Raw genomic sequence first — 115,343 nt, forward strand, 5'->3', positions numbered from 1 at the left:
ATGCCGGCGCCCGGTTGCACCAGGTTGACGATCACCAGACCGATACTCGGCGCGATGGTGCTGACGATTTCAAAATACAGCATTCAGGCGTTCGACACCGTGTATTCCGACGCCAACAACGAGGCCGGCTTCCTGCAGGAAGCGGCGCTGATCAAACAGCTCGGCTTCGACGGTAAATCGCTGATTAACCCGCGCCAGATTGAGCTGCTGCACAACCTGTACGCGCCGACCGCCAAAGAGGTGGCGCACGCGCAGCGGGTGGTGGACGCCGCCGAAGCGGCGGAGCGGGAAGGGCGCGGCGTGGTGTCGCTCAACGGAAAAATGGTCGACAGCCCGGTGATTGAACGCGCCCGGCTGGTGCTGGAGCGCGCCGCGCTGTCCGGCTTGCGGGAAGAACCGGCGCAGCACGGGGAGGAAGCATGATGAACCGCCAACAACGATTGATGACCTTCGCCAACCCGGCGGATCTGCCGGGCTATCAGGACGTGTCCAAAGCCAACCTGCAGGCGCGCAAACCGCGCGATCTCAAGCTGTGCGACTCCTTGCAGGAAGCGGTGCGCCGCAGCGGGCTGCAGGACGGCATGACCATCTCCTTCCACCATGCGTTTCGCGGTGGCGATTTGACCCTCAATCAGGTGATGGAGACGCTGGCGGCGATGGGGTTCCGCAACCTGACGCTGGCCTCCAGCTCGCTGACCGACTGCCATGCGCCGCTGGTTGAGCATATCCGCCACGGCGTGGTGAGCCGCATTTACACCTCCGGGCTGCGCGGCCCGCTGGCGGACGCGGTTTCGCGCGGGCTGCTGGCGGAGCCGGTGCAAATTCACTCGCACGGCGGCCGGGTCAACCTGATCGAATCCGGCGAGCTGAAGATAGACGTGGCCTTCCTCGGCGTGCCGGCCTGCGATGAGTTCGGCAACGCCAACGGCTACAGCGGTGAAGCCTGCTGCGGCTCGCTCGGCTATGCGCGGGTGGACGCCGAGGCGGCGGGCACCGTGGTGCTGCTGACTGAGCAGCTGGTGCCGTATCCGCATCATCCCGCCAGCCTGGCGCAGGATCGGGTGGATCTGATCGTGCAGCTGGAGCGGGTGGGCGATGCCGACAAGATCGGTGCCGACGCCACGCGCATGACCTCGAACCCGCGCGAGCTGCTGATCGCCCGCCGCGCCGCCGAGGTGATCGCCGGTTCCGGCTACTTCAGCGAAGGGTTCTCGCTGCAAACCGGCACCGGCGGCGCCTCGTTGGCGGTGACCCGGTTCCTGGAGGACAAGATGCGCGCCCGCGGCATTCGCGCCGCGTTCGCCCTCGGCGGCATCACTTCGACCATGGTGGATCTGCACGAGAAAGGGCTGATCGGCAAGCTGCTGGACGTGCAGAGCTTCGATCGGGCGGCGGCGACCTCGCTGGCGCGCAACCCGCGCCATATCGAAATCAGCGCCAACCAGTACGCCAACTTCAGCTCCAAGGGCGCCTCTGTCGATCGGCTCGACGTGGTGGTGCTCAGCGCGCTGGAAATCGACACCGGCTTTAACGTTAACGTGCTGACCGGCTCCGACGGCGTGCTGCGCGGCGCGTCCGGCGGCCACTGCGACACCGCCGCCGCCGCGCGGCTGGCGATCATCGTCGCGCCGCTGGTGCGCGGGCGCATCCCGACGCTGGTGGAGCAGGTGACTACCTGCGTCACGCCGGGCTCCAGCATCGACATTCTGGTGACCGACCACGGCATCGCCGTCAACCCGGCGCGGCCGGAGCTGGCGCAGCGCCTGCGGGAGGCCGGCCTCGAGGTGGTGAGCATCGACTGGCTGCGCGCCCGTGCGCTGCAGCTGACCGGCGAACCGCAGCCGATCGCCTTTACCGACAAGGTGGTGGCGGTGGTGCGCTACCGCGACGGCTCGGTGATCGACGTGGTGCATCAGGTGGCGGAATAAACGATGGCCGCCGTCGATCCCCAGCTGGCCGCCGAACGTGCGGTCAGCCTGCCGGCGCTGCTCACCAGCCGCGAATGCCGCCAGGCGCGCCAGCAGGCGTGGCTGGCGCAGCACGAGTGCACGCTGCTGGTGCTGACGCTGGTGGTGCCCGGTCCGGTGAAGGACAGCGCGTTGACGCGCGGCATCTTCAATCTGGGGTGGGCGGCGCTGCTGCGGCTGTGCGCCGAACAGGGTTGGCCCAGCCCGCAGGCCGAGGCGCTGGCGCTCGCCACCGGCTGCGAAGGGTTTGTGGCGCTGCGCGCCGATGCCCAGCGGGTGAAAGACTGCGCCATGCAGCTGGAGGTGAGCCGCCCGATCGGCCGGCTGTGGGATATCGACGTGCTGGATACGCGGGGGCGCATTTTGTCGCGCCGCGACATCGGCCTGCCGGAACGGCGCTGCCTGCTGTGCGGCCAACCGGCCAAGATCTGCGCCCGCCAACGGCGGCACAGCAGCGAGCAGCTGCTGCATGAAATGGAAAGGATGTTCAACGATGCGATCTCTGCCGATTAATCTGCCTGCCCGCCGCACCGAGCCGGCCTGCGGCTTCGCCCGCGCCGCTTTCCGCGCGCTGCTGGTGGAGGTCAACCTCACGCCCAAACCGGGGCTGGTGGATCGCCATAATACCGGCGCCCACCGCGACATGGATCTCGGGCACTTCTACCGCAGCGCCCGCGCCATCGGCGTGTGGCTGCCGCGCTTTATCCAACGCGGACGGGAAGACGCGGCTTTGCCGGCAGAGCAGCAGCTGGCGCGGCTGCGGCCGCTTGGCCTGGCCTGCGAAAACCAGATGTTTCGCGCCACCGGCGGCATTAACACCCACAAGGGCAGCGTGTTCTCACTCGGGTTGCTGTGCACCGCCTTCGGCCGCCTGCAGCAGCAGGGCCGCGCCATCGGCGCAGAAGCGCTGTGCGCCGAGGTGGCGGCGATGTGTCGGGGGCTGGTGGAGCGTGAGCTGCGGCGCAACAACGCCGGGCAGACCGCCGGCCAGCGGCTGTTCGCCGCGCACGGGCTGAGCGGCGCACGCGGCGAGGCGGAGGCGGGTTTCCGGCTGGTCATTGACGGCGCGCTGCCGCTGTATCGGCAACGGCTGGCCGCCGATGGCGACGAACAGCGGGCGCTGCTGGACAGCCTGCTGTGGCTGATGGCCCACAACGACGACACCAACGTCGCCTCGCGCGGCGGCCTGCACGGGCTGCGCTGGCTGCGGCGCCGGGCGGCCTGGCTGCTGGCGCAGGGCGGCTCGGCCGGGGAGGCGGGCCTGGCGCGCCTGCAACGCTTCGATGCCGACTGCATCGCCCGTAACCTCAGCCCCGGCGGCAGCGCCGACCTGTTGATAGTGACCTGGCTGCTGGCGCAGCTGGGTGCCCAAGAATAATAACCAAGCCTTCAGGAGAGTCCCAATGTCCCAAACCCAGGAAAAGATCTGGAAAGCGATAGCGCCACTGGCGGTGCTCGCGATCCTGTTATTGATACCGGTGCCCGACGGCATGCCGCCGCAGGCCTGGCACTACTTCGCCATCTTTGTGGCGATGATCGTCGGCATGATTCTGGAGCCGATCCCGGCCACCGCCATCAGCTTTATCGCGGTGACCGTCAGCGTGCTCAGCGCCAACTGGGTGCTGTTCGGCGCGCAGGAGCTGGCGGAACCGGGCTTCAAGGCCGGTAAAGAGGCGCTGAAATGGGGTCTGGCGGGCTTCTCCAGCACCACCGTCTGGCTGGTGTTCGGCGCCTTTATCTTCGCGCTGGGCTACGAGGCCACCGGGCTGGGGCGGCGCATCGCGCTGTTCCTGGTGAAGTTCATGGGCAAGCGCACGCTGACGCTGGGCTATGCGGTGGTGATCATCGATATCCTGCTGGCGCCGTTCACGCCGTCCAACACCGCGCGCACCGGCGGCACGGTGTTCCCGGTGGTGAAAAACCTGCCGCCGCTGTTCGATTCCTTCCCCAACGATCCCTCCTCGCGCCGCATCGGCGGTTACCTGATGTGGATGATGGTGGTCGGCACCAGCATCAGCTCCTCGATGTTCGTCACCGGCGCCGCGCCGAACGTGCTGGGCATCGAGTTCGTCGGCAAGATCGCCGGGGTGCACATCAGCTGGATGCAGTGGTTCCTGGCGTTCCTGCCGGTCGGCCTGCTGCTGCTGATCATCGCGCCGCTGATCTCCTACTACCTGTACAAACCGGGCGTGACCCACAGCAGCGAAGTGGCCGCCTGGGCGGATACCGCGCTGGGGGAAATGGGCAAGCTGACGCGCAAGGAGTACACTCTGATCGGCCTGGTGCTGCTCAGCCTGTGTCTGTGGGTGTTCGGCGGCAAAATGCTGGACGCCACCGCGGTATGCCTGCTGGCGGTGTCGCTGATGCTGGCGCTGCACGTGGTGTCGTGGAAAGAGATCACCAAATACTCCAGCGCCTGGAACACGCTGGTTAACCTGGCGACGCTGGTGGTGATGGCCAACGGCCTAACGCGCTCCGGCTTTATCGACTGGTTCGCCCAGACCATGAGCACCCACCTGGACGGCTTCTCGCCGAACATGACGGTGGTGGCGCTGGTGCTGGTGTTCTACTTCGCCCACTACCTGTTCGCCAGCCTGTCGGCGCACACCGCCACCATGCTGCCGGTGATCCTGGCGGTCGGCAAAGGGCTGCCGGGCGTGCCGATGGAACAGCTGTCGATGCTGCTGGTGCTGTCGATCGGTATCATGGGCGTGCTGACGCCGTACGCCACCGGGCCGGGGGTGATCATCTACGGCTGTGGCTACGTGAAATCGAAAGACTACTGGCGCCTGGGCGGCATTCTCGGCGTGGTGTACATCGCCGCGCTGCTGCTGATCGGCTGGCCGATCATGAGCCTGTGGTACTGAGTTGAAGCCACGCGGCCACCGCCCGGTGGCCGCGGTTACGATCCTTTCCCGTGAACCCTGTCACACACTTGTCACACTAACCCCGCCATCATACGCAGGCAAACGCTAACACCTTAAAAATAATCATTTTCCGGGAGCCTCTGCGGATGAGAAAAAAAACGTTATTGCTGTGCCTGCCTTTGTTATTCACCGGGAACGCGCTGGCGGACGCCGGCGGTTATCAACTGGAGCAGGTGCTGGTGATGAGCCGCCATAACCTGCGCGCGCCGCTGGCCAACAACGGCAGCGTGTTGGCGCAGTCCACGCCGAAGGCTTGGCCGGCCTGGGAAACGCCGGGCGGCCAACTGACCACCAAGGGCGGGGTGCTGGAAGTGTATATGGGGCACTACTTCAACGCCTGGCTGAAGCAGACCGGCCTGTTGCCGCAAGAGGGCTGCCCGACCGCCGGCAGCGTGTACGTCTACGCCAACAGCCTGCAGCGCACGGTGGCCACCGCGCAGTTCTTCAGCAACGGTGCGTTCCCTGGCTGCGACGTCAGCGTGCATCATCAGGACAAGATGGGCGAGATGGATCCGACCTTCAACCCGATCATCACTGACACCAGCGAAGCCTTCAACCAGCAGGCGCTGGCGGCGATGAACGCCGCGCTGGGATCGCTGAAGCTGGACGCCTCTTACCAACAGCTGGCGAAGATCATCGACTACAAGGATTCCGCCGCCTGCAAGACCGACAAACACTGTGACCTGACCAAAGAAGCCAGCGTGATGAGCGCGGTGCCGGGCAAAGAGCCGGGCGTCTCCGGCCCGCTGCGGGTGGGCAACTCGCTGGTGGACGCCTTTATGCTGCAGTATTACGAAGGTTTCCCGATGAAAGAGGTGGCCTGGGGCAAAATCGCCACCCCGCATCAGTGGAAGCAGCTGGCGCAGTTGAAAGACGGCTATCAGGATTCGCTGTTCACCTCGCCGGTGGTGGCGCAAAACGTCGCCAAACCGCTGCTGACCTACATCAACAACGCGCTGCTGGGCGAGCGCAAACCGGACGCGCCGAAGTTGACGGTGCTGGTCGGCCACGACTCCAATATCGCCTCGCTGCTGTCGGCCATGCAGTTCCAGCCGTATCAGCTGCCGCAGCAGTACGAGAAAACGCCGATCGGCGGCAAACTGGTGTTCCAGCGCTGGCGCGACGCGCAGAACGACCGTGAATTGCTGAAGATTGAGTACGTCTATCAGTCCACCGAACAGCTGCGCAAGGCGACGCCGCTGACGCTGCAAACCCCGCCGCAGCGCGTGACGCTGGCGCTGAAAGGCTGCCCGATCGACAAAGACGGCTTCTGTGCCTGGAGCGATTTCGAAAAGACCATGAAAGGCATCTTGTAATGCCCGGCCTCTCTTCCGATCGCGGGGGAGAGGCATAGGCGCGGCTGCCGGGGGATTGTGCTTGAATCCCCTCAACCGATCACCTAGCATTTCGTTAGGTGTAACGGGGAGAGAAAACCATGCGACCATCCATTGTTCTTGCAGAACATCGCCAGGCGATCCGAAAAACGGTTGGGCTGTTCCCTGCGACCAATCCGCGGATTTTCGGCTCGGTGCTGCATGGCACCGATCGGGAGGGCAGTGATTTGGATCTGTTGGTCGATGCGTTGCCGGGTGCCACGTTGTTTGATCTGGGAGGGCTGCAGTCGGAACTGGAAGCGCTGCTGGGCATTCAGGTGGATCTGCTGACGCCGCTCGATTTGCCGCCGACCTTTCGTCAGCAGGTTTTGGCGGAGGCCCAACCGGTATGAAAGATGCGCGGTTGGTCGATTATCTGAGCCACATGCAACAGGCGGCGCAGGATGCCTGTGATTTCGTTGATGGCTTGGCGGCGGCAGATTTTATCGAAGATAAACGCACTCAGCAGGCGGTCATTATGAGCCTGATTATTATCGGTGAAGCCGTGACGAAAATCATGGATGGCAGCCCCGCGTTTACGCAACGCCATCCTGAAATCCCCTGGCGAAACATGCGCGGCATGCGTAATCGCATTGCGCACGGTTATTTTGATATCAACCTTGAAGTGGTCTGGGCGACGGTGCAAACGGCGTTGCCGGAACTGCTTACACAGCTGTTGGCGGTACGCCAGGATGCTGAGAAGTTAAACGACGGTGATTAAGCTTTCTTTGGACAGTGACTCTGGTTCCTGCCGGAGCCCCACTTTTATCCGCAATATCGAATTTTTCACGCCGGACGGCTATCCGGGCCAGGTGGCGCGCTGCCATTTTGCGCTGGCGGAGTATCGCGACGAGAGTTTTTCCGAGGCAGGCTTTGCGCTGCCGGATCATCTGGCGCGTGCGGTGCCGAAGCGCCGTGCGGAGTATCTGGCCGGGCGTGTTCTGGCGCGGCAACTGTTGGCGCCGCTCGGTTTTGCCGATTTCACCCTGGCGCGCGGCGAAGATCGCGCGCCGCAGTGGCCGCCGGGTATCGCCGGGGCGCTGAGCCATAATTCGGCTACCGCGTTGTGCGCCGTACACCGCGAGAGCGGGCTGGGTGGCGTTGGGTTGGATGTGGAGACGCTGCTCTCCGACGTGCGGGCGGAGGAGCTGTGGGGGGCGATCGTTTCGGCGGGGGAGCGCGAGGCGTTACTGCGCGAGGCGCTGCCGTTCAACGAACTGCTGACGCTGACGTTTTCCGCCAAAGAGAGCCTGTTCAAGGCGCTTTATCCGCAGGTGCGCTGTTACTTCGATTTTCTCGATGCGCGCATGGTCGCCGTGGATACGCAGCGGCAGACGTTTGTATTAGCGTTGCTTAAGACCTTGACGCCAAATTGCCCCGCCGGCCGCCGGTTTAACGGGCGTTTTTGGCGTGAAGGTGACGATGTCACGACTTTTATTTTTTGCTAAAACATAATAATAACAGTGTGTTATTTCTTGCGGCACCGTAACGCGGATGTGCCGCGGCGGGCGGAAAGATTCATTCATCGGAGATTGACCCACGGTGGGGTTCCGGTGTAGTTTATTCTCCTTTTTATAGCTAATGATAATTATTCGCATAAACATTATCATTGGTAAGGCGCAACAAAGGAGTGGTCTTGTGGCGACACTGACGACAGAAAACCAAACCTTCCCCGGGTTTGTGTACGCCGAACAATCGACCTTTTTGTACCGGTCCGAATTCCGGTCCCTCTCCGCCGACGGTGTGTTTGAGCGTATCGAAACGCCGGCGTTCGGCGGCGAGCAGGAAGGCAGCGCGCTGACGCAGCATATTCGCCAGGCGCTGGCGCGCGCCAAAGCCGCCGGCCAAGAGACGCCGGTGGTGGTGGGCGCCATTCCGTTCGATACGCGCCGGCCTTCCTGCCTGTACGTGCCTGAAAACTGCCAGTTTGTCGCCAACGACAGCTTTACCCGCGCCGCGCGCCCGATGCTGCAACAGCCGCATCGCCTGGCCGCCTGCACCAGCATTCCGGACGAGCCGCGCTTCAAGCATGCGGTGGCGGAAGCGGTCAGCCGCTTTAAACAGGGCAAGCTGGACAAGGCGGTGCTGTCGCGCATCCTCGACATCGAGCTGGAGCAGCCGGTGGCGGGCCACCAGATCCTCAATAACCTGATGGTGCAGAACCCGACCGGTTATCACTTTTCCCTGCCGTTGGCCGATGGCGGCGTGCTGATCGGCGCCAGCCCGGAGCTGCTGATCCGCAAGCAGGGCGGCGAGATCCACACCAACCCGCTGGCGGGCTCGGCGCGCCGTCAGGACGATCCGCAACAGGATCGCCTCGGCAGCGAGCGCCTGATGCGCTCGACCAAAGACAAATACGAACACAAGCTGGTGATCGACGACATCCGTCGGCACCTGGCACCGCTGTGCGCCAGCCTGAGCGTGCCCAGCGGCCCGTCGCTGCTCAGTACCGGCACCATGTGGCATTTGTCCACCCGCATTCGCGGCGAGCTGCTGAACCCGAATCTCAACGTGATGCAGCTGGCCTGTCTGCTGCATCCGACGCCGGCGCTGTGCGGCTTCCCGACCGAGAGCGCCCGCCAACTGATCGCCGATCTGGAACCGCACGATCGCGGCCTGTTCAGCGGCATCGTCGGCTGGTGCGACGCCAACGGCGACGGCGAGTGGGCGATCGTCATCCGCAGCGGCCTGCTGCGCGGCAACCGGGTGCGGCTGTTCGCCGGCGCGGGTATCGTCGCCGCCTCGACGCCGCAGTCCGAGTGGCTGGAAACCGCCGCCAAACTGGGCACCATGCTCAACGCTTTCGGCCTGAACAGCGGCGCGCTGTAGGGCCACTTTGCGGCGCAGCGCGCGCCGCATCCTATCCTTTTCGCAGGAGACAACGATGAACAACAATATGACCCGGCTGTGCGCCCGGATGGCGGTGCGCGCATGAGCATTCAGATGGATTTCACCGGCAAACGCGTGTGGGTGACCGGCGCGGCGCGCGGCATCGGCGAGCAGATCGCCCGGCATTTTTTGACGCAGGGCGCCGAGGTGGTGGGGTTTGATCGCGAGTTCGCCAATCCGGATCTGCCTTACCCTTGCGTGACGCTGGACATCAGCCGGCCGGAGCAGGTGGAGGCGGTGTGCCGCCAACAGCTGACGGAGAACCCGCGACTGGACGTGTTGGTCAACGCCGCCGGCATTCTGCGCATGGGCAATACCGAAGATCTGAGCGTGGATGACTGGCATCAGTGCATCAACGTCAATGCCTCGGGGGCGTTTTACCTGTTCCGTGCCGTGCTGCCGCACTTCAAGGCGCAGCGCAGCGGGGCGATCGTCAGCATCGGCTCCAACGCCGCGCACGTACCGCGCGCGCAGATGGCGGCCTACTGCGCTTCCAAGGCGGCGCTGACCAGCCTGAACCACTGCGTGGGGCTGGAAATGGCGCCGTTCGGCGTGCGGTGCAATCTGGTGTCGCCGGGCTCGACCGACACGCCGATGCAGCGGGGCATGTGGCAAACCGACGATGCGCAGCAACGCACCATCGCCGGCTTCCCCGAGATGTTCAAGCTGGGGATCCCGCTGGGTAAAATCGCTCGCCCGGACGAGATCGCCAACGCGGTGTTGTTCCTGGCCTCCGACCTGGCCAGCCACATCACCATGCAGGACATCGTGATCGACGGCGGCGCCACGCTGGCCGCCTGAGTCAGACCCGCTGGCGGCGCAGCAGGTGCTGCGCGCCTTCCGCCGCCAGCAGCAGCACCGCCAGCCAGATCGCCAGATAGGTTGGCCATTCGCTTTGGCTGATGCTCTCGCCGAGCAGCAGCGCGACGATCACCAGCAGCACCGGTTCCACATAGCTCAGCAGGCCGAACAGGCTGAACGGCAGCAGGCGGCTGGCGAGGATATAACACACCAATGCCACGGCGCTGATGACGCCGAGTAGCGGAATGCGCCAATACAGCTCGGCATTGATCGGCAACGCCGCCGCGCCGCCGTCGCCGAAGGCGAACCAGGCCGCCGCCGGCAGCATCAGCGCCAGCTCGCACCACAGCCCGCCGAGATTATCGGTGCCGAAACGCCGCCGCAAAATAAAGTAGAGCGGATAGCCCAGCGCCACCACCAGCGTCGGCCATGATACGCCGCCCGCCTGATACAGCTCATTGCCCACCCCCACCATGGCGCACGCCACCGCCAGCTTTTGCAGCAGCGACAGCCGATCGCGGTAGATCAAACGGCCCGCCAGCACCATGGTCAGCGGCAGCAGAAAATAGCCGAGCGATACGTCGAGCGCCTTGCCGTGCAGCGGCGCCCACAGGAACAGCCACAGCTGCACCCCCAGCAGCGCCGAGGTGAGCAGCAGCCCCAGCAGGCGTTGCGGCCGTTGGCCGATCCCGACCAGCGTGTCGCTCACCCTGCGCCAATCGCCGGACAGCGCCATGAACAGCGTCAGGAACGGCAGCGTCAGCAGCGTGCGCCAGCCGTAGACCTGTTCGCCGTTCAGCGGGGTGAGGGTAGAGGTGAAGTAATACATCGCGCCGAACAAGATGGAGGCGACGACCGAAAGAGTGATGCCCTTAATCACACGCATTCCTGGTGAGTGATTGATTTTATGGCGGCTACTGTAGAGAAATTTGCCGCCAACGACAATGGCGTTGCCGGGCGCTGGACAATCGGCGGCGGCGGGTTACAATGACTACTGTGTATTTATACAGGATATGGCGATGACAATCGATCTTTTTGAAGACGCGCTGCCGCCGCCGTGGCGCGAAGAGATCGCCCCCGGCGCGGTGGTGATGCACGGTTTTGTGCGCGATCACGGGCCGGAGCTGCTGGCGGCGGTGCAGGGCGTGGTGGCCCAGGTGCCGTGGCAGCACTTGACCACGCCCGGCGGGCACGTGATGTCGGTGGCGATGAGCTGGTGCGGCAACGGCTGGACCAGCGACAGCCGCGGCTACCGCTATTCGGAACGCGATGCACGCAGCGGCAAACGCTGGCCGGCCATTCCGCCGATCCTGATGGCGCTGGCGGACGAAGCCGCGCAGCAGGCGGGCTTTGGCCCCTTCGTGCCGGATTCCTGTTTGATGAACCGTTACGATCCGGGCAGCAAGCTGTCGCTGCATCAGGATAAAGACGAACACGACTTCGGCGCGCCGATCGTCTCGGTGTCGCTCGGGCTGCCGGCGGTATTTCAGTTTGGCGGGCTGCAACGCAGCGACCGGGCGCGGCGCATTCCGCTGGCGCACGGCGATGTGGTGGTGTGGGGCGGCCCATCGAGGCTCTGTTTTCACGGCATCCTGCCGGTCAAGGAAGGCTACCACTCGCTGGTGGGGCTGCACCGCATCAACATCACGCTACGCAAGGCGCTTTAACTGCGGCTCCTGCGCCAGGCAGGCGACGAGATAGTCGATAAACACCCGCAGTTTGGGCGGCAGATACTGGTTGGGCGCGTAAAGCAACCACAGGCCGCCGTGATAGCTGCTGAGGAAATCCCATTCCGGCAACACCTGCACGATCTCGCCGTCGTCGAGCGCCTGGCGAGCGGTAAAATACGGCAGGCTGCCGATGCCGATATGCCGTTTCACCGCATCCAGCCGCACGCCGGTGTGGTTGGCGGCGTAGCGGCCGTGCACGTTGACCGTCACCGTTTTGCCGCTGCGGCGGAACTTCCATTGCGCGTCGCTCGGCGTTTCTCCCAGATAGATGCAGCTGTGCGCCGCTAGATCGTGCGGGTGCTGCGGTGTGCCGTGCTGCGCCAGGTAGTGCGGCGTGGCGCACAGCAGATGGTCTATTCTCATCAACTGGCGGCCGATCAACCCGGGCGACGGGCGATCGGTAATGCGCAGCGCCAGATCGACCCGATCGTCGATCAAATCCATGTAGCGATCTTCCAGCCGCAGCCTCACGTCCACCTTTGGGTAGCGGCGCAGGAACTCCGGCATGTGCGGATGCAGCACAAAGCGGCCCACCGCTTTGGGTACGCTGACGCTGACCAGCCCTTCGGGCTCCACGGCGCCGCGCCCGCCGATCGCCATGACCGCATCGGCCGCCGCCAGCAGGGTGCGGCAGTGCGCAAACGCCTCTTCGCCGCTTTCGCTCAGCCGCAGTTTGCGGGTGGTGCGGTGCAGCAGCTGCACCGCCAGCGCCTGCTCGAGCTTCGCCACGCTGCGGCTAACGGCGGAAGGCGAAGTGCCCAGCTTGCGGGCGGCGGCGGAAAAACTGCCGCTCTCTACCACCTGAACGAAAATGGCCATTTCGGGCAACAGCGCGTAAGAAAGATTTGTGCTCATGACGCAAAGGTCCATTGTGATGGCGGCGGATTATGCTCCGATTATGACATGAATATAATGGCTCTTCGAACCGAGGAGAAAAATGATGACCGAACGACGTTATTACTACAGCGACGATTTACAGGGCCAGGCACAGGTGTTGAGCTGCGCGCCGGCCGAGGCGGGCGCTTACGCCGTGGAGCTGGACGCCACGCTGTTCCACCCGCAGGGCGGCGGCCAGCCGTCCGATGTGGGAGCGTTAGACGGCGTCGCCGTGCTACGGGTGCAGCAGCAGGGGGATTCCGTGGTGCACTTTACCGCCGCGCCGCTGCCGATCGGGCCGGTCACGATGCAAATCGATGAAGCGCAGCGTCGGCTGCACGCCCGTTGGCACTCCGGCGGGCATCTGATCGGCTGGCTGGGCGAAACCCGGGGGTGGCGGCCGGTCAAGGCGCATCATTGGCCGGGGGAAGGGCGTATCACTTTCGCGCCGGGACCGGATGCACAGACGATAGAAGCGGACTTTTTGCAGGCGGAGCTGGCGCGCTTGATAGCCGCCGATTTACCGCGCCGCCAGCAGGCGGTGGACGGTTTGCGCCAGATCGGTTTCGGCGAGCTGCCCGCCTACGGCTGTGGCGGCACCCATGTCGCCACGCTGGGCGAGGTGGGCGCGATCGTTATCACCGGCCTAAAAATGAAGAAAGGGCAGCTGAGCGTGCAGTATGAGCTGGGTTGAACACTCTTGATCGTCGTACCTTGTACGAGTATCCTGAAAAGAAAGATCGCAGGAGGCGACGGTAATGGACTATCTGGAGTTTATCGAAACGACCGTTTTCAGCAGAAAGCGAGCCGAATTGATGAAGGATGATGACTTTCAGGCTTTCCAAAGCTATTTGCTGTTGAATCACCATGACGGGGATACGATCAGCCACACGGGCGGATGCAGAAAGATACGCTGGGGGCTGGACGGAAAGGGAAAACGCGGGGGCGTTAGAGTGATTTATTATCTGACGGCGGCCAGCGGCCGAGTGTACTTATTGTTGATATACCGTAAAAGTGAAAAGGATGATTTATCCGAACAGGAAAAGGCGATATTGAGATCCATCGTTCAACAACTTGATTAACGATGGCGAAATTGTGTGACGAAGGAATCAGGGCATTATGAAAAAAGAACTTTTCGACGATTTGGTCAGCAGCATGAACGAAATGGTGGCGATCGAAAAGGGTAAGATGACGCCAAAGTCCGAGCATGTTCACCGTCATGCTATTCCTGACGTCAAGCTGCTGCGCAAATCCCGTGGGATGAAGCAGGCGGAGTTTGCCAAGGCTGTGGGGGCCAGTGTGGGATTGGTGCAAAGCTGGGAGCAAGAACGCCGCATTCCCTCGGGATCGGCACTGAAACTTCTGCTGCTGATTGAGCGTAACCCGGCCTTGCTCGATGAGTTGCTGGTGATTTAAATCCTACTCAACGCCCGGCCTGCCGCAGCTGGGTGCAGAACGCGCATTGGCATCCCGCTACCGGCACTGCCGCGCAGCTGCCGATGTTCACCGGCTGGGCGTCCATGGCGTGAAAGCCGTAAAACAGATTTTCGATGTTTTGTTCCGCCGCGCGCGCCTGTTCCGGGCGCGGTTCGGGCACTTTCGACTGAAACGCCGCGGCCTTGCCGGCCAGCAGGCTGAGAAACAGCAGCGACAGCTGGATTTTCATCGTCGTCTTCCCCTTATTTATTTTTGATACGTTATAACAAAATATCCTTTCTGCCAAGCGGCATCGCCTTGTGCGATTTGTGCCATTGGTTAGCGATATTAGTTCGTTCAATTCCCCGCCGATTTGGTTTGTTATCTAACCCATAACTTTCAGAAATAATATGGGTGCGGCGCGAATGTTTAAGTTTTCTTTCAAGGTATTAACCGGTGGAATAGCGGTGGCGTTAGGAGGGGCGGCGGCGATGAGCCCGGCGTTGGCGGCGGTGCAGGGCGGCACGCTGATCTACCTCGAACAGCAGGCGCACACCAATCTTTATCCGCCTTCCGGTGGGTTTTACCCCAACGGCGGTATTCTCAATCAGATCACCGATAAGCTGACTTACCAGAACCCCAAGACGCTGGAAATTGAACCCTGGATCGCCGAGTCCTGGAGCAGCAACGCCGACAAAACCGAATATACCTTCAAGCTGCGCCCCGGCGTGACTTTCTCCGACGGCACGCCACTGGACGCCAACGCGGTGGCGAAGAACTTCGACACTTACGGGCTGGGCAACAAGGAGAAACGCCTGCCGGTTTCCGAGGTAATCAATAACTACCAGCGCAGCGAAGTGGTGGATCCGCTGACGGTTAAATTCTACTTCACGCGGTCGTCGCCGGGTTTCCTGCAGGGCACCGCCACTATTGGCTCCGGGCTGGTATCGCTCGGCACGTTGAACCGCAGCTACGACGAACTGGGCGATGCGCGCCATATCATCGGTTCCGGTCCGTTTGTGGTCAGCGGCGAAACGCTGGGGCGTGAGGTCGAGCTCAGCGCCCGCAAGGATTATGACTGGGGGCCGGCCAAATCGCCCCAACAAGGGCGAGCTAATCTGGACGGCATCAAGGTGATCGTCACCGGTGAGGACAGCGTGCGCATCGGTGCGCTGCAGGCCGGGCAGGCAGATTTTATCCGCCAGATCCAGGCCTATGACGAGAAGCAAACGCAGGATCAGGGCTTTATCATTTATGCCGCACCGACGCGCGGCGTCAACGACAGCATCGCTTTCCGGCCGGATAACCCGCTGGTGGCCGATCTGCGCGTGCGTCAGGCGCTGCTGCATGCCACCGACAGCAAACAGATCGTCGATACGCTGTTTTCCGTCAACTACCCGCAGGCCAAATCGGTGATCGCCTCCTCGGCCGCCGGCTTTGTCGATCTGTCCGACAAGCTGAAATTTGACCCGCAGCAGGCTAACCGGCTGTTGGATGAAGCGGGTTGGAAAAAGGGCGGCGACGGGCTGCGGGAAAAGGACGGCAAGAAGCTGGTGCTGACGGTGTATGAATCGTTGCCGCAGCCGCAGAACAAGGCGGTGTTGCAGCTGGTTTCTCAGCAGTGGGGGAAGGTCGGCGCGCGGCTGAACATTCTGGCGGGCGACGCCGGCAGCCGGGTGGCGGATAATCTCGACCCACAGAAAACCCCGGCGACGGTGGTGGAGGTGGGGCGCGCCGATCCGGACGTGATCAAAAGTCAGTTTTATCCAACCAATCGCGATGGGCTGCTGCAGAAGGGCGGTACCAGCAGCAACAGCAATTTTAGCGATGACAAGCTGAACGCCCTGCTGCTCGGCATTGCCTCCGAGGTTGACGTGCAAAAGCGCCTGCAGACAGCCGGCGAGGCGCAAAACTACCTGATTGACCAGGCCTACGTGATCCCGTTTTTTGAGGAGCCGCAGGTGTTCGCCGGCGCGCCTTATTTGAAGGGGGTGAGCTTCGAAGCGGTCGGCCGCCCGAGCTTCTACGGCGCCTGGTTAGAGAAACATTAAGGGGGCGCAATGAAGCGATATCTGGCGGGGCGCATCGGGCAGGCGGCATTGGTGCTGTGGGCGGCCTTTACCCTGTCGTTCCTCCTGCTGCAGGTGCTGCCGGGCGATGCGATCCTGATCAAATTCCAGAACCCGGACATGGGGCTGAGCCCGGCGCAGATCGCCGACATGCGCGCGGCCTATGGCGCGGATGTCCCCTTGTGGCGGCAGTATCTGCATTCCCTGGGCAGCGTGCTGCATGGCGATTTGGGCTTCTCAATGCAGGCCGGGGTGCCGGTTACCGCGCTGCTGGCGGCTAATCTGCCCGCCACGCTGCAGTTGGCGGTACTGGGCTTTGCGGTGGCGTTGCTGCTGGCGCTGATTATCGCTTTTGCTTCCAACCTGACCGGCTTCGGCTGGCTGCGTTCGGCGCTGCAGATGCTGCCGTCGCTGTTCGTTTCAGTGCCCACCTTCTGGCTGGGCATTGTGCTGATTCAGCTCTTTTCGTTCCGCCTGAAGCTGATCCCGATCATTAACCCCGGCGAGTGGCAGGGGTTGATTTTGCCGATCGCGACGCTGGCGCTGCCGATCTCTGCGCCGTTGGCGCAAATTCTGATCCGCAGCATCGATGCGGTGCAAACCCAGCCGTTCGTCGTGGTAGCGCGGGCCAAGGGCGCCAGCCGCAGCGGGGTGCTATGGCGGCATGTGGCGCGCAACGCCATGCTGCCGGCGCTGACCATCGCCGGCATGCTGTTCGGCGAACTGATCGCCGGGGCGCTGATCACCGAAACCGTGTTTGGCCGCAGCGGCCTGGGGCAATTGACCCAGCAAGCGGTGGTCAACCAGGACGTGGCGGTGCTGCAGGCGATAGTGCTGATCTCGGCCACCGCTTTCGTCATCATCAATTTGCTGGTGGATCTGCTGTTCCCACTGCTGGATCCGCGGCTGAAAACCCAGGCAGGAGCATCCCTATGAGCAGTATCTCCTTTGAAAAAGCCACGGTTCCTGAGCGCGATCTGTCCGGCGCTGAAAGTGAAGGCGCGCTGCCCGCCAGTCGTCCGAGCCGCCGCCGTGTCCCCCTGACGCTTTTGCTGGCCTGGGCGGTCATTGCGCTGGTGGTGCTGTGGGCGTTGGCGCCGCAGCTGTTTACCGCCTACAGCGGCACCGAAGGCATTGCCGGCGCGCAGCGGCTGGCGCCCGGCGGTGACCATTGGCTTGGCACCGATCAGCTGGGACGCGACCTGTATGCGCGCATGGTGTACGGCGCGTCGCAAACCCTGGCCGGCGCGGTAGTGGCGGTGGCGCTGGGGTTGGTGTTCGGCACCGCGCTCGGCCTGATCGCCGGTGCGTTGGGCGGCGTGGCGGACGACGCGGTGATGCGCGTCGTCGATGTGCTGTTGTCGATCCCCGGCCTGCTGCTGTCGCTGAGCATTATCATCCTGCTTGGTTTCGGTACGGTCAACGCCGCCATCGCGGTGGGTGTCACTTCAGTTGCCAACTTTGCCCGTCTGGCACGGGCGGAAGTGGTGCGAGTGCGGCACAGCGATTACGTTGAAGCGGCCTACGGCAGCGGCGGTAGCTTTTGGGCGGTGCTGTGGCGGCATATCCTGCCGAACTCGCTGACTTCGGTGATCGCCTTCTCGGCGCTGCAGTTCGGCAGCGCGATCCTGGCGATCGCCACCCTGAGTTTCCTCGGTTACGGCACTCCGCCGCCAACCCCGGAATGGGGGCTGCTGATCGCCGAAGGGCGCAACTACATTTCCACCGCCTGGTGGCTGACCACCTTCCCGGGCATTGTGGTAGTGGCGGTAGTGTTGGCGGCTAACCACATCAGCCGTTCGCTGGGAGGAAAAGTGCGATGAGCATGCAAGCGGCATGGCAACGGGCGGCGCGGCCGCCGGTACTGGCGCTGGACAAGGTTTCCATCGCCTATGAGGGCAACGAAGGCAGGCGAAGGGTGGTGCATGAGGTGTCGTTCACGATTGAGCCGGGCGAGGTGGTGGCGCTGGTTGGCGAATCCGGTTCCGGCAAAACCACCACGGCGCAGGCGATCATCGGCTTGCTGGCCGACAACGGCCACCTTGAACAGGGCACCATCCGGCTGCACGGTACCGATATCGCCGGCTGGTCATCGCGGCGGCTGGATGCGGTGAGAGGGGCGCAAATCAGCCTGATCCCGCAAGATCCCGCCAGCTCGCTCAACCCGGTAAAAACCATCGGCGAGCAGGTGGCGGAGATCGTCAATATTCACCGCCGGTTGCCGCGCGCGCAGGTACAACAGCGGGTGACGGAACTGTTGACTCGCGTCGGGCTGACGCACCCGGAACTGCGGGCGCGCCAGTTTCCGCATCAACTTTCCGGCGGCATGAAGCAGCGGGTATTGATCGCCATCGCTATTGCGCTGCAGCCGGCGTTGATCATTGCCGACGAACCGAGCAGCGCGCTGGACGTGACGGTGCAAAAACGCATTCTCGATCTGATCGACGAGCTGCGGCGCGAATCTGGCACTGCAGTGTTGCTGGTGACGCACGATTTGGGCGTGGCGGCGGAACGCGCCGATCGACTGCTGGTGTTCCGCCACGGCCGGGTGCAGGAACAGGGGGCTACCGCCGAGGTGCTGCGCGCGCCTGCCAGCGCATACACCCGCAAACTGTTTGCCGATGTGCCTTCATTGAGCGGCGCCGTTGCGCCGCCGCCGAAACGCAGCGGGCAGCCGCCGGCGATCGTGGTTCAGGCGCTGGTGAAGGATTTTCGGCTGTCCGGCGGCCAGGGGTTCCGCGCGCTGGATAGTGTGTCGTTTAGCGTGCCGCGCGGCACCACCCATGCGTTGGTAGGAGAGTCCGGGTCGGGCAAAAGCACGCTGGCGCGTTGCCTGCTGGGCTTCGAGCGGCCGGATGCCGGGCAGATCCTGATCGACGGCGTCAACGTTATCGGTCTCAGGGGCGAAGCGCTGCGTCAGTTTCGGCAGCGCATTCAGCTGGTTTATCAGAATCCGTTCAGCTCGCTCGATCCCAAACAGACTCTCTATCGGGTGATTGAAGAACCGCTGCTGAATTTCGCGCCGATCGGCAAACCGGAGCGCGATCGGCGGGTGCGTGAGCTGTTCGAACGGGTTGCGCTGCCGCCCGATTTGCTGAACCGCAGGCCGCACGAGTTGTCCGGCGGCCAGCGTCAGCGGGTGGCGATTGCCCGCGCGCTGGTGCTGCAACCGCGAATATTGGTATTGGATGAGGCCACGTCGGCGCTCGACGTCACGGTGCAGGCGCAGATCTTGCATTTGTTGCAAGAGTTGCAGCAGGAGCGGGACCTGACCTACCTGTTTATTTCTCACGATCTGGCGACGGTGCGGCGGATTTCGCACAGCGTTTCGGTATTGCACCGCGGTGAACGGGTGGACGGCGGCGCCACCGCCGAGCTGTTCGCCATGCCGGGGAGCGATTACACCCGTCAATTGATCGCCGCCATTCCCGGCCGCGCATCGCATGCCGGACAGCCAAAATTCGAGGAGGCGATATGAGCGGAAAAAGACTCGGTTTCTTCACCCGATTGCTGGATCAGGGCAGCGCGCAGGAGCGCTACCGGCTGGCGATCGAACAGATCGTGCACGCCGAACGAGCCGGGTTCGACACCGCTTGGGTGGCGCAGCACCACTTTCATGCTGATGAGGGTGGTCTGCCATCACCGCTGGTGTTTTTGGCGCAGGCGGCGGCACGCACCCGCCGTATCCGGCTGGGCACCGGGGTGATCACGTTGCCGATGGAGTCGGCGCTGCGGGTGGCGGAAGACACTGCGGTGCTGGATCTGTTGTCCGACGGCAGACTGGAGGTGGGCGTGGCCGGCGGCGGCACGCCGTCTTCTTTCGCCGCTTTCGGTCTCGACGCCGGTCAGCGCAACACGGCATTCGCCGAGAATTTGCGCACGTTGCTGAGTGCCTGGCGCGCAGAGGCGTTGGGCGGCGAAGACAACCGGCTGTACCCGGCGGCGCCGCAGCTGGCGCAACGTGTCTGGCAGGCCACGTTCTCGGTGGAGGGGGGGGAACGGGCCGGCCGCGCCGGTGACGGCCTGATGCTGTCGCGCACGCAGCCGCGCCCCGCGGACGCGCCTGACCTGCCGCTGGACGAACTGCAGAATCCGATCATTGACGCTTATCTGGCGGCGCTGCCGCCAGGGGTGGCACCGCGCATCATGGGGTCGCGCACCGCGTTTGTCAGCGAGAACGGCCAGCAGGCGCGCGACTTCGCCACGGCCGGGTTGAGCCGTGGGCTGGAGCGTATGCGCGCCAGCGGCCACCGGTTGGCCGATACGTCGCTCGACGGCCTGATCCGCGCTTTCGACGTGCACTTGGGCACGCCAGATCAGGTGATAGCCTCGCTGCAACGGGACAGCGCGCTGGCGCGCGTCACCGATCTGGCGTTTCAGGTGCACTCTATCGATCCACCGCACGCCCATATTCTGCGTTCTATCGATCTTATCGCCCGCCACGTGGCCCCTGAACTGGGCTGGCGGCGCGGCACGCCTGCCGCTGCTTATGAATATCACGTTGAGGAAAAGCTATGACGACATTATCGCACCAGGTCGATCTGCTGGCCGAACTGGCCGAGATTGCGCCGGATTCCACGCTGGCGCAGGCCAGAGCCACCCGTCAGGCGGCGACCGATGCCGTTCAGTCCAGCTATCTGGCACTGTTTGCGCCTGCGGACGCCGGCGATTTTCCGCTGGCGCAGCGGCTGCGCTTGGCTCAGCGCACCAGTGAATGGCACGGCGAGCCGCGCTTGGCCGCGCACTACGCTGCTCTGGTGGAACGTCAGGGCGACGCGCCGGAAGACGAGCGGCTGCCGCTGGCGTTGGCGCATGCAGAACGGTTGGCGTTTCAACCGGCCAACGCCAACGCCCAGCACTTGCAGGCGCTGCGGCAGGCCGGCTGGTCGCTGGACGCCATCGTCACATTGTCGCAGTTAATCGCCTTTGTCAGTTTCCAAAGCCGCTTGCTGCGGGGCTACCGGCTGTTGGGCGGCAAGACGGACGACGCTGCGGCGCATCAGCCGGTAACGGCCGGCCGCTGGCGTACGGAGCGCACGACGCGAGGCGGCCGTCACGCGCCGCCGGCGTTTACCCGGCAAGAACTGGGGTGGGAGCCGTGGATCGCCGCCAAACCGTTGGCGGAATTCGATGACGCCGGCCGGGCGTTGCTAGAGCGGTTTGGCCACGCCGATTCCGATTACTTCCGCCTGTTGGCGCGCAACCATCCGGTGCTGGAACAACGCACGCTGGCGGACCGGGCGATTTTTTATACCTCCGGCGGGTTGGCGCGGCAGGATCGCGAGCTGGCGGCAACGGTCGCCAGCAAGGTGAACGGCTGCATCTACTGTGCCTCGGTGCATGCGCGCAAGGCGGCGCAGCTGTCGAAGCGCGAAGCCGAGATAGATCGGTTGCTGGCGGTGGCGCCGGGCGGCGCGTTGAGCCAGGGGCAGGATGACGCCTGGCAAGCGCAGATAACCTTTGCCGCCGCACTATCCGCAACGCCGCCGCAGGCCGACGCCGGGCAGCTGGCGGCGTTGCGCGCTCAGGGCCTGGATGAGCTGGCGCTGTTGGATTTGGTGCAGGCGACGGCGTTTTTTGCCTGGGCCAACCGGTTGATGTTGACGCTGGGCGAACCTTATCTCTGATCCCTGCCATCTTTCAGGTGGCGGCATTGTCGGCTGCAACCTGGAATCCACCGGACATCTGGCGTTGGCGCTTTCGGCAGGGGATCACATCGGCCAAACCGCCTCGCGCACGGCGATCGCTCTGGGCAGCAGCCCGAGGGCGTAGAAGCGGTCGGCGATGCTTTGCTGCTGGCGGATCACCTGTAAATCCATGGCGCGAACCTCGTGGCTGCGGCGCGACAGCGCGAGTTCCAGTGAGGCGCTCGCCAGCCCCAGTTCGTTGGAAAGGTGACGAGCGGCTTCTCTCGGCTGCGCGGCGATGTAGCGGCCGGTGTGCTGCAGCGCCTGCATCAGCGGCCGCAACAGATCGTCCGAACGCTCGGCGAAGCCGCGGCGCGCCAGGTAGAATTGCTGATTGAGCACCCGCTGGGTGCCGTCGGCGAGCACGCGCAGTTCCCCGTTGCGCTGCGCGTCGCTGAGCAGCGGATCCCACATCATCCAGGCGTCCACCGCCTGCAGGTCGGTCGCCGACAGCGGATACTTCGGCGGCGCGTAGACGATACGCACGTCGTTCAACGTCAATCCCTGTTCGTCCAGCATCTGCAGCAATAAATAGTGCACGTTGGAGCCTTTGTTGAGCGCGATGCGTTTGCCGCGCAGATCGGCGGCGCTGCGTATTGGGCTGTCTTGCGGCACCACCATCGCCACGCTCTGCGGCGCAGGCGGCTCAAAACCGACGTACACCAGCGCATTGCCCTGTGCCTGGGCGAAGATCGGCGGCACTTCGCCGGTGGTGCCGAAGTCTATCTCATCGCCGTCGAGCGCGTGCAGCAGCTGCGGCCCGGCGGGAAACTCGCTCCACAACACGCTGATGCGCTGTGTGGCGAAGAGCTGTTCCAGGCTTTGCCGCGCCTTGAGCACCCCGAGGTTGCCGAACTTTTGATAGCCGATGCGCAGTTCGCGTTCGGGCAGAGACGCTGCGGCGATGGCCGGTGAATGTGCGGGTGCGCCGGCGCTGCGACGGCGCGGTTTGATCAGACCAAGATGTGCCAAATGGGTGCGCAGGGTATTGCGGCTGACGCCAAGCAACGACGCCGCTTGCAGCTGGTTGCCGCCGCTGCTTTCGAAGGCGTTGCGCACCAGCGCATCCAGCACCCGTTGGTAAAGCTGTGCGCTGTCGCCTTGCAACTGCCGCTGCACAAAGCGGTCGATGGCGTCGTCGCTGCCGCCGTCGTTATCCGTCAGGCGATGGGTGAGCTGCAGTTGCTGCGGTGCGATCGCCCCCTCCTGGCTCAGCAAGACCGCATTATGCAGCGTGTTCTCCAGCTCGCGCACGTTGCCAGGCCAAGGGTAGTCCAGCAGCGCCTGCTGCGCTTCCGCCGTCAACCGCGGCAGTGGCCGTTCCAGACGGCGGGCGTACAGCGCAAGAAAATGTCTGGCCAGCACCGGAATATCCTCCGGCCGCTGGCGCAAGGGCGGTAAAGTCACCGCCGCCACGTTCAGGCGGTAATAGAGATCTTCACGGAACCGCCGTTGGCGAATCGCGCCGGCCAGATCGACGTGGGTGGCGGCGATGACCCGCACATCGATCTTCAGCGGTTTGCGCGAACCGACGCGGGTGATCTCCCGTTCCTGCAGCACGCGCAGCAGCTTGACCTGCAGCGACAGGTTCAACTCGCCGATCTCGTCCAGCAGCAGGGTGCCGCCTTGCGCCGCTTCGAACCAGCCCTGATGAGTGCCGACGGCGCCGGTGAAGGCGCCTTTCTCATGGCCGAACAGTTCGGCTTCCGCCAGGCTTTCCGTCAGCGCGCCGCAGTTGACCGCCAGGAAAGGTTGATGGCGGCGCGCGCTGTGGTGGTGCAGATAGCGCGCCACCACTTCTTTGCCGGTGCCGGTTTCACCGACGATCAGCACGGTGGCGTCGGTGGGAGCCAGCCGATCGAGCACGCTTTGCAGAGCGAGCGACGCCGGATCGATCAGCACCGGCTTGTCGGCGGCGAACGGTTGGGGATCGTACATGGGCGTCTCCTGTCTACGACGATGGGAAAAAAATCTTATCCCAGCCAATGGGCAGCCGCGAGAGGATAAAAGGCGCACGGTGCTGCATTGGCAACAGCTTTCCGCCGCTGCCTGCTGCCAATGCAGCAGTGTTTTGACGTCGATATTTCATCAATATATTGATATTTATTGGTTTTTTAAAATCTGCAATGTGGCATGCATCCTGCTTTTCTTTTTATAACCAAGCAAAGTTTTTCTATCGATAAATACTGAAAATAGTTATATAGGAAAGGCATAAATGACTGAGTCAGTGAAAGAGCGCATCAACGTTTTCTGGTTTCTGCCGACCCACGGCGACGGCCGCTATCTGGGCACGGCGCAGGGCGGGCGCCCGGTGGACCTGCCTTATTTGCAGCAGGTGGCGCTGGCTGCCGACAACCTCGGCTATTACGGCGTGCTGATCCCAACCGGTAAAAGCTGCGAGGATTCCTGGCTGGTGGCGGCGGCGCTGGCGCCGATCACCCGCCGGTTGCGCTACCTGGTGGCGGTGCGCCCCGGGCTGCAGCCGCCGAGCCTGGCGGCACGCATGGCGGCGACGCTGGATCGGCTGTCGGACGGACGCCTGCTGATCAACGTGGTGACCGGCGGCGATCCGGTGGAAAACAAAGGGGATGGCATCTTCCTCAGCCATGCCGAACGTTACGAAGTGACACAGGAATTTCTCACGGTGTATCAACGGCTGCTGCAAGGGGAGAAGGTGGATTTCAGCGGTAAGCATATTCGCGTCGAAGGCGCCGAATTGCTGTTCCCGCCGGTGCAGGAAAACGGCCCGCCGCTCTATTTCGGCGGCTCATCACCGGAAGCGATCGACATCGCCGCTGGGCAGATCGACACCTACCTGACCTGGGGCGAGCCGCTGGCTCAGGTGGCAGAAAAGCTGGCGGTGGTGCGCCAGCGCGCCGAGCGGCAGGGGCGTAAACTCAGCTATGGCATTCGCCTACACGTTATCGTGCGCGAAACTGAAGACGAAGCCTGGGCGGCGGCCGAGCGACTGATCGCGCATCTGGATGACGACACCATCGCGGCGGCGCAGCAGATTTTTGCGCGCATGGACTCCACCGGCCAGCGCCGCATGAGCGAGCTGCACGGCGGCTCGCGCGAGAGTCTGCGCATCGGCCCCAACCTGTGGGCCGGCGTCGGCCTGGTGCGCGGTGGCGCCGGCACCGCATTGGTGGGCAATCCGCAGCAGGTGGCGGCGCGCATACGCGAGTATCAGGCGCTGGGCATCGACAATTTCATCCTTTCCGGCTATCCGCATCTGGAAGAGGCTCACCGCTTCGCCGAGCTGGTGATGCCGCTGCTGCCGCTGGCGCAGTCGGCTCATCAGACGGCTCGCACGATCAATACCGGCCCGTTTGGCGAAACCATCGGCGGCGATCGTCGTCCCGGCCCGGCGCAGCGGGAGGGCTGATGGCGAAGCGTGCCCATATTATCGTTATCGGCGGCGGTTTCACCGGCGCGGCGCTGGCGATCCAGCTGGCGCGCGGAGCGGTGGATGTCACGGTGATCGAACCGCGCGCCGCGCCGGGCTATGGCGTGGCGTATTCGACCACCGAGCCGACCCACCGCATCAACGTCCCGGCCGATAGGATGCAGCTGGCGGATGAGCCCGCGGGGGATTTTGACCGCTGGTTCCGTCAGGGCGGCGGGCTGACGGCCGATCCGCAGGCGTTATGGCGCGACGGTAAGGCCTATCCGCAGCGCGGCGCCTTCGGCCGCTATGTCGAGGAACGTTTTCATCAGGCGGCGCAGTCGGGCCAGGCCCGCTTGCGGCACCTGCGCGATCGGGCGCAGTACCTGCAGCCGCAGGCGCAGGGCGCGTCTGTCATCACCGCCGGCGGCGAACGGCTGTGGGGCGATTATGTGGTGTTGGCGACCAGCCATCCGCCGCCCGCGCTGCCGCGGCAGATCGCCCCGGAACTGGCGCGCGACGCGCGGTTAATCGCCAATCCCTGGGCGGAGGGGGCGCTGGATGAGATTGAACCCGATGAATCGTTGGCGATCGTCGGCAGCGGGCTGACGATGGCCGATGCGGTGGCGGCGTTGCACCGCCGCGGGCATCGTGGGCCGATTACCGCGTTCTCTCGTCATGGCTTGTTGCCGCGTGCCAATGCCGAAGGGGAGTACCCGACGTGGTCGTTTACCCCGCCATCCGGACTGCGTGACGGGGTGCGGCAGGTGCGCCTTGAGGTGGCGCGCGCCGCTGGGCAACGGGTGCCGTGGCAGGCGGTGTTGGACGAGGTGCGCGCCCAGGGCCAGCGTCTGTGGCAAGCATTGACGCCGACCGAACAGCAGCGCTTTCTGCGGCATCTGCGCGCCTATTGGGACGTGCACCGCTATCGCATTGCACCGCAGGTGAGCACGTTGCTGGCGGAGCAACAGGCGGCGGGCACGCTGCAGGTATTGGCCGCTCGTTTGCGGCGGGCAGAACCCACGCCGCAGGGCGTGCGTTTGACGATTCTGCCGCGCCAGGGCGCAGAGCGGGCGCTGCAGGCGCAGCGGCTGCTGATCGCTACGGGTCCGGCCCATGCTGGCCTGATCGCCGCCAGCCCGTTGCTCAGCTCGCTGGCGGAGCAGGGGGCGCTGCGCGCCGATCCGCTGGGATTGGGGCTGTGGGTCAATGCCGACAGCCAGGCGATCGGCGGCGACGGCCTTGCCAACCCGCGCCTGCTGGTGGCCGGCCCGGCGGCGCGTGGCCGCTTCGGCGAACTGATGGGGCTGCCGCAGGTGGCGGAACACGCCCAAAGCGTCGCGCAATATCTGCTGGCGCGATGTCCGGCTGCAAACTGATCGTCCATTCCCGTTTTTAACACCCTAAGACCCCCCATCCGGCCCGGCTCCGCCCGTGGCCGGCAGATAATTGTGGAGCTCGCTATGTCATCGCAACGTGAAATTCGTCTTAACGCTTTTGATATGAACTGCGTCGGCCATCAGTCGCCGGGGCTGTGGGCGCACCCGCGCGACCGTTCCTGGCAGTATAAGGATCTCGAATATTGGACCGATCTGGCGCGCCTGCTGGAACGCGGCAAGTTCGATGGATTGTTTATCGCCGACGTGCTGGGGATTTACGACGTGCTTAACGGCAGCGGCGACGCGGCGATCCGCCAGGCGACGCAGGTGCCGGTTAACGATCCGCTGGCGCTGGTGACGCCGATGGCGCTGGTTACCGAACATCTCGGCTTCGGGTTGACCGCCTCGCTGTCATTTGAGCACCCTTATCCTTTCGCCCGCAGATTGTCGACGCTTGATCACCTGACTAAGGGGCGTATCGGTTGGAATATCGTCACTTCTTACCTGGAGAGCGGCGCGCGCAATATTGGCCACCGGGCGCAGACCGATCACGATGCGCGCTACGACTACGCCGATGAATACCTACAGGTGGTTTACAAGCTGCTGGAGGGCAGTTGGGAAGACGGCGCGATTTTGCGCGATCGTCAGCGGCGCATCTTCAGCGATCCGGCGAAAATTCATCCGATCAACCACAAAGGCGAGTTCTTCCAGGTGCCGGGCATTCACCTGAGCGAGCCTTCGCCGCAGCGCACGCCAGTGTTGTATCAGGCCGGCGCTTCCAGCCGTGGCAAGCAATTTGCCGCGGAGCACGCCGAATGCGTGTTTGTCGCCTCTCCTTCGAAAATCTTGCTGAAAAAAACCGTGGCCGATATCCGCCGCCGCGCCGCCGAGGCCGGGCGCGACCCGCGCAGCATCCTGATCTTCAACCTGCAGACGGTGATCGTCGGTGAAACTGACCGGCAGGCGCAGGAAAAATGGCGGGAATACAAATCCTATACCAGCTACGAAGGCGCGCTGGCGCTGGTGTCCGGCTGGACCGGCATCGATTTCGGTCAGTATCAGCCGGATCAGGTGCTGAAGCATCTGCACACCAATGCCATTCAGTCGGCGGTGGAAACTTTCTCCAGCGCCGATCCCAGCCGTGAATGGACCGTACAGGGCATCGCCGAATGGGTCGGCATCGGCGGTTTCGGCCCGCTGTTGGTGGGCGGCCCGCAAACCGTGGCCGACGAACTGCAGGCGTGGGTGGAGGAAACGGATGTTGACGGTTTCAATTTGGCCTACGCCGTTACCCATGAAACCTTCACCGACGTGGTGGAACTGCTTATCCCCGAGCTGCAAAAACGCGGAGTGTACAAGCGCGACTACACAGCGGGCACTCTGCGAGAAAAATTGTTCAATCAGGGGCCGCGCCTGGCAGAGCCGCACCCGGCGGTGGGCTACCGCTGGCCGGCCGGCGCGCTCTTGGCCGATGCACTGAGCGTCAAGTGAGGATGCGATGATAGAGATTGAAGGATTGCACAAGGCTTACCGTGCGCCGGACGGGCGACGGATTGAGGTGCTGAAGGGCGTTTCGCTGCAGGTGCCGGCCGGATCGATTACCGCCGTGGTCGGCCCCAGCGGGGCGGGCAAATCGACGCTGGCGAAATGCATCAGCCTGCTGGAGCGGCCGAGCAGCGGCAGTATCCGGGTGAACGGCCAGGACTTGTCGCGGCTTGCGGGCGAGGCGCTGCGCAGGGAGCGGCGGGCGATAGGCACGGTGTTCCAGTCTTCCGCGCTGCTGCAGCGTAAAACCGCCTGGCAGAATGTGGCGCTGCCGTTGACCTATCTGGGCGTGGTGCCGCGCGATATCGACAAGCGGGTAAAGAGCCTGCTGGCAGCGGTGGGGTTGGCGGACAAGGCGGCGTTTTACCCGGCTCAGCTGTCCGGCGGCCAGCGCCAAAGGGTCGGCATCGCCCGCGCGCTGGCGCTGAATCCGTCGGTGCTGCTGGCGGATGAGGCCACCTCCGGGCTGGATCCGGACGCCACCGGGGCCATTCTCAGCCTGCTTAAACAGCTGCGCGATCGGTATGGCCTGTCGATCATCCTGATCACCCACGAGATGGATGCGGTGCGCGACGCCGCCGACGCGGTGGCCGAGATCCGCGACGGCGTGATTGTGCAGCAAGGGCCGGTGCGCGAGCTGTTGGCGGCGCCCGATTCCTCGCTGGGCCGCCAGCTGTTCCCGCTGAAGACGCTGGCGTCCGACGCCGCGTTGCGGTTGCAGGTGACCTATTCCGCCCGTCAGCCGGCGGCCACCGACTGGATCAGCCGCATCAGCCGCCAACTCGACCTGCAGATCGATCTGCTGGGTGGCCACGTTGAAGTGGTGGGCGGCAGCCTGGCCGGGCGGTTAGAGATTGCGGTGCGTTTTGGCGGCGGTTCGCGTTCGGTCGCTGAACTGCAGGGCGAGCTGCGGCGGTTGGGCATTCTCGCCGAGGTGCTGGAACAGCCGGCGGCCTTGCAGGAGGCGGTATGAAAAATCTGTCTGACAGCGTGATGAGCCAGGACACACCCTGGCGCGAGATCCATCGGTTGATGCTGCCGGCTTACGGCGAAACCTGGCTGATGGTTGGCATCGTGATGCTGTTTGTGGTGGCGATCGGCGGCGCCGTCGGCGTGGTGTTGTTCAACACCTCATCGCGCGGCTTGTTTCCGCGTCCGGCGCTGAATCGCGCGCTGAGCTGGTTAGTGAACATGGGCCGTTCGCTGCCGTTTCTGGTGCTGATGGCGGCGATTATTCCGTTCACCTTCTGGTTGACCGGCACCACCATCGGCATTCCGGCGGCGGTGATCCCGATGATCGTCGCCGGCATTCCGTTCTTTGGCCGGCTGGTGGAGAACGCGCTGCGCGAACTGCCGCCGGAGGTGACGGCGGTGGGGCTGGTGTCCGGCGGTTCGATCTGGCAGATAGTCACCCGCGCGCAGCTCAGCGAGGCGCTGCCGGCGATCGTCGCCGCCATCACGCTGAACGTCATCTCGATGATCGAGTATTCGGCCATCGCCGGCACCATTGGCGCGGGCGGCATCGGCTATCTGGCGGTGGTGTACGGCTACCAGCGTTTCGACAATCACATCATGATCGCCACCATTGTGGTGCTGATCGCCACGATTCAACTGATTCAGTTTATTGGTGACCGCCTGGTCGCCGCGTTGCGTCATCATCAGGAAACCTTTTAATCATGCCTAATCACGATTTTGAGATAGTGAAGAAGAAACGCTGGCCGTGGCCGGTGGGTATCGCGGCGGTGGCAATTATCGCCGCCGCGGTTTGGCACTTCAGCGCCGGCCAGCAGCAGACGGTGCAGTTCGGCAGCACGTTGAAAGTGCACTTTGAGCCGGCGATGGCCGGAGAGCAGCGGGTGATCGAGTACGTCGGCGACCATATCGCGCCGGATTACGGCCTTAGGCTGGAGGCGGTTGGCCTGCAGGATCCGGTGCAGGCCGATCGTGCGGTGGCGCAGGGGCAGTACGCCGCCACGATCTACCAGCACCAATGGTGGCTAAAACAGGTGGTAGATGCCAATGGTTTTAAGCTGACCCCGACGCTGCCGGTGTTTCAGTGGGCGTTTGGCATTTATTCCGACCGCTATAGGTCGATCGCGGAGTTGCCGGACGGCGCGGAGATCGTGGTGCCCAACGACGGCGCCAATCAGGGGCAGGCGTTGTGGCTGCTGCAGCGCATTGGACTGATCGGGCTGGATCCGGCGATCGAGGCGCGCACCGCCAGGCTGAAAGACATTCGCGAGAACAAACGCCATTTTAACTTCAAGGAGCTGGATTTGCTGACCATGCCGCGCGCGCTGAATTCGGTCGATGCGGCCATTGGCTATGTGTCGCAGTTCGACGCCGGCAAGGTGCCGCGTGAGAAGGGCATCTTGTTCCCACCGGCGCCGAAAACCTTCGCCTCGCAGCTGGTGATTGGCACGCCCTATCTGCAGGACGAAAATATTCGCAAGCTGCAGCGGGCGTTTGCCGATCCCAGGTTGCAGGCGTGGCTGAAAAGCACCGACGACCCGCTGGTGAAAGGCGTGCTGGTGCCGGTCTCGGCAGAATAATCCCCGCCCGAAATGACCGTGATAAAGACCGGATTAACGCGCGTTAATCCGGCGTTTTTGTTACGCTGTAACCGTGTTTAATTTATTGATATTAATGATATTTATAGAAGAAATTGTTGTTTGTCGGCGTAATTTTTTCACCCTATAAACGAGGTGTCACCTGCCAATTACAACGAGGAAGCTATGAGTACCTTAAATATCGATACCGCGCCGCCGTTATCTGCGCCCATCGGCTCGGCCAGCGATGTGGCGCGTTTGATTAACCAGCGCAGCGAGAAAAATACCCATGCGCGCATGATCGTGCTGTTGGCGCTGGGCGGTGTTTTTCTCGATGCCTATGACCTGACCACGCTGTCTTACGGCATCGATGACGTGGTGCGTGAATTCAGCCTCAGCCCGCTGCTGACCGGGGTGGTAACTTCTTCGATCATGGTCGGGACCATTCTCGGCAACCTGGTCGGCGGCTGGTTGACCGACAAGTACGGCCGCTATCAGGTGTTTATGGCCGATATGCTGTTTTTTGTGGTTTCCGCCATCGCCGCCGGGCTGGCGCCCAACGTCTGGGTGCTGATCGGCGCGCGCTTTTTGATGGGTATCGGCGTCGGCATCGATTTGCCGGTGGCGATGGCCTATCTGGCCGAATTCTCCAAATTCACCGGCAAGGCCAACAAGGCGTCGCGCCTGGCGGCCTGGTGCCCGATGTGGTACGCCGCTTCGTCGGTGTGTTTTCTGATCATCTTTGCGCTCTATTTTCTGTTGCCGGCCGAATATGCGAACTGGCTGTGGCGCGCCTCGTTGATTTTCGGCGCCGTGCCGGCGCTGCTGATCATCATGGTGCGCAGCAAGTTTATGAACGAGTCGCCGCTGTGGGCCGCTAACCAGGGCGATCTGAAAGAGGCGGCGCGCATCCTGCGCGAGTCATACGGTATCGCCGCCCATGAGGCGGAACCTGACGCCGCCCAGCCGGCGGTGGCGCCGAAGGCCAGCTTCCGCGTGCTGTTCCGCAAGCCGTACCGCGAGCGCACGCTGGTCGCCAGCGTGATGAACGTTTGCATTTCCTTTGAATACACCGCCATCGCCTTCTTTCTGCCGTCGATTCTGGCGCAGTTTCTCGGCGCCGGGGTGTTTGAAACTATCTCCGCTTCGCTCGGGCTGAACGTGCTGTTCGCCTTTACCGGTGGCCTGCTCGGCATGCGTCTGGCATGGAAGTATCCGTCGCGCCAGGTGGCGATCGCCGGATTTGCGCTGCAGTTTATCGCGCTGATTGCCCTGGCGTTGATCGGACATCCGCAGGCGGCGTTCGGCGTTGGGCTGGCGATCCTGATGTTGGGCCTATGGCTGTTCGCCGAAGGATTCGGCCCCGGCGCGCAGATGATGATTTATCCGGCGCTCTCTTACCCGACGGCGATCCGCGCCACCGGCGTCGGTTTCGGCCGTTCGCTGTCCGGTATCGGCAGCGCGCTGGCGCTGTTTATTCTGCCGATTTTGCAGGCGCGCTTCGGCACCGACATGTTTTGGATTGTTTCACTGGCGGCAGCGATCCCCATCGTCTTCCTGCTGATCATTCGCTTTGAACCGACGGCGCACGATATCGACGATCTGGCCGATCGCGCTTAACCACAGAGGACACTGACATGACGCAACACCTGTTATCCACCGGAGCAGACTACGCACAGCTGGCCGCGCGTTTTCGGCCGATCTTCGCCGAAATCGCCGCCGGGGCGGTGGAGCGAGAGCTGTCGCGCACGCTGCCGCATGAACCGATCCGTTGGCTGAAAGAGGCGGGGTTCGGCAGGGTGCGCCTCCCGCGTGAAAAGGGCGGCGACGGCGCTTCGTTGCCGCAGCTGTTCGAACTGCTGGCCGAACTGGCGGAGGCGGACTCTAACCTGCCGCAGGCGCTGCGGGCGCATTTCGCCTTCGTGGAAGATCGGCTGAACGCGCCGGACGGCCCGGAGCGCGATCGCTGGTTCGAACGCTTTCTCGACGGCGAGCTGGTCGGCAGCGGTTGGACCGAGATCGGCGGCGTGAAGCTGGGGCAGGTCAATACCCGGGTAACGCCGCAGGCTGACGGCTGGTCGCTCAACGGCGAGAAATTTTACAGCACCGGCAGTCTGTTTGCCGATTGGATCGACGTGTATGCCGAGCGCAGCGACAGCGGCGGCCCGGTGATCGCTTTGGTGAACGTCGCCCAGCCGGGCGTAGAGCGCGACGACGACTGGGACGGATTTGGCCAACGCACTACCGGCAGCGGCACCACGCGTTTTATTGATGCGCAGGTCGAGCAGGCGCACGTCTATGACTTTGCCGAGCGCTTCCGCTACCAAACTGCGTTCTATCAGCATGTGTTGCTGGCGACGCTGGCGGGGATCGGTCGCGCGGTGCTGCGAGACGTCGGCGAGGGCGTGAGGCAACGTAAAAGGATCTATAGCCACGGCAACGCCGGTTGGGTGAAGGACGACGTGCAGATCCAGCAGGTGGTGGGGCAAATCAGCGCCTGGGCCTATGCGGTTGAGGCGACGGTGCTAAAAGCGACTTCCTCGCTGCAGCAGGCTTATGAGGCGCATCGTTCCGGCGATGAAGCGCTGCTGCAGGCGCTTAACGTGACGGCGGAACTGGACGCCGCCAGGGCGCAGGTCATCGCCGGGGAGTGGGTGCAGCGCGCCGCCGGTGAATTGTTCAATGCGCTCGGCGCTTCAGATACCCGTACCGGCAAGGCGTTGGATCGCCACTGGCGCAATGCGCGCACGCTCTCTTCACATAATCCGGTGATCTACAAGGCGCGCAATATCGGTGACTGGGAAATTAACCGCCATACGCCGACCTTTATCTGGCAAATCGGCAGTGGCGGTTGAGGCCGTGGCTATTCCGTCCAAACCTGCGTGCTACGCGGGCTGTCCATCTGATAATCCGAGTAGGGGCGGGTGAAGAACTCGCGCCCCAACTCGCGGGCGGCCTGCAGCGGGTTGCGCGGATCGCGGGCGATCTCACCGCGCTGGTTGCCGGCGCCGTGCACCAGCCCGACGAAGGCGGAATGGGTGTAACGGCTGAACTCCTGGATCTGATGCACGATGCCCAGCGCCGCGCCAGGATAAGTTTCTTCCGACGCCACCGCCAGCCCGATGCGTTTGCCGCTCATGCGTTGGTGCACCTGTTCCGCCTGAGGGTAGGCGTTGGAATAGAAGCTGAACGAGCGATCGAAAAAGGCCTTGGTTTGCGCCGACATGCCGTACCAGTAAATCGGCGTGCAAAATACCGCGCCGTCGGCCGGCAGGAAGTGCTCCAGGAACAGCTCGGCGTAGCGATCGCCCGGCGGCGGCGTATGGCGTTCATCGCTCAGAAAACCGCTCAGGTAATCATCGAGAAAATGCAGGCTGGCGACGGTGCCGGCTTCGGCGGCGCCCACCAGGATCGCCTGCGCCAGCGTGGCGCTGTTGCCGTCACGGCGCGGGCTGCCGACCAGCACAACCAGACGTTTGGATTGATGAGTTGTATTCATGTCATGTTCCTCGGTATGAAGTGAATTCAACCCTACTTTAGAAACAAGTGACGGCAGGCGACAAATGACGGCTTTTCTGCCAGGATGAATTCAACTCACCTAGAGGGATTTCGCCATGTTCGCCACGCTGCCCGTCAACGCATTACGCACCTTTGAATCCGCCGCTCGCCTGCGCAGCTTCAAGCTGGCGGCGGCCGAGCTGGCGGTGACGCCGACGGCGATCTCGCACCAGATCAAAGCGCTGGAGCAGCAGTTGGGGTTTGCGCTGTTCGAGCGAGTGCCGCGCGGCGTGCGGCTGACGGCGAAGGGAGAAACGCTGTTCGCCGGGGTGCACGGCGCGCTGCTGGACGTCGCCGCCACGCTCGAAGGCCTGCGGCCGCAGCCCAGCAGCGGCTCGCTATGCGTCTCGGTGACGCACTCGTTCGCGGCGCTGTGGTTGGTGCCGCGCCTGGGGCGTTTCTACCAGGCGTACCCGCACTATCTGGTGCGCCTGGAGGCCTGCGCCGAGGTGATCGATCTGCAGCAGGACGCCAGCGTGGATGTGGCGGTGCGTTACAGTCGCGCACACTATCCCTCGCTGCATCAGACGGCGCGGCTGGAGGAGAGCTTTGGCGTTTACGCCGCGCCGGGGCTGGCTGCCGCCGAACCGGAAAATCCGGTGCTGATCACCGTGAAGTGGGGGGATTCTGCGCTGTACGACAGCGGTTGGCATGACTGGTGCCGGGCCGCCGGCGTGGACTGGTGGCAGCGCCATGCGGCGATGCGCAGCTATCACGAGGAACATTACGCCCTGCAGGCGGCGGTGGCCGGGCAGGGGTTGGTGCTCGCCAGCTCGGTGATGGTGTCCGAGATGGTGGACAACGGTCTGCTGGTGGCGTACCGGCCGGAGGTGCGTGTTCCGGGTGCCGCGTACAGCGTGTTGTGCGCGCCGGGACGCGAGCGGCACCCGCCGGTCAGGGCGTTTCTCGCCTGGCTGCAGCAGGAACTGCCGCAAGGCAATGGCACGAAATAAAAGTTTTACCGTCCTAAGCTGTGGGAATATCAGCGAACTTTTGTTTTTACTTCACTGCGAGAACCTATCATGAGCCAGCCAAGAACCTCCGATTACCCGATTGACGCGCAATTTATCGAGCGCTGGTCGCCGCGCGCGATGACCAACGACGCCATCGACGATCAAACGCTGCTGAGCTTCTTTGAAGCGGCGCGCTGGTCGCCTTCGGCCTACAACATTCAGCCGTGGCGCTTTGCCTACAGCAAGCACGGCTCCGACAGTTGGGAGAACTACCTGGAGTTCCTGATCGACTTCAACCGCGGCTGGGCGCAGCACGCCTCGGCGCTGGTGGTGATCGTCTCCAAAACCACCAGCCTGAACGGCGAGCGGCTGGTGGACAACCCGACCCACGCGTTCGACACCGGCGCCGCCTGGGCCAACCTGGCGCATCAGGCGCACCTGAAAGGCTGGCTGACCCACTGCATGAGCGGCATTCACCACGACAAGATCAAAGCGGCGTTGCAGCTGCCGGACGACTATGCGGTGCACGCCATGGTGGCGATCGGCAAACCGGGCGACAAAGCCCGCCTGCCGGATTTCCTGCAGGAAAAAGAGGCGCCGTCGGGCCGCCTGCCGCTGGGCAAGACCGTCAGCGAAGGGCTGAATTTCACGCTGTGATTGCCCGCGTTCTCGCCGAGGCCCGCTTTGCGGGCCTTTTTTATGCGGCGAGTAAAACTTTGGGAGTATGTTCGCGTTCGCTTATTCGCTGTATATTTTGTTATATAGCGATTGCGTAATGAGGAGGAACCCGTGGGAGATCATTTTGGCAAAGGGTTGTTGGCGGGGTTAAAGGCGGAGAACCTGAAGCCGGAGGCGGAGCTGTCGCGCTTTTGCTCCGACTACAAGCGCGGCTTCGTGCTCGGCTATGCGCACCATTTAGCGCAGCGCTGTGGCGACGAGAACCGGGCGGCGTTCGAAGCCGGTCAGCTGAGCCGTGCCTATGGCCTTGGCAGTGAGCCGATGTGCGAGTTCTTTTCCGGCGGCGACAGCCGGCTGGCGGAGAAGTTTTTCCGCGCCGGCTATAACCGACCGGCGCAGGGGTAGCGCAGACGAGCCGTCAGGCGGCGCTCAGCACCGCCACCATATACACGCACGGTTGGTCGCTCTGGTTTTCAAAGCGGCAGTCCGCCGGTGGGCCGAGCTCCAGACAGTCGCCTTCGGCCATTTCATGGCGCGCCTCACCCTCAAGAAAGACCAGCTCGCCGGATAAAACCCAGATCAGCTGACGTTTGAACGCGTACACCGAAGCCGGCATCGGGATCGCCGCGCCGGCCGGCAGTTCGATGCGCACCAGATCGAGCGGCAGATCGGTGCGCGGCGACACGTGGCGCCGCACGTAGCCGCTCTCAGGATCGACCCAGACCGGTTGATCTTCCCGGCGCAGCAGCCGGCCTTCCTGCGTTTCCGCCCGGGCGATCAGCTTGGACATGCTGAGGCCGAACGCCCCCGCCAGTCTGCCCAACAGCATCGCCGTCGGGCTGCTCTCGCCGCGCTCGATCTTATGAACCATCGCCCGTGAGACGCCCGCCCGTTCGGCCAGATCGGACAGCGACCAGTGGCGCGCCTCGCGTTCAATGCGAATGCGCGCGCCGATCAGCTGATTTAGATTGTCTAATTTAATATTCATATCGTAGTATTATAATGGACAATTGGCCGGGGTAAACCATGATTATACGAAATGCGACGCTTAACGATAGCGCGGCGATTGCCGCCATCTATAACGACGCGGTGTTGAACAGCACCGCCATCTGGAATGAACAAACGGTGGATGCGGCCAATCGCGCGGCGTGGATCGGCGAACGGCAGGCGGCGGGCTACCCGGTGCTGGTGGCGGTGAACGGCGCGGACGAGGCGATCGGCTACGCGTCGTTCGGTGACTGGCGCGCCTGGGACGGCTATCGCCATACCGTAGAACACTCGGTGTATGTCCATCAGGCGCATCGCGGTGAAGGGATTGGCAAAGCGCTGTTGATCGCCCTGATCGCACGGGCGCGGGAGATCGGCAAGCACGTGATGGTGGCCGGCATCGAATCCGGCAATCAGGCCTCCATTCAGCTGCACCTGGCGCTCGGGTTCCGCGAGGTGGGGCGCATGGAGCAGGTGGGTGCCAAATTTGGCCAATGGCTGGATCTGACTTTCCTGCAGCTGACGCTCGACGAGCGGGCGGAGCCGCCGGCGCGCTGATCCCGGGAGGCAGGGCGATGAATATGCTATTGCTGCTGATCGCGGCGGGAATGGGGCTGGTGGTGCAGAATCTGCTGATGGTGCGCATTACCGAAAGCGTCTCGACCATCCTTATCACGCTGGTGATCAACTCCAGCGTCGGTTTGCTGCTGCTGGTGGGGTTGCTGCTGGCCAAAAACGGCCTCGGCGCGGTGGCGGAAGTGACCGGCGCCGCCAGGTGGTGGATGCTGCTGCCGGGGCTGTTGGGATCGCTGTTCGTGTTCGCCGGTATCCTGGGCTACCAAAAACTGGGGGCGGCGGCCATCATCTCGATCCTGGTCGCCAGCCAGCTGTGCATGGGGCTGCTGGTGGACGTCTACCGCGCCGGCCCGGCGGCGCTGCGCGAGAATCTGCCGGCGCTGTTCGGCGCCTTGCTGCTGGTGGCGGGCGCCTATCTGGTGGCGAAACGCAGCTTTTGAGGGAACGGTTTGCCGCCGCCGGGATAGTTTCTGCGTCTTGAACTATGCCGCATGTTATCGGGGGAAATTATTCCCCCGATAACAATCTAGTAAACATAGTCATATTTTATTTCTGCAACGTGGTTGTAGACGTTATCCCGGTTTTTCTTCACGTCTTTAATTAAAATTGAAATGTTTTGCTGAGCATTAATGCATCTTCCAAACTTATCCCAGCTTTTACAGGTGGTCGTGGTCGTTTCTGTGGTGAAGGACTTCATCACTTCTTTGCTGGTTAACTCTCTATCGTCGTTATCATAAGTAAAATCTCCGGTGGTTGTACCTGATAGTGTTCTTGTTAAACGGTTTTTAGCGTCATAACTATAGGCGGTGTTGCCACTGTCATTGCCCAGCGTACTAACGCGTTTTGCCTCGGACAGCCTCCCGGCGTCATCGGCTAAAAATGTTGTTACCGCCTTGCTTGACTGGTGCTTTTGCTTGATGAGCAGGTCGGATGCCTCTTCCGATCGGACGATTCGGCCACCGTCACCGGTGAGCACGGTGCCGCTGATTTCTTGCGCCATCAGCTCATGGCGGGCATTGCCATTCTCAATCATAGACATGTTAAATGTTGAGCTGTAATCCCAGTTGTTATGGTTTTTATCAAGCGTGCTGCTGAACTGGATCACTAAAATACTCTTGTTAATTTGTGACCTGACGGTTTTTTTAGCGCGTGAATGCAGCAGGGTACCGCAGTCATCAAATTCTACCTGGGAATCAGCCGAGATATAGTCATCCTTGCTGGTTATACGCATGCTGATTTTTTTAGGCGTTTTCTTAGCTGACCACTCTTGAGCCAAGATGGCATTGTTAAAGGCGTTGTTGGCTGATGTTTTTTCAGAGCAGAGGTTTTCATTTGCATATACATTGCATGAATAAATAATCGGCAAACAGAACAACATTGATTTTTTCAAAGTGAACACTCCATGTCATAGCACATTGATGTTGTATGATTATATCTACGTATTGCCATATATCGCAACTTTTGCCAGCCTGGGCAACAGGCCATCCGTTTTTGCAAAGATAACGGAAAACAGGCCAGAGCGTTCATGAATCGGTACCTGTCGTTACGTTACACAATATATACTATGGTATTGTAATTTTAGAGCATGTACTATTATCGTAACTATACGACTGTAGTGATGGATATTTATGCTATGCTAACATCTGACCCACGTTATCAACTTCTAGCAGTATATAGTGCACAACATCTCCGTGCTGTTGCTGGCAGAGTCATTGCTCGTGCTGAGCTGACACCTCTGAATTTTTCTACGCTGCTCTGGCGCTCAATGTGGCAATCACCAATTCCACCTCTTTTACACCCTGAATCAGGTCACGAATTTTTACAGGAAAACGGCTGCCCCTATCCACGACCTTATGGCCTTGAGTCGTGGATCACGACCAACAATAAAGGTATTCTTGATTTCCAGTCTGCTAATAAGATTATTTATTTGGCTGGTTTTATTGAAAAAGACTGGGGTCTTAGCAGGCAAATGCCAATATGGAGAAAACACGCAACGAGTCGGATCAATGGCTATGCATATAATATTGTTCAGATGTTTATGTATGATGGGCTTTCGGATGCTTATCCAACTGAATACTATGTTACGTTCGACTACGATCTTTTGAGTGACGAGTTGAAAAACACAAGGCTTAATCGCTGGGTGTCTACATACCAAAAAAATCGAAAGATCCCTTTGTCGTTGCATCAATGGAAATTACTCGGATATCTAATGCGAGATCAATATTTCTATGGCAAATTACGCTTGAGACAGTTAAAGGGTTATGTACATCTTTAACGGTGGAGGCTACACCGGGTAATTCATATTTAAGCTATTTTCACCCCGTCAGACAAAAGCGAGTTCATCCGTTTATTGGCTATATTTGAATGCTCAAAGGATATAGTATTAAAGGGGGGGGGTATGTGCTATGCGATAAATTTACTCTGTAAAACCTAAGGGTATAGGCGTGGAGCAAGAAGATGAAATATAATACCACTCAGTCGCCGTAGAATTTCTCGGCCAAAACCGTGCGAATAGAGACTGTAATTTAAATTGTGTATCTGCCTGTTTTTGATATGTTCATTCCCACAACGGAGACAGGCAAATTATGGATGAAAATAAACTCAAAGTGCTGGCTGCTGAACTGGCCAAAGGCCTTAAAACCGAAGCCGACCTAAACCAGTTTTTCCGGATGCTGACAAAGCTTACCGTCGAAACGGCGCTCAATGCAGAAGTGAGCGAGCACCTCGGACACGAGAAAAACGCGCCCAAAAAGCTCAAAGACCCGCAATGGCTACTCGTTAAAACGCTGCTGAGTGATGATGGCGAGAGCGAGCTGAGCACCCCGCGTGACCGTGAAAATACCTTTGAACCTCAGTTACCAGACGCGTATTACGCAGATGGACATCCAGATTTGGTCCCTCTACGCCAAAGGCACGACCTCCCGCGAAATCGTCGCCACGTTCAAGGAAATGTACGATACGGACGTGTCTCCCACGCTGATATCTAAAGTCACCGATGCAGTTAAAGAACAGGTGACAAAGTGGTAAAGTAGGCCTCTTGATGTACTGTATCCCATTGTTTATCTTGACTGTATCGTGGCGAGGGTTCGTCAGGCTGGCAGCGTGATTAACAAAGCCGTATTCCTCGCTCTGGGCATTAATACAGAAGGTGATCTTGACCCGCTATCTCCAGACAGCTTTTGTATCTTGAGTTAACAATGCCCGCAGGCGTCGGTATTCTCCCGGGGAGTGATATCCCAGTGCGAAACGAGGGTTTCCTCACCCAAGCTGGTGAATTTCATTCTGACCAGTGGAACAGTCGGCACCATGTTGACCTTTGTGGTCACCGGGCCATTTGTGGCGCACTTAGGCGTACATGCGGTGCTGGTTATGGCGGATGTGCTGTATTTTTTGGTCTTTATTCTCTGCTTTGCCCTGGGGTTCTGCACTCGACACCACTTGCACGGCGGCAACGCCGAAAATATCTGACTCGCGCCGTGCCGAATAGCAAAAAGCCCGCTCGGGTTTCCCTGAGCGGGCTTCTCTAAATATGGCTCCTCTGACTGGACTCGAACCAGTGACATACGGATTAACAGTCCGCCGTTCTACCGACTGAACTACAGAGGAATCGTTTGAACGGGGCGAATAATAGCGGGGCGGTTGCGGCTTGTAAAGCGTGAAGACGTCCGATGCGTTCGTTTGCTGCAAGATTGCCCAACCTGCTGCTTTTTCTCGCTTTTGTCGCTTATCCCGCGCGCAGCGTCGCCGGGTTTCCCGTTGTTTGGCGCATTTGCCTGCCGATGGTGCAACGGTTGCCCTGCGCGGTGGCGCGCGCCGCCCGGCGAACGGCCATTTACCGCCTTGTACCCCGCTTCCACGGCCGTTTACCGACTCTGGCCTGGATCTTGCTGTGATTGCATGACCGGATTTCGGCATTCTCAATTTAGCGGCTCGCTGGAGGCACTATGAATTTCAGACGTCTGAAGTACTTCGTGAAAATCGTCGATATCGGCAGCCTGACTCAGGCGGCGGAGGTGTTGCACATCGCCCAGCCGGCGCTCAGCCAGCAGCTGGCGACGCTGGAAGGAGAGCTGAAGCAACAGCTGCTGATCCGCACCAAGCGCGGGGTGCAGCCGACCGAGGCCGGCAACATTCTGTATGCCCACGCGCAGACCATTCTGCGCCAGTGCGAGCAGGCGCAGAGCGCGGTTAACAGCGCCGGACAGGCGATGAGCGGCCAGGTGTCGCTCGGGCTGGCGTCAGGCAGCACCGCGGCGCAGCTGGCGCTGCCGTTGCTGCAGACTCTGCGCGATCAGCAGCCGGGTATCCTGCTCAGCCTGCATGAAAACGGCGGCACGACGCTCACCGGACAGGTGGCTAACCAGACGCTGGACATGGCGATGGTCTACGGCGCCAAAATGCCCGCTGGGCTGCACGCCATCGCGTTGATGCGGGAAGATCTCTATCTGGTGGCGACGCGCGCGGTGCCGCATCCCGGCAACAGCGTCGAGCTGCTGGACGTGGCGCGGCTGAACCTGTTCCTGCCGCGCGAGGGCGATGCGGTGCGCAACCAGCTGGAGGAGGCGATGGCGCTGCGCAAGCTGGCTGCCAACGTGGTGGGGGAGATCGAATCCTCGGGTGCGTTGAGCGCCGCGATCGCCAGCGGGCTGGGGGCGACCGTGCTGCCGGAATCGGTGGCGCGCGCGATGATCGGCCCGGCCAAGGCCTGGATGGCACGCATCAATGCGCCGACAATGTCGGTGCCGCTGGCGCTGTGCATGTCGGGCCAACAGGCACTGTCCGCCCCGGCGCTGCTGGTCAAAGATCTGCTGCTGTCGATCGCCGGCGGCCGCAGCCAGGAAAAACGCGCACTGGCGCTGGTGCGTTGAGGAAAAAACGGCCCGCCGCAGCGGGCCTGAGCACCGTTACCGGAACGGCGGTTCGTTGAAGGTGCGCAGCTTGCGCGAGTGCAGACGATCGCCCTCAGCGCGCAGCAGATCGATGGCGCAGATGCCAATCTGCAGGTGCTCGGAGATCGCCCCTTCGTAGAAGCGGTTGGCCTGGCCCGGCAGTTTTATTTCACCGTGCAGCGGTTTGTCGGAGACGCACAGCAGCGTGCCGTACGGCACCCGGAAGCGGTAACCCTGAGCGGCGATGGTGGAGCTCTCCATGTCGACCGCCACCGCGCGGCTGAGGTTGAAGCGCCGCGCCGAAGCGGAGTAACGCAGCTCCCAGTTGCGATCGTCGGTGGTGACCACCGTGCCGGTGCGCAAACGCTGTTTGACCTCTTCACCGGGCATGCCGCTGACCATCTTGGTGGCGTCGTACAGGGCGCGCTGCACCTCGGCGATGCTCGGGATCGGGATATCCGGCGGCAGCACCGCATCCAGTACGTGATCGTCGCGCAGATAGGCGTGGGCCAGCACGTAATCGCCGATCTTCTGGCTTTCGCGCAGGCCGCCGCAGTGGCCGATCATCAGCCAGGCGCTCGGGCGCAGCACCGCCAGATGATCGCAAATGGTTTTGGCGTTGGACGGGCCGACGCCGATGTTGATCAGCGTGATGCCCTGGCCGGTGCGCGAGATCAGGTGATAGGCCGGCATCTGGTGGTTTTTCCACGCCAGATCGGACACCGCCTGTTCGGGCGCGCTGGTTTCCGGCGTGATGTAGGTGCCGCCGGCGCTGGAGAGCGCGATGTACGGGCTGGCCGGATCGGCGATCTGCGCGCAGGCCCAGCGCACGAACTCGTCCACATAGCGGGTGTAGTTGGTGAACAGCACGAACGGCTGGAAATGCTCCACCGGGGTGCCGGTGTAGTGCCGCAGACGCGCCAGCGAGAAATCCGCGCGCAGCGCATCGAAATGCGACAGCGGGAAATGGTTGTCGGTGGTGTGATACAGACCGTCGGCGGTCTCGTCACCGATCTGCGCCAGCTCGGTGGTGGGGAAATGCTGCGCGATACCGGCGCTCATTGAGCGATCGAGCGCCAGGCTGGACCCGTCGATCACATAAGGGAACGGGATCTCCTGCTGCGACGGCGCCACTTCAATATGGGCGGCGTAGTCGTGTTCCAGCATCGCCAGCTGTTCGGCCAGATAGTGGCGGAACAGCTGCGGCCGGGTCACGGTGGTGCTGTAGCTGCCGGGATGGGTAAAGCGGCCGAAGGCGCGGGTTTTGTTCGGGCCGGACTGCTGCCCGTCCCAGCTGACGCGCAGCTCGGGATACACGAACAGCCCGGCGGTGCGCGCCTGCGGGTCCGGCAGGGTGCCGTGGCTGATAAAGTCACTGACCGCCTGCCGCAGCGCGTCTACCGCGGCGTCATACAGGGCTTCCAGTTGATCGAGTGCCTGATCGGCGCTGAGGCCGCTGCGAGGTGGGGCATAGCTCATACTTTCTCCTTCGATGTCCCGGCTCTGGGGCGGGATTGGCGGCATTTCACCGTCACAGGTTAGCCGAAGCAGGGCGTAAAAGCTTGGTCGAAATGACGGGCACGGCAAAGAAATTACCGCGCCCGTGAAGGCGGGGGGATCAGGAGGCGGGAGCGGCCGCTTCGACCTTCAGCGATACCAGGCCGATGCCCAGCTTCTTCGGCGTGAAGCCGCCGCTGGCGCTCTCTTTCGGCTCGGTCGGTGCCGGCGGGGTAATGCTGATCTTCTGCGCGCCGCGCGGGTTGTCGAAGCGCAGGGTGACGGTGCTGTCCTGCTCGCCGAGCGACACGAAGCGCTCTTCGTCGCCGACGCGCACCGAAATTGGTTCGCCGACGTTGTTGCCGTAGGCGCGGGCGCGCAGCACCAGATCAAAGGTCTTCGGCAGCGGGTCGACGTAATCGATGTCGACCGCCGGCGCCAGGTTGGCGTCGGACCAGCGGCCCCACTCCTCGACGGCGGAAACGCCGGTAATGGCCTTCACCTGCTCCGGCAGGCCGGGCAGCATGAACTCGATGGCGTCCGCCCGGTATTTCACCGCCGCATCGTCCACCTGCAGGCGAGCGACGGCGTTTTGGTAATCGGCGACGCTGTCCGTCGCCGGGCCGGTGAAGTTCACCTTGCCGTTGAAGCGTTCGCCTCTGGCCTGCGCGATCTGCGGCGGCGAGGCCAGGGTGCCGGAGGCCACGCAGATGTCGGTGCTCAGCGCCAGCTGCGGCGCCCAGACCCGGCCGATCTCGTAGCATTTATCGACCCAGACGAATTTCTCCCCCGCGCCCAGCCCGGCCAGCTGTTTGCGCAGCGGGGTGGAGAGGTAGACGTTGAACATCGGTTCGATGCGGTTGTCGCCCACCCGCAGGATGAACGGCACCTTGTAAGTGACGCCGGAGAAGCTGAAGCTGCGTTGGCGCGTGTCCACGCTGTAGTCGCTGATGCGGTTCGGCAGGCCCCACTGGTTGATCACCGCCGGTTTCCAGCCGTTAATTTTCTCTTCGATATTCAGGAACACCGTAGACAGCGACGGCGCCGACAGGCTGCTGCGGCCGAGGCCGATGTAGTTGTCGCCGCCCATCACGTCCAGCACCGTGGCGCCGTTGTCCAGCGTGCTGCGCTTCTCGTTGCGCTGCTCCGCCTGCGGCCGGGTGCCGTCGATGATGAAGAACAGGTTGCGGCGCTTCTGTTTGGTCAGGATGTCGTAGGCGGTGTTGTTCATCGCCAGATGATCGGAGGAGACCACGATCACGGTGTTGCTGAAATAGGGCGAGCGTTTGATTTTGTCGATCAGCGCGGCGATGTGTTGCTGGCTGCAGGCCACCGCGCTCAGCGAGCGGTTTTCCTTGTTCTGCCAGGCGTAGCTTTTCTTGCTGCAGCCGGCGGAGATAAAGCCGTCCGGGTGATGGGTATCGACGGTCAGGGTAAACAGCGAGAACGGTTGGCGCTGTTTGGACAGCTCGACGAACTTGCCGTACACCACGTCCAGCACGCTGTCGTCGTACCAGCCCCAGTCGTTTTTGTAGCTCGGATCGGCGACCTGTTCGCGCAGCTCTTTGAAGCCGTAAACGTGGTCGAAGCCGTGGGATTTCAGGAAGGTGTCTTTACCGGCGAACGCCAGCTCGGCGCCCTGATAGAAATAGTTGCTGTAGCCGGCGGCCTTCAGCACGTCGCCCAGGCAGACGTTCTCCGGGTAGAAGGTGGAGACCGCGCTGGAGGCGTTGCCGTCGAAGGGCGCGAACAGCGGAATGCCGCACTGTGAGGCGACCATGCCGGCGATGGTGTAACCGGTGCCCGGCAGCTGTTGGGTGTTGCTGAAATCGATGCTGTCCGCGCGCAGGGCGTTCAGCTCGTCGGCCAGGCCGGGAAACAGCTCGGTATCGAAGTAGGTGCGCTCCAGGCTCTCGGCATAGATGTACACCAGGTTCGGCCGCTTGCCCTGCACGGTCTTTTTCGGCGCCTTGTAGTAGGTGGTGAAATCGGCGGTATCGCCGACGATCTGGCTCTTGACCAGCAGCGAGATGTCCTGAAACGCCGGGGTGGTGCCGACCGAAAACAGCGCCAGCAGCACGGCGACGATGCTGTAGGCCACGCTGCTGCCTTTGGCCTTGCGGCGCAGCAGGCTGCGGGCCAGAACCGCGAAGATAAGCCCCAACGCCGCCAGCAGGCCGATAAACGGCAGCACGTATTTGCTGATGCCCGCGCCTTTGAGGCTGCTGGTGACGGTGTAAATTACCGCGTCGGTGATGCCGTCACCGGTAAAGTAGTTGCTGGCGATCAGGATGACGTTCAGCACCAGATAGCTGCCGAGCAGCGTCAGCAAAATGGCGAACCACCAGCGGTTGGCGGCGGCCCGGGTGCGATAAATCAAGATCGACGCCAAAAAGAGAACAAACGAAACGACTGCTAAAACCATCCGCCAAACCCTGTCTGATTGGAAAAAAACGTTGCTGCCCTGGTCTGCGCCGCCGAGCGTGCCGCGGCGCGAAAAGTGAAGGGTATAGCCTATTGCCGGCGGCGGAACAACGCGCGATCTCCCGCTACGGCCGACGAACGGCGGCTATTGTACATTTTTATGACAATAGTGTGACGTTAATCACACGGGCGGCGGCCTCGGCGGCGAAAGCTTGCTGGTCGGAGGTTTCGCTCTACGCTTAATGAGCGCCACGACGGTGCGCCCATCAGCCATTCAGGAGGAAGTATGCAGAAGATTCCCGCCGCGGTACTCGACGATCTGGCCCCGCAAGGCGTGTTGCGCGCGGCGATCAACTACGGCAATCCGGTGCTGGCGCAGGCCGGGGCCGGCGGTAAACCGCAAGGCGCTTCGGTGGAGCTGGCCGCCGCGCTGGCCCAGGAGCTGGGCGTGGCGCTCGAGCTGGTCACCTATGATGCGGCGGGCAAGGTGTTCGCCGACCTGGACAGCGGCGCCTGGAACCTGGCGTTTATGGCCATCGAGCCGGTGCGCGCGGCGCAGATCGCCTTTAGCGAACCCTACGTGATCATCGAGGGAACCTATCTGGTGGCGAACGACGCGCCTTACTTTGAGGTGGCGCAGCTCGACAGGCCGGAGGTGCGCATCGCGGTCGGCCAGGGGGCGGCGTACGATCTGTTTTTATCGCGCACGCTGCAGCAGGCGCAGCTGGTGCGGGCGGCAACCTCCGCCGAGGCGATCGCGCTGTTTTTCGAACGGGGGCTGGAGGCGGCGGCCGGCGTGCGTCAACCGCTGCTGGCCGCCGCGGCCGCTCATCCCGGCTACCGGGTGCTGGACGGGCATTTCACCGCCATCCGCCAGGCGATGGCGGTGCCGCGGCAAAAAACGCAGGGCGCCGCCTACGTGAACGCGTTTATCGAGCGCTGCAAAGCCAACGGGCTGGTGAAGGCGGCCTTGCAGCGCAGCGGCCAGGGCGAGGTGACGGTGGCGCCGCCGGCCGCCTCGGCGTGATCAGTCGAGCTCCACCGCGTACTGTTCCACCGGGGTGATTTTCTTGATCAGTTTGTTGTCGAACAGGAACTGTTCGTAAGCCTGGTAGCGCGCGCGATCCAACTTGGCCGGATCGCGCGCGAACAGCGGCAGGCTGGCTTGCCACGCCTGTTTGTTCAACTCGGTATTCAGCTCCGGGTGCGCTTTGGCGAACGCCAGCCAGGTGTCCTGCGGGTGCGCATGCAGGTAGTCGCTGCCTTGCTTCAGCGCGGCGAGGAATTTGCGGATTTTCGGCTCGTTCACCGCATCGCGGTTGGCGACGATGATCAGCTCGTCATAGGCCGGCACGCCGTAATCTTCGACGTTGAACACCACCGGCGTCTTGCCCTGCAGCTTCAGCTCCAGCGCTTCGATGTTGCGGTAGCCGCCGATCACCGCATCGACCTGGCCCGCCAGCAGGGCGCTGGTCAGCTGAAAGTTGACGTTGATAAGCTTGATGTCCTGCGGCTTGAGGTGTTCGTGTTCGACCATGGTGGCCAGCGTCGCCTGCTCGATGCCGCTGACCGAGTAACCCACCGTTTTGCCCTTGAGATCCTCCGGCGACGTGATGTTTTTATCCAGCGCGATCACCGTATTCAGCGGCGTGTTGATCAGCGTGCCGACGCGCATCAGCGGCAGGCCCTGATCGGCGAAGAAATGCAGCTGCGGCTGATAGGTGATGGCGAGGTCGGCCTGTTTGGCGGCCACCAGCCGCGGCGGCAGCGCCGGATCGGACGGCGGCACGATCTTGACGTCCAGCCCTGCGGCCTTGAAGGCGCCGATCTGCTCGGCCACCATAATCGGCGCGTGATCGGGGTTGATGTACCAGTCGAGCACCAGCGTCAGCTTTTCGGCCGCGCCGGCCTGGCCGGTGATGGCTGCGCCCAGCAGCAGCCCGCAGAGGGTTTGTTTGATCATGGTCGTTCCTTTATCCCTGGTTATGGTTGCAATCATCAGTCGTTTTCCGGCGCCCAGGCGATCAGACGCCGCAGCAGCGCATCCACCGCGGCCCACAGCAGCACGGTCATCAGCACCAAAATAAACAGCGCGGCGAAGCAGACGTCGGTCTGCATGCGCGCGTTGGCGTTCAGCATCACGTAGCCCAGACCTTCGGCCGAGCCGACCCATTCGCCGATGATGGCGCCGATCGGCGCGACGGCGGCGGCCATGCGCAGGCCGGAGACGAAGGCCGGCAGCGCCGCCATCAGCCGCACGTGCCGCAGCTGCGCCCAGCGCGAAGCGCGCATCGTGCGCGCCAGATCGAGATAGTCGTTGTTGACCCGGCGCAGCCCGTCGAAAAAGGCCGACACCACCGGGAAGAAAATCACCAGCACCGCCATCGCCACCTTGGCGCTCATGCCGAAGCCGAACCACAGCACCAGCAGCGGCGCCAGGGCGAACACCGGTATCGCCTGGCTGGTGAGCACCAGCGGCATCAGCCAGCGCTGCAGCCGCGGCGAGAAGATCATGCACAGCGCCAGCGCCGCGCCGAGCATCACGCCCAGCACCAGCCCGCTGACGATCTCCGAAGCCGTGACCAGCGTGTGCCAGGCGAGATAGCCGCGCCCGTCCCACAGCGCCTGCGCCACCGCGCTCGGCGTGGGCAGCAGAAAGGCCGGAATGCCGCTTTGCGCCGCCAGCCACCACAGCAGCAGCAGCCCGGCAAACACCGTCAGCCCACGCCGCAGGCGGGTAAGCCCACGCTCTTTGGCAATCTTCATTGCGCGGCCCTCACCAGCTGTTGCAGCAGCTCGGCCTGGCTTTTCAGCAGGTCGGCGTCATCCGGCGCGCGCGGCGGTTGCCCGCTGATACGGTGGGTATCGTCGAGGCTCAGCGGCCAGGGCGACAGCACCAGCAGCCGGTGGCTCAGGCGGCAGGCCTCCATCGGATCGTGGGTGATCAGCAGCACAGTGTTTTGCGCCAGCAGTTCGGCGGCCAGGCTTTGGATCTCGGCGCGGGTAATGGCGTCCAATGCGGAGAAGGGTTCGTCCATCAGCACGATCGGCTGGCGTTCGTAGAGCGTGCGGGCGATGGCGGCGCGCTGGCGCATGCCGCCGGACAGCGCGGCGGGCAGGCTGCGGCCATGCGCGGCCAGGCCTACGCGCTCCAGCAGATGCGCCACCCACGCCCGGTCCGGCGTTTCGCCACGCAGCCGCGAGCCGAGGGCGACGTTCTCCTCGACGGTCAGCCACGGGTAGAGCAGGTCTTTTTGCCCCATGTAGGCGATGCGCCCGGCGATCGGCAAACCGTCGCTGCCAGTCACCGTGCCCGAACTGGCCTGCGCCAGGCCGGCGATGATCTTCAGCAGGCTGGTTTTGCCGGCGCCGCTGGCGCCGAGCAGGGCGACGAAGCTGCCGCCGGCGATGTCGAAGCTCAGCCGGTCGAAGACGATTTGCTGACCGAAACGCAGGCTGAGATCCCGCACCTGGATGCCGGGCGGGAGAAGCGGGGAGGTCATGAAGCGTTCAGCCCCATCTGCCAAAATGCCGATTCCAACTGGGTGGCGGTGGTGAAAATCTGCGCCAGCTCGGTGAGGCGGCTTTGCGCGCCGCGCTGGTGGCCGACGGTCTCGAGCAGCTCGATGGCGGCACGCACGCCGGCCAGATAGCCCTCGTCGCCGTAGTTGCGGATCCAGGAGGCGTAAGGATTGCCCTCCATCCTGGTGGCGGGATCGTGCAGCAGCCGCAGGCCGATTTCGGCATAGCCGGCCACGCAGGGCAGCAGGCTGGCCAGCAGATCGAGGGCGTCGCCGGCATGGCCGATATCCAGCACGTAACGGGTGTAGTTCATGGTCTCCGCCGCTTCCGGCTGGGCGGCGATCTGCGCTTCGCTCAACCCCCATTCGGCGCAGTAGGCCACGTGCAGCGGCAGTTCGGCGACGATGCCGTTGAGCGAGGCGGTGGCGGCGCGCATCTCCGGCAGGGTGCGCAGCTTGCTGACCAGCAGCGCGTAGGCGCGGGCGAAGTGCAGCAGGAACAGATAGTCCTGCGTCAGGTAGCGGCGAAAAGCGCGTTCAGGCAAGGTGCCGGCGGCCAGCTGCTGCAGAAACGGGTGATCGACGTAATCTTGCCAGTGGCTGCCGGCATGGTGGCGCAGCCGGCCGTAAAGACCGCTTTCGAACAGGGTAGTGATGGACATGGGACCTCCTTGAGTCAGTGGAGATCCGGGCACGCTGGGGTATGAACAGGCAACGGGTGAGAGCGTTGTTGCCTAACCGTCCCTTCGCTGGCATGACCCAGATCAGGTTCAAAGGGTTCGGCTTGCGCCATCTCAGCCCGTAACAGGACACCCCTCGGAGCTGCTTGTTATACGACATTTGTTTTTTGATTACAATCGCCGGGCGGCGCGGCGGCAATCGGTTCGTTTAGTGCGATCGGGGGTGATTTTGCTGGCGCAGAGCGCGCGATTTTTGTCACTGTAGGCCCATGTTTTGCCTCTGAGGATGATGCCCGATGAAAAAGATTGGTTTTCTCTCGTTTGGCCACTGGTCGCCTTCCGCCCAGTCCGGCACCCGTTCCGCGGCGGATGCGCTGCTGCAGTCCATCGATCTGGCGGTCGCCGCCGAAGATCTGGGGGCAGACGGCGCCTATTTTCGCGTGCACCACTTCGCGCGCCAGCTGGGATCGCCGTTCCCGCTGTTGGCCGCCATCGGCGCCAAAACCCAACGCATCGAGATCGGCACCGGCGTGATCGACATGCGCTATGAAAATCCGCTGTACATGGTGGAGGACGCTGGCGCGGCGGATCTGATCGCCGGCGGGCGGCTGCAGCTCGGCATCAGCCGCGGCTCGCCGGAGCAGGTGATCGACGGCTGGCGCTATTTCGGCTATGCCCCGGCCGACGGCGAAACCGATGCGGACATGGCCCGCCGCCATACCGAAGTGTTCCTGGAAGCGCTGCGCGGCGAAGGGTTCGCCGAGCCCAATCCGCAGCCGATGTTCCCGAATCCGCCCGGGCTGCTGCGGCCGGAACCGTTTTCCGCCGGGCTGCGCGACCGCATCTGGTGGGGCGCCGGCTCCAATGCCACCGCCGTCTGGGCGGCGAAGCTCGGCATGCACCTGCAAAGCTCGACGCTCAAGAACGACGAGACCGGCGAACCCTTCCACATCCAGCAAGCCAAGCAGATCCGCGCCTACCGCGCCGCCTGGCAAGAGGCCGGCCACACGCATGAGCCGCGGGTTTCCGTGAGCCGTAGCATCTTCGCGCTGGTGGATCAGCGGGATCGCAACTACTTCGGCGGCAGCGGTAAGGAAGGCGACCAACTGGGGTATATCGATGCGCAAACCCGGGCGATCTTTGGCCGCAGTTACGCCGCAGAACCTGACGCGTTGATCGAACAGCTGGCGCAGGACGAGGCCATCGCCGAAGCGGATACCTTGCTGCTGACCGTGCCTAACCAACTGGGCGTGGATTACAACGCCCACGTTATCGAATCGATTTTAACCCATGTCGCGCCGGCGCTCGGCTGGCGCTAAACGGAGGAGCTGCATGTCACGCATTTTCATTACCGGCTCGGTGGACGGGCTGGGCCGCGCCGCCGCGCAAACGCTGTTGGACGAAGGACATCAGGTGATTCTGCATGCGCGTGAGCCCGGCCGTCTGGACGCGGTGCGCGATCTGCTGGATCGCGGTGCACAGGCGACGATCGGCGATTTGTCCGATGTGCAGCAGATCCGGCAGCTCGCCGAGCAGGTCAATCGCCTCGGTCGCCCGGACGCGGTGATCCATAATGCCGGCATGTTCACCGGGCCGCAGGTGATGCCGGTGAACGTGATAGCGCCCTACCTGCTGACGGCCCTGATCGAACGCCCCAAGCGTATCGTCTACCTGAGCAGCAGTATGCACTTTGACGGCGTGGCGGAACTGAACGGCGTGGATTGGCTTGGCGGCGCCGCCGGTTCTTATTCGGACAGCAAACTGTTCGTCACCGCGCTGGCCGCCGCCGTGGCGCGCCTGTGGCCTGACGTGATCAGCAGCGCGGTCGATCCCGGCTGGGTGCCGACCAAAATGGGCGGCGCGGACGCGCCCGACGATCTGGCGCTGGGGCATGTGACGCAGGCGTGGCTGGTGAGCAGCGATGAACCGCAGGCCCTGGCGTCCGGCGGCTATTGGCACCATCAGCAGCGCCTCGAACCCCATGCAGCGGTACACGACGAGGCGTTTCAAACGGCGCTGCTGGCGCAATTGGCGCGCGCCGGCGGGGTGAGCTTGCCGCAGGTTTGAATGGCTATTCCTTCCAGGCCCGTCGAGGTTATCGGCGGGCTTTTTTATGCCCGCAGGGTGAACCCGCGGCGCTTTTCTTATACAGTGGTTGTCTGGCCTGTTTTGCTCTTTCTTGTAATTATCGCCATGCATACATTCCTGATTATCGTCCCTGAAGGGGGCATGCTGTTCGAAGCGGCGGGCATCGCCGATATCCTGATGCAGGCTAGTCGCCTGAGTTCCGCCGAGACGCCGCTGTATCAGATCGCGGTCGCCACTACGCAATCTCACCGGGTGGTGCACGGCCTGTCCGGGCTGAGCCTGTTGGCTGACCATCGCCTGGCGGATCTCGATCCGGCCCTGCCGCGCGATACCGTCATTGTTGCCGGCAAGGGGGCAACCGAAGAAGAGGGCGCCCTGGTGGCGGATTGGCTGCGCCGCGCGGCGCCGCAGACGCGCCGTATCGCTTCGGTTTGCGGCGGGGCTCTGCTGCTGGCCGAGGCCGGGTTGCTGGACGGGCGGCGGGCGACCACTCACTGGCGGCTGGCGGAAACGCTGCAGGCGCGCTTCCCGCGGGTGCAGGTTGAAAACGGCCCGATCTACGTGCAGGACGGGCCGATTTGGACCTCCGGCGGCGTCAGTTCCGGCTTCGATCTGACGCTGGCGCTGGTGGAGGATGATTACGGCTTCGTGCAGGCGCGCGAAGTGGCGCAGGATCTGGTGATGTTTCTGCGCCGCCCCGGCGGGCAGGCGCAGTTCAGCCGCTACCCGCTCAACCAGGCCAAATCGCCGGGCCCGATCCGCGACCTGCAGTCCTGGATCCTGGAAAACCTCGCCGACGATCTCAGCGTCGATCGGTTGGCCGAACGCGTGGCGATGAGCCCGCGCAACTTTACCCGCGTATTCACCCGCGAGACGGGCATTTCTCCCGCCAAATTCGTCGAAGAAGGCCGGTTGCATACCGCCAGGCAGCGCCTGGAGCAGAGTGCGCAAGGCATCGAGCAGATCGCCCTGGCCACCGGCTTTGGCAACGGCCTTAACCTGCGGCGGGTGTTTGAACGCAAACTGCAGCTGACCCCGAGCGAATACCGCGAACGCTTTCACGCGCGCAATTTGGCGTAAATTGATCGGTAAACGTCATTTACGCCGCCTCGGGGCAGGGCTAGAGTTGAGGCAAAGCCCAAAACGAGGAGTGCATCATGGTGAGAGTAGGCATTAATGGATTTGGCAGGATCGGACGCAACGTGCTGCGCGCGGCGCTGGGGCGCAGCGATTTTGAAGTGGTGGCGATCAACGATCTGACGGACAGCAAAACGCTGGCGCACCTGCTGAAATACGACACGCTTTCCGGCACGCTGGCGGCCAGGGTGGAAGCCGGCGACAACCAACTGCTGCTGGACGGCCGGCCGATTCAGGTGTTTTCGCAGCGCGACCCCGCCGAGATCCCCTGGAGCAGCGTGGGCGTTGACGTGGTGATCGAAGCGACGGGCTTCTTTACCGACAAGGCCAAGGCGGAAGTGCACATCACGCACGGCGGCGCCAAGCGGGTGATTATCTCGGCGCCGGCCAAGAACGACGACATCACCATCGTCATGGGGGTTAACGACCAGCTCTACGATCCGGCGCTGCATAAAGTGGTCAGCAACGGCAGCTGCACCACTAACGGGCTGGCGCCCGCCGCGCAGGTGCTGCATCAGGCGTTCGGCATCGAATACGGGCTGATGAACACTACTCACGCCTATACCAACAGCCAGGCGCTGCACGATCAGCCGGAAAAAGATCTGCGCGGCGCGCGGGCGGCGGCGGAATCGATCGTGCCTTATTCCAGCGGCGCGGCCAAGGCGCTCGGCAAGGTGATCCCGGATCTCGACGGCAGGTTGACCGGTTACTCGCTGCGGGTGCCGGTGCCGGTCGTCTCGATCGTCGATCTGACGGTGACGTTGAAACGCCCGGCGACGGTGGAAGAGATTAACGCCGCTTTCCGCGCGGCGGCGGCATCCGGCCCGCTGAAAGGGATCCTGGGCTACAGCGATGAACCGCTGGTGTCGAGCGACTACCGGGGTGATGCGCGTTCGTCGATCATCGACGGGCTGTCCACGCTGGTGATCGGCGGCAATCTGGTGAAAGTGCTCGCCTGGTATGACAACGAATGGGGCTTCTCCAATCGGTTGGTCGATCTGGCGCTGCTGATGGAAAAACGCGGGCTGTAAACGCCCCATAGCAAAAAGCCCGCTTAAGTTTCCTTAAGCGGGCTTCTCTAAATATGGCTCCTCTGACTGGACTCGAACCAGTGACATACGGATTAACAGTCCGCCGTTCTACCGACTGAACTACAGAGGAATCGTGTGAACGGGGCGCATGATATCCAGCGGCCCCGGGTGTGTCAACGCTAAATTGCCCCAGGCGGTGCGACTGCTCGGTATCTGAGCAATAAGCCCGTCAATCAGCCCATTGCGCGTCGTTTTCCACCTGGCCGCGCAACAGGCGCGCCAGCGGATCCTGGCGGTAGAAGCGGCAAAAGTGCTGATACAGCGCCGGGAAGCGTTCGGCCAGCAGCTCGGGAGCGCTGAAGAAATACTCCGACAGCACGGCGAAGCACTCGGCCGCATCGGTGGCGGCATAGGCATCCATGCTGGCGGCCTCTTCACCGACCATGTCGATCTCGTCCTGCAGGCTTTCCATCGCGGCGTGCAGATCATGTTCCCAGGCGGCCACCTCGCGCAGCGGGATCGGCGGCACGCCGGTGGCGACGCCGCCGTTGCGCATATCCAGCTTGTGCACCGCTTCGTGGATCACCAGATTGAAACCAGAGAGATCGAAAGAGTCCTGCACGTCTTGCCAGTTGAGCACGATCGGCCCCTGTTCCCAGCTTTGGCCAGACTGCACCACTGGCCCCGAGTGCACCAGGCCGATCTCGTCCTGCCATTCGTCTTCCACCACGAACGGGGTGGGGTAGAGCAGAATTTCGTTGAAGCCGTCGAGGCACTCCGCGCCGAGTTCCAGCACCGGCAAGGCGAACAGCAGGGCGATGCGCGCCTGCATTTGCGAGGTGAGCTGCAGCCCCTGCAGCGGCACGATGCGCTTTTGCTGCAAGATCTGCCCGGCAACGGCCACCAGCCGCTGCTGCTCCTGCTCATTCAGCGGCGAGAGCAGCGGGATCGCCAACGCGTCCTGCCACTGGGCCTGAGTGTCTGCCTGGGGTTGAGAGGGTTGAGTCGCTTTCCACGGCCATTTAATCATCAGGTTGCTCGTAAAGTCGTCACTTGAACGTTCAGCGGTGTGCTAATGCTGTAAAAATGCCGTAAAAGCGGGCATGATAGCAAGCGTTGTTAGGAGAGATGCCGGAGCGGCTGAACGGACCAGTCTCGAAAACTGGAGTAGGGGCAACTCTACCGGGGGTTCAAATCCCCCTCTCTCCGCCACTAAATTTGATTATCACATTGAGTTAAATGATTTTTTATCATTTAACCATCTTCCAGTATGCCATTCATGACTAGCTTGCTTTGATTCCTTCTGGACTCTATTAGACAACTTTCTGCAGAACACAGTATCACTTAGCCAGCATATTCGGGTAGTGCTTTGCGACTATTGTGAACCAAGCCGTGGCGTTTGAAAATGATGTGCGCCGTTCCTTTCTGAAGGTACCTGATTGCGAACATATCATCCTCATAGTAGGTACTGCTCCTTTTGAATGGATATGATCGCCAAGACGGCGAGTAGCATCTTCGCGATTGTCCGGGATCGGTTTGCTATCAAGCAATATCAGCATGCGTTCAAGCGGAGCTCGTCGCCAGGTAGGACGCGTATCCGGGGACTGACGACCGTCGGCCGCCGCAGTGCGTGCGCCAGCAGAGCCCCGACTCTGGTTCCATGCTTGGCGTATTAAGTCACCTGTTTCAGGTTGAGGTGAGAATATCACCTTTAATTAGGTGGCCAAATTTACTGTGCCACTACAATTCCTCGGCCTCTTTGGCCAAACGGCACGCTATCATCACCGGTACAAAGTCTTTTCTGACTTTGTTCAGTGCTGTGCGATAGCGATACACAACCGCTTTTGTCCGGGTGAAGAGTTGGAGCAATCATACATGGCGATCATCAAAAGTTATGAGCGTGAGGATGTCGAGCGTCTGGTGCCTAGTACGAATAGCATTGACCGCTGAACCTTGTGACTTTTGTCCACTCCTTCCTGCATAAGCTCTCTTAAGGTTCTTAGACCCCATGTTAAGCAGACAGGATTGTCTCATGATAGAACAGATGCGCATTAATGGCGCGCACATTCTAGATATTGCGCACAGTGCGGTGAAGCCTTAGCACGCCTGCAGAGTTGACTGCACCCGTGCGGTGGCACATGAAACAGCTTTTATCTTTCATGCCTCACGTCGACCAGCGATTGAATGAACACGTCTGGAAGCCGAAATCATCTTCCGCGAAATCGCTCTTTAGTTTTTTGATGAAGAGCCGCATAGGCCCTTCATCACGAGCAAACCTTACTGAGGAATAATAAAACGGCTAACCGACTGTAATTTTTCGATGGTCTCTTCCAGTTCCCTGTCAGGCAATGATTGGTCAATAATCCCCGCACCAGCCTGTAAGGCCACTCCACGACCATGCTGATAAAGCGAGCGCAGCACCAGCGCCGCATCTTTTTCACCCTGGCTATTGACCATGAACACGCTGCCGCTATAGGCACCGCGTGAGACCGGTTCCAGCCGCTGAATCGCTTCTATCGCCGGGCGCTTAGGTATCCCCGAAGCGGTTACTGCGGGAAACAGTGCGCCAAAGGCATCCCAGGCATCGAACTCTTTGCGAAGTTGTCCTTTTACCCGAGAGGCCAGATGCTGCACACTGCCGCGCAGTGAGACATGCATAAAATCACTGACGTGGGTTGAATGGCGCTCACATAGGGGGATCAGTTCTTCAATGGCGAGCTTGACGGACACCGCATGCTCAGCAATTTCTTTCGTATCGTTACTGAGCACTTCGCGCAATCGCCGATTTTCGGCCTCGTCAGCGGTAAGTGCTCGCGTGCCGGCCAGTGGTTGAGTGCTGACCGCGCCAGAGCCGGAGACTTCAACCACCGTCTCAGGGCTAAATCCAATGAAGTGATCGTCGTTCAATCGGGCAACAAACGAACGCGCCGGGGTATTGAATCGGCGGCCAACGTGATAGCTGGCCAATAAATCGACTGGATCGGCAAGGGTTATTCGACGAGAAAGGATAATTTTCTGATATTCACCGCGCTGAATTTCTTCCACGGCCAGGGCAACGCGCTGGCAATAGTCGTGCGCATCCTGTTCGTGAATCTGTTTGGCGATTGAAGCTTGCCATTGAACATCAGGTTCTGGAAACACTGCAACACGATCCGCCGCCTGAACACGTTTCATCAGTTGCGATAAATCCTGATCAGAAGACGCGATCAGTTGTGCTTCCCCCGGCTTTAATTTGATTTGCACGCGCGGGATAAAGAGGGTCAACAGGGGAGTTGCCTCAGGCAAGTGTTTTGGCCGCACATCGTGTATCAGGTGTGAAAACTCGAAATGGCTCACACCATAAGCCTGCCAGTCGCTAAAGGGTATCGCATCCAGCGCCTGTTGCAGATTTGTCTGCCAGCTGCCACCTTGCCAGCTTTTTTCCACGGCGTTGGGCAGGGTAAGTTCAGCACGTTCAACATACAGTGAGATTTTTACCTGACTGCCTATTCCAATATCCCAGCATCCGTCGCGCTCATAGGCAATGTGACAATCAGATTCGTTCTTCAGCAAGTGGTAAATGACATCGAGCGGGTCAGCCTGCAGGATGAGGGTATGCCTGGACTCGCTGCTGTCCAGGGCAAGCGCGGCAATATTCGCCAACTGACGCTTATCGATCTTGCCAACGGCGGTTAATGGCCAACGCTTAACGGGCAATAACTGGTCAGGCAGTTTATTATTGCTGACGCCTTGTTGCTGCAGGTAGCCACGTAAACCAGCCAGCGTCAGGTGGGTATCACCCGGTAAACAGACACAGATACGTTCACCCAGGCGTGCATCCTCAACACCAATTACGACGCAGCTTGCCACATCAGGGTGATTAGCGATAAACGACTCAATCTCTGCGCAACCCATCTTCTCACCGGCACGATTAATTTGCTCTTTGAGCCGACCTTCCACGACGAAGTTGCCCCCATCGGTCAGGCGCACCAGGTCACCAGAACGGTAAAAATGATCCGGTGTGAACGCCTGCAGATTTTGCGCTTCAGCGCGATAATAGCCGCCGATAGTATAGGGGCCGCGGGTCAGCAGTTCGCCGGAGGCCTCGGTTCCTACGGGCAATCCATCCTGATCCACCACTCTTATTTGGTCCGCATCTGAAATCGGCCGACCCTGAGTGTGTAAAATCACGTCATCGCTATCATCAAGCCGCGTGCAACAAATCAGTCCCTCAGCCATACCGAAAACTTGCTGGAGCTGACAGTCAAAGGCGGGTTTGACTTTTGTTGCCAGTTGACTATCCAACCGCGCTCCCCCTACCTGAATGAACTGCAAGCTGGAGAGGTCGCTTTCGTCCCATGCCCGACACTCCAGCCACAGGGTGACAAGCGGTGGCACCAGTGCAGTGAAAGTGACTTTCTCCTGCTCAATGAGAGGGAACACTTCATCGCAGCCTGATGTTTGCGCCAGCACCACTTTGCCGCCTGAGAATAGCGTGCCCAGCACTCCCGGGCAGGAGAGGGTGAAGTTGTGTGCCACAGCCAACGTCGCCAGATACACACTTTGGCTGGAAAGCTGGCAGATCTCCGCCATGCGACGTGCGTTGTAAAAGTAATCGGCGTGCGTGCGTGGTATCAATTTGGGCGTACCGGTGCTGCCACCAGAAAGGAGGAGGAGAGCAATATCTTCAGCATGCGGTGCAGGTAAAGGCCGGGGCTCGGACTGGAACGCTGTCATCAGTGAGTCCGCATCGTCATGGATATTCACCTGCCAGCGCTGCATACCGGGATGTTTAACCGCCATATCCGATGCCAATGTTTGATAGTCATGCCCAAGGTAGCGCTGAGGATAAAACCAGGCTTTGGGTTCTGCCAGTTGGCTCAAGGCATCAATGTCTGCCGCTTTCTGGCCGGGCATGGCTAGAATTGGGCGTGCGCCGAGACGGAACAGAGCGAACAGCGTGGCTACGAGGCCAATACAGTTTGGCAACTGCAGCAACACATTATCTTGTGAGCGAATCCCACGCGCGGCTAATCCCGCAGCAAGTCTATCGGCCAGATTATCCAGCCCGGCGTAACTCAGACGTTGCTTTCCTGCCACCAGCGCGATGCTGGTGGGTTGCCGAATTGCCCATTGGCGTAACTGTTCGCCCAGTGGTTGATCGACCCAATAGCCATTTTGTCGATAGTGTTCACGCTCATTGTCACTCCAGGCGCTATAACGTTGACGTTCGTTCATGATCGTTCTCCTTGCCGAAAAAGGATTGCCAGCCGCACTGGCCGGCAATGACATCAAAAGTCCCAGCTAAATTTGGCAATTACCTGACGGCCTGCTCCCCAGAAACAGCCCGTGTCGATGGAATAGCAGCCCGCGACAACTTTGCGGTCCAGCAGGTTTTGTGCTGTCAGTTGCACTTTGCCACCGCGTAACGAAGGAGCGAGTTTGCCGAGCTCATAACGAATTGAAGCATCCATCAGGCCATAACCCCCGGTGTTAAACTGATTGTCCATGGTGCCGCCTTTGGTGCCGCCGCTGAAACGCCCCCCCACAGCGACGCCTAAACCCTCAACCTCTGTGCCTGCTGGAGCCTGCCAGTCCAGCCACAGCGCACCAAATGTACGTGGCACGCGCAACGGGGTTTTGCCTTCGCGGCCTTGTGTGTCCTGGGTGTATTTCACCTGTTGCAGGGTGTAGCTGCCGATCACGCTAAATTGATCGGTTAGGGCGCCTTTGGCTTCCAGTTCCAGCCCGCGTGCACGAATTTTTCCGCCCTGAGTCTGGAAAGCGGAATTCGCCGGGTCAGTGCTCAGGCTCTTGTCCTGTGTCAGGTTGTACACAGCGGCAGAAAGCAGGGTCGTGGTGCCCGGTGGCTGATACTTCACGCCAAACTCATAGAGTTCGCCGCGACTGGGTTTAAAGGGTTGTTGATCGCGAGAAAGACCGGCAATCGGCTGGAAAGATTGCGCCCAGGTGAAATAAGGCGAGATGCCATTGTTAAACAGATAATTCAGGCCGACGCGTCCCGTGGTGGCCTGATCGTGCTGCTCGTAATTCTGGCCGTAGAGAAAATCTTTGTTGATGATTTTGCTCCAGTCGTGGCGGATACCCAGCGTGGTACGCCACTGCTGCCAGGCAATTTGATCCTGCAGATAGACGCCTGTTTGTGTGGATGAGACGCGGCTATCTTGCCACAGTGCGGTTGGGCCAAATTCGGCGACACCATAGTCAGGATGATAAATATCCAGAGATGACACGCTGCCGCTACCGTAGTTAGCATGGCCGCGCATATGGTCAACGCTCACACCCGTCAGTAACTCATGACTCAAGGCGCCGGTATCGAAAAAGCCATGGATCTGATTATCAAAATTGAGCGTGTTGTAATGCTCGTCAGAGACAGCGGTGTTGCGGCTAATGGTGCGCATATCGTCGTTCAGACCTGACATGATCACCGCATCATAGTTGGACGTTTCGCCGAAATAGCGACCTTTCAAGACCGTGGACCAGTCTTCGCTGAAACTATGGGTGTAGCTGTAGCCCACCGTTGATTGCTTACGACTAAAGGTGTTGTGGTTTGGCTCACCAGGGTAAGTATCCAGCGGCAGTTTGCCATTTGGATTGGTGAACACCGTGCCATAGGCAGGCAGAGAAGTGATCACCCCTAAATCCGGATCGTACTGAAAGCGTGAGTAAAGCGTCAGACTGTTGTCATCGTCAGGATTAAAGGTGATGGAGGGGGCCAGCGCATAGCCTTTGAGTTTCGTGCCTTGCTGCATGCCGTCGGCGAGATGGCCGGTAGCGACGAAGCGGTAGAGTACGCTTCCGCTGTCATTCACTGCCCCACCAAAGTCCAGGCCGACCCGTCCGTAATTCTGCGTGCCACCTTCAACTTCCACATGACGAATCGTTTCATGCGTCGGCAATTTGCTGGTGAGCGCAATAACACCGCCGGGATTTGACAATCCATACAGCACGGAAGCGGGGCCGCGTAAGACATCGATCTGTTCCAGAAGGAAAGGGTCGGCCTGCTGCACGCCAAAGAGCAGGCCATTGGTATTACGTAAACCATCCTGAAACACATCGGAATAGCCAGTGTCGCTGTAATTAAACCCGCGAATAGTGAACTGATCAAATGCGGTTACGCCGCCCCATTGCTCGGCCGCTACGCCTGGGGTGTAGCGCAGTGCTTCGTTCAGGCTGCGTGAGTTTTGGTCATTCATCTGCTGACGGGTGATCACTGACACCGATTGCGGCGTTTCCACCAGCGGTGTCGTGGTTTTAGTTGCGCTGCTGCTTTCTTTTGCCGAAAGCCGGCTGCCATGTGATTCCTCACCTTGTGCGATGACCGTTATTGTTGAACTGTTCTGCTGCGGCTGCGGCTGCGGCTGCGCCCAGGCACTTTGCAGCGCGAGGGTGAGTAAAGAAAGTGAAAGGCCCGTTACTGTGCGTTGTGTGATTTTTTTTCCTGCCAAATACGAAGCGGTGCGTTCCATAACAATCCTCTGCCTGATAAAAATCAAAAGGTTTTCTTAATGCTTTTTTTGAGAATGATTATCAATAGCGTTGATTACCATGTAATGATATAACATATGATATGATCATTAATGAAGCGGAAATTTAATGATTTCGTTAAGGGAGATGCGGGGATATGAACCAGGGTTTAACCAGACGAACGCTGATAAAAACAATGGGTATTGGCGCGGGCATCGCGCTCAGTAATGGATTTTTACCGCTGGCATGGGCGGATGAACCCAAGCCGCAGCGAGGGGGAACACTGCGTGCTGCGTTCGCAGGTTCCAGCAGTGATTCTACCGATGTGTTGCGATCCACCAACAGTAATATCGACTATGTACGTGCACGCTTAGTGTGGGATTCATTAGCGGAAGTAGACAACCAACGTATCGTATGGCGCCTAATGGAATCTGCAGATCCTAATCACGATGCGACACGCTGGACCGTAAAACTTCGGCAGGGCGTCACATTCAGTGATGGTCGTCAACTCACCAGCAAAGATGTGATGTTCAGCCTGCGTACCTGGATGAACCAGCCGGGTAGCCAAAGTGGCTGGCTGAAGCCGCTCGACCTGACGGCATCACGTCTTGAGGACGATTACACACTGACATTGCAGTTGCACAAACCGGTGGGTTCATTTGATTTATTACTGGCGCAGTCAATCTTTATTTTTCCAGAAAATACGCAGGACTTTACTGTGGCAGTGGGGAGTGGGCCTTACACACTCAAATCCTGGTCACAGGATAAAAGTGTGCTGCAGGCGCGTTCAGACTATTGGGATGCGGCAAACGGTGGTCCCTGGCTGGATGAGATTCAGCTCTACAGCGTCGGTGACACCACTGCGCGTCTCAACGGTTTGAAAACGGGGCAGTTTGATTATGTGGGGGGGATGGCGCTACTCACCGCGCGATCAGAGCAAGCTAATCCGGCTGTGAAACTGTGGCACTCCCCGAAATCGGAGATGAGCAATCTGGCATTCAGTATGAATCTCGGTAAGGCGCCCTTTAATCACGCCGCGGTTGTCGAAGCGCTGAAATATGCGATTGACCGGGAAACGATGGTGCGCGCAGTGACCATGGGATTAGGCGAAGTCGCGAATGATGCCCTGGGCGCGGGGCAACCGTGGTTCAATGGGGAACTGCCGACCCGCCATTACGATCCTGAACGTGCCCGTGCGCTGCTGCAGAAGGCAGGTATACCCTCTGTTGCCGCAAAGATACGCACCAGCGACTACGAATACGGTACGGCCGAAAGCGCTACATTACTGTTACGCCAGGTAAAAGGGACGGGATTTGATCTGCAACTGGACCGCGTTCCCGCTGCCGATTACTACAGCGATTTTAACCTGCTGCTGAATACGCCATTACAAACCAATCTTTATCGCCCGATGCCGCTGCCCGTTGCGTTGCCATTCTATTATGGCCATGCGGCTCCATGGTCATTCACCGGCCCGGCTACGCCGCAACTTGACGCTCTGATGAATGCGATGCAGGCGGCACGCGGTGATGCGTTACGCCTGCGTGTTGCTGATGTCCAGCACTACCTGTGGCAGCAGGGCGGTGACGCGATCTTTGCAAGAATTCCGTCTATTGCCGCTTCTGCACCCGGTGTGTTTGGCGTCAAAGCGGCTGGCTTCTTTGACTATCCGCTGCTGCGTGATGCTTGGCTGCGTTCAGCATGAAGTGTCAGGTTTTAATTAAACGCCTGCTATGGCGTGCATCGCAGGCGGTTTTCACCTTGTGGCTTCTTTCGGTGATGATCTTTTGTGCCATGTCGCTGGTTAAAGGTGATGCTGCCAGCCAGCGTCTGGCGGGGACGGGGAGCCGCGAGCAGGTGACGGCGTTACGCGCGCAGCTGGGTCTTGATCAGCCTTTAGCTGCACGCTATCTGCAGTGGGCCAAGGGTGTCATGCACGGTGACTGGGGGACCAGCTACTTAAACGGGCGATCCGTAAGTACGCTCATTCGCGAGCGCGGGGGGGGCTCACTGGCGTTAGGGGCCAGCGCCAGCGTGTTGCTGGTGGTGATCGCCCTGGGCTTAGGCGTCTATTGTGGGCTGCATCCAGGCAGTGTCATCGACAGGGGCATCAGTCTGCTTTCCCTGGGATTCGTGGCGTTACCGGAATTTGTGACAGGCACGCTGTTGGTGATGGTGTTTTCGTTAACGCTTCACTGGCTGCCTGCGCTTTCGCTTCTCTCCCCGGGCCAATCGTTGTGGTCACAGTGGCCACTGTTTATTTTGCCAATAATGACACTGCTCAGTGTCGCGTTAGCGCAGAACATCAAATTGGTCCGCCTTGGCGTTATGCGTGCTTCTCAGTCTCCAGCCTGTGAATGCGCCCGGTTGAATGGAATTGCGGAATACCGCGTGGTATTGCACTGGATCCTGCCCGAAGCATTAGGCCACTGTTTACCGATCCTGGCACGTTACATCACCTATCTGTTTGCTGGCGCACTGGTTGCAGAAACACTGTTTGGCTGGCCAGGCCTGGCAGCGTCGCTCCTCAATGCCACGCTATCGCGTGATACGCCGGTGGTGATGGGCATCTCGATGGTGTTGTGTACACTGACGGTGTTACTGAATCTCCTCGCGGATAGCTTGACCGCGCTGCTTAACCCCGCAGCTTTCCGGGGAGGGCGCGATGCGTAAACGGCCGTATGCAGGATTCGTTTTCTTCAGCCTGATGGCATTCATCAGTCTTATCGGCCCCTGGCTGGCACCTTATGCGATCGATGAGATACGTGATATGCCCTTTGCTGCGCCAAATTCAACGGCGTGGATGGGGACAGATTATCTCGGCGCAGACGTTTTCAGCCGCCTGCTCAGCGGCGGTCAACAACTCTTATTGCTGGCCTGCCTGAGCGTATTACTGGCCTGGCTGATTGGCGGACTGGTGGGGATGCTTGCGGCGCTGAAAGGACGCTGGATTGAACGGATGTTGTTGGTGCTGGCTGACATCCTGCTCAGTATTCCGGGGCTGCTGTTACTGACACTGGTGGTCACCGTTAGCGGGCGCGGTTATACGGCCGCAGTGGTTGCGGCGATATTGGTGATGGTGCCCGATATCTTCCGTCTGGTTCGTGCCGCGACGTTGCAACAATTACAGCAAGATTACGTCGACATGGCGCGCTGTCGGGGGGAGTCACTGGCAGCGATTCTCTGTCGGGAGATCATGCCTAACCTGTTACCCCTGCTCAGTGCAGATATTGGCCTTCGCCTGCTGGCAGCCATTTTTATTTTGGCCACCGCCAGTTTCCTTGGGCTAGCTGCGCAACAACCCCTGGCTGACTGGGGGCTGATGATCATGGAGAACCGTCAGGGGCTATCGTTTCAACCTTGGGCAACCCTTGCGCCGATCTTTGCCATCCTGCTGCTGCTTATTCCTCTGAACCTGAGTCTGGATGGGTTGTTTGTTTCTTCGCGCAGAAGAAACGCGCCCCAGGCGGCCTCGTTTTCGCACGCACAAAGCATTGCTGATAGCAGGTTGAATATTCAACAGCTTAGCGTGAAACTTCCTGAGCAGACGTTGATCAACACCGTTTCGCTGCAGATAAAAAGTGGTGAAATTGTGGCGCTGGTCGGTACTTCAGGCAGTGGTAAAAGCACTTTGCTGCGTGCGGCACTGGGCCACTTTCCCGACACCACAACTGCCATTCGCGGTGAGGTATGGCTGGCGGGGCAGCCGCTCTTTTCAATCAATGCCCGAGCATTGCGAAAGCTGCGTGCCCGGCACGTTGGCTTTGTACCGCAAGATCCCCGTCTGAGCATGGTTCCTTCGCAAACCCTGGGCGCGTTTTTACGACGGATGGCCGCGCGTTGCGGACTCACAGATGCTCAACGCGATCGGCAAGTGACGTCTCATTTCCGTCAACTGGGGCTGCCCGATGATGCGGCTTTTTTGCGGCGCTATCCCCATCAAATCTCTGGCGGACAACGGCAACGCGTGATGGCAGTGGCCGCCATGCTTGGCTATCCTGGTTTGCTACTGATGGATGAGCCGACCAGCGCTCTGGATGGATTGAGTACCCAGGCGGTGATGCACTGGATCGCCTCCACTGCGCGCGCACATCAGATGAGCGTACTGTTTGTCGCACACGATTTACCGCAGGCGAGTCAGATAGCCGACCGGATTCTGGTGATGTCAGCGGGGGAGGTGGTTGAACAGCAATCCACTCAGGCATTTTTGCGTACGCCAGGCACCCAGGCCGGCCAGAGCCTGCTTAATGCCTGGTTGCCTTGCGCCCTCCCTGAGCAACAAGCCTCCTCCGCTCAGGTCGTCCTGAGTGCTGAGGCCGTCGGGGCTGCTTATGGCGGACGCACGACGCTGACTTCATTACAGTTTTCCCTGAGACGCGGTGAGACGCTGACCGTTGCGGGCCGATCCGGCGGCGGTAAAACCACTCTTATGCGTATCCTGGCAGGTTTACAACCTGATGCCGGCGGCACCTTAAGCCTGCATAACATGCCGCTGTCTCTCAGCATTCATCAACGCAGCCCGTCGCAAAAATGGCAGTTGCAATATGTCGCACAGAATCCTGCCAGCTCCCTGAATGCGTTCTATAGCGTGCGTGCGCTGCTGCGCCGTCCTCTGCGTCTCAGCGATCCCACATTAAGTGCTGAACAGTGTGAACAGAGGGTCATCAGCGTGATGGCGCAGGTCGGGCTTGAACCCCATTTGCTTGCTCGCAAACCGTCGCAACTCTCCGGCGGTCAGCAGCAGCGTGTGGCATTGGCAAGAGCGTTAATTACCCGCCCTGACGTGTTGTTGTGTGATGAAGTGACCAGCGCCGTAGATGGGCCGACGCGTATGGAGCTGGTCCTGCTTTTGCAACAATTGCAACAGCAGCAGGGGATCGCTCTGTTAATGGTCACTCATGACTTGACCCTTCCTGTACAGTTGGGCGGTTCACTCATGGTGATCGAGCACGGGCGGGTTGTCGAACAGGGGCGCGTTTCCGAATTGCTTGCACGTCCCACGCATTCAGTGACGTCCCAGCTCATTTCAGCAGCGCAACTCACAGAGGAGACAACGCGTTGACTTCCCCTTGGATACGAACATTAAGCGGATACATTAAGCCTGAGTTGCAACTGTTTTGTCTGCCGCATGCGGGAGGTAACGCTGGGCTCTATCGCAGCTGGCGTGAACATCTTCCGCCGGAAATTGAATTGAATGTGATCTGCTATCCCGGTCGTCTGGAGCGTTGGCAGCAACCCATTCCCCCGACGATGCCGGAGCTGGTGGGTGAAGTCTCGCGGGCTATTGCCCCGCATCTTGGCGAAAACTGGGCTATTTTCGGCCACAGTATGGGGGCCGTTGTCGCGCATGAAACGGTTCTGGCATTGAAATGCGATGATTTAGCTCCACCGCAGCTGTTGGCGGTGTCTGCCCGTGAGGCGCCACAGTTTCACCAGCCCGGCTCTTTGCATCAACAGGATGATGAAGCACTGTGCCATGAGTTACTGCGTTTGGACGGTACCGATCCCGTGTTGTTGACCCTACCCGAGATGCGCGAACTCATTTTGCCTACGATGCGGGCGGATTATGCATTGATTGAGCAGTGGCAGCTGAGTTCCAAACAGCTGCTGTCATGTCCCATCGCCGCCTTCATGGGCAGCGAAGATCCGGAACTTGATCAGCAGCAGGCGGAAGGATGGGCGAGCTGGACAACCGCCAGTTTCACTCTGGACTGTTTTTGCGGTGGTCATTTTTACTTCAGGGAACACCCACAGCCGCTTCTTTCACGATTACTGACACGCTTACGGGAGGTTCAGGCACTGTCCTGAGTCTGTTCCGGCTGTGGTTGTACCGGACGAATCAACCACAGTGCCGCCAGACCGGCGAGGACGCTTGCAACGGCGGCAACGCGGAATAAGAGGTTTAACCCATCTACCCATGCCTGTAAGGCCCGTTGCTGCAGTTCGGGCACTGCATTCAGCACATCAAACTGCGCGCTGCTGATGGCCTGAAGGACTGATGCAGGCTGACTGATACCTGAGGCACTTAGCAGGGAAAGCGGCAAAGCTTGCTGGATCACATGATTGAGTAACAGTCCAAACAACGCGATACCCACGGCGGTACCGAGCGGGAAGAACGTATTTGCAGTGCCCGATGCAGCACCGGCCTGACGTGCAGGAACAACACTAACAGCGAGGTCCATCAGATGCGGCATGGTCAAGCCAGCACCGATACCCAGCATCAACAGCAGCGGAAGGATCACCATCCAGTCGCTGTGGATTTGCACATGGCTACTGAGGGTCAGACCGAGAGCCACAATGAACATGCCAATCGCCAGCACTACGCGGACTGGAATCAGTCTTGAAAGCGGGCCACTTAATCCGGCGGCGACCACCATCGCCAGTGACTGGCTCAAAAGAATCAAACCGGTGTGCCACGCCGAATAGTGCAACAGGCCGCTCAGCCAAAGCGTAATAAACGGCAGTAAGCCAAAACTGAAAATGCGGCCTGCAAAGCTGAGCAGGATTGCCCCCAGGAACGTAGGGATGCGAAACAAACGTAAGTGCAGCAGGGCGCGATCGCCTCGCTGAGCCTCAATCCATAAAAACAATAAAGCCGAAGTGATGCCGATGAGCAGTGCGTGGTGGACAAAGGGGGCGGCATCAGATGAAAAGTTGAGTGCGGCGTAGTTCAGGCTAAACAGGCTGAGAGTGACGAAAACCGCGCCAGCGACATCGACAGGATAACGCGGTGCGAGTGCGGGTTTTTCATCAACATGGCGCAGGGTGAGGAAAATGATCAGTAATCCGACGGGGATGTTGATGGCAAATAGCCATGGCCAGCCGGCCCATTGGATCAGTATGCCGCCAATCAGGGGGCCAGTTGCTGCAGACACGGCTCCCCCTGCGGCAAATAATCCCACCGCGCTGGTGCGAACCTTGGGCGATTCCCCCTCACAGGCACTGGCAATCAGCGCCAGCGCAGTCCCCAGTACCATGGCACCGCCAGCGCCCTGGAGTACACGGGCAACGATCAGCGCATTGATGGTAGGTGCCAGGGCGCAGCCCAGTGAGGCCAAAACAAATAATCCGTTACCACACAAAAAGATCGGGCGCCGTCCCAGCCGGTCGGAGATGGCGCCAGCCAGCAGCAACAAGGCGGCAAAGCTCAGGGTATATCCATTAATTACCCACTGCAATTGTGCGAGATTAGTAAGGAATCCTTCACTTATTTTGGGTAGTGCGATGTTCACGACCGTGATGTCCAGCGTCATGATAGCAGCACTCAATGCCGCCACCAGCGTAGTCCATCTACGGTTTTTTACCTGTTTCTCATTCACTAACATGCCATTTCCCTTATTCCCATCCCATTAGTTACAAATTGTATAAAAAAACAATTCTGATAATGATTATCATTTATGCTTGAAGTTAGTAACGTTATAACATACAAATCTTTGCAGCAATATCTTAAGCCAGCGCTGCGATATTAATTTTTTTAATGACTTCATGATTTAATTGAGGGAAGGACTAGGACTATGACAAGTACCCTTCAGCACAAAATCTGCACTGATATGGCACCTTTTCTTCCCGGTATGTTGCCGGATCGACTCGCTAATGAGTGCGATCTGATCGGCCTCGGGCTCGATTCACTAGCGATGATGAAACTGGCCGCTATGTGGCGTCGTCAAGGTTACGATGTGTCGTTTGCCCGCTTGATTGAACAGCCACGTCTGGATGCCTGGCTGGCTTTGATGACGCAACAAACGCTGGCCGCGGAGCAGGAAGAAAAGGCCGTGTTGCCTGGCACACATGAAAACGAATCTTTCCCACTGGCGCTCATGCAGCATGCCTATTGGGTGGGGCGAGACAGTGCTCAGCATCTGGGGGGCGTTGCTGCGCATTTCTACCATGAGTTCGATCTACCGCAACTGGATGTTGCGCGCCTGGAAAATGCGGTACATCAGCTGCTTGCCCGCCACGGTATGCTTAGGGTGGCCATTCTGGAAGAAGGGCAGCAGCAAGTTCTTGAACACGCGCAGTGGTCCGGGCTTAGGGAATATGATTTACGCCAGGAGACAGCAGATACCGCCACCCTGCGAATGGAAGCGATTCGCGCCGCGCTGTCACATCGCCAGCTAGATATTGCGCAAGGCGAGGTGTTTGACGTGCGTGTGACGCATAAGCCCGCCGCCCTAGGTGGCGGCTGCCGCCTGCATTTTAATCTCGATATGATTGCGGCGGATGCCATGAGCCTGCGCGTTCTGTTGAACGATCTGGCGACGCTCTATCTGGAGCCGCAACAGCCGCTGCCTGTGCTGGATCTTTCCTATCGCCAGTATCAGCAACTGCGCCACGCCTGGCTGCAGCAACCGCAGCAGCAGGCACGTTACGCGCAAGACAAACAGTGGTGGCTGGAACGTTTAGCCGATTTGCCTGGCGCACCGATGTTACCCAGCGTTGGGTTAAACCCGGGCAGTGCGCAGCAGACGGTAGTCCGTCGCCATCGTTGGTTTGATGCCAGGGCCCGTCAACAGCTGGAGGCCAGTGCGCGCGAACATCAACTGACCTTGCCGATGATGATTGCCGCTGCGTTTGCCGAAGTGCTGACCCAGTTCAGTGACGACGAAGATTTCATTCTTAACCTGCCGTTGTTTAATCGTGAACCGTTGCACACCAGCGTACCCGCGCTGGTGGGGGATTTCACTTCGTCAGTGCTGCTGGCGTGGCAGGGCAGCAACCCTGGCAGTTTCCTGGAGCGCGCGCAGCGCCTGCAACAGCAGTTCCGTCAGGATGCGGCACATGCCTGTTTTTCCGGCGTAGAAGTGCTGCGCGAAGCGGCACGCGTGCGCGGGCAGCAGCAGTATGCTCCCGTGGTATTCACCAGCGCTTTGGGGCTGGGAGAATTGTTCAGCGAACGCGTACAGCAGGCCTTTGGGCAGCCCGGCTGGATTGTCTCACAGGGGCCACAGGTGTGGTTGGATGCGCAGATTACCGAGTTAAATGAAGGCATTCTGGTGAACTGGGACGCGCGTGAGTCTTGTTTTCCGGCGGGCATGCTTGATTTGATGTTCGATCAATTTACGGGGCTGCTTGAGGCGCTCATCGCCAGTGAGCAGGCGTGGCAACAGCCGGTGCAGAGTGCGTTACCCTCTGCGCAACGGGCCGTGCGCCAGCGGGCGAACGACACCGATGCCCCTTTGCCTGAGAGCGATTTGCACAGTGCCTTCTTTCGTCTGGCACAGCTGCAGCCGGAAGCTCCCGCGTTGTTTGGCACACATCAGACACTCAGTTATGGCGAGGTGGCTGACCGTGCACGCCGCCTGGCGACGCATCTGCTCAATCAGGGCGTGCAGCCAGGAGAACCGGTGGCGATCGCTTTGCCCAAAGGACCGGAGCAGATCATTGCGGTGTTGGGGGTACTTGCCAGCGGTGCTGCGTGGCTACCGCTCAACCACCTGCAACCGGAACAGCGTATTAACGCCATCCTGCAAAATGCCGGGGTGAAACAGGTTGTGGACCATCTGCCGGATGAAGATTCGCGGCTCCCTCTGGCGGAGGTCACTCGCAGCGATCCGCAGCATCTGGCTTACGTTATCTACACCTCTGGATCAACCGGCACGCCGAAAGGGGTGGAGATCAGCCATCTGGCAGCGAAAAACACCATCGACGATCTTAACCGCCGCTATCCGCTGGGCGATTGCATGCGCACTCTGGCGGTGTCGGCGCTGAGTTTTGACCTGGCGGTATACGACATTTTCGCGCCGCTGTCAGTGGGTGGGGCGGTGGTGTGCATTGAGGATGAGAGCTGGCGCGACGCGCAGCGTTGGGTGGCGTTGATCCGGCAGCATCAGGTCAGCGTACTGAACTGCGTGCCTGCCATTGCGGAGATGACGTTCACCAGTGCCGCTGCGGACAACCTGACGCTACCACTCAGGATTGTGCTGCTGGGTGGCGACTGGGTTCCGCTTGATCTGCCGAAAAAGTTACGCGCAGTCGCTGAGCAGTGTCGCTGCATTGCGCTGGGCGGCACGACCGAAACGGCAATTCACTCGACGATTCAGGAGATCACCACCGTGCCGGCTGAATGGCGCTCGGTGCCTTATGGATATCCGCTCAACAACGTTCGTTGCCGTGTTGTGGACAACCTGGGCCGGGATCGCTGTGACTGGGTCAGCGGCGAGCTGTGGATTGGCGGCTCAGGCGTTGCGCTCGGCTATCGCCACGATCCCGAGCGCACCGCCGATCGTTTTGTCGTAGAGAACGGTGAACGCTGGTATCGCACCGGCGATTTAGCGCGCTATCATCCCAATGGCTCACTGGAGTTTCTGGGGCGACGCGATCATCAGGTGAAAGTGCGGGGCTACCGTATTGAGCTGGGCGAAATTGAATCCGCGCTGGTTGCCCACCCTGCCGTGACACGCGGTATTGTTCTGCTCGATGATGAACAACATCTGGTCGCGGCCTATACCTGCCAGCAGCCGGTAGAGAGCACGGCGCTGCGCCAGCATCTGCAACGTTACCTGCCGCAGGAAATGGTGCCGGAACGGCTGGTGGAGCTGCCTGAACTTCCGCTCAGCCACAACGGTAAAATTGATCGCAATTTACTGCGGCAGTTACTGGCCGACCATGCACCGGAAACGGCCCACACCTACGAGGCCGCCTTGCCCGGCGTAGAACAACAGGTGGCTGCGATCTGGCATAAAACACTCGGTATATTACCGGGCCGTCAGGATAATTTCTTCACGGCAGGCGGTGATTCACTGCTGGCCACCCGTGCCGTGGCAGAACTTCGTCGCCAGGGATTTAGCGCTGTTACCCTGTCAAAACTCTTCGCTCAGCCGGTATTGGCAGATTTCTGTCAGACATTGCGCTGCAACCAACCGACAACCGCCACGCCTGCCATCGTTCATGATGCTAACGGACGTTACGATGCCTTCCCGCTGACGGACGTGCAGCAGGCTTACCTGTTTGGCCGAGAAAGTGAGTTTGCGCTGGGCGGCATTGGCTGTACGTTCTATCGTGAATTTGAGGTTAATCATCTGGATCTCGCGCAACTGGAACGCGCGGTGAACCAGTTGATTGCGCGCCATGACATGCTGCGGGCGGTATTCAGTAACGGCCAGCAGCAGGTTCAAAAACAGGTGCCGCATTATCAGATCCCGCTGTTCAACCAGACGGGTGAAGATAACGTTGGTCTGCAACGCGCAGCATATGCCTCACACAGCTTCGATCCGCAGCGCTGGCCGCTGTTTAGCGTCAGCGTGGCGCAGCGGGGTGAAACGCACCGAGTGGCGATCGCTATCGACAACCTGATCCTCGATGCGCTCAGTATCCTGTTGTTCTATCAGGAACTGGACGCGCTCTATCATCAGCGTTCGTTGCCGGCAGCCCCCGCTGTTCAGTTCCGTGATGCGCTACTGGCACGCCTGCCACAGCAGGCGCAACGTGAGGCTGCTTGGGACTGGTGGCGGCCACGTCTCGACCACCTGCCGCTGGCCCCGCAGTTGCCGCTGGCCCGGCAACCTGAAGCGATGTCGGTACCGCAGTTTACCCGCCGTGAGTACTGGCTGGACTCGGATCGCTGGCAGCAACTGACGCGAAAAGCCCGCCAACAGGGTGTAACACCTTCAGCGGTGATGCTGAACGCATTTGCGACCGTACTGCGGCGCTGGAGCCATCAGCCGGACTTTACCCTCAATTTGACCCTGTTCGATCGTCCTGAAGGGCACGATGATATGACCCGGGTGATGGGTGATTTCACTTCGCTCGTGTTGGTGCCGTGTCGTCATGCCGACGGCGGCTGGCTGGATGAAGTTTGCCAGGTACAACGCGATATGTGGGGCTCGCTGGATCACCGTTCGCTCTCAGCCGTTGAGGTCCTCCGCGAACTGGCTCGTCTGCATCAGGCGCCTGAACTGGTGATGCCGGTGGTGTTTACCAGCGCTTTGGGAATAAGCGCAGAACCGGAACAGGGCATCTTCAGCCAACCCGTTTATGGCCTGTCACAAACGCCGCAGGTCTGGTTGGATCACCAGTTAACCGAGCTGGCAGGAGGCGTCTCGCTGGTCTGGGATGCGGTAGAGGCTCTGTTCCCGGCGGGTATGCTGGATGCGATGTTTACCGCCTATCAGCAGCTCATCCATCACTTATGTGACCAGAACTGGCAGCAGTCGCTTCCAGATCTCTTGCCTGTGCCTCAGCGCCTGGTGCGAGAGGCAACCACTGTCGCTGCACATCACCCCTATGTTGCGGAAACATTGCATCACGCCTTTTTCCAGCAGGCCAGTCGGACACCGCAGCAGGCGGCGCTGATTTGGTTGCAGGAGCAGCAAACCTGTCAGCTTTCTTATGCTGAGCTGGCGCAGCAGGCGCTGAAACTGGCGCACTGGCTGCAACAGCAGGGAACGCTGGCGGGCGATAGGGTGGCGATTTCACTGCCGAAAGGCCCGCAGCAGGCGATCGCGGTGCTGGGAGTATTGGCTGCGGGGGCCAGTTGGGTACCAATCGGTATCGATCAGCCACAGGCACGCAAACAGGCGATTTTGCAACGGGCCGACGTACGGCTGGTGCTCGATCAGGACACGCCCTTGACCGGCGATCAGGCCGTGCAGACGGACGTCGCGGCGTTGGCTCATCCGGTAGCAATCTCCCCCCAGCAGCTGGCGTATGTCATCTTCACATCGGGCTCGACCGGAGAACCCAAAGGCGTTGAGATGTGCCACGCCGCCAGCCATAACACGGTGCACGATTTGCGCCAGCGACTGGCGATGCAACCGCAAGACCGCATTCTGGCGCTCTCGGCACTCGATTTTGATCTTTCGGTATTTGATCTGTTTGCGCCGTTAGGCTGCGGGGCTGCGCTGGTGATGGTGGATGAGGAGTACCGTCGCGATGCGGCTCACTGGATACACTTAATGCAAACCCATGGGGTCACCCTGTGGAATTCGGTGCCAGCGCTGCTGGAGATGCTGCTGACAGCTGCGCAGAACGTCACGTTGCCTGCGCTGCGGGCGTCGTTGATTTCCGGTGACTGGATCCCGCTGTCGCTGCCAGAGAGATTACAAATGAGCGCCCCGGGCTGCCGTTTACTGGCTCTGGGGGGCGCCACCGAAGCCGCTATCTGGTCAAACATTTTCCCGGTGACCAGGATCAAACCTGACTGGCGTTCGATCCCTTATGGTTACCCGCTACATAATCAGCGCTGGCGTGTGCTTAATGCGGTCAATACCGATTGTCCTGACTGGGTGGAAGGCGAGCTGCTCATCGGCGGCGCGGGTCTGGCTCGCGGCTATCTCGGCGATCCAACGTTGACGGAGGCCCGTTTCCCTGTGCTTGACGGCGAGCGCTGGTATCGTACCGGCGACCGTGGCCGCTACTGGCCAGACGGTACGTTGGAGTTCCTGGGGCGACTGGATACGCAGATGAAGCTGCGCGGCCATCGCATTGAGGCCGGTGAGGTTGAACAGGCATTGCAGGCGCTTAACGGCATCGACCAGGCGGTGGTCTCATTGTGGCACGATGGCATCACGCAGCGACTTGTAGCCGCCGTCGCCCCCCACACCCCTACCCGTGTCGAGCAGGATGAGGTATTCCATCCTGACAGTACTCAACGTGGTCTGCTGCAGTATGAATCGGCGGTGGCCGAACACATTCTGACGGAGCTCCTGCAACTGCCGGCGGAAGCCGGTGCCGTCTGGCAAGTGCACGCGCTTCAGCCCGATGAAAAGGGCGAGCAGGTGCTGCAACTGTGGTTGAAATGGCTGGTGTCGCGTGGTGTGGTGCAGCCACAGGATGCACACTACATTGCCACCGGAACCGCTGCCGCGATCGCCAGGCCTGCAACGGCGCAGATCGTTGCGGCGCGCACCCGCTATGCCAGCTGGCGCGCCATGTTGCGAGGTGAACAAGACCATGCCGCACTGCTGACCGACAGCGTATTCAGCCCTGCCAGTCTGTCGGCAGCGGATGATGAGACGCGGCAATGGTTGTCACAGCTGGCGCTGCATGTTCACGGCCTGTTCCACCAGCGAGGTCAACCGATCAACATCGTGGAGATCAACGGTGCCGGCGGGCAGCACAGCGCTGTGCTGTTGGCGCGCCTGCCGCAGGGCAGCGTGCATTACACCCTGCTGGAATCCTCCCCATTGGCGCTGGAGCAAGCGCGGACTCAACTGGCAAACGGCGGTCATCAGATCGATTTCCTGTTGCTGAATGAACTGTATGTGCCGGAAGAACTGCAAAACTCGGCTGACATCGTGCTGGCGGCGAATGCGCTGCACCGCTACGCCCAACCATTACATGGGCTGAAGGCAGCCTCTCAGTTGCTGAGGCCTACAGGCGAGCTGTGGATGATGGAGCGCCAGTGTCTGACACCGGTTGCCATGATCAGCGCCGGGCTGCTGGCGGGAGGGTATGGCAATAGCAGAAAAGATCCGCTGCGTACTGGCGCGGTGTGGCAGCAACGCGCTCAGTCCAGTGGTTTTACATCCGGTGAGTGCAACCTCAGCGGTCTCGCCGCCACCTTAACTCTACGCCCTTCACATCATCACGGGCTGCCCGCTAACTGGTCGAGTCAGCTGGCGCAGAAACTTCCCAAAGCCATGGTGCCGGAGCGGTTGGTTATGCTGACACATCTGCCACTGACTGCAAACGGTAAGGTTGATCGTAAGCGCCTGCAATCACTGTATGACAATCTGCCCAGGCCGCAACAACAGCAGGAAACACTCAGTGAAACCGAAGCAAAACTCGCTCAGCTATGGGGAACATTGCTTGGCATTACGCCGCACATCGGCCGCCAGCAGGGCTTTTTTGAATTAGGGGGGGATAGCTTGCTGGCCACCCGCCTGATTAACCTGATCCGTGATGAATTTGCCGTCGACATCGCGCTGCGAAAAATCTTTAGCGCACCTGGCCTGAAGGCAATGGCTGCCGAGATTGAGGCACAACAGGCTCAAGTTGCCACCATGGAAGGGGGTGTTCTGTGATTGGTATTTTGGGAGGATTTGGTGCCGTGGGCAGCGGGGTCGCGCGTATTCTGCATCAGTGGGGAGAAACGTCGCTGCGCGTGGGGGGGCGTCACCCGCAACCCGTCGCCTGGGCACAGAGCTGCTATGTGGATGTGAGTGACGAAGAAAGCCTCATGATGTTCGCCACCGGCTGTCGGTTGATCGTGAACTGTGCTGCGCCTTCGGCACGGCTGTCACAACAGGTGGCTAACCGACTGCACGCGGCGGGTATTCCGCTGGTTGACGCCGGCGGGATTGACTGTCCGGCAGCGTTACAACCTCCGGTTGGGGGATGTCCATGCAGCGCGCTGTTCGCAGCAGGTGCATTGCCTGGCTTGTCTGGCATTTTGCCTACGTGGTTAGCGCGTACGCTGGACCGAGCCGATGCATTGCACTGTTGGTTTGGCGTGTTTGATCGTTTCACCCCTGGCGGAGCAGAAGATTATCTTGAGGGTGTGCTGCGCGCGTCAGGCCCTAAGCATACCCTGCCGCGACGAAAGTCCAACGTCAGCCTGCCTTTCTTTCCTCGCCCGGTGCAACTGCAGCCTTATGAAGATGAGGAATCGCGCCGAGTCACCAATCAATTGGGGGTGCGCCACAGTCGCTGGTATCTCGCGCTTGATGGTGAACACCTGGTTCGCGCATTAGAAACAGCGCGTGTATTGCCGCAAGAGGCAGCAATATACGCGGTGGTGGAGGGCGCGGCACTGGATGTAGCGGGTCGACATGCATGGGTTAACTTTTTGATCCAGGTTGATGGAGTGCGTCAGGGCACTAACACCACGTTAACCTTATTGCTGAAAGCTCCGGGCATTGCTCAGTTAACCGCCGCATGTGCGGCGGCATGCGCTAAATGGCTGCTAAAGTCACCTCAGCCGGTCGTGGGGATGGCAGCCGAGTGCATTGATATCGAAGCGTTTATGCTGCTGTTCTGCCGTGAGCAAACCGGTATTGATATTGAGCTGTTTGACAGCGGGATTGAGCACTTAAACGAAATGAGTGGAGGTGCGCTATGAACGCGGTTCCGTTAAAGGTGCTGGTGTGTGGCTCCACCTTTGGCCAGTTCTGGTTGGCGGCACTGCAGCGTTATCCGCTGCACTTTAACGTGGTGGGGCTACTGGCGAGCGGCAGCGCACGTAGCCGTGATTGCGCGCAACGCTATGACATTCCGCTCTATACCGATATCGCCGCATTGCCTGAAGACATTGACCTGGCCTGCGTGGTGTTGCGTGCCACCGTGATGGGCGGTGCAGGCAGCGTTCTGGCACAGCAACTGATGGCCAGGCGCATTCATGTCATTCAGGAGCAGCCCGTTCATCATGATGAGGTGGTGGCGAACCTGCGCTCAGCGCGTGAATTCGGTGTGCAGTATCGGGTCGGCAACCTCTATCCGCATCTGCCGGCGGTGGAGCAGTTCATTCAGTCTGCCCACCGCTTACTGCGGCGGCAAAAGCTTCAGTTTATTGATGCCGCGTGCGCCAGCCAGGTGGCGTTCCCACTGATCGCGATGCTGGTGGAAGCCCTTGGCGCACCTCGCCCGTGGCAGTTTCAGGCGCAGGCGCAGTTACCAGAGGCACCTTTCCAGGTGGTGCAGGGACAGTTGGCCGGAATCCCCTTAACGTTGAGTGTGCATAACGAAGTCGATCCGCAGGACCCTGACAACCATTTCCAGCTGTTGCAACAGATCACGCTGGGCTTGCCCGCTGGACGGTTATCGTTGATCGATACACATGGGCCGGTGATGTGGTTCCCGCGTTTGCATATCCCTGAGGCGGTAAAACGCGACCGCGATTTTAGCAGCCCACAATCAGCACATCTGATGGAAGAGACCAGCGCCATTATCGGCGAGGTTCAGCGCGCCAGCTGGCGCACCACACTGGCGGAACACTGGCCAGAAGCCATTGCCCAAGACTTACTGGCGCTGGCGGAGAGCATCCGGTCTCCTGATGCACCCCGCTGGAGCCCGCAATCCCTGCTAACTCAGTGTCAGATGTGGCAAGCGCTGACCAAAACACTCGGCTATCCGCGTCTCAATCCAGACCAGCGGTTTGAACCCCTGGCGCGTACCTTGCTGCCTGTCACCACCGGGCTGGAACGCAAAGCCACCCCACAGTGGGATTTTACCCAGCGGGCAGAGCTGCTGGTGAGTGGCATTACGGCGCAGCAGGTGACGGATTTTGTCGCGCGGATGGATGAAGCTTGCCTGAGCGCCATGCTGTTTAGCCTGCAACAGGGAGGCGCGCTGACGCATCCCGATCAGGGCCACGATCTGCCAGGGATTTTGCAACAACTCCAGGTGGCCGAAGCGCATCACGCCCTGATTGGACGCTGGCTGATGCTGCTGGCCGATGCCGGTCTGGTGGTGCAACGAGGCGCGCACTACTTTAGCCGACGAACGATCGGCTATACCGAGCTGCATCACAGCTGGCAGGCGGTGCACAGGGCGTGGGACAACCGCCTGGGCTCTGCCACTTTTATCGATTATCTGTGGCATAACGCGGAAAAGCTGGGTGAGCTGATGCGCGGCGAGCAGCAGGCGGCGCTGCTGCTGTTCCCGGAAGGCCGTAACGATATCGCCGATGCGGTCTATCGCCACACCATCACCGCCCGTTATCTCAACACCCTGATTGCCGACTGGGTCCTGAAGCAGCTCAGCCAGCGAACGGCGCCGCTAAAAGTACTGGAGATTGGCGCAGGCACCGGTGCCACCACCGAACGGGTACGGGAACGGCTGCACGAGGCGTATGGGGAAACACCGCCGCTCAACTGGCTGTTTAGCGATGTCTCGCGCTTTTTCCTGGTGAATGCGCAACAGCGCTATAGCCATCTCTCCTGGCTCTCGACCGCACTGATCGATATTGACCGCCCCCTCACCGAGCAAAACGTCGCCGCAGATTCCCAGGATGTGCTGGTGATGGCGGGGGTGCTGAACAATGCACACAACAGCGAACAAACCATTCGTTGGCTGGCCGAGGTGTTACAACCGGGCGGTGTCATGTTAATCACCGAACCGACGCGTGAACATCTGGAAATTCTCACCTCACAGGCCTTTATGATGCCACCGCCACAGGACGACCGGCAGCGCAGTGAACAGCGCTTCCTCTCACCAGAGCAGTGGCGGGATCTGCTGCAGCGCGCCGGGTTGATTTGCGAGGCTTGCCTGCCCGACGAGGGGCATGTGCTCGCTCCGCTCGGGCAGCGCCTGTTTATCGCACGGAGGCCCAATGCTTAAGTGCAGCCATATTCTCTGCAAAGTCGATAACATTCGTGACTGCGTAGCCCAGCTTGAACAGGCTGGGTTCAGTGTGCAGTGGGGGGGCGATCCGGCGCGGGCGCACAATGCGTTGGTGTGGTTTGAAGAGGGGCCGTTTCTGGAATTCTTTGAACTGCCGCGCTGGTTTCGCTGGCTGAGCTATCCCTTTGGCTGGCGCTTCGGTTCCAGCGCCGGTCGGCGTCTTAGAGGTTGGGCGCAGGCTGGCGAGGGCTGGTGTGATGTGGCGTTGGAACCTGAACAGTATCAGCCTGAAGCACCACTTAGCCTGGATAACGTCAGTCAGCATTTGCGTCAGCAGGCGCTGGCCGGTTCGCGCGTCGTAAGAGGCAACCGTAAATCGGTACAGGGTGAAAGGGTGCACTACCACTTTATGATGCCGCGCGGTAACGATCTGCCGTTTATCGTCTCTCATTACCACCCGCTGCAGCGACCGGCCTGTGTCCGGCATGCCAATGGCGCACGCGCCGTGACCCGGGTGGACTTCCATATCCCGCGACTCAGTTACAGCCAGTTGCAACGCCTGTTGCCTGCTGACCGCTGGCTCAATAGTCAGCAGGGTGAGCGGCGCTATGTCAGAAGCGTGGTTTTACAGGGGTGGCAGGCACTGCCGCAGACATCCGATTTCATCCAGTCGTTATTTAACCCGTCGCAGGAGGCGTAATGCGCGAGCTATTTTCTGCCTTACAACAGGTGTTGGAAGGGGATTTACTGTTGCCGCAGCATGCGGAATACGAAGTTGCACGCCGGGTACGCAACGCCCGTATTGACTACCGGCCCACTGCGATTGTGCGCTGCGTCAGCGTGCAGGATATTCAACAGTCACTGCAACTGGCGGAGATTCAGCAACTGTCGGTTGCGCTGCGCGGCGGTGGCGCTCACGTGGCCGGTTACGGCACCTGCCAGGATGGGCTGGTGCTTGATCTGTCCCGCATGAAGCAGATCGCTATTGACCCGGATAAACGCCTGGCGCACGTCGCCCCAGGGGTCACCTGGGGCGAGCTGGATGCGGCAACTCAGGCGTACGGTCTGGCGGTACCCGGCCCGCGCAATCCCACTATCGGTATCGCCGGGCACACCCTGGGCGGCGGCGTTGGCGACCTGTCGCGCCAGTTTGGCTTGACCAGCGATAACCTGGTGAGCTGTGAGCTGGTTACGTTGTCCGGTGAAGTGCTGGAAGTGAACCCACAGCACGATGCCGAACTGTTCTGGGGTTTGCGCGGCGCGGGCGCCAATTTTGGCGTGGTATCGCGTTTCACGTTTCAATTGCATCCCGTTGAGGGCGTCGTGGCCGGCGTGCTCGCGTGGCCCGCACGGGACATTCCCGCTGTGCTGCGTCGGGCACGTAGCTGGCTGACGCAGGCACCGGATCAGGCCTCGTTGATTGCCCTTGTCTGGACGGCACCGCCGCTGCCATTTTTGCCAGAATCACTGCATTTTGAGCGCAGTATCATGCTTATTCCCACCTGGTTTGGTGCGCCAGAACAGGCGGAACAAGTGCTTGCGCCCCTTAAGGTGGGCGCGCTGTGCGACACGCTGCAACCGATGCGCTACGTCGATTATCAGCGCCTTCTGCCCTCGGCGCCCAACTATCTACAGCAGCATGTTTACAACCGTGGCGAACTGCTGCGTGAGCTGGACAATGACACGCTCGAGCGACTGCTGGCGCTGTTTCAGCGTGCCGGCCCGAACTTCTCGCTGGTGTTTGGCGCACTTGGCGGTGCCATTGCCCGCGCCCCGGCGGGCGCAACCGCGTTTGCCCACCGGGATGCCAACTGGTTTGTTGAAGTCTGCGCCCAGTGGTACGGCGAGCCCGATAACCCAGCGATGCTGGCACCCGCCATTGAGGCTTGGCAACAGCTGCAAGCGGTGAGCTGCGGCCCTTACGCCAACCTGCTGCCTGACCATGAGCCGCGTTGGGCGCAGGCCACGTATGGCAGCGGATGGGCACGCCTGGCGGCACTCAAACAGCGCTTCGACCCGACTAATCGCCTGCGTTTTAACGTCAATATTCCGCCCCGGTCGTCCCGCGCGACGGCTCCGGGCGAGGAGGATTTAGCATGACTGACCATTCCATCGCCCTTGAACTGCTTCAACGCCTGCGCAACCGTGGCGTACAGCTGTGGGAGGAGCAGGGCAAGCTAAACTACCGTGCGCCGCAGGGCGTGATTTCAGCGGACGATTTACACACGCTGAAAGCCCATAAAGCCGATGTGTTAGCTATTCTCGCCGGAGAACAGCAGCAGACTACACTGATAGCCGATGAGACTGCGCGCTTCGCACCGTTTCCCCTAAGCCAGGTGCAGGCGGCGTATCTGGTCGGGCGTAATGATGCCTTTGGCTATGGCGGCGTGGCCTGCCATGTTTATCTGGAGGTGAATTATCCACCGCTGCAGCATGCCAGAGTCAGTGCTATCTGGAATGAGCTGGTCGCGCGACACGACATGCTGCGTGCGGTGTTTGATCGCAGTGGCAGCCAGCGCGTTTTACCCGATGTGCCGGAACTGCTCATTGACTGCGCGAGTAGCGGAGCAGAGCAGGGCGAAGCGCTGCTGGACAGCGTGAAGCAGCAGATGGGGCATCGACTCTACCAGCCCGAGCAGTGGCCGCTGTTCAGCCTGAGTCTGTCGCAGTTGCCGGCACGCAGCGTGCTGCATTTGTCGATGGACTTCCTGATTGCCGACTGGGCCAGTATCTGGCTATTGCTGGGCGAGTTTGAAGCGCGTTACCAGCATCCTGACCAGCCGCTGCCTCCGCTAAAGATTCAGTTCCGCGATTATCTGCTGGCGGAGCGCGGCAGGGATGAGTCACCGGCGGCCCAACGCGATCGTGCCTGGTGGCAGCAGCGTATTCCTCAGCTGCCCGCCTCGCCGCAGCTCCCGTTGCTTGATACACAGGAACGACAGCCCGCACGCTTTACACGACGTTTTTTGCAACTGCCGGAGGAACGCTGGGCGGCACTCAAACAGCAGGCGGCACAGTGCGGTATTACCCCTACAGCGGCGGTGTTAACCGCCTATGCCAGCGTGCTGCAGCGTTGGTCTGCCAGCGAACACTTCTGCCTGAATCTGACGGTACTTAACCGCCAGCCGCTGCATGAGCAGGTGGATCGTCTGGTGGGCGATTTCACCTCGGTCAGCCTGCTGGAGGTCGATCAGCGCCATCCAATGAGCTGGGCGCAGCGCGCCAACGCCATTAGCCGGCAATTGTATGATGACCTGGATCATCGCCTTTGTTCCGGCGTCGAGGTGATCCGTGAACTGGCGCGCGCCAAAGGGCGCGATTACGCTTTGATGCCTTATGTTTTTACCAGTGCCATCGGCCTGGTGCCTGCCGATGCAGAAAACGCGTTGCAGGGCAAACTGGATGGACGTGGCATTACCCAGACGCCGCAGGTGTTTATCGACTGTCAGGCGATGGACAGTGCTGCCGGTTTACAGGTCAACTGGGATGTGCGCGACGGGGTATTCCCGTCGGGGATGATCGACGATCTGTTTGCGAGCTTTGAATCACTGCTGAATGCCATGGCGCAAGAAGATGCGATTTGGCAGCAGACCGCGCAGGTTGCACTCCCCGAATGGCAACGTGAACAACGGTTGCAGGTCAATGATACCCACGCACCGCTACCCGAAGGCGGGCTGCACCAGCCATTCTTCGCACAGGCTCACCTGACCCCGGATGCGCTGGCGGTGATCGATCCCCTGCAGCAGATGACTTACCGTCAACTGGCGGACGCAGCCTTGCGTATTGCCGGCCATCTGCAGCGGCACGGAGTTGTCATCGGCGAACCGGTCGCGATCACGCTGGAAAAAGGTGTAATGCAGGCCGCTGCGGTGCTGGGTGCCATGGCGGCGGGGGCGGTCTGGGTGCCGGTCGATGTCTCGCAGCCGGCGGAACGTCGCCGGCAAATTCTGGCAAACGCGGGTATCCGACGGGTGCTGACCCAGCAACAGATCGTGGAGTGCGGCGTTAGTGGCGAGTGGCGTATTGATGTTGATGCACTGAACGGCAGCGAGCCGCTGCAGGAACCACACACTTCGCGCAGCAGCGATGCGGCCTATATTATCTACACCTCTGGCTCCACCGGCCAGCCCAAAGGGGTGGTGATGGGGCATCAGGCGGCACGGAATACGGTTGAAGACATCAACCAACGTTTCGCCGTGCAGGCCACCGACCGCGTGCTGGCGCTGGCGCAACTCGGCTTTGATTTGGCGATTTATGATCTGTTCGGGCCGCTAAGCGTGGGCGGCGCGGTAATCTATCCTGAACCGGCACGCGCCACCGATCCTTCGCACTGGATTGAACGCATCGAATCACAACAGGTGACCCTCTGGAACAGCGTGCCTGCGCTGATGCAGATGCTGGAGAGCGCGCTTCAGCACCAGCAACTGACGAGTTTGCGGCTGGCATTACTCTCAGGTGACTGGATCCCTTTAACGCTGCTGGATTCACTGGCGACGCGTCTGCCACGGCTTCAACTGGTAGCGCTCGGTGGTGCGACTGAAGCCGCCATCTGGTCTAACTATCACCGCTGGCAGGGCCGTGATGCCACGTGGCGCAGTGTCCCTTACGGTCTGCCGCTCAGCAATCAGGGCTTTCGCGTGCTGGATGACAACATGGCGGACTGCCCTGTGTGGTTGCCTGGCCATCTTTACATCAGCGGCGCGGGACTGGCGCAAGGCTATCTTAATGACGCGGAGAAAACTGCACGCCACTTCATCCATCATCCGCATGACCAACAGCGATTGTATTGGACCGGCGATCGCGCCCGCTATCTGCCGAACGGTGAACTGGAGTTTCTTGGTCGCGCGGACAATCAGCTCAAAATCAAAGGGCACCGCATCGAACCCGGGGAAATCGAAGCGGCGCTTAGTGCTTTACCGGGCGTGGAGAGTGCGTGCGTGGTGCCCCATGGCGAAGGTAACCAGCGGCAACTCCTGGCATTAGTCAGCGCGCAGCGTCAACCAGAGAACCGCGCAGATTACGCCCGCCTGACAGATGGTATTGATACCGCAACCGCAGATCTGGTGCAGGACATCACCGCCACGCAGTTACAACAGGCGATGACAGCCCTGGACGCTGTGGTGTTACAACAGATGCGTGACACGCTGGAAGCTTATGGTCTTAATGCTGAATTCAGTGAAGCTCAGCTACGAGAAACACCCGTGAATGCTCGCTTCTTCTGGCTGGTGCGCCGCTGGCAAGCGATGCTCGCGCAGGCGGGCGCTTTGCCTGATTACAGCTGGCAGCAGGTTGACGCACTGTGGCAGCCGTTGCTCGATGGCCCGGCATTTCTGGCTTACATCCGCAGCAACCTGGATAATCTCGCCGGGCTGCTCGAAGGGCGTGTTGACGCTCAGAAACTGCTGTTCCCGCAGGGGCAACTGACCAACGTGCAGGCGCTGTATCGTGAAAACCTGATGGCGAAGTACCTGAATCAGGCTGTCAGTGCACTGACGAGCCTGATTGCACAGCAGTGCGCCCAGCGGCCTTTACGTATCCTCGAAGTTGGCGCAGGCACTGGCGGCACGACGGCGGATGTGCTGGCAGCGTTGAGCGAGCAGGCGATTGAATACCACTTTACTGATGTGGCGGCCTTCTTTCTGCCTGAAGCGCGTGCCCGCTACGGTGAACGAGCGGGCATGCATTTTGGCCTGCTGAATATTGACGATGATATTCGCGCGCAGGGCTATTACCCGGAGAGCTTCGATATTGTGCTGGCCGCCGGGGTACTGGAAAACGCCCGTGACCAACGCCGGGCGCTGGAAAATATCCAGTTACTGACCGCGCCGCAAGGCTGGGTGATCCTGACGGAGCCGACGCGCGAATGTCCGTGGATCATGGCTTCTCAGGCATTCATGATGACGCCACCGGAAGACAGCGAACGTCAGCAGGAGAGCTATCTTGATCAGCATGGTTGGCAGGCGCTGATGCAATCGGTCAGCGGCGATCCGGTGCTGTGCCTGCCGCAGTCAGGTCACGTGCTGTATCAGCAGGGTTTCCATTTGCTGGCACAACAAATCAAAGGCGATCGTCTGCCGCTGTATCCGCAAGTGCTGCTCGACGCGCTGCAACAGAAATTACCGCGCTATATGATCCCGGCGCAGATTCAGTCGGTTGCAGCTCTGCCGCTAACGGCAAACGGAAAAGTGGACCGTAATACCGCCGTCAGTTGGTGGGTAGAGGAGACTGCAGATCATGGCACGCCGCTGGGCCTGCAACCGCAGGGGGATGCGCTTGAGCAGATGCTGTGCCAGCACTGGGCTGAAGCGCTGGGAATTAAACAGATCGCGCTCGACCAGGATGTGTATAACCTGGGGGCTGACTCGCTGATCATGGCACGCATGGCAGGCAAGCTGCGGCAGTTGCTGGCCGCTGACCCCTGGCAGATGGGAGAGATACCCTTTGATACTTTGCTGCGTCATATGCTGAATGGCCCAACGGTGCGCGCGCTGGCGCAGGCTATCCGTTCGCAGCATGCGCCTGAAGCGGCTGCCGCAGCGCCTCAAGCCGGAGATAAACTGCAGCCAGAAATCGAGGGCCGGGCTGAGGGCAGCAACGGTATTCTGCTGCCGATGGGGGGCGGGCGTGAAGGCCCGCTGCGGGTGGTGTTCCATGCCGGCCTGGGCACCATGGATTGCTTCCGCCCGATGCTGGCGGAGCTGGAGAAAGATCCGCGCGGGCCGGTCATCGGCATTGTGATTGCCGATACCGCACAATATTGCGCCTTGTCCCCACAACAGGCGGTTGAGCGCATGGCAGATGATTACGCACAACGCCTGCTGGCCACCGGACATAGCCGCTTCCAGCTGATTGGCTACTGTCTGGGCGGGTTGTTTGCGGTAGAAGTGGCGCGTCGCCTCAGCGAACAGGGCGCAGAAATCGCTGACCTGGTGCTGATCAGCAGCCATCCGGTGTTGTTCGAGGTGCAGGATGATCTGATGATCGAATCGCTGTTTATCCCCAATTTGCACATTACGCTGGCGCAGGCCGGTTTCGGTGAGGTGGATGGCGATGCATTAGTGAAGGGCTTTATGCAGGTGATTGAGCAACATCATGGTCGCATTCCGCAGGGTGCGCTGGCGCAGTTACCCGGCGCGGCGGGCTTGTTTTTCCAACAGATGCAGGCATTGCCGATTGAAGAGCGTTTTGCGCGTTATGTCGCGGGTGTGGAACAGTTTACCGGTCAGCAGATGCCTGCCGAAATGGCACTGGGCCTGTTCCGCGTATTCCGCCAGAGTTTCCATGCCGCACACTTCACCCCCAGCACTTATGTCGGCGATATCCGCTTCCTGTTGCCCAATCAGGGCTCTGGGTTCGCACCGGGTATGGATGACAATACGCTGAACTTCTGGCGTAACGTCTGCCTGGGCGATCTGCAGGTCACTTCGATTGCGGGTAATCACTTCAGTTGCATCGATACGCCCAACGCACAAGCCGTGGCGCAGCGGGTGAATGAGGGGCTGAAATGAAGTTACTGGGCCAACCCGGCAGGTTAGTGGCAAGCGTGCCGAAGGTGGCGCGCTCACTTAACCTGGCACTTCTTTTTGGCAGCGTGGCGGGCTTGCTCAACGTCAGCGGCATAGCGCTGCTGGCATGGGCGGTGACGCCATTACTGTCTGTCCCGATGTTACCACCGCCGTCATTTATCGCCCTCACCGGCAGTGTGCTGCTGTTGGTGCTGGCATTCTGGTTGCGCTTACAGGCAGAAGCACGGGCCCACGAAGCCAGCTATCAATTAGAGGAAGCGCTGCGCGAGCGTCTGGTGGAGTACCTCAGTTGTTTGCCGCTTGGAGTGGTACAGCAATGGGGCAGTGGGCGGTTACGTAAAATCCTCCAGGAGGATGTCAAAGCGCTGCACATTGCGGTGGCGGATGCGGTGCCGTTTATCGGTGCCAGCCTGAGTCAACCGCTGGCCGCACTGCTGGTGCTGGCGCTGGTGCAGTGGCGACTGGCACTGGTGGCGTTGCTGTTTTTGCCGATTAGCCTCGTGTGTATGGCAATGATGGCGCGTGAAAATCCGCAGCAGCGCAGCCGATACAATGAGGCCAGTGAGTCAGTCAATGCCGGGGTGATTGAACTGGTGCAGGGTATGGCGGTCATGCGTACCTTTGATAATGGCGCCGCGGGTTGGCGGCGCTTTAACGCGCGGCTGCAACAGTTTACGTCGGCGGTGGAAACCTGGATGGCAGGCAGCAAAGTGCCCTGGAAAATCAATCGTCTGGCAGGTGCCGCGTTACCGACGGCTGCGGTGCTGATGATAGCAGGTTTTGTGCTGTATCAAGCCGGGCAGGTTACCCTGGCGCAGTGGCTGCTGGCGTTGATGTTGGGTACGTTACCCATCAAAGCGCTCGAACCGTTAGTGCACCTGGCTAACTATCTGAATGACGCTGGCGCGGCCTCAGGCCGCATTGAAGAGGTGCTGCGGCAGGACGTGCTGCCAGAGCCACTACATCCGCAGCAACCGCAAGGACACGTACTCAGCCTGAACAAGGTCAGTTTTCACTACCCGGATCGGCCGCAGCCTGCACTCAGCGACGTGTCATTAACGCTCGCAGCGGGAACACGCTGTGCCATTGTCGGGGCTTCCGGTTCGGGAAAATCGACGCTGGCGCGCCTGATCCCGCGTTTTTATGACGTGACAGAGGGTAGCATTACGCTGGGGGGGTGCGATATCCGCCAGATGCGCAGTGATGTGTTGTTGAAGCAGATGGCGCTGGTATTACAGGAGCCGTTTCTTATCAGTGGCACGCTGGAGGAAAATTTACGACTGGCTGCGCCCGAAGCCAGTGATGCAGCGTTGCAGCACGTTATGGTCGCGACGGGGGTGAGCGAGATCGTTTCGGCACTGCCACAAGGATTAAACACGCAGATCGGTGAGCGAGGGAGCTCGTTATCGGGCGGCCAGCGTCAGCGTGTGACCCTGGCCCGCGCACTGCTGAGCAATGCGCCCGTGCTGGTGATGGATGAAGCAACTTCTTATCTCGATGCACACAACGAAAGGCATATTCAGCAGGCACTGGCGCAACTCGCGCCGGATCGCATTGTGATCACTATTGCTCATCGTTTGCAGACGGTCATTGACGCGGATGTGATTGTGGTGATGCACGAAGGCAGAGTGGCTGAGCAAGGCCGTCATGCTGACTTGCTGAATCAGGGCGGTTATTACGCGCGTCTGTGGCAGCACTATCAGCTTGCCAGTCAGTGGACGTTAAAGCGCGAGGGAGAAGTATGATGCGCATTTATCACAACATGATTGCGGTGGCAGGGGAGTTCGCTGCGCCATTTCGCCGAACGTTAGCGTGTGCGGTGGTAGCGGCGATGTTGCAAGCCGCGGGCTGGATTATCACACTGCCGCTGTTTTCGCTCGTATTAACACCGGGCGCACTGCCCGTGCGTGACATCCTGAGCTGGCTAGTGGTGCTCATTGTTTTGCTGCTGCTTGAAGGCATGGTGCGCTGGCGTGAAATGGCTTTTGTCTATGACTACTGGCATCGCGTGACGGAGGCCATGCGTCAGCGGCTGGCACATCGCTTGCGTGCCATGCCGCTGGAGCAGCTGGCACGGCGAAAAAGCGGCGATCTGGCAACGATTCTTGGCAATAACGTCACCTTTGCGGCAACGGCGCTCTCTTCACTGGCTACGCTGGCGATTCAACTGGCGGTGGTACCTGCGGTGGTGCTGGTGTTGATCTTCACGCTGGACTGGCGTCTGGGGGCGCTGCTGCTGGCGGGAACAGGGCTCATCGTGCCGCTGATACGGCGGGCACAACGTGATGCCAATCAGGATTTTCTGCGCATTGATGAAGTGGATGCGGCAGCCAGCGCAGCCATTGTTGAGTATGTGCAGGCTCAGGCGATGTTACGTGCCAGCGGCCGATCTGGCCTGAACGCGCCTTGTTTACGCGGGGTTTTTGCTCACCAGCATCAGGTGCAGCATCAAAGCGGCAATACTGCACGGCTGATTGCCAAAGCACAACTGATCATCCAGCTCACTCTGGTGGCTACCGTCGCGTTGGGGATGGGGTTATGCGCAACGCAACAGTTGCCGCTGGCATCACTGCTCTGCCTGACGGTGCTGGTAGCGCAAATGGTAGAGCCTCTGACATTGGGACTTTCCATGGTGCGCCTGTTTGAACTAGCGGACGCGGCGTTGCAGCGGGTGAATGCGGTGCTCAATGAAGCGGATCTGGTCACTGAACTGCCACTCCATCAACCACAGCACTTTGCGATTACGCTCAACAATGTCAGTTTTCACTATCAGCAGCAGGAAAAACCTGCACTCCAGGATGTGACGCTACACATTGCGGAAAAATCCCTGACGGCGTTGGTCGGTCCTTCGGGCGGGGGGAAAACCACGCTAACCCGATTGATGAGTCGCTTTGCCGATCCACAGCAGGGCACTATCACGTTGGGAGGCGCGGAATTAAAGCATATCCCCCCCGATCAGCTTTTAGCACAGGTTTCGGTGGTGTTTCAGGATGTGTGGCTGATGGACGATACGCTGGCGAATAACATCGCGTTAGGTAAACCGCACGCCACGCAGGAGGAGATCATCAACGCTGCACGTAAAGCGCATATTCACCACGTCATTGAAAGTCTGCCGCAGGGTTATGAGACACGGGCGGGTGAAGCGGGGAGTGCGTTGTCGGGGGGAGAACGCCAGCGGGTGGCGATTGCGCGCGCTATTCTTAAAGATGCTCCGGTTGTGTTACTGGACGAGCCTACGTCATCGCTGGACAGCGAATCGGAATATCATGTGCAGCAAGCGATAGACGCACTGGTGGCGGATAAAACGGTGGTGATTGTGGCGCATCGTTTATCCACCATTCGCGCAGCCGACCAAATTGCCTTTATTGAGCAAGGCCGTTGCGTTGAGTGTGGCGACCACGCCAGCTTAATGGCCATAAAGGAGGGGCGTTATCGGGCATTAATTGAGGCTCAGCATCACGCCCTCGACAGGTAATCCTTTCTCTTCAGGCACTCACAGCAAAATCGAGTGCCATTCATTCTTCCCCTGGTACTGACAACAAAAAAAGCAGAATAGATGATTGCGCTTTGATTGTTATGTTATAACATTGCAAATAATTATCATTTCACCTTTTAGGGAGTTTGGGGCCTTATGCAAAACAGGGCACAGAAATGGCCATCGCTGAAACCACTCAGCTTGGCCTTGATGGCAATCATGGTGGCATCGCAGGCCAGTGCAGAAGAGACGATAAATGTCGTCGCCGAATCTGCCGACAGCAGTGGATTGGTCGCAACACACAGTCAGAGCGCAACCAAAAGTGATACGCCATTACTGGAAACGCCGCAGTCGATCTCAGTGATTACTCGTCAACAGATGGATATGCAGAACGTTCGCTCTTTAAATGAAGCGCTGCGTTACACACCGGGCGTGGCGGCGGAGCAATGGGGTGGGGTGAGTGCGTTTGACCAGTTCTCAATTCGCGGATTCAATTACGGCTCCACCGGATTTAACGATCAGTTTCTCGACGGATTGCGCATGAACAACGGGATTGTTTATGGCTATCAACAGGTTGATCCCTTCCTGCTGGAGGATATTACCGTGGTGCGTGGCCCGGCTTCTGTGCTGTATGGCCTGGCCAGTCCGGGTGGAATTATCGCGATGCAGAGTAAACTGCCCACTGCGAAGACCATTCGCCATGTTGAGCTGGAAGGGGGAAATCATCAGTATCAGCGCGGCTCTTTCGATTTTGGCGGAAAAGTCAATGATGACGGCACGGTACTTTACCGCGTGGTCGGGACGGCAACGACCAAAGAAGGTCAGGAGCGGGGCACCGAAATGCGGCGCTGGGCGTTAGCGCCTTCCATTACTTTTCAGCCTGACTACTATAACAAGCTCACGATTTATGCGCGTGCGCAAAATGATTCTAAAATGGCAGCCCAGACGTCCCTGCCTGTTGCCGGTACGGCCAAATACAATCCTAACGGTAAATTACCGACAAACGCTTATCCAGGCGAGCCGGATCACAATACCTTTTCGCGTAAGCAGGCCTCTGTTGGCTATAGCGCAGAACACTACTTTAATGATGACTGGGATGTCACCCTGAATGGTCGCTACAGTCAGATGACATCAAAATATAACGCGGTGATTTTTGCCGGATTGCAGGACGATATGCGTACCATCAACCGATCAATCGCCGCATCTGACGAGCATTTCAATACCATCAATCTCGACAATCAGCTGCACGGACATTTCACTACGGCGGATATTGATCATCAACTTCTGGTTGGCATGAGCTGGGATCGCTTTACCGGGCACGGCAATTACGCCGCTTCTTATGATGTCCCCACGCTGGATATCTACAACCCGGTTTATGGCCAGGCCACCTACGGCACGCCTGAGAACTATCAGGATACGCGGCTGATGAATACACAGACCGGTTTGTATGCTCAGGATCAGCTGAGCTATGAAAAATGGCGCGCCACGGTGGGGGTGCGTCATGACTGGTCAAGCGTGCGTACCACTGACTTAATGGGTTACAGCGCGGATACCAAACAGCGTGATGAAGCCACAACCTGGCGTGCCGGCGTCAATTATCTGTTTGATAACGGTATTGCTCCGTATTTCACATACGCTCAATCATTCCAGCCGATCAACTCTGTGGACAGCAGCGGGAACGCGTTTGATCCCTCGCACGGCGAGTTGTATGAGGCAGGTATTAAGTATCAGCCCAAATCTTTGCCAGCGTTATTCTCTATCGCCGCCTTTAATCTTACCCAGGACAAAGTCCTGACCACTGATCCCAACAACATCAACTACTCGGTACAGGGCGGGAAGATTCGTTCCCGCGGCATTGAGTTAGAAGCGCGTGGCCAACTGACTGACCAGTTCAGCATCATCGGATCCATGACCTGGCAGAATGTGGAATACACCCAGGACAGCAATCGCGATGTCGTTGGGCGCACCCCACTGCGTATACCTACCCGTTTCGGTTCGTTGTGGGTCAACTGGGAAGCGCCGGAGTCCAGCTTTGCTTCCGGGTTTGGTGCAGGTGTGGGGGGACGTTTCAGCAATGGTACCAAAGGCGGCACCATGGAGAACCAGTTCAGCACCGCTGGCTATGGCGTGATGGATGCCGAAGTGCATTTCGATCTGGGACATCTGGCTTCCAACCTAAAAGGTGGAAAGGTGCAGGTCACCGCGCAAAACCTTACCGATCGTAAGTACATCACCAGCTGCTTTACCGAATCTCAGGGCTGTTTCTATGGGGCTGAGCGTGCCGTGATAGCGAAGCTGAGCTGGGATTTTTAAATAGTGCTTACTGTATAAATTACACAATTTATTACGAGATAAAATATGAATATTGTCATTCGCTGGTGCCGCTGGTTTTCCGGAAAAAGCAGGTCAAGACAGTACTGGAAAAGGGTTCACTTCTTAATCGTGATGGTCAAGCAAAGTAAATCTTACAAATCACTGCCTTTGATATCTCACCACTCACGGCATCAGCGATCCGCGTTTAAATGTTGCCTGCGGAGATATCAGTAACCCGGAACAATTGGCTACTCTGATTAACGAGAGGACAGACAGAGTGTTTCATCTGGCGGCTCTTGTTTATGGCATTCTTTCATTTGAAACTCGCCCGACTTTCACGCTTCCAGCGCGCTTTGAATATAGCGTTGCGGCGATACGCCCAGTTTTTTGCGAAACATGGCGATGAACGCGCTAGGGCTGGCATAACCCAGTTCGTGGGCCAGTTGACCCACGGCCACGCCGCGCGCCAGATTGCACACCGCCTCCAGCAGGCGAATTTGCTGGCGCCATTCCGAAAAGCTCAGCTGCGTCTCTTCGCGGAACAGCCGGGCCAGGGTGCGTTCGCTGGCGCCGACCTTTTTTCCCCACCAGGCGAGCGTTTCGCCATGGCCCAATTCGCGGCACAAAGCATCACATACCTGGCGCAGGCGCCGGTCGTTCGGCAGGGTCACGTGGCACAGTTGGCCGCTTTGCATGCGTTGAAACTCATCGCTCAGCAGATTTTGAATGAGCGTAAGCCGTTCGGCGGAAATGGCGTTTTCAAGCCCGGCGGCAATCAGGGGATGCAACAGAGGAGTGGCGCTCAGCCCCTGCGGCCGTGCACCATAGCGGCGAGAAAAGGGCGGCGTAAAGTAGATGTTGTGCGTCACGACGTCATTGATGGCTTCCAAACCGTGCGGTGTGCCGCTGGGGAGCCAAATGGCGCGGCCCGGCGAGAGCAGCCAGATATGCTGCGCGGTGGCGATTTTCGCCACGCCGCGCAGCGGCAAAATCAGCTGCCCCTGCTCATGCTGATGGACGGGCTCTTGGCTGCCGGGGCTGTAGCGCAGCTGGCGCAGGCCTTCAATAGCGTGATGGGATGTCATGTTTACCTGCCTCTGTCCGGTTCTCACCATTTGTGCCTATTGCTGCGATAACGGACAACGTTTGTCCGTCTGGCGACATCCTGACTGTCGGTAGCGCTATTCTGCCATGAACGGGCTTCTCTTTTAAAGTTGAATAATTATCATTTCCATCAAATTCTACTAACAGTCGGAAAGGCGATGAGACAGATGGGCAAATTTTTCAGGGAAAAACCGTTGAAAGTGCTGGTATATACGATAATCGCAGGCTATAGCGGGCAAGCGTTTACCGCGGATAGCGGGCAGAATACCACAAAAGAAGAGACTCTGGTGGTGAGCGCGGCGGCGTCTCAGGATCAGGATGACGAGAGCTCGCTGGTGGCGCACGGCGCCGCCTCCGCGACGAAGTCAAACCAGCCGATTAGCCGCACTTCACAAAGCATCTCGGTGGTGACGCAAGCGGAGATTGATGCGCAGGCGGCGAAAAACGTCCCGCAGGCGCTGCGCTATGTTTCCGGCGTCAACTCGGAGAGCGCCGGGCCGGATACCCGTTTCGATACCATCATCGTGCGCGGTTTTGAAGCCGACGAATACCTTGATGGTCTGCGGCTGCCGCGCGAAGCGTGGTGGAGCCGTCCGGCGTGGGATCCGTTCCTGCTGTCGCGTATCGAAGTGGTCAAAGGCCCTTCCTCGGTACTGTATGGCCAGGCGAATCCCGGCGGGATCGTCAACCTGGTCAGCAAAACGCCGCAGGCGACCCCGTCCGGTGAGGTGTATGTCAGCGCGGGCAACGAAAACCAGTTTGGCACCGGCGTCGATGCCACCGGGCCACTGAACGATAACGGCACGCTGTTGGGGCGCGTGGCGGGGACCTTTTTTGATACCGAAACCCAGGTCGACCACACCCGCTATCAGCATTATGACATCGCGCCGTCGCTGACGTGGCAGCCGGATGCGCACACCAGCCTGACGATTATTTCGCAGCTGCGCAAAGATCCGGACAGCGGATTCTACAACCAGATGCCGCTTTCCGGCACCTTGACGCCTAACCCGTACGGCCACATCTCGACCCGTTTTTACGGCGGCCAGCCGGGCTTCGACAAGTACGAACGCAAGCAGGGCAGCATCGGTTACCAGTTCCGGCACGATTTCAACGATACGGTGACTTTCCGCCAGAATCTGCGTTACCTCAGCAGCACCGGCGACTATCTGATGGTCTATCCATGGGGTGTGCATGCGGATGCGCCGCTCATCGATCGCTATTCGATGAACCTGAAGGAGAGCATGACCAACTTCGCGGTGGATAACCAGGCTGAATTCCACTTTGATACCGGTCGGGTGAAACATACGTTGCTGACCGGGATTGATCGCATGCATACCTCGGTGCGCAGCCAGTCGGGCTACGGCGACGCCAGCCCGATTAATTTCCTCAACCCGGACTATAGCGTGCCGGTGGTCACACCGCCGTTCGACAGCAGTACGCACAATACGCTCGATCAAACCGGGCTCTATCTCCAGGATCAACTCGAACTGGGAGGCTGGATCCTGAACCTTGCCGGACGTTACGACGCGGCGAAAACCAAAAGTATCGACCTGCTGAACGACGCTCGCACTGAGCGCAGCGACTACGCGACGACCGGGCGCGCCGGGCTGTTGTACCACTTCGATAACGGATTGGCGCCTTACATCAGCTATTCCACGTCGTTTGTGCCGAGCAGCAGCAATGACTTTTACGGCCACGCCTTTAAACCGACCGAAGGCAAGCAGACGGAAGTGGGGTTGAAATACGATCCGGTCGGGCTGGATGCCTTGTTTACCCTGGCGTTGTACGACCTGCGGGAAACCAACGTGGCGACCGCCGATCCCGATCACCCGAACTTCAGCGTGCAGACCGGCGAAGTGCGCTCGCGCGGGGTTGAGCTTGATGGCCGCATCAACATCACGCCGGCGTGGTCGGTGTTGGCGTCGTACAACCTGACCGATCCGAAAGTGCTGAGCGCCAACGACGATACGCAGGGCAAGCGTCCGGTGGGCATTGCGCGCAATACCGCCAAGCTCTGGAGTCAGTACGCCTTCGACGGCGCGCTTGACGGCGTGACGCTGGGCGGCGGCGTGCGCTATGTCGGTACCAGCTACGCCACCTCGGACAACGGCCTGAAGGTGCCGGCGGCCACGGTCTACGATGCGCGCGTCGGCTATCAGTGGCGCCAATGGCAGCTGGCGCTCAATGCCGCCAATCTCGGCAACAAAACCTACCTGGCTTCCTGCTCAGACAACGGCTGCGAGTATGCGCTGAAACGCCAGTACATCGCGACCCTCAGCTATAAGTGGTGACTGATGCTGTCGCGACGCAGGTTGTTGACCGCTATCCTGTTGGCCCCGCTTTACGCGCGGGCCGACGCCGGCCGGCCACCGCAAAAGCTGGCCGTGTTGGATTGGGGGCTGACGGAAATTCTGTTGGCGCTGGGGGTGACTCCGGCGGGCGTTTCGGCGCCGGATTGGTATCGCAAGCTGATCCCGACGCCTGCGCTGCCTGCGTCGGTGTTGGATCTCGGCCTGCTGTTTCAGCCCAATCTGGAGACGCTGTACGCGCTGCGTCCGGACGCGATTGTCATCACGCCGCAGCATGCGTTGCTGAAGCCGGCGCTGGAACGCATCGCGCCGACGATCGCGCTGCCGACTCATGGGCTGGCGGGATTCATCAGCGCCGCCCGGCAATTGGGCGAACGGCTTCAGCGGCAGCCTCAGGCCGCGCAGATATTGGCCAGCCTGAACGACAAGCTGAGCCGCGCCTCGCTGCTGGCGCGGCAGGTTGAACGTCCGGTGCTGTTCGCCGCCCCGGTAGATGCGCTGCACCTGCGGGTATACACCGCAGGCAGCCTTCCCGGCGACGTATTGGTCGCCTGCGGTCTGCGCAACGGATGGCAGGGCGGCGCGGGAGCCGAAGGCAGCGTGCTGGTGGAACTGACCCGCATCGCCGATCTGAATGCGCGGCTGATGCTGTTGACGCCTGACGATCAGCGGGAGTCGGTGTCTCAATGGCGCCAAAGCCCGCTGTGGCAACGTCTGCCGCTGACCTCTGCGCGCAACCTGAACCTGATAGAAGAAAACATCAGCGATGCCGGCGCCCTGATTACCGCTGGGCGCTTTGCCGATATTTTTACCGGGATGATGATGAGGTGGCGTGATGCATGAATCTTTTTCCCGCCGTCTTTCCTGGGGGGTAATCGCCGCGTTGTGGCTGACGTCGTTGCCGTTGGCGCTGGCCGATATTCATCGGCAGGGCGGCATTGTCGCGTTGTTCTCCGATCATAACCTCGATCCTGCGGCCATTATCCTGCATAGCATGTGGTTGCCGCGTCAGGGTATGGCGATGGTGGGGGGCGCGACGCTGGGGCTGTGCGGCTGGTTAATGCAGCGTGCGCTGCGCAATCCGTTGGCGGAGCCGATGACGCTCGGCATGACCGCCGGGGCGACGTTGGCGATGGGGCTGGCGTCGTTGTGGTTGCCGTCGCTGCTGGTCGGCGCGCGCACCGCCGTGGTGATTGCCGGTGAGATTGCGGCGCTGGCGTGCGTGCTGGCGCTCAGCTGGCGTCAGCGTATGTCACCGCTGGCGATGGTGCAGGCGGGCATCATGATCAATTTGTGGTGCGGGGCGCTGACCTTGCTGATCGCCATTATCAACGATCGCTTTTTACTTCAGGTGCTGATGTGGGGAGGCGGTTCGCTGGCGGTGGAAGACGGGCAAATTCTGCTGCGGATGTTGCCGTGGCTCGCCGTCTGCGTAGTGGGCCTGTTGTTCTTGCTACGCCCGCTTGAACTGCTGCAACTGCCGGAAACCGTGGTCAGCAGCCTCGGCGCCTCGCCGATGCGCATCCGCGCCGCCGCGGTGCTGCTGGCGCTGACCATGAGCGCCCTCATCATTAACGCCGTCGGCGTCATCGGTTTTTTGGGGCTCGCAGCGCCTCATCTGGCGCGCTTTGGCGGCGCGCGAACATCCCGGCAAATGGTGTTGCATACGGCGCTCATCGGTGCGGGCCTCCTGTGGCTGACCGATCTTTGCGTCTCTCGCGTGTCGCTGGAAAGCGGCCAGCTGCTGCCCGTCGGCATGCTGACCGCCCTTACCGGCGGCCCGTTGCTGATGCTGCTGGCGCGTTTTGCACGGCAGCAAAGCATCGATCTTGCGCCGCCGTTGCCGGTGTCGCAGACCTCGCATCAACAACGGTTCATCTGGTTGTCGGCCGGCATTCTGTCTGCGGGGATCGTGGTCTCTTTATGTTTCGGCCATGGATTGCAGCATTGGCACTGGGCGGAAAGAGGGGAGCTGGCGAACCTGCTGCCATTGCGGTTGCCACGACTGCTGGCGGCGATGAGCGCCGGTGCGCTGCTGGCGGGGGCCGGCGTGTTGATGCAGCGGGTGAGCGGGAACCCGCTCGCCAGCCCGGAAGTGCTGGGTATCGGCGGTGGCGCGGCCATGGGCGTTACGGCCTTTGTGTTTTTGCTTCCCGCTGGCGGCAGTGGCTGGCTGTTGGCGAGTAGCCTGGGGGGCGCGTTGATAAGCCTGTTGCTGACGTTGTGGAACAGCCGTCGAAGCGACTTTAATCCGCAGCGGGTATTGCTCAATGGTTTGGCGCTGAATGCGCTATGCCAGGCCGCGGTCAGCATCGTGATGCTCAACAATCTTGCCGCAAGTGCGGTGTTGTTGCCGCTGATGACGGGCAGTACCTATTACGTCGGCGCGTCGTTGGCCGAAGGCGTGTTTGTCATCACGCTGGTTCTCCTGGCGCTGATGCCGCTGTTCCGCCGCTGGCTGGTGCTGTTGCCGATGGGCAACGTCGCCGGCGCGCTCGGTGTGCCCTTGCCGCGCGCACGTTTCAGCGTGCTGGCTATGGCGGCCGTCATGACCGGGCTGGCGACGTTGCTGGTCGGCCCGGTGTCTTTCATCGGCCTGCTGGGGCCGCATCTGGCGCGCAAGATGGGCGCGAAAGGGCCGCTGATGCAGCTCTACACCGCCGCGCTGTTGTCATCCGCCATCATGACCGTTGCCGACTGGCTGGGGCGCAATGCGCTCTACCCGCGCCAGCTGCCGGTCGGTTTGGTGGCGTCGCTGATCGGTGTCCCTCTGCTGGTATGGCCGTTAATTCGTAATAAGACATCTCGGTCAAAACCATAAAAAGTGTGAGTATGAGCAAGGAATTCGGCATGTCGGTATTAATGATGTTGTTTCGTATGGTGCGCGGTTGGCTACTGCTCGCCGTGGTCGCCGGTGTCGTCAGCGGGCTGTGCAATGCCTCTTTGCTGGCGATGATCAATCATGGTCTGACGCAATCCAATGAGGCGTCATGGCTGAGTCCGGGAGGCGATTTTGCGTCACTGACGCTGTTGATGCTGGCGACGCGCGTGGTTTCTCAAACCACGTTTATGGCGCTGGGACAAAAGGTGAAGGCGCGCTTGCGCAGCGAGCTGGTGCAAGACGTCAGCGAAACGCGCTGGCTGCTGTTGGAGAAAGCGGGGATGGCAAGAACGCTGTCCGTGCTGACACAGGATCTCGATACGCTGGTGGTGTTTTTCGTCAACCTGCCCAATCTGCTGATTTTCGGCGCCGTTATCGTTGGCTGCCTGATTTACCTTGGCAGCCTGTCATTGAGCGTACTGGCGCTGGCATTGGCGGTGATTGTCTGCGGCAGCCTGGGCTACCGCGCCGCGCACGGCCCCGCGATGCGTTTGTTGCGCCGATCGCGTCAGCGGGAAGATACGCTGATTCAGCAATGCAAAAAATTGTTTGACGGTGCGAGGGAGTTTCGGCTTAACACGGTGCGCCGCCGTCAATTCGTCAGCGGTGAACTGGCGCAAAATATTGACGCGGTTCGCCGGGAGAGAACCCGCGGTTACGTGTTGTACGGTTTGGCGAGCAGCTGGGGAAGCGCGCTGTTTTTCGCTTTCATCGGCCTGGTGTTGTTCAGCTTGCGCGACGGACTGGCTTTGGACGAACGGGCGCTTACCGGCTATATCATGGTGTTTCTGTATATGATTGTGCCGGTCGAAGGGCTGTTATCCGCGCTGCCCACCCTGGCCGGCGCGCGGGTGGCCATGCAGCGGGTACAGTCGCTGCGCGCGCAACTCAGGCCCGAAGTTCCACAGCGCCATTTTACGCCTCCCCCTTTTGCTTCGTTGGCGTTGGATAATGTCCGTTACCAATATCAGAACGAAGAAGGGGAGCATTTCACCCTTGGCCCGCTGAATATGTACATTGCGCCCGGTGAACTCATTTTTATCGTCGGTGGCAACGGCAGCGGCAAGACGACGTTGGCGAATCTACTGGTGGGAATTTACCCGCCTGATAACGGCGCGATTTTGCTTAACGGCGAGCCGGTCAGCGACGATCTTCTGGAAATATACCGTCGGCATTTTTCGGTGGTGTTCAACGACTTCTTTCTTTTTGACGATGTGGCGTTCGTCACTGAGCGCACGCAAAAGCAGGTCGAACATCTGCTGCGCCTGCTGAAGTTGAGCCATAAAGTCAGTTTTGCCCACGGCCGTTTTTCAACAATCGCGCTCTCTCAGGGGCAGCGAAAACGGCTGGCTTTACTGCAGGCGTGGTTGGAAGAGCGCCCGGTTTATCTGTTTGATGAGTGGGCCGCCGATCAGGATCCGGAGTTTAAGGCGGTGTTTTACCTTGAACTCTTGCCGATGCTGAAGGCCGAAGGCAAAACGGTCATCGCGATTACTCACGACGATCGCTATTTCTACCTGGCGGATCGCATCATCAAGCTGGAATCGGGGCAGGTGGTCCCATCGACGCGTGGCGTGCCGTCATGATGCGCATTGCTTTCACCCAGCACGACATTTGGTTTTTTTTCCCCTCATGCTTGATGATTCGCCCCGGCTTTCCTCTGCGAAGTGAACGCGGTGATAGTGTACTGTTGCCCGCAGGTAAGGTAATTTGCTGATGGCAATGATGACTGACGCGGGGGCAACGGACATGAACGAAAGAATCGACTATCACATCGAGAAATACCATTTCGCGCCGCTGGATGAGGCTCCGCGGCTCGCGCACCAGTGGAGCGAGGTGTTGAACGAGTGCCGCGAGACGCAGGCCGGGGCGGAAGAGCGTCTGCGCATTGCGCTGCTCAACGTGGACTACGTGACCAGTTTCGAATTGCCGTTTCGCTTATTGCTGGTGCGGGCGCCGCAGCTGATTGCCGGCCTGCGCGATGAGTTGTCGATCAGTCAAAAAAATGTGGTGTTCAACGGCAAGCGCTTTGGCTGTGTCTACAGCCTGAAAAGCGATTTGAGCGGCGTGCCGGAGGCTTTCCAATACGGCCTGTCGACCCGTATTCACCGAACATCTGCGTCGGGCGTGGACGCGCAGCCTTACCGGGAAATTGCCAAAGCGCTCAAGGCGCCGCGTGAGCGGCTTAAGCTGGCGCTGGAGCAAGGGTTGCCGGTGACGGCGCTGGATGGCTTGTTTTGGTTCGGCATTCAGCGCATTGCTGCCGAGGTGCGCAGGCTAAGAAAAACCGGCATGGCGATCGTGACGGCGGAAACGGAGATCTTCGACACTCTGACCGGCACGACGCGCAAGGTCCCAGTGTACCGCCTGGCCGAGAGTTAAACGCCGTTTCCGCACCGAGGAGGTTCAAACCAAAAACCTCCTTATGGAATGCGCGGCTTACCGATAGGCTTCATTACGCGCGATCGTGTATTTGCCGCTGCCCAGCAGCAGAATGGCGAGCCCGCCCATAAAGAACACCAGTTCGTTTTCAATGCCCCAGGCGCCGACGTCAGTGACGCTGAACACCTTGCCGGTGCCCACCATCAAAAATGCCACCACCAGCGTAAAGGCGTAAACCAGCGCGGCGGGGCGGGTGAACAGTCCCAAAATGATCAGTATCGGCGCCAGGATCTCCCCTACATACACGCCGTAGGCGATGAAGGCGGGCAGCCCCTGTTCCTGCAACGCACCGGCAATCCAGCCGACGCCGTGCTGAATTTTCGCCACGCCGTGAAACAGCATCAGTCCGCCAAAGGTCAGTCTGAGTGCCAGCTTGCCGGCGTCCGGACGATCAAAAAGGCGCGCGAACACTGCATTCAATGACTTAACCATGGCCCTTTCTCCTGAATAGGAATGATTTTCAATCAATATATCAATAAGGTGAATGCGAAAGATGTTCTGGATCAGTAAAACGGCGGACTTTACGCCGAATCACCGGGTGAGATTTAGCGGGCGCTTCACACGGCAACGCAGGCTGTCCCCGCGACCCAAATCGCGGTAAAATGCAGCAGTTCACCTTATCGCACGTCATCAGGCCGTCGTACTCGCTATGAAAATGCGCAAACCCCGTCGTCCGCCCGGGCGGTGGATTTATTACATCCTGCATGAAGACATGCTGTGGCCCTGCCCGGTCAAATGGGAGTGGGAGAGCGGCTATAACGCCTGGCTGCCGTTTTATTATTCCCCTACGCTGGAATTCGTCGCCGGCAACCCCGCTCGCGCCACCAAGGTCAGCAGCGGCCGGCGCTAAGCGCGCTGCCCGCCTTGCCGCCCGGCATCCGCTCACCTAAGATCATTGCATCACCCACAGGTTTCCGGGAGCGCCCATGTCTACTCTGTTTCGCACGTCTCTTTGCGGCGCGGTGGCGTTGCTGCTGCTTGCGGGTTGTCAGCAGACGGCGCATCGACCGGCGCCGCCGCTGCAGGCGCAATTGGATCACATCGCTCTGATGCTGGCCGGCGGGCATTTCCTGCGCGTGGACTGCGGGCGCAGCGACGTGCCGGACGACGTGAAATTGCAACGCACCGCGATGCGTGCGGCGCAGCATCGCGGCTGGGATACGCATGCGGTAGGGTATCGACAGTTGCCGACGCTCACCCAGGCGCGTTACCTGACTCTGCAGCAGGACAATCAGCTGCTGACGGACAAATGCGCCACGCTCAGCTGCAGTACCGCGCGTTTTATCGCGGCGGCGCAGGCCGATCAGGAAGACTACATGGAGTAGCGTTGGGTAAGCCTGTCGGGCGCTCGTTACGGGCGCCTAAAAATTCTTTGCAGGATAACGATTTATCGATCATCATTTGAAATGATGTTTCACTTTTATCCATCGAGCCCACCTTGAATCTGTATGCCGCACTGCGTCAGCGCGTGGAAAATACGCCCTGGTACGCCAAACGGAAAAGCTACCGCGTGCTGTTCTGGCGCGAGATCACGCCGCTGGCGGTGCCGATCTTTCTGGAGAATGCCTGCGTTTTGCTGATGGGGGTGCTGAGCACCTTTCTGGTGAGCTGGCTCGGCAAAGAGGCGATGGCCGGGGTGGGGCTGGCGGACAGCTTCAACATGGTGATCATTGCCTTTTTTGCCGCGGTGGATCTCGGCACCACCGTGGTGGTGGCCTTCAGCCTCGGCAAGCGCGATCGCCGGCGTGCGCGGGCGGCGGCGCGTCAGTCGCTGGTCTTGATGACCGGCGTGGCGGTGCTGTTGGCGGCGGGCATTCACCTGGCGGGCGAATCGATCATCGATGTGATCGCCGGCGCGGCGTCGCCGGAGGTGAAAGCGCTGGCGCTCTCTTACCTGCAGACCACGGTGTGGAGCTACCCGGCGGCGGCGATTGCGCTGATCGGCAGCGGCGCGTTGCGCGGCGCGGGTAATACCAAGATCCCGCTGCTGATCAATGGTGGCATGAATATCCTCAATATCATCATCAGCAGCATCCTGATTTACGGCATGCTCGGCTGGCACGGGCTGGGCTTTGTCGGCGCCGGGCTGGGGCTGACGATTTCCCGCTATATCGGCGCCATCGCCATCCTCTATGTGCTGGCGATCGGCTTTAATCCGGCGCTGCACATTACGCTGAAAAGTTATTTCACGCCGCTCAAGATGAGCATCCTGTGGGAAGTGTTGGGGATCGGCATTCCCGCCAGCGTCGAATCGGTGCTGTTCAACGGCGGCAAGCTGTTGACGCAGATGTTCGTCGCCGGCATGGGCACCAACGTTATCGCCGGCAACTTCATCGCCTTCTCCATCGCTTCGTTGATTAACTTGCCGGGCAACGCATTGGGATCGGCCTCGACCATCATCGTCGGTCGGCGGCTCGGCAAGGGCGAGATCGGTCAGGCGGAGCGGCAACTGCGCCATATTTTCTGGCTATCGACCCTTGGGCTGACCGCCATCGCCTGGGGCACGGCACCGCTGGCCGGGGTATTCGCCGCGTTTTATACCTCGCAAGATGATGTGAAAACGGTGGTGAAAACCCTGATTTGGCTCAACGCCGCCTTTATGCCGATCTGGGCCGCCTCCTGGGTGTTGCCCGCCGGGCTGAAAGGCGCGCGCGACGCCCGCTTTGCCATGTGGGTGACGATGCTCGGCATGTGGGGCTGCCGCGTGGTGGCTGGCTATGTGCTGGGTATCGAACTGGGCATGGGCGTGGTGGGCGTCTGGTTGGGGATGTTCTTCGATTGGGCGGTGCGCGGCGCCTTGTTCTACTGGCGCATGATCAGCGGGCGCTGGCTGTGGAAATATCCGCGGGCCAAACGCCGGGAGGCCGAGTAACGTCGGCCGCGGGGCACCGGCGAGATGGCCTCAGTATAAAAGCGTCATCGCGCTGAAGAACAACAGCGTCAACGCGATAATAATGACGTTTTGCGTGGCTTTGCGCACCAGTCTGCTGGCGCTCAGTCGGCTGTCGATGACGTAGAGCAGCGGCACCATCAGCAGCACGTAGGCGAACATCAGCATGGCGGTAAAGGGTTGCAGGTTCATTTATGCTTCTCCTGTACGTCATCATGGCCGACTAGGTGCACCAGCACCGCCTCCGTCTGATGGGCCAAGCCAATAAAGGGCGGGGCGACAGGGGGATCCGCTGCGAACGGCAGGCCGGCGCGCCGCGTGTTCACCGCCGCTTGCAGAATTTTCTTTCTATGCTTCCGAGTATGGTCGACCATGCGCCTCCGAATAAGGCCGCCCGCAGGCGGCTGATCGTAGTATTACCATTAAGCTGGAGTAGGATTGCAGGCCGCTGCCGGGGCCATGCATTCATAATATTGCGAATGATAACTATTATCAATAATGAAAGTGAAAAAATTAAGGGTATTGCGAGAGGGGTGTCAGCGGGGAGGGAAAAGAAAAAGCACGCCTTGCGGCGTGCTTTGCGAGGCACTAACGGCGGTGGTTACTTCTGATCGGGCAGGGCGTAAGCGATCACATAGTCGCCCAGCTTGGTGCCGAAGGAACCGTGGCCGCCGGCGTAGATCAGCACGTACTGCTTGCCATTGACCTCATAGGTCATCGGCGTCGCCTGGCCGCCGGCCGGCAAGCGCGCTTCCCACAGTTTTTCACCGTTGGTCACGCTGAAGGCGCGCAGGTAGTTGTCTGCGGTGGCGCCGATGAAGAACACGTTACCGGCGGTGGTTACCGGGCCGCCCAGCATCGGCATGCCCATTTTGAACGGCAGTGGCAGCGGTGAGCTGTCGCGCACGGTGCCGATGCGTTTTTTCCACACGATGTCGTTGGTTTTCAGATCCACGGCGGAAATGTAACCCCAGGCCGGCTGTTTGCACGGCAGGCCGAACGGTGACAGGAACGGGTTCAGGGTAACGCCGAACGGCACGCCATATTGCGGCTGTACGCCGGACTCGGTGCCGCTGCCGCCTTTGTCGCCTTCCGGCGGCTCAATCGGGTTGCCTGGGCCGCGCGGGATCAGTTTGGAGACGAACGGCAGCGCGATCGGGTTGGCGATGGCGATTTCGCGATCGGTATCGACGGCCAGGCCGCCCCACTCGAACATGCCCAGGTTACCCGGGAACACCAGCGTGCCCTGCTCGGAAGGCGGGGTGAAGGTGCCTTCATAGCGCAGGCTGTGGAACATCACGCGGCAGACCAGCTGGTCATAGATGGTCGCGCCCCACATGTCCGCACCGGTCAGCTTCTTCTCAGGACGGAAGGTCAGCTCGGAGAACGGCTGGGTCGGTGACAGGCGGTCGCCTTTGGCCGGGCCCTGAGGTACAGGTTTCTCCGGCGCCGGCACCACCAGCTCGCCGTTGGTGCGGTTCAGCACGAAGATGTTGCCGGTTTTGGTCGGCACATAGATCACCGGCACTTTTTTACCGCTCTTGTCGGTAATGTCCGCCAGGGTCGGCTGCGCCGGCACGTCCATATCCCACAGGTCGTGGTGGACCGTCTGATAGAACCAGGCCAGTTTGCCGGTGGAGGCGTTCAGCGCCAGCAGGCCGCTGGCGTAGCGCTCCATTTCCGGGGTGCGGTTGCCGCCCCAGATGTCCGGCGTGGCGACGCCCATCGGCAGATAGACGATATCCAGCTTGGCGTCATAGGCGGCCGGCGCCCAAGAGTTCGGCGAGTTCGGCACGAAATGGTGCTCGTCCGCCGGGATGGCGTTCGGATCTTTCGCGCCCGGATCGAAGGCCCACAGCAGCTTGCCGCTGTTGATGTCGAAGCCGCGGATCACGCCGGAAGGCTCACGGTTGGAGTAGTTGTCGGTCACGGCACCGGCAACGACGATCACGTTATCGGTGATCACCGGCGGCGAGGTCGGCTCGTAGTGGCCCGGCGTCGCATACGGCATGTTGCTCTGCAGGTTCAGCTCGCCGTTGTTGGCGAAGTCCGGGCACGGTTTGCCGGTTTCGGCGTCCAGCGCGAACAGGCGGCCGTCGTTGACCGGCAGAATGATGCGGCGTGCGCACATCGCCGGTGCGGCATCGCCGGCGGCGCCCGCGGCTGCAGCGGTTTCGTGGTAAGACACGCCGCGGCAGGTGATGTGCTGGAAGGTCGGGTTGTACTTCAGCTGCGGATCAAATTTCCACTTTTCTTTACCGGTGGCGGCATCCAGCGCGAACAGCTTCTGGTGCGGCGTACACATGTAAAGGGTATCGCGGATCTTGATCGGCGTGACTTCGTTGGTGATCTCACCCGGATCGTTGGCGGTCTTCAGATCGCCGGTCTGGAAACGCCAGGCTTCTTGCAGCTGGCCAACGTTTTTGTCGTTGATCTGGCTCAGCGGCGAGTAACGGGTGCCTTCCTGGGTGCGACCATAGGCCGGCCAGTCGGCGCCGGTGGCGTCTTTCGGCTGGACCTGCGCGGCGTCAAGGGTGCCGTTGATCTCTTGCGGATCGTTGAATACGGCATAGGCCAGTGCGATGACGGTGATCGCCAGCGCCGCGCTCAGCGCACCGTAGGCGAATTTGCCGTTGGCGACCAGCTTACGGTAGATAAACGGCAGCACCAGCCACAGGCCGAAGAAGAAGGTGACGTCCAGGCGCGGCGTCAGCGCCCAGAAGTCCGGGCCGACTTCCCACAGGGCCCAAATAGTGGTGCCCAGCAGGAACACCGCGTACAGCAGCAGCGCGGTGGCGCGGCGGCGGAACAGCAGCCAGGAGGTCGCCAGCAGCACCAGCCCGGCGATGATGTAATACAGCGAACCGCCCAACTTGGCCAGCCAGATGCCGCCGCCGAGCAGATAAAGCCCGCTCAGCGCGGCAAACAGCGCCGTTATGACGATAAGCGGCGATAGTGACGCTTTATTTTGCATAGCAATACCCTTACCAAAAATGAAAGTCCCCGATTTAGAGATTAAGCCAAATCGGAAAAAACACGCGGTTTCTCCCTATTATTTCAGCGGGAAGCCGCTAGGGTGACGTAAAACCCATCCCGTCTTTTAACCTTAAGGTGCTTTGCCTTATTCAAAGCGGTAAGACAAGGTGGCGCCGCCACCCCAGTTGCGACCCGGCGCCGGCTCGAAATAGCGGCCATTGCCTTCGTTGACGATCACCGAACCGACGTAACGGCGGTCGAAAATATTGTCCACCCGGCTGAACACGTCCAGCGCCCAGCGGTTCCAGGTAAAGCGATAACCGGCGTTTACGCCGGCCACGGTGTAAGAGGGGGCCTGCGCGCTGTTGGCGTCGTTGGCCTGAATGTCGCTCATGTAGCGCAGTTCCGCGCCGGCGTGCCAGCCTTCCGGCGGTGCAAAGGCCAGCGAGGCGTAGCCCATGTTGCGGGCGATGCCTGGCAGGTGATTGCCGGCGGGGGTACAGCCGGATTTACCGCACATTTCGCTGCGGTAGGTGGCGTCCAGCAGCGTCCAGGCCATATGCAGGCGCCAGTCCAGCGCGAACTCTTGATCCAGCGCCAGCTCCAGGCCGCGCCGCCGGGTTTTGCCGGCGTTGGCGTAGCTGGTGCGTCCGCCGCTGCTTTCCGCCACCACCAGCTCGTTGTCGGTATCGGTCTGGAACAGCGCAGCGCTCACCAGGCCGTTGCCGAGGCGCAGCTTGCTGCCCAGTTCGACGGTATCGCTGGTGGACGGCTGCAGGCCGATATTGAGGCCTGTCTGGCCGTCGGGGCGGTAGGAGAGCTCGTTGATGGTCGGGGTTTCAAAGCCGCGGCCGGCGGAGAGATAGACGTTCCACGCCGGGTTGATCTTGTAGTTGAGCGAGCCCATCGGCAGCCACTGGTGGTAGCGTTTGCTGCCGCTGTCGTCGCCGTTGCGCGGCGTGATGTAATAGTCGGTCGAGTCGAAGCTGACGGTGCTGTAGCGCAGGCCGGCGTCCAGCGTCCAGCGCGGCGTCAGTTGCCAGGAGGTTTGCAGGTAAGGATCCAGGTTCCAGATACGGTTCTTCTCGTTGCGCCGCTGGTCGCCTTTCTCGCCGTAGTCCACAGTGCCGTCTCGCAGAATAAAGTTTTCGAACCCCTGGCGGCGTTCGGTCATGGTTTCATAATCCAGACCGCCGATCAGTGTTACCGGTAACGATGCGAGAGTATCCTCATGCTTCCAGCGAGTGTCAATGCCCTGATATTTTCTTTCCAGCACGATCACCCCGCCGGCGTGGGTGGGGTTGAGCTGTGGCCCCATCGGGATGGACTGGTACTGCGTGGTGTGGCGCTCGCCGTGGTAGGCAGTCAGCGTCAGTTCGTCGCGCTCGCTCATCTGGCGCTGATAGCGCAGGCCGGCCTGGGTCTGATCGAGCGACTTGCGGGTGTTAAATTGATCCGCGCGCGGCGCCTGGCGCGGGTTTTCCTTCCACTCTGCCTCGGTCAGGCCGCCCGGATCGCCGGCATCGATTGAGACGCTGTTGAACATCAGCGTCAGGGTGCTGACGTCGTCCAGCCGCACACCGAGCTTGCCGTTGCCGAGGTTTTTCCGCGCGGCGCTGTGATCGCGGTAGCCCTGAGTGGTGAAGCGGGTGCCCGAGATGGCGTAGTTGACGTCGCCGGCCTGGGTACCGTCGCCGGTGGCGCCGGTCGCTTTCACCCCATAGCGCCAGGTATTGTCGCTGCCGAAATAGCCGCCGGCCTCCAGCGTTGGCGGCTGGGTGCCGGTCTGGGTGTCAACGTTTATCACCCCGCCCGAAGCGTTGCCGTACAGCGCGGAATAGGGGCCGCGCAGCACCTCGATGCGCTCGACGGAGTTGATGTCGATGTTGGAGGTTTGTCCCTGGCCGTCGGGCATGGTGGCGGGAATGCCGTCGACGTACATGCGCACCCCGCGCACGCCGAACATCGATCGGCTGCCGAATCCGCGTATCGACAGCTGCAGATCCTGCGCATAGTTTTGCCGGTTTTGGAGCTGCAGGCCCGGCACGCTGCCGAGGTTTTCCGACAGGTTAATCTGCGGTGCGGCGTTGCGCAGGTCCTGGCCGTCGATCACGCTGACGGACACCGGCGATCCCAGCTCGGTCAATCCGGTGGGTTGCGCCATCACCACCAGGGTGTCGCTTTTCTCTTCATTATTTTCTGCCGCCAGCGCCTGACTGGCAAACATGGGATGTAGCAATAGCATTGCAGCCGGGGTAAGCACGGCGCTTTTCTTATTGGTCATGGAATAAATCTGCCACTGGTATTGAAAGGGAATTGCAAGTCGATTCAGAGTTAGCCATCTGTCGCTCCATCTACATGACGCTAAACGAAAAGGGTAAGGCATCCTGATATCAGTATAGAGTATCTCGGGCAGGAACGTTCCCGCAAAAACTCCGGTCCCAGCGACGGTTAACGGATTCATGAGCCTGGCTCATAAGCTCAAGCGTATTTCGCCCCATAGTCATGGCGGCAGTCGCGTTTTACAGTCACCACACCGGAATGGCTCCGCGTCACGCGGGGCCGGTATCAATCAGTGGGAGAGTGAAGATGCAAACACGCAAATTGGGGCGCGAAGGGCTGGAAGTCTCGGCGTTGGGGTTGGGCTGTATGGGACTGAGCTTTGGCTACGGCCCGGCCACCGACAAACGGCAGGCGGTCGATCTGATCCGTGCCGCGGTTGACGAGGGCGTGACGTTCTTCGATACCGCCGAGATTTATGGTCCGTTCACCAACGAGGAATTGTTGGGCGAAGCGCTGGCGCCGGTGCGCGATCGGGTCGTCATCGCCACCAAGTTCGGTTTCGATCTGCCGCAGCCGGCGGGGCAGCAGGTGTTGAACAGCCGTCCGGAGCATATTCGCCAGGCGGTGGAAGGCTCGTTGAAGCGCCTGCGGATAGAGACGATCGATTTGCTGTATCAGCACCGTGTCGATCCTGAGGTGCCTATCGAAGAGGTGGCCGGTACGGTGCAGCAACTGATTCGCGAAGGGAAAGTGAAGTATTTCGGCCTGTCGGAAGCCGGTGCGCAAACCATTCGGCGAGCTCACGCGGTGCAGCCGGTCACGGCGCTGCAAAGCGAATATTCGCTGTGGTGGCGCGAGCCGGAGCGTGAAATCTTGCCGACGCTGGCAGAGCTGGGCATCGGTCTGGTGCCGTTCAGCCCGCTCGGCAAGGGCTTTCTCACCGGTGCCATTACCGAGGACACCACCTTTGACAGCGGCGATTTTCGCAACCTGGTGCCGCGCTTCAGCGCCGAAGCGCGCCGGGCCAATCAGGCGCTGGTGAGCGTGCTGGGGCAGATAGCGCAGCGCAAAGGCGTGACGCCGGCGCAGATCGCCCTGGCCTGGCTGCTGGCCCAGCAGCCGTGGATCGTGCCGATCCCGGGAACCACCAAGCGTCACCGGCTGGAAGAAAACTTTGCGGCGGCGTCGGTGGTGTTGGCGGCGGACGAACTGGGCGCGATCGAGCGTGCGCTCTCCGCTATCGACGTGATCGGCGATCGTTACCCGGCGCATCTGCAGAAGAACGTCGGGCGTTAAGCCCCGCGTCGCAGCGCCTCAATCAGCAGCGCAAAGGCGGTAGTGTGTTGCCTGCGGCTTGGATAATAGAGGTAATAACCGGGAAACGGCGGGCACCAGTCGTCCAGCGCCATCAGCAACCGACCGTCGGCCAGCGGCTCGGCGACGGTATCTTCCGGCACAAAGGCGATGCCGAGGCCGAGCTGCGCGGCGTCGATTCGCTGGCGCAGGCTGTTGAAGGTCAGTTGCCCCTCCACCCGCACTTTAATCTCCCGGCCATCGCGGGCAAATTCCCAGGCGTACAGCCCGCCGAGGGTGGGCAGGCGCATGTTGATGCAGCGATGGTTTTGCAGCGCTTGCGGCGTAGCGGGGAGGCCGTAACGGGCGAAATAGTCAGGGGAGGCGACGGGCACCATGCGCATGTCCGGCCCGATGCGCACCGCGACCATGTCCTTCGCCACCTGTTCCCCCAGCCGGATTCCGGCGTCGAATCGCCCGGCGACGATGTCGGTCAGGCTGTTGTCGACGGTGATTTCCACGTTGATATCCGGGTAATCGACGAGAAAAGTGCGCAGCACCGGCCACAGTACTGCATCCACCGCGTGTTCGCCGGCGGTGATGCGGATGTTGCCGGCGGGCCGATCGCGCATTTCACCCAGCGCGTTCAGCTCGCTTTCAATCTCCGCCAAGCGCGGGCCAATGCTGTTGAGCAGCCGCTCACCGGCCTCGGTGGGGGCGACGCTGCGAGTGGTGCGCGTGAGCAAACGCAGCGCCAGGCGTTCTTCCAGGCCGCGAATAGCGTGGCTGAGTGCCGATTGGGAAACCCCAAGCTGCGCCGCCGCTTTGGTGAAGCTGCGCTCCCTGGCCACCATCAGGAAAGCGATCAGATCGTTAAAGTTTTCTTTCAACATACCGGCACCGGAGAGCAAGGTTGGGGCGCTGTCGCGCGTAGATTTATGAATTGAGCTCATAGCTCCTTGCGCATTTTACCCGCTAGTCGCCGGAAAAGCATGGCGCTATCTTGGCATCACTCACTCATGATTATCAGCGCCGGCTGTGAGAGCCGGCGCGGAGGACACGGCAGATGAAAATACAACGCAGCGGTTCTATCCCATCACAGCGCGGTTCGGCGGATTACTTTACCGGGCAGGTACGCATCGACGCGCCGTTCGCCGGTGACGCGCCGGCCAGGGTGGGCGGCGCGACCGTCACCTTCGAACCCGGCGCCCGCACGGCCTGGCATACGCATCCGCTCGGCCAGACGCTGATCGTCACTCAGGGGCGCGGGTGGATCCAGATGTGGGGCGAGAAGACGCAGGAGATGCATCCCGGCGATATCGTTTGGATACCGGCTGACGTCAAACACTGGCACGGTGCGACACCGGACACTGCCATGACCCATATCGCCATCGCCGAAGCGGTGGACGGCAGCCCGGTGACCTGGCTGGAGCCGGTCAGCGAGGCGGACTACCGGCCATAACGCCGATCAGGCCGGGGGGCTCTGTTCGCAAAACCGCAGGCGGTTGCCGAACGGATCGGTGAGGTTCAGCTCTTTGCCCCAATCGACAATCTCCAGGCCCGGCCGGGCATAGCGATAGTTTTTGGCCGTGAGCTCCCGGTGCAGCGCGTCGATATCGTGCACCGGGATGAAAATGGCGGCGCCGGGCGTGCTGTCGCCGTAGTGTTCGCTCAGGTGCAGCGTCAGCCCGGTGCGGGTCACCTGCATGTACAGCGGTAGGTCTTCGCTGAAGCGGTGCTCCCACGCCAGCGTGAAACCGAGAAAATCCAGATAAAACTCTTTGGCCTTGTCGACGGAAAAGATACGCAGGATCGGAATGGCGGGGTAGAGCGTCATCATTGTTGACCTCACTGTCGCGTTAGCGGCAGCCGATATGGATATCGACCGCGTCGGGGCCGGTATAGGCTTCGAAGTCGGTCAGGAAGCGACGTTCGATTTCCGGGTGTTGCTCGAAGTAGGCCCAGATGGCTTGCCAGCCTTCGATGACCGCCGCCGGCATGGCGCCTCGGGCCTGGAACACCAGATAGCGGCCAGGTTGGATGTGCAAACCGCTCTGTGCCTCACTGCCGGCGGTGACATCAAACGGCCCGCTGGCGTCGGAGGCGTAGTTGGAGTAGACCCCGTAAACCGGCATGGCGGGCGAGGTGGCGAAAAAGTCTGACCACAGCGCGGGGATTTTAGCCGTCTCGGGCTGGGTTTCGTCCTGATTGGTGGTTCTGATTGTCTGGCCGGCGACGTAAAAATCGGGCAGGTGTACCGAGAGGGGCTGCATAGAGGCAATTCCTTTTAACCGCTGAAAAGATGCCTAAAGGTAGCAAAGGCTCCCCAAAACCGCCAGACAGGGCCCCCGCAGGCGCGGGGGGCCCTCACATCAGGCGCCCAAACCGCCGAGGCACAGGTATTTGATTTCGAGATAGTCCTCGATGCCGTATTTTGAGCCTTCGCGGCCCAAACCGGAGTGCTTCATGCCGCCGAACGGCGCCACTTCGGTGGAAATCAGCCCTTCGTTGATGCCGACAATGCCGTACTCCAGCGCTTCGGCCACGCGCATCACCCGGCCGATGTCGCGGCTGTAGAAGTAAGCGGCCAGGCCGAACGGCGTGTCGTTGGCCAGTTCGACGGCGTCGGCCTCCTGGCTGAAGCGGATCAAGGGCGCCACCGGGCCGAACGTCTCCTCACGGAAGATTTTCGCCGTGCGCGGCACATCGGTCAGGATAGTCGGGGTGAAGAAATTGCCGCCCAGCGCGTCAGGCTTGCCGCCCAACAGCACCGAGGCGCCGTGCTCGACGGCGTCGGCGATATGCTCGCGCACTTTCTCCACCGCGTCCGAGTTAATCAACGGGCCGATGGTGACGCCATCATCCAGGCCGTTGCCGACTTTCAGCTTGGCGACGGCGGCTTTCAGCTTGGCGGCGAACGCATCGTATACGCCGTCCTGCACCAGAAAACGGTTGGTACAGACGCAGGTCTGGCCGGCGTTGCGGTATTTTGAGGCGACCGCGCCGGCCACGGCGGCGTCCAGATCGGCGTCATCAAACACGATAAACGGCGCGTTGCCGCCCAGCTCCATACTGGTTTTCTTGATGGTGGGCGCACACTGGGCCAGCAGCTGCGCGCCGACTTCGGTGCTGCCGGTGAAGGAGAGTTTGCGCACGTCCGGGTTGGCGGTGAGTTCGCCGCCGATGCCTTTGCTGGGGCCTGTTATCACGTTGCATACCCCGGCTGGCAGCCCGGCGCGCTCCGCCAGCACGGCGATCGCCAGCGCCGAGAACGGGGTCTGGCTGGCGGGGCGGATCACCCCGGTGCAGCCGGCGGCCCAGCCGGGGCCGGCTTTGCGGGTGATCATCGCCGCCGGGAAGTTCCACGGGGTGATGGCCGCGAACACGCCGATCGGCTCTTTTTGCACGATGATGCGGCGACCGGCCTGCGGCTGCGGAATGGTGTCGCCATATACCCGTTTGCCTTCTTCGGCGAACCATTCGATAAAGGAGGCGGCATAGGCGATTTCACCGCGGCTTTCGGCCAGCGGTTTGCCCTGTTCCGCCGTCATGA

At 60.6% G+C, this 115,343-nt stretch carries 91 protein-coding genes, 3 tRNA genes, 4 pseudogenes and 1 riboswitch (1 of these 99 running past the window's edge); of the genes and pseudogenes, 68 read left to right on the forward strand and 30 right to left on the reverse strand.

The window, feature by feature from the left end:
- The 11 genes from ACJ8J5_RS01945 to dhbA all read left to right on the forward strand — a co-directional run.
- A partial coding sequence (locus ACJ8J5_RS01945; RefSeq protein WP_442520465.1) for an aldolase/citrate lyase family protein occupies positions 1-423 on the forward strand: 423 nt, incomplete at its 5' end.
- Positions 423-1,928 carry a citrate lyase subunit alpha gene (gene citF / locus ACJ8J5_RS01950; protein ID WP_060433538.1) on the forward strand — a complete coding sequence of 502 codons (1,506 nt, stop codon included), beginning with the start codon at positions 423-425 and terminating at the stop codon, positions 1,926-1,928. The genes ACJ8J5_RS01945 and citF, both read left to right, overlap by 1 nt.
- 3 nt (positions 1,929-1,931) lie before the next feature.
- Entirely contained in the window at positions 1,932-2,480 is a 549-nt protein-coding gene (citX, locus tag ACJ8J5_RS01955) for a citrate lyase holo-[acyl-carrier protein] synthase (RefSeq protein ID WP_197781642.1), read from the forward strand.
- On the forward strand, positions 2,461-3,345 hold the full coding sequence (gene citG, locus ACJ8J5_RS01960) for a triphosphoribosyl-dephospho-CoA synthase CitG (protein WP_197781641.1): 885 nt from the start codon (positions 2,461-2,463) through the stop codon (positions 3,343-3,345). The genes citX and citG overlap by 20 nt, the downstream gene beginning before the upstream one ends.
- Before the next feature lie 25 nt (positions 3,346-3,370).
- Positions 3,371-4,834, forward strand: a complete 1,464-nt coding sequence (locus ACJ8J5_RS01965) for an anion permease (RefSeq protein WP_004940821.1) — start codon at positions 3,371-3,373, stop codon at positions 4,832-4,834.
- Between the two features lie 146 nt (positions 4,835-4,980).
- Positions 4,981-6,210 carry a bifunctional glucose-1-phosphatase/inositol phosphatase gene (gene agp, locus ACJ8J5_RS01970; RefSeq protein WP_049295954.1) on the forward strand — a complete coding sequence of 410 codons (1,230 nt, stop codon included), beginning with the start codon at positions 4,981-4,983 and terminating at the stop codon, positions 6,208-6,210.
- Between the two features lie 119 nt (positions 6,211-6,329).
- Positions 6,330-6,620, forward strand: a complete 291-nt coding sequence (locus tag ACJ8J5_RS01975; RefSeq protein ID WP_197781640.1) for a nucleotidyltransferase family protein — start codon at positions 6,330-6,332, stop codon at positions 6,618-6,620.
- The gene (locus ACJ8J5_RS01980; RefSeq protein ID WP_043143151.1) at positions 6,617-6,988 is read left to right on the forward strand and encodes a HepT-like ribonuclease domain-containing protein; all 372 of its coding nucleotides are present in this window, start codon (positions 6,617-6,619) and stop codon (positions 6,986-6,988) included. The genes ACJ8J5_RS01975 and ACJ8J5_RS01980 overlap by 4 nt, the downstream gene beginning before the upstream one ends.
- 7 nt (positions 6,989-6,995) lie before the next feature.
- Positions 6,996-7,715: a 4'-phosphopantetheinyl transferase family protein gene (locus ACJ8J5_RS01985; protein ID WP_414104370.1), complete on the forward strand. Its 720-nt coding sequence runs from the start codon at positions 6,996-6,998 to the stop codon at positions 7,713-7,715.
- A 190-nt stretch (positions 7,716-7,905) separates the two neighbouring features.
- Complete coding sequence (locus ACJ8J5_RS01990; protein ID WP_141998473.1) at positions 7,906-9,096, forward strand: isochorismate synthase; 1,191 nt, start codon at positions 7,906-7,908, stop codon at positions 9,094-9,096.
- 102 nt (positions 9,097-9,198) lie between these two features.
- Complete coding sequence (gene dhbA, locus ACJ8J5_RS01995; RefSeq protein ID WP_141998472.1) at positions 9,199-9,957, forward strand: 2,3-dihydro-2,3-dihydroxybenzoate dehydrogenase; 759 nt, start codon at positions 9,199-9,201, stop codon at positions 9,955-9,957.
- 1 nt (position 9,958) lies between these two features.
- On the opposite strand, the gene rarD is transcribed toward dhbA, so the two are convergent.
- A complete protein-coding gene (rarD, locus tag ACJ8J5_RS02000) occupies positions 9,959-10,837 on the reverse strand; it encodes an EamA family transporter RarD (protein WP_049204989.1) in 879 nt (292 codons plus the stop codon).
- Positions 10,838-10,976: 139 nt separating this feature from the next.
- On the opposite strand from rarD, the gene alkB reads away from it, so the two are divergent.
- Positions 10,977-11,624: a DNA oxidative demethylase AlkB gene (gene alkB / locus ACJ8J5_RS02005; protein ID WP_414104371.1), complete on the forward strand. Its 648-nt coding sequence runs from the start codon at positions 10,977-10,979 to the stop codon at positions 11,622-11,624.
- On the opposite strand, the gene ACJ8J5_RS02010 is transcribed toward alkB, so the two are convergent.
- On the reverse strand, positions 11,607-12,542 hold the full coding sequence (locus ACJ8J5_RS02010; protein ID WP_197810526.1) for a LysR substrate-binding domain-containing protein: 936 nt from the start codon (positions 12,540-12,542) through the stop codon (positions 11,607-11,609). The two genes, alkB and ACJ8J5_RS02010, sit on opposite strands and share 18 nt — an antisense overlap.
- Positions 12,543-12,627: 85 nt before the next feature.
- On the opposite strand from ACJ8J5_RS02010, the gene ACJ8J5_RS02015 reads away from it, so the two are divergent.
- The 3 genes from ACJ8J5_RS02015 (at position 12,628) to nadS (ending at position 13,979) form a co-directional block, all read left to right on the forward strand.
- Positions 12,628-13,257: an alanyl-tRNA editing protein gene (locus tag ACJ8J5_RS02015; RefSeq protein ID WP_342095564.1), complete on the forward strand. Its 630-nt coding sequence runs from the start codon at positions 12,628-12,630 to the stop codon at positions 13,255-13,257.
- A gap of 64 nt (positions 13,258-13,321) precedes the next feature.
- Positions 13,322-13,645, forward strand: coding sequence for a type II toxin-antitoxin system RelE/ParE family toxin (locus ACJ8J5_RS02020; RefSeq protein ID WP_173890115.1), 324 nt, complete (start codon positions 13,322-13,324; stop codon positions 13,643-13,645).
- A gap of 37 nt (positions 13,646-13,682) precedes the next feature.
- Entirely contained in the window at positions 13,683-13,979 is a 297-nt protein-coding gene (gene nadS, locus ACJ8J5_RS02025; RefSeq protein ID WP_060420390.1) for a NadS family protein, read from the forward strand.
- A 7-nt stretch (positions 13,980-13,986) separates the two neighbouring features.
- On the opposite strand, the gene ACJ8J5_RS02030 is transcribed toward nadS, so the two are convergent.
- Entirely contained in the window at positions 13,987-14,229 is a 243-nt protein-coding gene (locus ACJ8J5_RS02030; protein ID WP_025303447.1) for a hypothetical protein, read from the reverse strand.
- Positions 14,230-14,470: 241 nt separating this feature from the next.
- Between ACJ8J5_RS02030 and ACJ8J5_RS02035 the strand changes: the two genes are divergently transcribed.
- Genes ACJ8J5_RS02035 through ACJ8J5_RS02060 form a run of 6 tightly spaced genes read left to right on the forward strand, consistent with a single transcriptional unit; the run spans position 14,471 to position 21,675 of the window.
- Positions 14,471-16,030 (forward strand): TIGR04028 family ABC transporter substrate-binding protein, encoded by a 1,560-nt coding sequence (locus ACJ8J5_RS02035; protein ID WP_342095565.1) that lies wholly within the window; start codon positions 14,471-14,473, stop codon positions 16,028-16,030.
- Between the two features lie 9 nt (positions 16,031-16,039).
- Positions 16,040-16,984 carry an ABC transporter permease gene (locus ACJ8J5_RS02040; RefSeq protein ID WP_049203579.1) on the forward strand — a complete coding sequence of 315 codons (945 nt, stop codon included), beginning with the start codon at positions 16,040-16,042 and terminating at the stop codon, positions 16,982-16,984.
- Positions 16,981-17,871, forward strand: coding sequence for an ABC transporter permease (locus tag ACJ8J5_RS02045; protein ID WP_060433520.1), 891 nt, complete (start codon positions 16,981-16,983; stop codon positions 17,869-17,871). The genes ACJ8J5_RS02040 and ACJ8J5_RS02045 overlap by 4 nt, the downstream gene beginning before the upstream one ends.
- Positions 17,868-19,526 carry a dipeptide ABC transporter ATP-binding protein gene (locus ACJ8J5_RS02050; RefSeq protein WP_049203573.1) on the forward strand — a complete coding sequence of 553 codons (1,659 nt, stop codon included), beginning with the start codon at positions 17,868-17,870 and terminating at the stop codon, positions 19,524-19,526. Before ACJ8J5_RS02045 ends, ACJ8J5_RS02050 begins: the two co-directional genes overlap by 4 nt.
- Positions 19,523-20,566 carry a putative FMN-dependent luciferase-like monooxygenase gene (locus ACJ8J5_RS02055; RefSeq protein WP_043143170.1) on the forward strand — a complete coding sequence of 348 codons (1,044 nt, stop codon included), beginning with the start codon at positions 19,523-19,525 and terminating at the stop codon, positions 20,564-20,566. Before ACJ8J5_RS02050 ends, ACJ8J5_RS02055 begins: the two co-directional genes overlap by 4 nt.
- The gene (locus ACJ8J5_RS02060; RefSeq protein WP_342099523.1) at positions 20,563-21,675 is read left to right on the forward strand and encodes an alkylhydroperoxidase domain protein; all 1,113 of its coding nucleotides are present in this window, start codon (positions 20,563-20,565) and stop codon (positions 21,673-21,675) included. The genes ACJ8J5_RS02055 and ACJ8J5_RS02060 overlap by 4 nt, the downstream gene beginning before the upstream one ends.
- 84 nt (positions 21,676-21,759) lie before the next feature.
- Here the strand turns inward: ACJ8J5_RS02060 and ACJ8J5_RS02065 are convergent, their stop codons facing one another.
- Entirely contained in the window at positions 21,760-23,673 is a 1,914-nt protein-coding gene (locus ACJ8J5_RS02065; RefSeq protein WP_414104372.1) for an aliphatic sulfonate ABC transporter substrate-binding protein, read from the reverse strand.
- Between the two features lie 277 nt (positions 23,674-23,950).
- On the opposite strand from ACJ8J5_RS02065, the gene ssuD reads away from it, so the two are divergent.
- The 8 genes from ssuD to ACJ8J5_RS02105 all read left to right on the forward strand — a co-directional run bounded on the left by ssuD (position 23,951) and on the right by ACJ8J5_RS02105 (position 33,451).
- Entirely contained in the window at positions 23,951-25,123 is a 1,173-nt protein-coding gene (gene ssuD / locus ACJ8J5_RS02070; RefSeq protein WP_049203566.1) for an FMNH2-dependent alkanesulfonate monooxygenase, read from the forward strand.
- Positions 25,123-26,502 carry an FAD/NAD(P)-binding protein gene (locus tag ACJ8J5_RS02075; protein WP_060447880.1) on the forward strand — a complete coding sequence of 460 codons (1,380 nt, stop codon included), beginning with the start codon at positions 25,123-25,125 and terminating at the stop codon, positions 26,500-26,502. The genes ssuD and ACJ8J5_RS02075 overlap by 1 nt, the downstream gene beginning before the upstream one ends.
- An 84-nt stretch (positions 26,503-26,586) precedes the next feature.
- Positions 26,587-27,993, forward strand: coding sequence for an LLM class flavin-dependent oxidoreductase (locus tag ACJ8J5_RS02080; protein ID WP_197769083.1), 1,407 nt, complete (start codon positions 26,587-26,589; stop codon positions 27,991-27,993).
- A 7-nt stretch (positions 27,994-28,000) separates the two neighbouring features.
- The gene (locus ACJ8J5_RS02085; protein WP_043143177.1) at positions 28,001-29,020 is read left to right on the forward strand and encodes a methionine ABC transporter ATP-binding protein; all 1,020 of its coding nucleotides are present in this window, start codon (positions 28,001-28,003) and stop codon (positions 29,018-29,020) included.
- Positions 29,017-29,721, forward strand: coding sequence for a methionine ABC transporter permease (locus ACJ8J5_RS02090; protein WP_016927110.1), 705 nt, complete (start codon positions 29,017-29,019; stop codon positions 29,719-29,721). The genes ACJ8J5_RS02085 and ACJ8J5_RS02090 overlap by 4 nt, the downstream gene beginning before the upstream one ends.
- Before the next feature lie 2 nt (positions 29,722-29,723).
- Entirely contained in the window at positions 29,724-30,599 is an 876-nt protein-coding gene (locus ACJ8J5_RS02095; protein WP_049203558.1) for a MetQ/NlpA family ABC transporter substrate-binding protein, read from the forward strand.
- Between the two features lie 183 nt (positions 30,600-30,782).
- Positions 30,783-32,216 (forward strand): MFS transporter, encoded by a 1,434-nt coding sequence (locus tag ACJ8J5_RS02100; RefSeq protein WP_173890104.1) that lies wholly within the window; start codon positions 30,783-30,785, stop codon positions 32,214-32,216.
- A 17-nt stretch (positions 32,217-32,233) separates the two neighbouring features.
- Entirely contained in the window at positions 32,234-33,451 is a 1,218-nt protein-coding gene (locus ACJ8J5_RS02105; RefSeq protein ID WP_197781629.1) for an acyl-CoA dehydrogenase family protein, read from the forward strand.
- Positions 33,452-33,459: 8 nt separating this feature from the next.
- Here ACJ8J5_RS02105 and ACJ8J5_RS02110 read toward each other — a convergent pair whose 3' ends face one another.
- Complete coding sequence (locus ACJ8J5_RS02110; RefSeq protein ID WP_049203554.1) at positions 33,460-34,095, reverse strand: flavodoxin family protein; 636 nt, start codon at positions 34,093-34,095, stop codon at positions 33,460-33,462.
- Positions 34,096-34,210: 115 nt separating this feature from the next.
- On the opposite strand from ACJ8J5_RS02110, the gene ACJ8J5_RS02115 reads away from it, so the two are divergent.
- The 3 genes from ACJ8J5_RS02115 to ACJ8J5_RS02125 all read left to right on the forward strand — a co-directional run bounded on the left by ACJ8J5_RS02115 (position 34,211) and on the right by ACJ8J5_RS02125 (position 36,190).
- Entirely contained in the window at positions 34,211-35,107 is an 897-nt protein-coding gene (locus ACJ8J5_RS02115; protein WP_049203552.1) for a LysR substrate-binding domain-containing protein, read from the forward strand.
- A 69-nt stretch (positions 35,108-35,176) separates the two neighbouring features.
- The gene (locus ACJ8J5_RS02120) at positions 35,177-35,764 is read left to right on the forward strand and encodes a nitroreductase family protein (protein WP_043143183.1); all 588 of its coding nucleotides are present in this window, start codon (positions 35,177-35,179) and stop codon (positions 35,762-35,764) included.
- A 132-nt stretch (positions 35,765-35,896) separates the two neighbouring features.
- On the forward strand, positions 35,897-36,190 hold the full coding sequence (locus tag ACJ8J5_RS02125) for a DUF2623 family protein (RefSeq protein WP_049207145.1): 294 nt from the start codon (positions 35,897-35,899) through the stop codon (positions 36,188-36,190).
- Positions 36,191-36,203: 13 nt separating this feature from the next.
- On the opposite strand, the gene ACJ8J5_RS02130 is transcribed toward ACJ8J5_RS02125, so the two are convergent.
- Positions 36,204-36,773 carry a helix-turn-helix domain-containing protein gene (locus ACJ8J5_RS02130; protein WP_025303413.1) on the reverse strand — a complete coding sequence of 190 codons (570 nt, stop codon included), beginning with the start codon at positions 36,771-36,773 and terminating at the stop codon, positions 36,204-36,206.
- Positions 36,774-36,811: 38 nt separating this feature from the next.
- On the opposite strand from ACJ8J5_RS02130, the gene ACJ8J5_RS02135 reads away from it, so the two are divergent.
- Both ACJ8J5_RS02135 and ACJ8J5_RS02140 read left to right on the forward strand, forming a co-directional pair.
- Entirely contained in the window at positions 36,812-37,330 is a 519-nt protein-coding gene (locus ACJ8J5_RS02135) for a GNAT family N-acetyltransferase (RefSeq protein ID WP_060433500.1), read from the forward strand.
- A 17-nt stretch (positions 37,331-37,347) separates the two neighbouring features.
- On the forward strand, positions 37,348-37,788 hold the full coding sequence (locus ACJ8J5_RS02140) for a DMT family transporter (RefSeq protein ID WP_414104373.1): 441 nt from the start codon (positions 37,348-37,350) through the stop codon (positions 37,786-37,788).
- Positions 37,789-37,874: 86 nt separating this feature from the next.
- Here ACJ8J5_RS02140 and ACJ8J5_RS02145 read toward each other — a convergent pair whose 3' ends face one another.
- Positions 37,875-38,738: a hypothetical protein gene (locus tag ACJ8J5_RS02145; RefSeq protein ID WP_230201396.1), complete on the reverse strand. Its 864-nt coding sequence runs from the start codon at positions 38,736-38,738 to the stop codon at positions 37,875-37,877.
- Between the two features lie 243 nt (positions 38,739-38,981).
- On the opposite strand from ACJ8J5_RS02145, the gene ACJ8J5_RS02150 reads away from it, so the two are divergent.
- The 3 genes and pseudogenes from ACJ8J5_RS02150 to ACJ8J5_RS02160 all read left to right on the forward strand — a co-directional run.
- On the forward strand, positions 38,982-39,623 hold the full coding sequence (locus ACJ8J5_RS02150) for a hypothetical protein (RefSeq protein WP_234721491.1): 642 nt from the start codon (positions 38,982-38,984) through the stop codon (positions 39,621-39,623).
- Positions 39,624-40,017: 394 nt separating this feature from the next.
- Positions 40,018-40,543: pseudogene (locus ACJ8J5_RS02155) on the forward strand (transposase).
- Positions 40,544-40,594: 51 nt separating this feature from the next.
- Positions 40,595-40,816 (forward strand): annotated as a pseudogene (locus ACJ8J5_RS02160) (MFS transporter TsgA); the annotation flags it as partial.
- Positions 40,817-40,878: 62 nt separating this feature from the next.
- Here ACJ8J5_RS02160 and ACJ8J5_RS02165 read toward each other — a convergent pair.
- Positions 40,879-40,954 (reverse strand) — tRNA-Asn (locus ACJ8J5_RS02165).
- A gap of 62 nt (positions 40,955-41,016) precedes the next feature.
- Here ACJ8J5_RS02165 and ACJ8J5_RS02170 point away from each other — a divergent pair.
- A complete protein-coding gene (locus tag ACJ8J5_RS02170) occupies positions 41,017-41,241 on the forward strand; it encodes a hypothetical protein (RefSeq protein ID WP_311271741.1) in 225 nt (74 codons plus the stop codon).
- A gap of 51 nt (positions 41,242-41,292) precedes the next feature.
- Entirely contained in the window at positions 41,293-42,216 is a 924-nt protein-coding gene (gene nac / locus ACJ8J5_RS02175) for a nitrogen assimilation transcriptional regulator NAC (RefSeq protein WP_043139985.1), read from the forward strand.
- A 36-nt stretch (positions 42,217-42,252) separates the two neighbouring features.
- On the opposite strand, the gene ACJ8J5_RS02180 is transcribed toward nac, so the two are convergent.
- The gene (locus ACJ8J5_RS02180; protein ID WP_060433496.1) at positions 42,253-43,716 is read right to left on the reverse strand and encodes an AMP nucleosidase; all 1,464 of its coding nucleotides are present in this window, start codon (positions 43,714-43,716) and stop codon (positions 42,253-42,255) included.
- A 139-nt stretch (positions 43,717-43,855) separates the two neighbouring features.
- Complete coding sequence (gene opgB, locus ACJ8J5_RS02185; protein WP_414104374.1) at positions 43,856-46,159, reverse strand: phosphatidylglycerol--membrane-oligosaccharide glycerophosphotransferase; 2,304 nt, start codon at positions 46,157-46,159, stop codon at positions 43,856-43,858.
- 285 nt (positions 46,160-46,444) lie between these two features.
- Here opgB and ACJ8J5_RS02190 point away from each other — a divergent pair, with 285 nt between their 5' ends.
- The gene (locus tag ACJ8J5_RS02190; RefSeq protein ID WP_197781618.1) at positions 46,445-47,185 is read left to right on the forward strand and encodes a transporter substrate-binding domain-containing protein; all 741 of its coding nucleotides are present in this window, start codon (positions 46,445-46,447) and stop codon (positions 47,183-47,185) included.
- On the opposite strand, the gene ACJ8J5_RS02195 is transcribed toward ACJ8J5_RS02190, so the two are convergent.
- From ACJ8J5_RS02195 to tenA, 4 genes are read right to left on the reverse strand one after another with little or no spacing between them, the layout of a single operon-like run.
- Complete coding sequence (locus tag ACJ8J5_RS02195; RefSeq protein WP_308370059.1) at positions 47,186-48,121, reverse strand: ABC transporter substrate-binding protein; 936 nt, start codon at positions 48,119-48,121, stop codon at positions 47,186-47,188.
- A gap of 35 nt (positions 48,122-48,156) precedes the next feature.
- Entirely contained in the window at positions 48,157-48,924 is a 768-nt protein-coding gene (locus ACJ8J5_RS02200) for an ABC transporter permease (protein WP_414104375.1), read from the reverse strand.
- On the reverse strand, positions 48,921-49,661 hold the full coding sequence (locus tag ACJ8J5_RS02205; RefSeq protein WP_414104376.1) for an ABC transporter ATP-binding protein: 741 nt from the start codon (positions 49,659-49,661) through the stop codon (positions 48,921-48,923). Before ACJ8J5_RS02205 ends, ACJ8J5_RS02200 begins: the two co-directional genes overlap by 4 nt.
- A complete protein-coding gene (tenA, locus tag ACJ8J5_RS02210) occupies positions 49,658-50,341 on the reverse strand; it encodes a thiaminase II (RefSeq protein WP_414104377.1) in 684 nt (227 codons plus the stop codon). The genes ACJ8J5_RS02205 and tenA overlap by 4 nt, the downstream gene beginning before the upstream one ends.
- A gap of 62 nt (positions 50,342-50,403) precedes the next feature.
- Positions 50,404-50,506, reverse strand: a riboswitch (TPP riboswitch).
- Positions 50,507-50,655: 149 nt separating this feature from the next.
- Between tenA and ACJ8J5_RS02215 the strand changes: the two genes are divergently transcribed.
- From ACJ8J5_RS02215 to gap, 4 genes are all read left to right on the forward strand, one after another.
- Positions 50,656-51,678 (forward strand): LLM class flavin-dependent oxidoreductase, encoded by a 1,023-nt coding sequence (locus ACJ8J5_RS02215; protein WP_025303399.1) that lies wholly within the window; start codon positions 50,656-50,658, stop codon positions 51,676-51,678.
- A gap of 13 nt (positions 51,679-51,691) precedes the next feature.
- Complete coding sequence (locus ACJ8J5_RS02220; protein ID WP_043140014.1) at positions 51,692-52,426, forward strand: SDR family NAD(P)-dependent oxidoreductase; 735 nt, start codon at positions 51,692-51,694, stop codon at positions 52,424-52,426.
- Between the two features lie 126 nt (positions 52,427-52,552).
- A complete protein-coding gene (locus ACJ8J5_RS02225) occupies positions 52,553-53,527 on the forward strand; it encodes a GlxA family transcriptional regulator (protein ID WP_173890076.1) in 975 nt (324 codons plus the stop codon).
- Positions 53,528-53,604: 77 nt separating this feature from the next.
- Complete coding sequence (gene gap, locus ACJ8J5_RS02230; protein ID WP_025303396.1) at positions 53,605-54,615, forward strand: type I glyceraldehyde-3-phosphate dehydrogenase; 1,011 nt, start codon at positions 53,605-53,607, stop codon at positions 54,613-54,615.
- Positions 54,616-54,669: 54 nt separating this feature from the next.
- Here the strand turns inward: gap and ACJ8J5_RS02235 are convergent.
- Positions 54,670-54,745 (reverse strand) — tRNA-Asn (locus tag ACJ8J5_RS02235).
- Positions 54,746-54,844: 99 nt separating this feature from the next.
- Positions 54,845-55,645 carry a DgsA anti-repressor MtfA gene (mtfA, locus tag ACJ8J5_RS02240; RefSeq protein ID WP_025303395.1) on the reverse strand — a complete coding sequence of 267 codons (801 nt, stop codon included), beginning with the start codon at positions 55,643-55,645 and terminating at the stop codon, positions 54,845-54,847.
- Positions 55,646-55,737: 92 nt separating this feature from the next.
- On the opposite strand from mtfA, the gene ACJ8J5_RS02245 reads away from it, so the two are divergent.
- A tRNA-Ser gene (locus tag ACJ8J5_RS02245) sits at positions 55,738-55,827 on the forward strand.
- Positions 55,828-55,955: 128 nt separating this feature from the next.
- On the opposite strand, the pseudogene ACJ8J5_RS02250 reads toward ACJ8J5_RS02245, so the two are convergent.
- The 4 genes and pseudogenes from ACJ8J5_RS02250 to ACJ8J5_RS02265 form a co-directional block, all read right to left on the reverse strand.
- Positions 55,956-56,195 (reverse strand): annotated as a pseudogene (locus tag ACJ8J5_RS02250) (DUF4942 domain-containing protein); the annotation flags it as partial.
- Positions 56,196-56,892: 697 nt separating this feature from the next.
- Complete coding sequence (locus tag ACJ8J5_RS02255) at positions 56,893-58,167, reverse strand: salicylate synthase (protein ID WP_334273620.1); 1,275 nt, start codon at positions 58,165-58,167, stop codon at positions 56,893-56,895.
- Between the two features lie 60 nt (positions 58,168-58,227).
- A pseudogene (locus ACJ8J5_RS02260) lies at positions 58,228-59,748 on the reverse strand ((2,3-dihydroxybenzoyl)adenylate synthase); the annotation flags it as partial.
- 137 nt (positions 59,749-59,885) lie between these two features.
- A complete protein-coding gene (locus tag ACJ8J5_RS02265) occupies positions 59,886-62,084 on the reverse strand; it encodes a TonB-dependent siderophore receptor (RefSeq protein ID WP_442520466.1) in 2,199 nt (732 codons plus the stop codon).
- Between the two features lie 155 nt (positions 62,085-62,239).
- Here ACJ8J5_RS02265 and ACJ8J5_RS02270 point away from each other — a divergent pair, with 155 nt between their 5' ends.
- The 4 genes from ACJ8J5_RS02270 to ACJ8J5_RS02285 are packed head-to-tail and all read left to right on the forward strand — an operon-like array spanning position 62,240 to position 67,887.
- Positions 62,240-63,784 (forward strand): ABC transporter substrate-binding protein, encoded by a 1,545-nt coding sequence (locus tag ACJ8J5_RS02270; RefSeq protein ID WP_173890021.1) that lies wholly within the window; start codon positions 62,240-62,242, stop codon positions 63,782-63,784.
- Positions 63,781-64,752, forward strand: coding sequence for an ABC transporter permease (locus ACJ8J5_RS02275; RefSeq protein WP_414104379.1), 972 nt, complete (start codon positions 63,781-63,783; stop codon positions 64,750-64,752). Before ACJ8J5_RS02270 ends, ACJ8J5_RS02275 begins: the two co-directional genes overlap by 4 nt.
- Complete coding sequence (locus ACJ8J5_RS02280; RefSeq protein WP_173890016.1) at positions 64,745-67,141, forward strand: ABC transporter ATP-binding protein/permease; 2,397 nt, start codon at positions 64,745-64,747, stop codon at positions 67,139-67,141. The genes ACJ8J5_RS02275 and ACJ8J5_RS02280 overlap by 8 nt, the downstream gene beginning before the upstream one ends.
- On the forward strand, positions 67,138-67,887 hold the full coding sequence (locus tag ACJ8J5_RS02285) for a thioesterase II family protein (RefSeq protein ID WP_173890014.1): 750 nt from the start codon (positions 67,138-67,140) through the stop codon (positions 67,885-67,887). Before ACJ8J5_RS02280 ends, ACJ8J5_RS02285 begins: the two co-directional genes overlap by 4 nt.
- Here the strand turns inward: ACJ8J5_RS02285 and ACJ8J5_RS02290 are convergent.
- Positions 67,872-69,404, reverse strand: coding sequence for an MFS transporter (locus ACJ8J5_RS02290; protein ID WP_173890012.1), 1,533 nt, complete (start codon positions 69,402-69,404; stop codon positions 67,872-67,874). The two genes, ACJ8J5_RS02285 and ACJ8J5_RS02290, sit on opposite strands and share 16 nt — an antisense overlap.
- A 189-nt stretch (positions 69,405-69,593) precedes the next feature.
- On the opposite strand from ACJ8J5_RS02290, the gene ACJ8J5_RS02295 reads away from it, so the two are divergent.
- From ACJ8J5_RS02295 to ACJ8J5_RS02335, 9 genes are all read left to right on the forward strand, one after another.
- Entirely contained in the window at positions 69,594-77,042 is a 7,449-nt protein-coding gene (locus tag ACJ8J5_RS02295; RefSeq protein WP_414104380.1) for an amino acid adenylation domain-containing protein, read from the forward strand.
- The gene (locus tag ACJ8J5_RS02300) at positions 77,039-78,079 is read left to right on the forward strand and encodes a hypothetical protein (RefSeq protein WP_414104381.1); all 1,041 of its coding nucleotides are present in this window, start codon (positions 77,039-77,041) and stop codon (positions 78,077-78,079) included. Before ACJ8J5_RS02295 ends, ACJ8J5_RS02300 begins: the two co-directional genes overlap by 4 nt.
- On the forward strand, positions 78,076-80,295 hold the full coding sequence (locus tag ACJ8J5_RS02305) for a bifunctional Gfo/Idh/MocA family oxidoreductase/class I SAM-dependent methyltransferase (RefSeq protein ID WP_173890006.1): 2,220 nt from the start codon (positions 78,076-78,078) through the stop codon (positions 80,293-80,295). Before ACJ8J5_RS02300 ends, ACJ8J5_RS02305 begins: the two co-directional genes overlap by 4 nt.
- Positions 80,288-80,998 carry a VOC family protein gene (locus ACJ8J5_RS02310; protein WP_173890003.1) on the forward strand — a complete coding sequence of 237 codons (711 nt, stop codon included), beginning with the start codon at positions 80,288-80,290 and terminating at the stop codon, positions 80,996-80,998. Before ACJ8J5_RS02305 ends, ACJ8J5_RS02310 begins: the two co-directional genes overlap by 8 nt.
- On the forward strand, positions 80,998-82,398 hold the full coding sequence (locus ACJ8J5_RS02315; RefSeq protein ID WP_173890001.1) for an FAD-binding oxidoreductase: 1,401 nt from the start codon (positions 80,998-81,000) through the stop codon (positions 82,396-82,398). The genes ACJ8J5_RS02310 and ACJ8J5_RS02315 overlap by 1 nt, the downstream gene beginning before the upstream one ends.
- Positions 82,395-87,806, forward strand: a complete 5,412-nt coding sequence (locus ACJ8J5_RS02320) for a non-ribosomal peptide synthetase (RefSeq protein ID WP_414104382.1) — start codon at positions 82,395-82,397, stop codon at positions 87,804-87,806. Before ACJ8J5_RS02315 ends, ACJ8J5_RS02320 begins: the two co-directional genes overlap by 4 nt.
- A complete protein-coding gene (locus ACJ8J5_RS02325) occupies positions 87,803-89,569 on the forward strand; it encodes an ABC transporter ATP-binding protein (RefSeq protein WP_173889997.1) in 1,767 nt (588 codons plus the stop codon). Before ACJ8J5_RS02320 ends, ACJ8J5_RS02325 begins: the two co-directional genes overlap by 4 nt.
- Entirely contained in the window at positions 89,566-91,299 is a 1,734-nt protein-coding gene (locus tag ACJ8J5_RS02330; protein ID WP_173889995.1) for an ABC transporter ATP-binding protein, read from the forward strand. Before ACJ8J5_RS02325 ends, ACJ8J5_RS02330 begins: the two co-directional genes overlap by 4 nt.
- 156 nt (positions 91,300-91,455) lie before the next feature.
- A complete protein-coding gene (locus tag ACJ8J5_RS02335; protein ID WP_414104383.1) occupies positions 91,456-93,612 on the forward strand; it encodes a TonB-dependent siderophore receptor in 2,157 nt (718 codons plus the stop codon).
- 335 nt (positions 93,613-93,947) lie between these two features.
- Here the strand turns inward: ACJ8J5_RS02335 and ACJ8J5_RS02340 are convergent, their stop codons facing one another.
- The gene (locus tag ACJ8J5_RS02340) at positions 93,948-94,697 is read right to left on the reverse strand and encodes an AraC family transcriptional regulator (protein WP_173889991.1); all 750 of its coding nucleotides are present in this window, start codon (positions 94,695-94,697) and stop codon (positions 93,948-93,950) included.
- 186 nt (positions 94,698-94,883) lie between these two features.
- On the opposite strand from ACJ8J5_RS02340, the gene ACJ8J5_RS02345 reads away from it, so the two are divergent.
- The 5 genes from ACJ8J5_RS02345 to ACJ8J5_RS02365 all read left to right on the forward strand — a co-directional run bounded on the left by ACJ8J5_RS02345 (position 94,884) and on the right by ACJ8J5_RS02365 (position 102,288).
- Entirely contained in the window at positions 94,884-97,007 is a 2,124-nt protein-coding gene (locus ACJ8J5_RS02345; protein WP_254599105.1) for a TonB-dependent siderophore receptor, read from the forward strand.
- A 3-nt stretch (positions 97,008-97,010) separates the two neighbouring features.
- Positions 97,011-97,868 carry an iron-siderophore ABC transporter substrate-binding protein gene (locus ACJ8J5_RS02350; protein WP_173889987.1) on the forward strand — a complete coding sequence of 286 codons (858 nt, stop codon included), beginning with the start codon at positions 97,011-97,013 and terminating at the stop codon, positions 97,866-97,868.
- Complete coding sequence (fhuB, locus tag ACJ8J5_RS02355) at positions 97,861-99,846, forward strand: Fe(3+)-hydroxamate ABC transporter permease FhuB (RefSeq protein ID WP_414104384.1); 1,986 nt, start codon at positions 97,861-97,863, stop codon at positions 99,844-99,846. Before ACJ8J5_RS02350 ends, fhuB begins: the two co-directional genes overlap by 8 nt.
- Positions 99,847-99,857: 11 nt before the next feature.
- Positions 99,858-101,492, forward strand: a complete 1,635-nt coding sequence (locus ACJ8J5_RS02360) for a cyclic peptide export ABC transporter (RefSeq protein WP_254599104.1) — start codon at positions 99,858-99,860, stop codon at positions 101,490-101,492.
- A gap of 163 nt (positions 101,493-101,655) precedes the next feature.
- Positions 101,656-102,288, forward strand: a complete 633-nt coding sequence (locus tag ACJ8J5_RS02365) for a helix-turn-helix domain-containing protein (RefSeq protein WP_060433484.1) — start codon at positions 101,656-101,658, stop codon at positions 102,286-102,288.
- Positions 102,289-102,345: 57 nt separating this feature from the next.
- Here the strand turns inward: ACJ8J5_RS02365 and ACJ8J5_RS02370 are convergent, their stop codons facing one another.
- Positions 102,346-102,780 carry a DoxX family protein gene (locus tag ACJ8J5_RS02370; RefSeq protein WP_414104385.1) on the reverse strand — a complete coding sequence of 145 codons (435 nt, stop codon included), beginning with the start codon at positions 102,778-102,780 and terminating at the stop codon, positions 102,346-102,348.
- Positions 102,781-102,997: 217 nt separating this feature from the next.
- On the opposite strand from ACJ8J5_RS02370, the gene ACJ8J5_RS02375 reads away from it, so the two are divergent.
- The 3 genes from ACJ8J5_RS02375 (at position 102,998) to ACJ8J5_RS02385 (ending at position 105,220) form a co-directional block, all read left to right on the forward strand.
- Positions 102,998-103,198, forward strand: coding sequence for a hypothetical protein (locus ACJ8J5_RS02375; protein ID WP_016927170.1), 201 nt, complete (start codon positions 102,998-103,000; stop codon positions 103,196-103,198).
- A gap of 76 nt (positions 103,199-103,274) precedes the next feature.
- Positions 103,275-103,673 carry a type II secretion system pilot lipoprotein GspS gene (gene gspS / locus ACJ8J5_RS02380; RefSeq protein ID WP_414104386.1) on the forward strand — a complete coding sequence of 133 codons (399 nt, stop codon included), beginning with the start codon at positions 103,275-103,277 and terminating at the stop codon, positions 103,671-103,673.
- A 113-nt stretch (positions 103,674-103,786) separates the two neighbouring features.
- On the forward strand, positions 103,787-105,220 hold the full coding sequence (locus tag ACJ8J5_RS02385) for an EmmdR/YeeO family multidrug/toxin efflux MATE transporter (protein WP_025303388.1): 1,434 nt from the start codon (positions 103,787-103,789) through the stop codon (positions 105,218-105,220).
- Between the two features lie 30 nt (positions 105,221-105,250).
- Here ACJ8J5_RS02385 and ACJ8J5_RS02390 read toward each other — a convergent pair whose 3' ends face one another.
- The 3 genes from ACJ8J5_RS02390 to pqqU all read right to left on the reverse strand — a co-directional run bounded on the left by ACJ8J5_RS02390 (position 105,251) and on the right by pqqU (position 110,498).
- The gene (locus ACJ8J5_RS02390; RefSeq protein ID WP_019453466.1) at positions 105,251-105,430 is read right to left on the reverse strand and encodes a hypothetical protein; all 180 of its coding nucleotides are present in this window, start codon (positions 105,428-105,430) and stop codon (positions 105,251-105,253) included.
- 409 nt (positions 105,431-105,839) lie between these two features.
- Positions 105,840-108,212, reverse strand: coding sequence for a glucose/quinate/shikimate family membrane-bound PQQ-dependent dehydrogenase (locus tag ACJ8J5_RS02395; protein WP_025303386.1), 2,373 nt, complete (start codon positions 108,210-108,212; stop codon positions 105,840-105,842).
- A gap of 147 nt (positions 108,213-108,359) precedes the next feature.
- Positions 108,360-110,498 (reverse strand): TonB-dependent receptor PqqU, encoded by a 2,139-nt coding sequence (gene pqqU, locus ACJ8J5_RS02400; RefSeq protein WP_025303385.1) that lies wholly within the window; start codon positions 110,496-110,498, stop codon positions 108,360-108,362.
- A gap of 305 nt (positions 110,499-110,803) precedes the next feature.
- Here pqqU and ACJ8J5_RS02405 point away from each other — a divergent pair, with 305 nt between their 5' ends.
- Positions 110,804-111,793: an aldo/keto reductase gene (locus ACJ8J5_RS02405; RefSeq protein WP_169540988.1), complete on the forward strand. Its 990-nt coding sequence runs from the start codon at positions 110,804-110,806 to the stop codon at positions 111,791-111,793.
- On the opposite strand, the gene ACJ8J5_RS02410 is transcribed toward ACJ8J5_RS02405, so the two are convergent.
- Complete coding sequence (locus ACJ8J5_RS02410) at positions 111,790-112,683, reverse strand: LysR family transcriptional regulator (protein ID WP_043140030.1); 894 nt, start codon at positions 112,681-112,683, stop codon at positions 111,790-111,792. The two genes, ACJ8J5_RS02405 and ACJ8J5_RS02410, sit on opposite strands and share 4 nt — an antisense overlap.
- Before the next feature lie 173 nt (positions 112,684-112,856).
- On the opposite strand from ACJ8J5_RS02410, the gene ACJ8J5_RS02415 reads away from it, so the two are divergent.
- Positions 112,857-113,252, forward strand: coding sequence for a (R)-mandelonitrile lyase (locus tag ACJ8J5_RS02415; RefSeq protein WP_033643630.1), 396 nt, complete (start codon positions 112,857-112,859; stop codon positions 113,250-113,252).
- A gap of 6 nt (positions 113,253-113,258) precedes the next feature.
- Here ACJ8J5_RS02415 and ACJ8J5_RS02420 read toward each other — a convergent pair whose 3' ends face one another.
- The 3 genes from ACJ8J5_RS02420 to gabD form a co-directional block, all read right to left on the reverse strand.
- On the reverse strand, positions 113,259-113,627 hold the full coding sequence (locus ACJ8J5_RS02420; protein ID WP_414104519.1) for a glyoxalase superfamily protein: 369 nt from the start codon (positions 113,625-113,627) through the stop codon (positions 113,259-113,261).
- A gap of 22 nt (positions 113,628-113,649) precedes the next feature.
- The gene (locus ACJ8J5_RS02425) at positions 113,650-114,063 is read right to left on the reverse strand and encodes a GyrI-like domain-containing protein (RefSeq protein ID WP_025303380.1); all 414 of its coding nucleotides are present in this window, start codon (positions 114,061-114,063) and stop codon (positions 113,650-113,652) included.
- Positions 114,064-114,162: 99 nt separating this feature from the next.
- A protein-coding gene (gabD, locus tag ACJ8J5_RS02430; protein ID WP_025303379.1) for an NADP-dependent succinate-semialdehyde dehydrogenase crosses the window boundary here: on the reverse strand, positions 114,163-115,343 show its 3' portion. It continues 295 nt past the right edge of the window; 1,181 of the gene's 1,476 nt are visible here — the last part of the coding sequence; its start codon lies off the right edge, out of view; it ends in the stop codon at positions 114,163-114,165.

This window comes from Serratia sp. CY43202 (assembly GCF_052168755.1).
Classification (GTDB): domain Bacteria; phylum Pseudomonadota; class Gammaproteobacteria; order Enterobacterales; family Enterobacteriaceae; genus Serratia; species Serratia bockelmannii.

Coding starts and splice junctions, on each gene's coding strand:
- citF (WP_060433538.1), top strand. CDS start 423: ATGAACCGCCAACAACGATTGATGACCTTCGCCAACCCGGCGGATCTG.
- citX (WP_197781642.1), top strand. CDS start 1,932: ATGGCCGCCGTCGATCCCCAGCTGGCCGCCGAACGTGCGGTCAGCCTG.
- citG (WP_197781641.1), top strand. CDS start 2,461: ATGCGATCTCTGCCGATTAATCTGCCTGCCCGCCGCACCGAGCCGGCC.
- ACJ8J5_RS01965 (WP_004940821.1), top strand. CDS start 3,371: ATGTCCCAAACCCAGGAAAAGATCTGGAAAGCGATAGCGCCACTGGCG.
- agp (WP_049295954.1), top strand. CDS start 4,981: ATGAGAAAAAAAACGTTATTGCTGTGCCTGCCTTTGTTATTCACCGGG.
- ACJ8J5_RS01975 (WP_197781640.1), top strand. CDS start 6,330: ATGCGACCATCCATTGTTCTTGCAGAACATCGCCAGGCGATCCGAAAA.
- ACJ8J5_RS01980 (WP_043143151.1), top strand. CDS start 6,617: ATGAAAGATGCGCGGTTGGTCGATTATCTGAGCCACATGCAACAGGCG.
- dhbA (WP_141998472.1), top strand. CDS start 9,199: ATGAGCATTCAGATGGATTTCACCGGCAAACGCGTGTGGGTGACCGGC.
- alkB (WP_414104371.1), top strand. CDS start 10,977: ATGACAATCGATCTTTTTGAAGACGCGCTGCCGCCGCCGTGGCGCGAA.
- ACJ8J5_RS02010 (WP_197810526.1), bottom strand. CDS start 12,542: ATGAGCACAAATCTTTCTTACGCGCTGTTGCCCGAAATGGCCATTTTC.
- ACJ8J5_RS02015 (WP_342095564.1), top strand. CDS start 12,628: ATGACCGAACGACGTTATTACTACAGCGACGATTTACAGGGCCAGGCA.
- ACJ8J5_RS02020 (WP_173890115.1), top strand. CDS start 13,322: ATGGACTATCTGGAGTTTATCGAAACGACCGTTTTCAGCAGAAAGCGA.
- nadS (WP_060420390.1), top strand. CDS start 13,683: ATGAAAAAAGAACTTTTCGACGATTTGGTCAGCAGCATGAACGAAATG.
- ACJ8J5_RS02030 (WP_025303447.1), bottom strand. CDS start 14,229: ATGAAAATCCAGCTGTCGCTGCTGTTTCTCAGCCTGCTGGCCGGCAAG.
- ACJ8J5_RS02035 (WP_342095565.1), top strand. CDS start 14,471: ATGAGCCCGGCGTTGGCGGCGGTGCAGGGCGGCACGCTGATCTACCTC.
- ACJ8J5_RS02040 (WP_049203579.1), top strand. CDS start 16,040: ATGAAGCGATATCTGGCGGGGCGCATCGGGCAGGCGGCATTGGTGCTG.
- ACJ8J5_RS02045 (WP_060433520.1), top strand. CDS start 16,981: ATGAGCAGTATCTCCTTTGAAAAAGCCACGGTTCCTGAGCGCGATCTG.
- ACJ8J5_RS02050 (WP_049203573.1), top strand. CDS start 17,868: ATGAGCATGCAAGCGGCATGGCAACGGGCGGCGCGGCCGCCGGTACTG.
- ACJ8J5_RS02055 (WP_043143170.1), top strand. CDS start 19,523: ATGAGCGGAAAAAGACTCGGTTTCTTCACCCGATTGCTGGATCAGGGC.
- ACJ8J5_RS02060 (WP_342099523.1), top strand. CDS start 20,563: ATGACGACATTATCGCACCAGGTCGATCTGCTGGCCGAACTGGCCGAG.
- ACJ8J5_RS02065 (WP_414104372.1), bottom strand. CDS start 23,673: ATGTACGATCCCCAACCGTTCGCCGCCGACAAGCCGGTGCTGATCGAT.
- ssuD (WP_049203566.1), top strand. CDS start 23,951: ATGACTGAGTCAGTGAAAGAGCGCATCAACGTTTTCTGGTTTCTGCCG.
- ACJ8J5_RS02075 (WP_060447880.1), top strand. CDS start 25,123: ATGGCGAAGCGTGCCCATATTATCGTTATCGGCGGCGGTTTCACCGGC.
- ACJ8J5_RS02080 (WP_197769083.1), top strand. CDS start 26,587: ATGTCATCGCAACGTGAAATTCGTCTTAACGCTTTTGATATGAACTGC.
- ACJ8J5_RS02085 (WP_043143177.1), top strand. CDS start 28,001: ATGATAGAGATTGAAGGATTGCACAAGGCTTACCGTGCGCCGGACGGG.
- ACJ8J5_RS02090 (WP_016927110.1), top strand. CDS start 29,017: ATGAAAAATCTGTCTGACAGCGTGATGAGCCAGGACACACCCTGGCGC.
- ACJ8J5_RS02095 (WP_049203558.1), top strand. CDS start 29,724: ATGCCTAATCACGATTTTGAGATAGTGAAGAAGAAACGCTGGCCGTGG.
- ACJ8J5_RS02100 (WP_173890104.1), top strand. CDS start 30,783: ATGAGTACCTTAAATATCGATACCGCGCCGCCGTTATCTGCGCCCATC.
- ACJ8J5_RS02105 (WP_197781629.1), top strand. CDS start 32,234: ATGACGCAACACCTGTTATCCACCGGAGCAGACTACGCACAGCTGGCC.
- ACJ8J5_RS02110 (WP_049203554.1), bottom strand. CDS start 34,095: ATGAATACAACTCATCAATCCAAACGTCTGGTTGTGCTGGTCGGCAGC.
- ACJ8J5_RS02115 (WP_049203552.1), top strand. CDS start 34,211: ATGTTCGCCACGCTGCCCGTCAACGCATTACGCACCTTTGAATCCGCC.
- ACJ8J5_RS02120 (WP_043143183.1), top strand. CDS start 35,177: ATGAGCCAGCCAAGAACCTCCGATTACCCGATTGACGCGCAATTTATC.
- ACJ8J5_RS02130 (WP_025303413.1), bottom strand. CDS start 36,773: ATGAATATTAAATTAGACAATCTAAATCAGCTGATCGGCGCGCGCATT.
- ACJ8J5_RS02135 (WP_060433500.1), top strand. CDS start 36,812: ATGATTATACGAAATGCGACGCTTAACGATAGCGCGGCGATTGCCGCC.
- ACJ8J5_RS02140 (WP_414104373.1), top strand. CDS start 37,348: ATGAATATGCTATTGCTGCTGATCGCGGCGGGAATGGGGCTGGTGGTG.
- ACJ8J5_RS02150 (WP_234721491.1), top strand. CDS start 38,982: ATGCTAACATCTGACCCACGTTATCAACTTCTAGCAGTATATAGTGCA.
- ACJ8J5_RS02170 (WP_311271741.1), top strand. CDS start 41,017: ATGCGTTCGTTTGCTGCAAGATTGCCCAACCTGCTGCTTTTTCTCGCT.
- nac (WP_043139985.1), top strand. CDS start 41,293: ATGAATTTCAGACGTCTGAAGTACTTCGTGAAAATCGTCGATATCGGC.
- ACJ8J5_RS02180 (WP_060433496.1), bottom strand. CDS start 43,716: ATGAGCTATGCCCCACCTCGCAGCGGCCTCAGCGCCGATCAGGCACTC.
- opgB (WP_414104374.1), bottom strand. CDS start 46,159: ATGGTTTTAGCAGTCGTTTCGTTTGTTCTCTTTTTGGCGTCGATCTTG.
- ACJ8J5_RS02190 (WP_197781618.1), top strand. CDS start 46,445: ATGCAGAAGATTCCCGCCGCGGTACTCGACGATCTGGCCCCGCAAGGC.
- ACJ8J5_RS02195 (WP_308370059.1), bottom strand. CDS start 48,121: ATGATCAAACAAACCCTCTGCGGGCTGCTGCTGGGCGCAGCCATCACC.
- ACJ8J5_RS02200 (WP_414104375.1), bottom strand. CDS start 48,924: ATGAAGATTGCCAAAGAGCGTGGGCTTACCCGCCTGCGGCGTGGGCTG.
- ACJ8J5_RS02205 (WP_414104376.1), bottom strand. CDS start 49,661: ATGACCTCCCCGCTTCTCCCGCCCGGCATCCAGGTGCGGGATCTCAGC.
- tenA (WP_414104377.1), bottom strand. CDS start 50,341: ATGTCCATCACTACCCTGTTCGAAAGCGGTCTTTACGGCCGGCTGCGC.
- ACJ8J5_RS02215 (WP_025303399.1), top strand. CDS start 50,656: ATGAAAAAGATTGGTTTTCTCTCGTTTGGCCACTGGTCGCCTTCCGCC.
- ACJ8J5_RS02220 (WP_043140014.1), top strand. CDS start 51,692: ATGTCACGCATTTTCATTACCGGCTCGGTGGACGGGCTGGGCCGCGCC.
- ACJ8J5_RS02225 (WP_173890076.1), top strand. CDS start 52,553: ATGCATACATTCCTGATTATCGTCCCTGAAGGGGGCATGCTGTTCGAA.
- gap (WP_025303396.1), top strand. CDS start 53,605: ATGGTGAGAGTAGGCATTAATGGATTTGGCAGGATCGGACGCAACGTG.
- mtfA (WP_025303395.1), bottom strand. CDS start 55,645: ATGATTAAATGGCCGTGGAAAGCGACTCAACCCTCTCAACCCCAGGCA.
- ACJ8J5_RS02265 (WP_442520466.1), bottom strand. CDS start 62,084: ATGGAACGCACCGCTTCGTATTTGGCAGGAAAAAAAATCACACAACGC.
- ACJ8J5_RS02270 (WP_173890021.1), top strand. CDS start 62,240: ATGAACCAGGGTTTAACCAGACGAACGCTGATAAAAACAATGGGTATT.
- ACJ8J5_RS02275 (WP_414104379.1), top strand. CDS start 63,781: ATGAAGTGTCAGGTTTTAATTAAACGCCTGCTATGGCGTGCATCGCAG.
- ACJ8J5_RS02280 (WP_173890016.1), top strand. CDS start 64,745: ATGCGTAAACGGCCGTATGCAGGATTCGTTTTCTTCAGCCTGATGGCA.
- ACJ8J5_RS02290 (WP_173890012.1), bottom strand. CDS start 69,404: ATGTTAGTGAATGAGAAACAGGTAAAAAACCGTAGATGGACTACGCTG.
- ACJ8J5_RS02295 (WP_414104380.1), top strand. CDS start 69,594: ATGACAAGTACCCTTCAGCACAAAATCTGCACTGATATGGCACCTTTT.
- ACJ8J5_RS02305 (WP_173890006.1), top strand. CDS start 78,076: ATGAACGCGGTTCCGTTAAAGGTGCTGGTGTGTGGCTCCACCTTTGGC.
- ACJ8J5_RS02310 (WP_173890003.1), top strand. CDS start 80,288: ATGCTTAAGTGCAGCCATATTCTCTGCAAAGTCGATAACATTCGTGAC.
- ACJ8J5_RS02315 (WP_173890001.1), top strand. CDS start 80,998: ATGCGCGAGCTATTTTCTGCCTTACAACAGGTGTTGGAAGGGGATTTA.
- ACJ8J5_RS02320 (WP_414104382.1), top strand. CDS start 82,395: ATGACTGACCATTCCATCGCCCTTGAACTGCTTCAACGCCTGCGCAAC.
- ACJ8J5_RS02325 (WP_173889997.1), top strand. CDS start 87,803: ATGAAGTTACTGGGCCAACCCGGCAGGTTAGTGGCAAGCGTGCCGAAG.
- ACJ8J5_RS02330 (WP_173889995.1), top strand. CDS start 89,566: ATGATGCGCATTTATCACAACATGATTGCGGTGGCAGGGGAGTTCGCT.
- ACJ8J5_RS02335 (WP_414104383.1), top strand. CDS start 91,456: ATGCAAAACAGGGCACAGAAATGGCCATCGCTGAAACCACTCAGCTTG.
- ACJ8J5_RS02340 (WP_173889991.1), bottom strand. CDS start 94,697: ATGACATCCCATCACGCTATTGAAGGCCTGCGCCAGCTGCGCTACAGC.
- ACJ8J5_RS02345 (WP_254599105.1), top strand. CDS start 94,884: ATGGGCAAATTTTTCAGGGAAAAACCGTTGAAAGTGCTGGTATATACG.
- ACJ8J5_RS02350 (WP_173889987.1), top strand. CDS start 97,011: ATGCTGTCGCGACGCAGGTTGTTGACCGCTATCCTGTTGGCCCCGCTT.
- fhuB (WP_414104384.1), top strand. CDS start 97,861: ATGCATGAATCTTTTTCCCGCCGTCTTTCCTGGGGGGTAATCGCCGCG.
- ACJ8J5_RS02360 (WP_254599104.1), top strand. CDS start 99,858: ATGAGCAAGGAATTCGGCATGTCGGTATTAATGATGTTGTTTCGTATG.
- ACJ8J5_RS02365 (WP_060433484.1), top strand. CDS start 101,656: ATGAACGAAAGAATCGACTATCACATCGAGAAATACCATTTCGCGCCG.
- ACJ8J5_RS02370 (WP_414104385.1), bottom strand. CDS start 102,780: ATGGTTAAGTCATTGAATGCAGTGTTCGCGCGCCTTTTTGATCGTCCG.
- ACJ8J5_RS02375 (WP_016927170.1), top strand. CDS start 102,998: ATGAAAATGCGCAAACCCCGTCGTCCGCCCGGGCGGTGGATTTATTAC.
- gspS (WP_414104386.1), top strand. CDS start 103,275: ATGTCTACTCTGTTTCGCACGTCTCTTTGCGGCGCGGTGGCGTTGCTG.
- ACJ8J5_RS02390 (WP_019453466.1), bottom strand. CDS start 105,430: ATGAACCTGCAACCCTTTACCGCCATGCTGATGTTCGCCTACGTGCTG.
- ACJ8J5_RS02395 (WP_025303386.1), bottom strand. CDS start 108,212: ATGCAAAATAAAGCGTCACTATCGCCGCTTATCGTCATAACGGCGCTG.
- pqqU (WP_025303385.1), bottom strand. CDS start 110,498: ATGACCAATAAGAAAAGCGCCGTGCTTACCCCGGCTGCAATGCTATTG.
- ACJ8J5_RS02405 (WP_169540988.1), top strand. CDS start 110,804: ATGCAAACACGCAAATTGGGGCGCGAAGGGCTGGAAGTCTCGGCGTTG.
- ACJ8J5_RS02410 (WP_043140030.1), bottom strand. CDS start 112,683: ATGTTGAAAGAAAACTTTAACGATCTGATCGCTTTCCTGATGGTGGCC.
- ACJ8J5_RS02415 (WP_033643630.1), top strand. CDS start 112,857: ATGAAAATACAACGCAGCGGTTCTATCCCATCACAGCGCGGTTCGGCG.
- ACJ8J5_RS02420 (WP_414104519.1), bottom strand. CDS start 113,627: ATGACGCTCTACCCCGCCATTCCGATCCTGCGTATCTTTTCCGTCGAC.
- ACJ8J5_RS02425 (WP_025303380.1), bottom strand. CDS start 114,063: ATGCAGCCCCTCTCGGTACACCTGCCCGATTTTTACGTCGCCGGCCAG.